General features: G+C 70.6%; 88 protein-coding genes, 4 pseudogenes and 1 riboswitch (1 of these 93 running past the window's edge). Of the genes and pseudogenes, 59 read left to right on the top strand and 33 right to left on the bottom strand.

All coding sequences use genetic code 11. The annotated features are described in order from the left end of the window. The 3 genes from ACTMTU_RS30645 to hflX all read left to right on the top strand — a co-directional run. Window positions 1–1,694, top strand: partial view of a RelA/SpoT family protein gene (locus ACTMTU_RS30645; RefSeq protein WP_441266678.1) — the 3' portion only. It extends 385 nt beyond the left edge of the window; 1,694 of the gene's 2,079 nt are visible here — the last part of the coding sequence; its start codon lies beyond the left edge, outside the window; it ends in the stop codon at window positions 1,692–1,694. A 76-nt stretch (window positions 1,695–1,770) separates the two neighbouring features. Then, the gene (locus ACTMTU_RS30640; protein WP_441266677.1) at window positions 1,771–3,258 is read left to right on the top strand and encodes a M1 family metallopeptidase; all 1,488 of its coding nucleotides are present in this window, start codon (window positions 1,771–1,773) and stop codon (window positions 3,256–3,258) included. Window positions 3,259–3,424: 166 nt separating this feature from the next. Continuing rightward, window positions 3,425–4,915 carry a GTPase HflX gene (hflX, locus tag ACTMTU_RS30635; RefSeq protein ID WP_441266676.1) on the top strand — a complete coding sequence of 497 codons (1,491 nt, stop codon included), beginning with the start codon at window positions 3,425–3,427 and terminating at the stop codon, window positions 4,913–4,915. Window positions 4,916–5,032: 117 nt separating this feature from the next. Here hflX and ACTMTU_RS30630 read toward each other — a convergent pair whose 3' ends face one another. Beyond that, window positions 5,033–6,199, bottom strand: coding sequence for a trypsin-like serine peptidase (locus ACTMTU_RS30630; RefSeq protein ID WP_441266675.1), 1,167 nt, complete (start codon window positions 6,197–6,199; stop codon window positions 5,033–5,035). Window positions 6,200–6,512: 313 nt separating this feature from the next. Then, the gene (locus ACTMTU_RS30625) at window positions 6,513–7,688 is read right to left on the bottom strand and encodes a trypsin-like serine peptidase (protein ID WP_441266674.1); all 1,176 of its coding nucleotides are present in this window, start codon (window positions 7,686–7,688) and stop codon (window positions 6,513–6,515) included. Window positions 7,689–8,009: 321 nt separating this feature from the next. On the opposite strand from ACTMTU_RS30625, the gene ACTMTU_RS30620 reads away from it, so the two are divergent. The 5 genes from ACTMTU_RS30620 to ACTMTU_RS30600 all read left to right on the top strand — a co-directional run bounded on the left by ACTMTU_RS30620 (window position 8,010) and on the right by ACTMTU_RS30600 (window position 16,407). Continuing rightward, window positions 8,010–9,386, top strand: coding sequence for a diaminobutyrate--2-oxoglutarate transaminase family protein (locus tag ACTMTU_RS30620; protein WP_441266673.1), 1,377 nt, complete (start codon window positions 8,010–8,012; stop codon window positions 9,384–9,386). A gap of 29 nt (window positions 9,387–9,415) precedes the next feature. Beyond that, window positions 9,416–11,344, top strand: coding sequence for an IucA/IucC family protein (locus ACTMTU_RS30615; protein ID WP_441266672.1), 1,929 nt, complete (start codon window positions 9,416–9,418; stop codon window positions 11,342–11,344). A gap of 41 nt (window positions 11,345–11,385) precedes the next feature. Beyond that, complete coding sequence (locus ACTMTU_RS30610; protein WP_441266671.1) at window positions 11,386–12,321, top strand: GNAT family N-acetyltransferase; 936 nt, start codon at window positions 11,386–11,388, stop codon at window positions 12,319–12,321. Between the two features lie 221 nt (window positions 12,322–12,542). Continuing rightward, the gene (locus ACTMTU_RS30605; RefSeq protein WP_441266716.1) at window positions 12,543–14,384 is read left to right on the top strand and encodes an IucA/IucC family protein; all 1,842 of its coding nucleotides are present in this window, start codon (window positions 12,543–12,545) and stop codon (window positions 14,382–14,384) included. A 52-nt stretch (window positions 14,385–14,436) separates the two neighbouring features. Then, complete coding sequence (locus tag ACTMTU_RS30600; RefSeq protein WP_441266670.1) at window positions 14,437–16,407, top strand: ATP-dependent DNA helicase; 1,971 nt, start codon at window positions 14,437–14,439, stop codon at window positions 16,405–16,407. Window positions 16,408–16,496: 89 nt separating this feature from the next. On the opposite strand, the gene lexA is transcribed toward ACTMTU_RS30600, so the two are convergent. Further along, window positions 16,497–17,282, bottom strand: coding sequence for a transcriptional repressor LexA (gene lexA, locus ACTMTU_RS30595; protein ID WP_189474654.1), 786 nt, complete (start codon window positions 17,280–17,282; stop codon window positions 16,497–16,499). 563 nt (window positions 17,283–17,845) lie between these two features. Between lexA and nrdR the strand changes: the two genes are divergently transcribed. Both nrdR and ACTMTU_RS30585 read left to right on the top strand, forming a co-directional pair. Next, a complete protein-coding gene (gene nrdR / locus ACTMTU_RS30590) occupies window positions 17,846–18,358 on the top strand; it encodes a transcriptional regulator NrdR (protein WP_441266669.1) in 513 nt (170 codons plus the stop codon). A gap of 168 nt (window positions 18,359–18,526) precedes the next feature. Continuing rightward, window positions 18,527–21,418, top strand: a complete 2,892-nt coding sequence (locus ACTMTU_RS30585) for a vitamin B12-dependent ribonucleotide reductase (protein ID WP_441266668.1) — start codon at window positions 18,527–18,529, stop codon at window positions 21,416–21,418. A 158-nt stretch (window positions 21,419–21,576) separates the two neighbouring features. On the opposite strand, the gene ACTMTU_RS30580 is transcribed toward ACTMTU_RS30585, so the two are convergent. Both ACTMTU_RS30580 and ACTMTU_RS30575 read right to left on the bottom strand, forming a co-directional pair. After that, the gene (locus ACTMTU_RS30580) at window positions 21,577–22,158 is read right to left on the bottom strand and encodes a TerD family protein (RefSeq protein WP_441266715.1); all 582 of its coding nucleotides are present in this window, start codon (window positions 22,156–22,158) and stop codon (window positions 21,577–21,579) included. 4 nt (window positions 22,159–22,162) lie between these two features. Next, on the bottom strand, window positions 22,163–23,122 hold the full coding sequence (locus tag ACTMTU_RS30575) for a DUF1152 domain-containing protein (RefSeq protein WP_441266667.1): 960 nt from the start codon (window positions 23,120–23,122) through the stop codon (window positions 22,163–22,165). 146 nt (window positions 23,123–23,268) lie between these two features. Between ACTMTU_RS30575 and ACTMTU_RS30570 the strand changes: the two genes are divergently transcribed. Continuing rightward, entirely contained in the window at window positions 23,269–23,874 is a 606-nt protein-coding gene (locus ACTMTU_RS30570) for a YdbC family protein (RefSeq protein ID WP_005311059.1), read from the top strand. Here the strand turns inward: ACTMTU_RS30570 and ACTMTU_RS30565 are convergent, their stop codons facing one another. Further along, complete coding sequence (locus tag ACTMTU_RS30565; protein ID WP_441266666.1) at window positions 23,875–24,519, bottom strand: TetR/AcrR family transcriptional regulator; 645 nt, start codon at window positions 24,517–24,519, stop codon at window positions 23,875–23,877. An 89-nt stretch (window positions 24,520–24,608) separates the two neighbouring features. Here ACTMTU_RS30565 and ACTMTU_RS30560 point away from each other — a divergent pair, with 89 nt between their 5' ends. Genes ACTMTU_RS30560 through ACTMTU_RS30550 form a run of 3 tightly spaced genes read left to right on the top strand, consistent with a single transcriptional unit; the run spans window position 24,609 to window position 27,831 of the window. After that, the gene (locus ACTMTU_RS30560; protein ID WP_441266665.1) at window positions 24,609–26,219 is read left to right on the top strand and encodes an ABC-F family ATP-binding cassette domain-containing protein; all 1,611 of its coding nucleotides are present in this window, start codon (window positions 24,609–24,611) and stop codon (window positions 26,217–26,219) included. A gap of 25 nt (window positions 26,220–26,244) precedes the next feature. Next, window positions 26,245–26,904, top strand: coding sequence for a histidine phosphatase family protein (locus ACTMTU_RS30555; protein WP_441266664.1), 660 nt, complete (start codon window positions 26,245–26,247; stop codon window positions 26,902–26,904). Window positions 26,905–26,916: 12 nt separating this feature from the next. After that, window positions 26,917–27,831, top strand: a complete 915-nt coding sequence (locus ACTMTU_RS30550) for an ADP-ribosylglycohydrolase family protein (protein ID WP_441266663.1) — start codon at window positions 26,917–26,919, stop codon at window positions 27,829–27,831. 61 nt (window positions 27,832–27,892) lie between these two features. Here ACTMTU_RS30550 and ACTMTU_RS30545 read toward each other — a convergent pair whose 3' ends face one another. Then, complete coding sequence (locus ACTMTU_RS30545) at window positions 27,893–29,446, bottom strand: MFS transporter (RefSeq protein WP_441266662.1); 1,554 nt, start codon at window positions 29,444–29,446, stop codon at window positions 27,893–27,895. 121 nt (window positions 29,447–29,567) lie between these two features. On the opposite strand from ACTMTU_RS30545, the gene ACTMTU_RS30540 reads away from it, so the two are divergent. The 3 genes from ACTMTU_RS30540 to ACTMTU_RS30530 all read left to right on the top strand — a co-directional run bounded on the left by ACTMTU_RS30540 (window position 29,568) and on the right by ACTMTU_RS30530 (window position 31,673). Beyond that, on the top strand, window positions 29,568–30,215 hold the full coding sequence (locus tag ACTMTU_RS30540) for a TetR/AcrR family transcriptional regulator (protein WP_441266661.1): 648 nt from the start codon (window positions 29,568–29,570) through the stop codon (window positions 30,213–30,215). 52 nt (window positions 30,216–30,267) lie between these two features. Continuing rightward, window positions 30,268–30,969, top strand: coding sequence for a ribonuclease HII (locus tag ACTMTU_RS30535; RefSeq protein WP_441266660.1), 702 nt, complete (start codon window positions 30,268–30,270; stop codon window positions 30,967–30,969). Window positions 30,970–31,052: 83 nt separating this feature from the next. Beyond that, window positions 31,053–31,673, top strand: a complete 621-nt coding sequence (locus tag ACTMTU_RS30530) for a hypothetical protein (RefSeq protein ID WP_441266659.1) — start codon at window positions 31,053–31,055, stop codon at window positions 31,671–31,673. Window positions 31,674–31,753: 80 nt separating this feature from the next. Here the strand turns inward: ACTMTU_RS30530 and ACTMTU_RS30525 are convergent, their stop codons facing one another. Next, on the bottom strand, window positions 31,754–32,383 hold the full coding sequence (locus ACTMTU_RS30525; protein ID WP_441266658.1) for a hypothetical protein: 630 nt from the start codon (window positions 32,381–32,383) through the stop codon (window positions 31,754–31,756). Window positions 32,384–32,601: 218 nt separating this feature from the next. Then, window positions 32,602–34,773, bottom strand: coding sequence for a RecQ family ATP-dependent DNA helicase (locus tag ACTMTU_RS30520; RefSeq protein ID WP_441266657.1), 2,172 nt, complete (start codon window positions 34,771–34,773; stop codon window positions 32,602–32,604). Between the two features lie 110 nt (window positions 34,774–34,883). On the opposite strand from ACTMTU_RS30520, the gene ACTMTU_RS30515 reads away from it, so the two are divergent. The 6 genes and pseudogenes from ACTMTU_RS30515 (at window position 34,884) to ACTMTU_RS30490 (ending at window position 43,195) form a co-directional block, all read left to right on the top strand. After that, window positions 34,884–36,248: a DUF4192 domain-containing protein gene (locus ACTMTU_RS30515; RefSeq protein ID WP_441266656.1), complete on the top strand. Its 1,365-nt coding sequence runs from the start codon at window positions 34,884–34,886 to the stop codon at window positions 36,246–36,248. A gap of 288 nt (window positions 36,249–36,536) precedes the next feature. Further along, entirely contained in the window at window positions 36,537–37,301 is a 765-nt protein-coding gene (locus tag ACTMTU_RS30510) for an NUDIX hydrolase (protein ID WP_441266655.1), read from the top strand. Between the two features lie 712 nt (window positions 37,302–38,013). Continuing rightward, window positions 38,014–39,265: pseudogene (locus ACTMTU_RS30505) on the top strand (ABC transporter ATP-binding protein); the annotation flags it as partial. A 159-nt stretch (window positions 39,266–39,424) separates the two neighbouring features. After that, window positions 39,425–40,312 carry a FadR/GntR family transcriptional regulator gene (locus ACTMTU_RS30500; protein ID WP_441266654.1) on the top strand — a complete coding sequence of 296 codons (888 nt, stop codon included), beginning with the start codon at window positions 39,425–39,427 and terminating at the stop codon, window positions 40,310–40,312. Between the two features lie 338 nt (window positions 40,313–40,650). Further along, window positions 40,651–42,204 (top strand): RNA polymerase sigma factor, encoded by a 1,554-nt coding sequence (locus ACTMTU_RS30495; RefSeq protein ID WP_189474689.1) that lies wholly within the window; start codon window positions 40,651–40,653, stop codon window positions 42,202–42,204. Window positions 42,205–42,364: 160 nt separating this feature from the next. Beyond that, window positions 42,365–43,195 carry a serine protease gene (locus ACTMTU_RS30490; RefSeq protein WP_441266653.1) on the top strand — a complete coding sequence of 277 codons (831 nt, stop codon included), beginning with the start codon at window positions 42,365–42,367 and terminating at the stop codon, window positions 43,193–43,195. A 126-nt stretch (window positions 43,196–43,321) separates the two neighbouring features. Here the strand turns inward: ACTMTU_RS30490 and ACTMTU_RS30485 are convergent, their stop codons facing one another. Further along, complete coding sequence (locus tag ACTMTU_RS30485) at window positions 43,322–43,552, bottom strand: DUF7455 domain-containing protein (RefSeq protein ID WP_005311020.1); 231 nt, start codon at window positions 43,550–43,552, stop codon at window positions 43,322–43,324. A 432-nt stretch (window positions 43,553–43,984) separates the two neighbouring features. On the opposite strand from ACTMTU_RS30485, the gene ACTMTU_RS30480 reads away from it, so the two are divergent. The 5 genes from ACTMTU_RS30480 to ACTMTU_RS30460 all read left to right on the top strand — a co-directional run bounded on the left by ACTMTU_RS30480 (window position 43,985) and on the right by ACTMTU_RS30460 (window position 50,271). Then, on the top strand, window positions 43,985–46,111 hold the full coding sequence (locus ACTMTU_RS30480; RefSeq protein WP_441266652.1) for a DNA gyrase/topoisomerase IV subunit B: 2,127 nt from the start codon (window positions 43,985–43,987) through the stop codon (window positions 46,109–46,111). 118 nt (window positions 46,112–46,229) lie between these two features. After that, window positions 46,230–47,408: a sensor histidine kinase gene (locus ACTMTU_RS30475; protein WP_441266714.1), complete on the top strand. Its 1,179-nt coding sequence runs from the start codon at window positions 46,230–46,232 to the stop codon at window positions 47,406–47,408. After that, window positions 47,405–48,079 carry a response regulator gene (locus tag ACTMTU_RS30470; RefSeq protein ID WP_441266651.1) on the top strand — a complete coding sequence of 225 codons (675 nt, stop codon included), beginning with the start codon at window positions 47,405–47,407 and terminating at the stop codon, window positions 48,077–48,079. Before ACTMTU_RS30475 ends, ACTMTU_RS30470 begins: the two co-directional genes overlap by 4 nt. A 96-nt stretch (window positions 48,080–48,175) precedes the next feature. Then, entirely contained in the window at window positions 48,176–48,652 is a 477-nt protein-coding gene (locus tag ACTMTU_RS30465; RefSeq protein ID WP_441266650.1) for a DUF485 domain-containing protein, read from the top strand. Further along, entirely contained in the window at window positions 48,649–50,271 is a 1,623-nt protein-coding gene (locus tag ACTMTU_RS30460; RefSeq protein ID WP_441266649.1) for a solute symporter family protein, read from the top strand. The genes ACTMTU_RS30465 and ACTMTU_RS30460 overlap by 4 nt, the downstream gene beginning before the upstream one ends. 45 nt (window positions 50,272–50,316) lie before the next feature. Here ACTMTU_RS30460 and ACTMTU_RS30455 read toward each other — a convergent pair whose 3' ends face one another. Further along, window positions 50,317–50,997, bottom strand: a complete 681-nt coding sequence (locus tag ACTMTU_RS30455; protein WP_441266648.1) for a DUF7342 family protein — start codon at window positions 50,995–50,997, stop codon at window positions 50,317–50,319. After that, a complete protein-coding gene (locus ACTMTU_RS30450) occupies window positions 50,994–52,721 on the bottom strand; it encodes an ATP-binding protein (RefSeq protein WP_441266647.1) in 1,728 nt (575 codons plus the stop codon). The genes ACTMTU_RS30455 and ACTMTU_RS30450 overlap by 4 nt, the downstream gene beginning before the upstream one ends. Window positions 52,722–53,042: 321 nt before the next feature. Here ACTMTU_RS30450 and ACTMTU_RS30445 point away from each other — a divergent pair. Both ACTMTU_RS30445 and ACTMTU_RS30440 read left to right on the top strand, forming a co-directional pair. After that, window positions 53,043–57,331: pseudogene (locus ACTMTU_RS30445) on the top strand (discoidin domain-containing protein). Between the two features lie 112 nt (window positions 57,332–57,443). Continuing rightward, on the top strand, window positions 57,444–58,562 hold the full coding sequence (locus ACTMTU_RS30440; protein WP_441266646.1) for a hypothetical protein: 1,119 nt from the start codon (window positions 57,444–57,446) through the stop codon (window positions 58,560–58,562). Window positions 58,563–58,645: 83 nt separating this feature from the next. Here ACTMTU_RS30440 and ACTMTU_RS30435 read toward each other — a convergent pair whose 3' ends face one another. Then, entirely contained in the window at window positions 58,646–59,701 is a 1,056-nt protein-coding gene (locus tag ACTMTU_RS30435; RefSeq protein ID WP_441266645.1) for an SDR family NAD(P)-dependent oxidoreductase, read from the bottom strand. Window positions 59,702–59,889: 188 nt separating this feature from the next. Here ACTMTU_RS30435 and ACTMTU_RS30430 point away from each other — a divergent pair, with 188 nt between their 5' ends. After that, window positions 59,890–60,900 carry a LacI family DNA-binding transcriptional regulator gene (locus ACTMTU_RS30430; RefSeq protein WP_441266644.1) on the top strand — a complete coding sequence of 337 codons (1,011 nt, stop codon included), beginning with the start codon at window positions 59,890–59,892 and terminating at the stop codon, window positions 60,898–60,900. Window positions 60,901–61,485: 585 nt separating this feature from the next. Next, a complete protein-coding gene (locus ACTMTU_RS30425; protein WP_441266643.1) occupies window positions 61,486–62,631 on the top strand; it encodes a CobW family GTP-binding protein in 1,146 nt (381 codons plus the stop codon). A 63-nt stretch (window positions 62,632–62,694) separates the two neighbouring features. Here ACTMTU_RS30425 and ACTMTU_RS30420 read toward each other — a convergent pair whose 3' ends face one another. Further along, window positions 62,695–65,145, bottom strand: a complete 2,451-nt coding sequence (locus ACTMTU_RS30420; RefSeq protein ID WP_441266642.1) for a DNA gyrase/topoisomerase IV subunit A — start codon at window positions 65,143–65,145, stop codon at window positions 62,695–62,697. Window positions 65,146–65,359: 214 nt separating this feature from the next. Here ACTMTU_RS30420 and ACTMTU_RS30415 point away from each other — a divergent pair, with 214 nt between their 5' ends. From ACTMTU_RS30415 to ACTMTU_RS30400, 4 genes are all read left to right on the top strand, one after another. After that, complete coding sequence (locus ACTMTU_RS30415) at window positions 65,360–66,715, top strand: M16 family metallopeptidase (RefSeq protein WP_441266641.1); 1,356 nt, start codon at window positions 65,360–65,362, stop codon at window positions 66,713–66,715. Next, entirely contained in the window at window positions 66,712–68,100 is a 1,389-nt protein-coding gene (locus ACTMTU_RS30410) for a M16 family metallopeptidase (RefSeq protein WP_441266640.1), read from the top strand. The genes ACTMTU_RS30415 and ACTMTU_RS30410 overlap by 4 nt, the downstream gene beginning before the upstream one ends. Before the next feature lie 227 nt (window positions 68,101–68,327). Next, a riboswitch (cyclic di-AMP (ydaO/yuaA leader) is annotated at window positions 68,328–68,490 on the top strand. 13 nt (window positions 68,491–68,503) lie between these two features. Further along, a complete protein-coding gene (locus ACTMTU_RS30405) occupies window positions 68,504–69,298 on the top strand; it encodes a M23 family metallopeptidase (protein WP_441266639.1) in 795 nt (264 codons plus the stop codon). Between the two features lie 423 nt (window positions 69,299–69,721). Continuing rightward, the gene (locus tag ACTMTU_RS30400; RefSeq protein ID WP_441266638.1) at window positions 69,722–70,399 is read left to right on the top strand and encodes a GntR family transcriptional regulator; all 678 of its coding nucleotides are present in this window, start codon (window positions 69,722–69,724) and stop codon (window positions 70,397–70,399) included. A gap of 189 nt (window positions 70,400–70,588) precedes the next feature. Here ACTMTU_RS30400 and ACTMTU_RS30395 read toward each other — a convergent pair whose 3' ends face one another. Then, window positions 70,589–70,870: an HPr family phosphocarrier protein gene (locus ACTMTU_RS30395; protein ID WP_441266637.1), complete on the bottom strand. Its 282-nt coding sequence runs from the start codon at window positions 70,868–70,870 to the stop codon at window positions 70,589–70,591. 163 nt (window positions 70,871–71,033) lie between these two features. Here ACTMTU_RS30395 and ACTMTU_RS30390 point away from each other — a divergent pair, with 163 nt between their 5' ends. From ACTMTU_RS30390 to ACTMTU_RS30375, 4 genes are all read left to right on the top strand, one after another. Continuing rightward, the gene (locus ACTMTU_RS30390; protein WP_441266636.1) at window positions 71,034–73,964 is read left to right on the top strand and encodes a bifunctional acetate--CoA ligase family protein/GNAT family N-acetyltransferase; all 2,931 of its coding nucleotides are present in this window, start codon (window positions 71,034–71,036) and stop codon (window positions 73,962–73,964) included. Window positions 73,965–74,001: 37 nt separating this feature from the next. Continuing rightward, window positions 74,002–74,586: a DUF5998 family protein gene (locus tag ACTMTU_RS30385; protein WP_159686071.1), complete on the top strand. Its 585-nt coding sequence runs from the start codon at window positions 74,002–74,004 to the stop codon at window positions 74,584–74,586. Continuing rightward, window positions 74,586–75,779 carry an alkaline phosphatase family protein gene (locus ACTMTU_RS30380; RefSeq protein WP_441266635.1) on the top strand — a complete coding sequence of 398 codons (1,194 nt, stop codon included), beginning with the start codon at window positions 74,586–74,588 and terminating at the stop codon, window positions 75,777–75,779. Before ACTMTU_RS30385 ends, ACTMTU_RS30380 begins: the two co-directional genes overlap by 1 nt. Window positions 75,780–75,857: 78 nt before the next feature. Beyond that, a complete protein-coding gene (locus tag ACTMTU_RS30375) occupies window positions 75,858–76,571 on the top strand; it encodes a thymidine kinase (RefSeq protein WP_441266634.1) in 714 nt (237 codons plus the stop codon). On the opposite strand, the gene ACTMTU_RS30370 is transcribed toward ACTMTU_RS30375, so the two are convergent. Continuing rightward, window positions 76,543–77,313: a VOC family protein gene (locus ACTMTU_RS30370; protein WP_441266633.1), complete on the bottom strand. Its 771-nt coding sequence runs from the start codon at window positions 77,311–77,313 to the stop codon at window positions 76,543–76,545. The two genes, ACTMTU_RS30375 and ACTMTU_RS30370, sit on opposite strands and share 29 nt — an antisense overlap. Before the next feature lie 236 nt (window positions 77,314–77,549). Here ACTMTU_RS30370 and ACTMTU_RS30365 point away from each other — a divergent pair, with 236 nt between their 5' ends. Continuing rightward, window positions 77,550–78,380: a sulfurtransferase gene (locus tag ACTMTU_RS30365; protein ID WP_441266632.1), complete on the top strand. Its 831-nt coding sequence runs from the start codon at window positions 77,550–77,552 to the stop codon at window positions 78,378–78,380. Window positions 78,381–78,437: 57 nt separating this feature from the next. Here the strand turns inward: ACTMTU_RS30365 and sepH are convergent, their stop codons facing one another. From sepH to ACTMTU_RS30350, 3 genes are all read right to left on the bottom strand, one after another. After that, a complete protein-coding gene (sepH, locus tag ACTMTU_RS30360; protein ID WP_441266631.1) occupies window positions 78,438–79,481 on the bottom strand; it encodes a septation protein SepH in 1,044 nt (347 codons plus the stop codon). 569 nt (window positions 79,482–80,050) lie between these two features. After that, on the bottom strand, window positions 80,051–81,379 hold the full coding sequence (locus ACTMTU_RS30355) for a D-arabinono-1,4-lactone oxidase (protein WP_441266630.1): 1,329 nt from the start codon (window positions 81,377–81,379) through the stop codon (window positions 80,051–80,053). After that, the gene (locus ACTMTU_RS30350; RefSeq protein ID WP_441266629.1) at window positions 81,330–82,580 is read right to left on the bottom strand and encodes an MFS transporter; all 1,251 of its coding nucleotides are present in this window, start codon (window positions 82,578–82,580) and stop codon (window positions 81,330–81,332) included. The genes ACTMTU_RS30355 and ACTMTU_RS30350 overlap by 50 nt, the downstream gene beginning before the upstream one ends. Window positions 82,581–82,688: 108 nt before the next feature. On the opposite strand from ACTMTU_RS30350, the gene ACTMTU_RS30345 reads away from it, so the two are divergent. Together ACTMTU_RS30345 and ACTMTU_RS30340 are read left to right on the top strand one after the other, a co-directional pair. Then, window positions 82,689–83,816 (top strand): ferrochelatase, encoded by a 1,128-nt coding sequence (locus ACTMTU_RS30345; RefSeq protein WP_441266628.1) that lies wholly within the window; start codon window positions 82,689–82,691, stop codon window positions 83,814–83,816. 11 nt (window positions 83,817–83,827) lie between these two features. Beyond that, window positions 83,828–84,628, top strand: a complete 801-nt coding sequence (locus ACTMTU_RS30340; protein WP_441266627.1) for an inositol monophosphatase family protein — start codon at window positions 83,828–83,830, stop codon at window positions 84,626–84,628. A gap of 180 nt (window positions 84,629–84,808) precedes the next feature. On the opposite strand, the gene ACTMTU_RS30335 is transcribed toward ACTMTU_RS30340, so the two are convergent. Continuing rightward, window positions 84,809–84,976: a hypothetical protein gene (locus ACTMTU_RS30335; RefSeq protein WP_441266626.1), complete on the bottom strand. Its 168-nt coding sequence runs from the start codon at window positions 84,974–84,976 to the stop codon at window positions 84,809–84,811. A gap of 300 nt (window positions 84,977–85,276) precedes the next feature. On the opposite strand from ACTMTU_RS30335, the gene ACTMTU_RS30330 reads away from it, so the two are divergent. From ACTMTU_RS30330 to ACTMTU_RS30315, 4 genes are all read left to right on the top strand, one after another. Then, window positions 85,277–85,930 carry a response regulator transcription factor gene (locus ACTMTU_RS30330; RefSeq protein ID WP_005310963.1) on the top strand — a complete coding sequence of 218 codons (654 nt, stop codon included), beginning with the start codon at window positions 85,277–85,279 and terminating at the stop codon, window positions 85,928–85,930. Window positions 85,931–85,934: 4 nt separating this feature from the next. After that, window positions 85,935–87,167 (top strand): sensor histidine kinase, encoded by a 1,233-nt coding sequence (locus ACTMTU_RS30325; protein WP_441266625.1) that lies wholly within the window; start codon window positions 85,935–85,937, stop codon window positions 87,165–87,167. Window positions 87,168–87,547: 380 nt separating this feature from the next. After that, window positions 87,548–87,844: a DUF4193 domain-containing protein gene (locus tag ACTMTU_RS30320; RefSeq protein ID WP_005310959.1), complete on the top strand. Its 297-nt coding sequence runs from the start codon at window positions 87,548–87,550 to the stop codon at window positions 87,842–87,844. A gap of 13 nt (window positions 87,845–87,857) precedes the next feature. After that, on the top strand, window positions 87,858–88,844 hold the full coding sequence (locus tag ACTMTU_RS30315; RefSeq protein WP_441266624.1) for a hypothetical protein: 987 nt from the start codon (window positions 87,858–87,860) through the stop codon (window positions 88,842–88,844). 19 nt (window positions 88,845–88,863) lie between these two features. On the opposite strand, the gene ACTMTU_RS30310 is transcribed toward ACTMTU_RS30315, so the two are convergent. Beyond that, window positions 88,864–89,322 carry a DUF3093 domain-containing protein gene (locus ACTMTU_RS30310; RefSeq protein ID WP_441266623.1) on the bottom strand — a complete coding sequence of 153 codons (459 nt, stop codon included), beginning with the start codon at window positions 89,320–89,322 and terminating at the stop codon, window positions 88,864–88,866. Window positions 89,323–89,380: 58 nt separating this feature from the next. Here ACTMTU_RS30310 and ACTMTU_RS30305 point away from each other — a divergent pair, with 58 nt between their 5' ends. The 8 genes from ACTMTU_RS30305 (at window position 89,381) to ACTMTU_RS30270 (ending at window position 96,961) form a co-directional block, all read left to right on the top strand. Continuing rightward, window positions 89,381–90,001, top strand: a complete 621-nt coding sequence (locus ACTMTU_RS30305) for a PaaI family thioesterase (protein WP_441266622.1) — start codon at window positions 89,381–89,383, stop codon at window positions 89,999–90,001. After that, window positions 90,001–90,513: a dUTP diphosphatase gene (dut, locus tag ACTMTU_RS30300; protein ID WP_441266621.1), complete on the top strand. Its 513-nt coding sequence runs from the start codon at window positions 90,001–90,003 to the stop codon at window positions 90,511–90,513. The genes ACTMTU_RS30305 and dut overlap by 1 nt, the downstream gene beginning before the upstream one ends. Before the next feature lies 1 nt (window position 90,514). Beyond that, window positions 90,515–91,294: a DUF3710 domain-containing protein gene (locus ACTMTU_RS30295; protein ID WP_441266620.1), complete on the top strand. Its 780-nt coding sequence runs from the start codon at window positions 90,515–90,517 to the stop codon at window positions 91,292–91,294. Window positions 91,295–91,468: 174 nt separating this feature from the next. After that, complete coding sequence (locus tag ACTMTU_RS30290) at window positions 91,469–92,197, top strand: ABC transporter ATP-binding protein (RefSeq protein ID WP_441266619.1); 729 nt, start codon at window positions 91,469–91,471, stop codon at window positions 92,195–92,197. Between the two features lie 271 nt (window positions 92,198–92,468). After that, window positions 92,469–95,012 (top strand): DUF4118 domain-containing protein, encoded by a 2,544-nt coding sequence (locus ACTMTU_RS30285; RefSeq protein ID WP_441266618.1) that lies wholly within the window; start codon window positions 92,469–92,471, stop codon window positions 95,010–95,012. 65 nt (window positions 95,013–95,077) lie between these two features. After that, entirely contained in the window at window positions 95,078–95,761 is a 684-nt protein-coding gene (locus ACTMTU_RS30280; protein WP_441266617.1) for a response regulator, read from the top strand. Window positions 95,762–95,794: 33 nt separating this feature from the next. Beyond that, complete coding sequence (locus tag ACTMTU_RS30275) at window positions 95,795–96,220, top strand: OB-fold nucleic acid binding domain-containing protein (protein WP_364589133.1); 426 nt, start codon at window positions 95,795–95,797, stop codon at window positions 96,218–96,220. A gap of 3 nt (window positions 96,221–96,223) precedes the next feature. Continuing rightward, entirely contained in the window at window positions 96,224–96,961 is a 738-nt protein-coding gene (locus ACTMTU_RS30270) for a DUF3159 domain-containing protein (RefSeq protein WP_159686014.1), read from the top strand. 98 nt (window positions 96,962–97,059) lie between these two features. On the opposite strand, the gene ACTMTU_RS30265 is transcribed toward ACTMTU_RS30270, so the two are convergent. Then, the gene (locus ACTMTU_RS30265) at window positions 97,060–97,737 is read right to left on the bottom strand and encodes a potassium channel family protein (RefSeq protein WP_441266616.1); all 678 of its coding nucleotides are present in this window, start codon (window positions 97,735–97,737) and stop codon (window positions 97,060–97,062) included. Further along, window positions 97,737–98,405, bottom strand: coding sequence for a potassium channel family protein (locus tag ACTMTU_RS30260; protein WP_441266615.1), 669 nt, complete (start codon window positions 98,403–98,405; stop codon window positions 97,737–97,739). Before ACTMTU_RS30260 ends, ACTMTU_RS30265 begins: the two co-directional genes overlap by 1 nt. A 185-nt stretch (window positions 98,406–98,590) precedes the next feature. Here ACTMTU_RS30260 and ACTMTU_RS30255 point away from each other — a divergent pair, with 185 nt between their 5' ends. The 3 genes from ACTMTU_RS30255 (at window position 98,591) to ACTMTU_RS30245 (ending at window position 103,496) form a co-directional block, all read left to right on the top strand. Further along, entirely contained in the window at window positions 98,591–100,639 is a 2,049-nt protein-coding gene (locus ACTMTU_RS30255; RefSeq protein ID WP_441266614.1) for an APC family permease, read from the top strand. Between the two features lie 87 nt (window positions 100,640–100,726). Further along, the gene (locus ACTMTU_RS30250; RefSeq protein WP_441266613.1) at window positions 100,727–102,055 is read left to right on the top strand and encodes a class I SAM-dependent RNA methyltransferase; all 1,329 of its coding nucleotides are present in this window, start codon (window positions 100,727–100,729) and stop codon (window positions 102,053–102,055) included. Between the two features lie 715 nt (window positions 102,056–102,770). Continuing rightward, the gene (locus ACTMTU_RS30245; protein WP_441266612.1) at window positions 102,771–103,496 is read left to right on the top strand and encodes a glycoside hydrolase family 11 protein; all 726 of its coding nucleotides are present in this window, start codon (window positions 102,771–102,773) and stop codon (window positions 103,494–103,496) included. 271 nt (window positions 103,497–103,767) lie between these two features. On the opposite strand, the pseudogene dmpG reads toward ACTMTU_RS30245, so the two are convergent. The 8 genes and pseudogenes from dmpG to ACTMTU_RS30205 all read right to left on the bottom strand — a co-directional run bounded on the left by dmpG (window position 103,768) and on the right by ACTMTU_RS30205 (window position 112,096). Continuing rightward, window positions 103,768–104,734, bottom strand: a pseudogene (gene dmpG / locus ACTMTU_RS30240) (4-hydroxy-2-oxovalerate aldolase). 41 nt (window positions 104,735–104,775) lie between these two features. Continuing rightward, window positions 104,776–105,222, bottom strand: a pseudogene (locus ACTMTU_RS30235) (acetaldehyde dehydrogenase (acetylating)); the annotation flags it as partial. A 58-nt stretch (window positions 105,223–105,280) separates the two neighbouring features. After that, window positions 105,281–107,998 (bottom strand): fumarate reductase/succinate dehydrogenase flavoprotein subunit, encoded by a 2,718-nt coding sequence (locus ACTMTU_RS30230; RefSeq protein WP_441266713.1) that lies wholly within the window; start codon window positions 107,996–107,998, stop codon window positions 105,281–105,283. Window positions 107,999–108,034: 36 nt separating this feature from the next. Continuing rightward, window positions 108,035–108,790: an ABC transporter ATP-binding protein gene (locus ACTMTU_RS30225; protein ID WP_441266611.1), complete on the bottom strand. Its 756-nt coding sequence runs from the start codon at window positions 108,788–108,790 to the stop codon at window positions 108,035–108,037. Continuing rightward, the gene (locus ACTMTU_RS30220; RefSeq protein WP_441266610.1) at window positions 108,787–109,677 is read right to left on the bottom strand and encodes an ABC transporter permease; all 891 of its coding nucleotides are present in this window, start codon (window positions 109,675–109,677) and stop codon (window positions 108,787–108,789) included. Before ACTMTU_RS30220 ends, ACTMTU_RS30225 begins: the two co-directional genes overlap by 4 nt. Next, window positions 109,674–111,020, bottom strand: coding sequence for an ABC transporter substrate-binding protein (locus ACTMTU_RS30215; protein WP_441266609.1), 1,347 nt, complete (start codon window positions 111,018–111,020; stop codon window positions 109,674–109,676). Before ACTMTU_RS30215 ends, ACTMTU_RS30220 begins: the two co-directional genes overlap by 4 nt. Window positions 111,021–111,034: 14 nt before the next feature. Next, window positions 111,035–111,262 carry a 4Fe-4S dicluster domain-containing protein gene (locus tag ACTMTU_RS30210; protein WP_125741086.1) on the bottom strand — a complete coding sequence of 76 codons (228 nt, stop codon included), beginning with the start codon at window positions 111,260–111,262 and terminating at the stop codon, window positions 111,035–111,037. Window positions 111,263–111,322: 60 nt separating this feature from the next. Next, window positions 111,323–112,096 (bottom strand): GntR family transcriptional regulator, encoded by a 774-nt coding sequence (locus ACTMTU_RS30205; protein ID WP_441266608.1) that lies wholly within the window; start codon window positions 112,094–112,096, stop codon window positions 111,323–111,325. 831 nt (window positions 112,097–112,927) lie between these two features. Here ACTMTU_RS30205 and ACTMTU_RS30200 point away from each other — a divergent pair. Beyond that, the gene (locus ACTMTU_RS30200; protein WP_441266712.1) at window positions 112,928–113,668 is read left to right on the top strand and encodes a sulfite exporter TauE/SafE family protein; all 741 of its coding nucleotides are present in this window, start codon (window positions 112,928–112,930) and stop codon (window positions 113,666–113,668) included. Between the two features lie 30 nt (window positions 113,669–113,698). Here the strand turns inward: ACTMTU_RS30200 and ACTMTU_RS30195 are convergent, their stop codons facing one another. Next, on the bottom strand, window positions 113,699–114,805 hold the full coding sequence (locus tag ACTMTU_RS30195) for an ABC transporter substrate-binding protein (RefSeq protein ID WP_441266607.1): 1,107 nt from the start codon (window positions 114,803–114,805) through the stop codon (window positions 113,699–113,701). Between the two features lie 207 nt (window positions 114,806–115,012). Continuing rightward, window positions 115,013–115,129: a putative leader peptide gene (locus ACTMTU_RS30190; protein ID WP_441266711.1), complete on the bottom strand. Its 117-nt coding sequence runs from the start codon at window positions 115,127–115,129 to the stop codon at window positions 115,013–115,015. Window positions 115,130–115,343 lie beyond the last annotated feature (214 nt).

Genomic DNA, 115,343 nt, shown 5'->3' with positions numbered 1-115,343 from the left:
GCGCCGAGGTCGGTTATCTCGTCGACGGCGTCACCAAACTGGAGAAGGTCGACTACGGCGCCGCGGCCGAGCCGGAGACCTTTCGCAAGATGCTCGTCGCGACGGGCAACGACGTCCGGGTGATGTCGATCAAACTCGCCGACCGGCTGCACAACATGCGCACTCTCGGGGTGATGCGGCCGGAGAAACAGGCACGCATCGCCAAGGTCACCCGCGACGTGCTGATCCCGCTCGCCGAACGGCTCGGTGTGCAGGCCCTCAAGACAGAACTGGAAGACCTGGTCTTCGCGATCCTGCACCCCGAGGAGTACGAGCGGACCCGGGCGCTCATCGCGGAGAACTCCACCGCGTGCACCGCGCTCGCCGCCATCGCGGACGACTTCCGTGCCGCGTTGCGCGAGGCCGGCATCAGCGCCGAAGTGCTCATCAGACCGAGGCACTTCGTGTCCGTCCACCGGGTCTGCCTGAAGCGGTCGCAACTGCGCAGCACGGATTTCGGCCGACTTCTGATCCTCGTCGGGGAGGACGCCGACTGCTACGCCGTCCTCGGTGAACTGCACACCTGCTTCACACCGGTGATCTCCGAGTTCAAGGACTTCATCGCGGCCCCCAAGTTCAACCTGTACCAGTCCCTGCACACCGCCGTCGCGGGTCCCGACGGCGCGGTCGCCGAAGTCCTCATCCGCACGCATCAGATGCACAAGGTGGCGGAGGCCGGTGTGGTCGCACTGGGCAACCCGTACGTACCTGTGGAGGGGGCCGAGCCGGCGGACGGCGAGCGGGCCGACCCCACCAGGCCGGGCTGGCTCTCCCGGTTGCTGGAGTGGCAGGAGTCCACCCCGGACCCGGACACCTTCTGGACCTCCCTTCGCGCCGATCTGGCGCAGGACAGGGAGATCACCGTCTTCGGCGCCGACGGCCGGGCCCTCGGGCTGCCGGCGGGCGCGAGCTGCGTGGACGCCGCCTACGCGCAGTACGGCGAGAAGGCGCACACCTGCATCGGAGCGCGCGTCAACGGCCGGCTGGCGACACTCAGCACGGTCCTCGGCGACGGTGACACCGTGCATGTCCTGCTGGCGCAGGACAGCGCCTCCGGCCCCTCGCCGCAGTGGCTCGACCACGCCCGCACCCCTGCCGCCCGCATCGCCATCACCAGCTGGCTCGACGCGCATCCGCAGCGGGCCGCGGCGCCCTCCACCGTTCCCCGCCGGCCCGCCCCGCTGCCCGCCGGCCGGCCGACCTCAGTGAACGCCGTGGTGGACCTCCCCGAGGCGACGGTCCGGCTGGCCGGCTGCTGCACACCGGTGCCGCCGGACGCGGTCACCGGCTTCCCCGTGCGCGGCGGAGCCGTGACCGTTCACCGGCAGGAGTGCCCCGCCGTGGCGCGGATGACCGACGTGGGGCGCGAGCCGGTGCCGGTGCGCTGGGGTGACGCGGCCGAGTGCCGGGTCACGTTGGTCGCCGAGTCCTTCGGCCGTCCCCGCCTCCTCGCGGACCTCACGGAAGTCATCGCGGGAGAGGGGGCCGCGATCGTCTCGGCCACGGTGGAGCCGCCGACGCAGCAGCGGGTAAGGCACACGTACACACTCCAACTCCCCGACGCGGCCGGACTTCCGGCCCTCATGCGGGCGATGCGGGACGTGCCGGGCGTGTACGACGTCAGCCGGACCCAGCATCCGGCGGCCACCGCCTGACCCCGTTCGGGTGGGCACGTCACCGTGTGTAGCGTGCCGCCACGGTCCGTGCGGAGGGCGCTGGTAGCGGTAGGGCATGCTGCACACCTCCCGGCGCCGTCTGCGTGCCGCCCTGCTGGCCGCCGCCTCGGCCACCCTCGTCGCCGCCACCCTGCCGTCGCCGGAACCGCTCGGCATCGGGGACCGGCTGTTCCCCGAGCTGGGCAACCCCGGCTACGACGTGCTCGAGTACGACATCTCCCTCACCTACGAGGGCCGTAACGACAAGCCCCTCGACGCCGTCACGAAGATCGACGCCTGGTCGACCCGGAGGCTCGACCGCGTCAACCTCGACTTCACCCACGGCGAGGTCCGCTCGGTCATGGTGAACGACACCCCGGCCGACTTCGCCGGCGCCGGCGAGGACCTCGTCATCGACCCGCCCGCGACCATCCCCGAAGGGTCGCGGATGCAGATCACGGTGACTCACACAAGTGATCCGCGCGGCCCCAAGAACGCCGGCGGCTGGGTGCGTAGCGGCGACGGCCTGGTGATGGCCAACCAGGCGGACGCCGCGCACCGGGTCTTCCCGTCGAACGACCATCCCTCCGACAAGGCGTACTTCACCTTCCGCGTCACCGCGCCGCGGGACATCACGGTGGTCGCCAACGGGCGCCGCGTCGCCAGGGCAGCGACCGACAAGCAGACCTCATGGGTCTACCGCACCGGTCACCCCATGGCCACCGAGCTGGCACAGGTCTCACTCGGCCGCTCGACGGTCGTCGAGCGGAAGGGTCCGCACGGTCTGCCCGTGCGCGACGTCGTGCCCACCGCCGACCGCGAGAAGCTGGAGCGCTGGCTGAAGAAGACGCCGGACCACCTGGAGTGGATGGAGGAGAAGGTCGGCCGCTATCCCTTCGAGACGTACGGCGTGCTGGTCGCCGACGCGGACACGGGCTTCCAGCTGGAGACGCAGACCCTGTCGCTGTTCGAGCGCTCCCTCTTCACTTCGGACGCCTTCCCCGAGTGGTACGTCGACTCGATCATGGTCCACGAACTGGCCCACCAGTGGTTCGGCAACAGCGTCACGCCGCGCACCTGGTCGGACCTGTGGCTGAACGAGGGACACGCCAGCTGGTACGAGGCGCTGTACGCGCAGGAGAAGGCCCAGATGCCGCTGGAGACCCGGATGCATGAGGCCTACGCGCGCTCCGACGCCTGGCGGGCCGCCGGCGGGCCGCCCGCGGCGCCCGCCGCCCCCGCCCCGGGCCAGAAGCTGAGTCTCTTCCGGCCCGTCGTGTACGACGGCAGCGCGCTGGTCCTGTACGCGCTGCGGCAGGAGATCGGCACAGCCGCGTTCGAGCGCCTGGAGCGCCGATGGGTCACGGAGCACCGGGACGCCACCGCGACCACGGAGGACTTCACGCGGCTCGCATCGGCCGTCGCGGGGCGTGACCTGTCTGCGTTCTTCCAGGCGTGGCTGTACGGCAAGAAGACTCCGCCGATGCCGGGGCACCCGGACTGGCGAAGCCAGGCAGCGGGGGACAGCCGGGCGAAGGCGGCGGGGGGAGTGCGCGGTCACTAAATCGGGGTGACGCTCCGGCTGCGCCCGTGCGACCATCGGCAGGTCGGCGGCGCTGCCGGGGCCGGGATCCTACGGGAATCTTCCGGGACCGTCACGCGTTGTCATCTGTAACCGAGCACTCCGGCGGTCGTCCGTCGGGAGGCTCCCACATCGACGTAAGGATCCAATGACCTCCTCTTCATCCACTTCCCAGGAACAGCAGAGCTTGGCTGAGACGCGCACCGAGAGCCTTCGGGCCGATGCCCTGATGGAAGAGGACGTCGCCTGGAGCTACGAGATCGACAACGAGCGGGACGGCGACCAGTTCGACCGCTCCGAGCGTGCGGCGCTGCGGCGTGTGGCGGGCCTCTCCACCGAGCTCGAAGACGTCACAGAGGTCGAGTACCGGCAGCTGCGACTCGAGCGGGTCGTGCTGGTCGGTGTCTGGACCACCGGGACGATGCAGGACGCCGAGAACTCCCTCGCGGAGCTGGCGGCCCTCGCGGAGACGGCCGGCGCGCTGGTTCTCGACGGCGTCTTCCAGCGCCGTGACAAGCCGGACCCTGCCACGTACATCGGCTCGGGCAAGGCGCAGGAGCTGCGGGACATCGTCCTCGAGTGCGGTGCCGACACCGTCGTCTGCGACGGTGAGCTCAGCCCCGGCCAGCTGATCCAGCTCGAAGACGTCGTCAAGGTCAAGGTGGTCGACCGTACCGCCCTGATCCTCGACATCTTCGCCCAGCACGCCAAGTCCCGAGAGGGTAAGGCGCAGGTGGCCCTGGCGCAGATGCAGTACATGCTGCCCAGGCTCCGAGGCTGGGGCCAGTCGCTCTCCCGGCAGATGGGTGGCGGCGGCGGTGGCGGCATGGCCACGCGTGGTCCCGGTGAGACCAAGATCGAGACGGACCGGCGGCGGATCCGCGAGAAGATGGCGAAGATGCGCCGTGAGATCGCGGAGATGAAGACCGGACGTGACGTCAAGCGTCAGGAGCGCCGCCGTAACCGCGTGCCTTCCGTCGCCATCGCCGGTTACACCAACGCCGGCAAGTCGTCCCTGCTCAACCGCCTCACGGGCGCCGGTGTCCTGGTGGAGAACGCACTGTTCGCCACGCTGGACCCGACCGTCCGACGGGCCGAGACGCCGAGCGGCAGGGGTTACACCCTGGCCGACACGGTCGGTTTCGTACGGCACCTTCCGCACCACCTCGTCGAGGCGTTCCGTTCCACGATGGAGGAGGTCGGGGACTCCGACCTGATCCTGCACGTGGTCGACGGATCGCATCCGGCACCGGAGGAGCAGCTGGCAGCCGTGCGCGAGGTGATCCGCGACGTGGGTGCGGTCGACGTGCCCGAGATCGTGGTGATCAACAAGGCGGACGCGGCCGATCCGCTGGTGCTGCAGCGGCTGCTGCGCATCGAGCGGCATGCGATCGCGGTGTCGGCGCGGACCGGCGCGGGCATGGCCGAGCTGGTGCAGCTGATCGATGACGAGCTGCCGAGGCCGCAGATCGAGATCGAGGCGCTCGTGCCCTACACCGAGGGCGGGCTCGTCTCGCGGGTGCACGCCGACGGTGAGGTGCTCTCCGAGGAACACACCACGGAAGGCACCCTGCTCAAGGCGCGGGTGCACGAGGAGCTGGCCGCGGCCCTGTCTCCGTTCGTGCCTGCCGCGCACTGATCCGGCCCTGACATACGGGACGACCGGTCCCGGACGTACACGAAGGCCCGCCCCCGACGGGGGCGGGCCTTCGTGCACTGCGGGCGTCTCCCTGACCGCGCGGGAGGCCTGCCGAAGCTACTGGCCGGCGAACTTCTCGCTCATCATGGCGTAGAGCTGCTGTGCGTTCTGGTCCAGCCGCGGACCCGCCAGCCAGCCCGAAGTCACCGGGCCGATCGAGGTGTTGGAGACCAGCGCGAGCTTCCCGTCCGGCTGCTCCGCGAACCAGCCACCACCGGAGGAACCGCCCGTCATGGTGCAGCCGATCCGCCACATCGTCGGAGTGCCGGGAGCGATGGAGAGCCGTCCGGGCCGGTCCACACACTTGTGCATGAGGGCGCCGTCGTAGGGCGGGGCGGCCGGGTAACCCCAGGCGCCCATGGCGCTGATGTCCTTGGCCTCGGGGGCGTCGAAGTCGATGTCGAGGGCGACGCCGACCGTCTCCTCGAGGGACTTGGTGCCCTTCTCCGGCTTCACGTGCATCACGGCGTAGTCGTAGGGAGCGCCCGTGCCGCCCGTGGGGCCGCCCTCGTCGATCCATCCGGCGGAGGTCGCGACCCAGTCGGCCCAGTAGACGCCGTACGGAGCGACCTCGTGCGGCTGCGCGTTCTCCAGCGCGGCGGGCGACTTGCCCTGGTCGTTGTAGGCGGGGACGAAGGCGATGTTGCGGTACCAGCCGCCTGCCTGGCCGGCGTGGACGCAATGGCCCGCGGTCCACACCATGTTGGACTTACCAGGGTTCTTCGGGTCCTTGACGACGGTCGCGGAACAGACCATCGAGCCCTCGGGGGCGTCGAAGAACACCTTGCCGACGGGGGCGGCGTTCTTGTGGTACGGCTTCTTCTCGGGTTCGGCCTGTACGGGGCGCGGCTCCGGGTCGGTCACGTCCTGGTCACCGGAGATGTCACCGGCCGCCATGGTCTTGGCGGGTGCCTTGGCCGTCGTCATCCGCTCGGGCTTCCACAGGCCCTCGATCACCGGGTTGACGAAGTCCTTGGCCTCACGCAGCCACTTGTCCTTGTCCCAGTTCTTCCACTCGCCGTTCTTCCACTTGTCCAGGTCGACACCCTGCTCCTTGAGCTTGTCGGCCAGGTCCGCGGGGAGCGCGGCACCGCCGTTGTCCGCGGCGGCGGATGCGGCCGGCTTGTCGGCCGAGTTGTCCTCGCTCGGGCCGCAGGCGGTCGCCGTCAGCGCGAGGGCCGAGACGAGACCGGCCGTGGCCAGCAACGGACGTATGGATCGCATGGAAACGATTCCCCCTGAATGCTTCGAATCTTCGACATGTGCTGGAAGTGCTCGCACCTGTGCCGCGACGCGCGCCGACAGGGCGGCGTCCGAGCTGGTTGCCATGAGCGTGTCATGGAAAAAGGCGGCCTCCGGGGCCGCCTCGGGGTGCGGCACCACTCTAGGCCGGTGCTCGGTCCATCAGCCCGGCAGGAGCCCCAACTCCACGGAGTCTCCATGAGGATGAAGAACCGCCAGGTGAACAAGGGCCCGGCCGTACGGCCGGACCCCTGCCCGCGTCACTGCGCCCGGGCACTCGCGTGCCCGGATTCTCCTACTGGCCCTCGAACTTCTTGCTGACCGCCTTGTAGACGCCCTCGGCCTCCTTGCCGAGGCGCGGACCGGCCAGCCAGCCGGCCGTCACCGGACCGATCGACGTGTTCGAGACAAGGGTGGGCTTGCCGTCCTGGCCCTGCGCGACCCAGCCACCGCCGGACGAACCGCCGGTCATGGTGCAGCCGATGCGGTACATCGTCGGCTCCTCGGCCCTGAGCGACAGCCGGCCGGGCTTGTCGGCGCACTGGAAGAGCTTCTGGCCGTCGTAGGGCGGAGCCGCCGGGTAGCCGGTGGCGGTCATGTTGTCGATCTTCGGCACCGCGGGGGCGTTGAAGTCGACCGGCAGGGCCGCACCGACCGTCTCCTCGAGGGACTTGCCCGTGCTGCCCTTCTCCGGGGTCACGTGGATGACGGCGAAGTCGTATGCAGCGCCCTGGCCGCCGGTCGCGGCGCCCTGGGAGATCCACTGGTCGGAGGTCTGTGCCCAGTCACCCCACCAGACACCGTAGGGAGCGATTTCCTCCTTGGGCGCCTTCTCCAGTTCCGCCGTCTCCTTCGCCCCGTCGTTGTACGAGGGGACGAAGGCGATGTTGCGGTACCAGCCGCCGCTCTTGCCGGCGTGCACGCAGTGTCCGGCGGTCCACACCATGTTGGACTTGCCGGGGTTGGCGGGGTCCTTCACCACGGTCGCGGAACACACCATCGAGCCCTGCGGTCCGTCGAAGAAGACCTTGCCGGCCTCTGCGACGTTCGCGTGGTACGGGGCCTTCACGGCCTGGGCGTCGACCGGGGCAGGGGTGGGATCGGTGACACCCTCGTCGCCGGAGATGTCGTTCTCGACCGGCTTCTCGGGCGGCTGTTCGGCGTCACGCATCCGGTCGGGGTCCCAGAGGTCCTCGATGATCGGGTTGACGAAGTCCTGTGCCTCACGCAGCCACTTGTCCTTGTCCCAGTTCTTCCACTCGCCGTTCTTCCACTTGTCCAGGTCGATCCCGCGCTCCTTGAGGCGGTCCCTGAGATCGTCCGGAATGGTGATCTTGTCGTCGGTCGGCTGCTCGGCCGACGCGCTCGGCTTGTCGCCGGCGTTGTCCTCGGTCGGGCCGCACGCGGTGGCGGCCAGCGCGAGCACCGCGGCCATGGAGGCCACTGCCAGCGTCGGGCGAATGGGTCGCATCTCTTGATCCCCCTGGGACTTCGGTGCTGCTGATCTGAACTGTCGGAAATAGCAGGGAACTTCTGGAACGAGCAAGCTCCCGCCCGCCGCAGTGGAGTCCGCTGCGGAAGGCGCCCCCCACTATGCCGGTGCCGATGGGGACGGCGTGCGGCAGGTCCACGGTTCCGGCACCGCAAGGATCTTCCGATCGGCCGTGATCCCCGGCCCCTCGCGTCGTTGGTAGGTGCGGGGGACACAAGGACAGCCTTCAGCGCCGGTGCGCCGCGCAGGAGTGCCGTACCGATGTGCAACGCAACTGTGACAGCCGGAGGATCAACAGCCGTGGCCGTGACCGAACCCGCTCCGGTGGCGCCGACCTCGACCCATGAGGGGATTCTGCGCAGGCAGTCACTCCGTGAGTCGGCGGCCCGCACCTATGCGCGCTCGCTGCCCATCGTGCCGGTACGGGCCAGGGGGCTGACGATCGAGGGCGCCGACGGACGGCGGTACCTCGACTGCCTCTCCGGTGCGGGCACCCTGGCGCTCGGGCACAACCACCCAGTCGTCCTCGAGGCGATCAAGAGGGTCATCGACTCGGGTGCCCCGCTGCATGTGCTCGACCTCGCCACACCCGTCAAGGACGCCTTCATCACGGAACTGTTCGCCACACTCCCAAGGGCGCTGGCAGAGGACGCGCGCGTCCAGTTCTGCGGACCCGCCGGCACGGACGCGGTCGAAGCCGCTCTCAAACTCGTCAGGACCGCGACCGGCCGCAGCGGCCTCCTCGCCTTCACGGGCGCCTACCACGGCATGACGGCAGGCGCGCTCGAAGCATCGGGGGGCGCGACGGACGTGAGGGTCACTCGGCTGCCGTTCCCGCACGACTACCGGTGCCCCTTCGGGATCGGCGGCGAGCGTGGCGCGGAAATCGCCGCCCGCTGGACGGAAAGCCTGCTCGACGACCCCAAGAGCGGTGTCCCCGAACCGGCGGGCATGATCCTCGAGCCAGTGCAGGGCGAGGGCGGAGTGATCCCGGCGCCCGACGAGTGGCTGCGGAGGATGCGCGCCATCACGGCCGACCGGTCCATTCCGCTGATCGTCGACGAAGTGCAGACCGGCGTGGGACGCACCGGCACCTTCTGGGGCGTCGAGCACAGCGGGATCGTGCCGGACGTCATGGTGCTGTCCAAGGCCATCGGGGGTTCCCTTCCGCTGGCCGTCGTCGTGTACCGCTCCGGGCTCGACGTCTGGCAGCCCGGTGCCCATGCCGGCACGTTCCGCGGCAACCAGCTCGCCATGGCCGCCGGAGCGGCGACCCTCGCCCATGTGCGCGAGAACCGCCTCGCCGAGCGCGCCGCCACGCTCGGCGCGCGCATGCTGGCGAGTCTCCAGGGACTCGCCGCGGCCCACCCCTGCATCGGAGACGTTCGGGGCAGGGGCCTCATGATCGGCGTCGAACTCGTCGACGCCGACTCCGCGGCACCGGACGCGCTCGTACCACCTCCCTCGCCCCGGCTCGCGGCCGCCGTGCAGCAGGAGTGTCTGCACCGCGGACTGATCGTCGAACTGGGCGGACGCCATTCCGGTGTCGTACGCCTGCTCCCTCCTCTCACCCTGACCGACGAGCAGGCCGTGGCCGTCCTGGACCGTTTCGCCGACGCCCTGGCCGCCGCAGAGCGCTCCACACAACGCCGTACCGACAACAGGCAGTCGCACTGAACCCGGACAACGTCACAAGGAAGCTCTCCGTGAACCCCACACCCGCACCCGATGCGCCCGAGTCCATCGACGGCCCCGCCGGCCACCACCGCAGCCAGGTCGGCTTGAGCGGCCCGCTCACCATCGAAGCAGCGACGGTGCCACGCCAGACCGGACGGCACGACGAGCAGCGCGGCGGGGCGACAGCCTGCATTCCGCACGCCTGTGTGGCGGAGTCATCCGCCCAACCGGACGCGGAGCACGACCACCTCGACGACCCCGATCCGCGCCGCGCCGCGGACACGGCGACCGTGGAGAACCTGCTCCGCTGCTGGGTACGGGAGAACGGCTTGCCCCGGCCCGAGGAAGACGTCCTGCGCGTCCCTCTCGACGCCAGCGGCACCGCGCTGCTGGTCCCCGTCCGCTACTGGTCGGCCACCGGATGGCACCGCTTCGGCGCGCCCACTCTGCAGGGAAGTCCGCACGAGGCCACCCGGGCCGACGCCGTGACCGTCGCCGCGCTGCTCGGCCGCGAAGCCGGCCACGGCGGAGGTACGGACCTCGTGGGCCGCGTCGCCGACTCCGTCCGCCGCACCGCCGACTTCATCGCCGACCGGCGTGCCCGGCCCACTGCCCCGCCCGAGGCCGACCTGTTCCTCACCGCCGAGCAGTCGCTGCTGCTCGGCCACCCGCTCCATCCGACTCCCAAGAGCCGTGAAGGACTCTCCGAGGCGGAAGCGCAGCGCTACTCGCCCGAGCTGTACGGCTCCTTCCCGTTGCACTGGATGGCCGTCGACCGGTCCCTCCTTGCCACCGAATCCGCCTGGACCGAGCAGGGCCGCACCGTCACGGCCGAGCAGCTGACCGCCCGGCTGGCGGGAGACCTCACGCTCCCCGGCAACACTGCCGCCCTGCCCCTCCACCCATGGCAGGCACAGGACCTCGGGCGGCGGCCCGAGGTGGCCGCCCTCCTCGACGCGGGCCTGCTGCACGACCTCGGTCCCCGCGGCGACGTCTGGTATCCCACCTCCTCCGTCCGAACCGTGCACCGCCCGGGTGCTCCCGCCATGCTCAAGCTCTCCCTCGGTCTGCGCATCACCAACTCCCGGCGGGAGAACCTCCGCAAAGAACTCCACCGCGGCGTCGAGGTGCACCGACTGCTCCGCGCCGGCCTCGCCGAGCAGTGGCGGGCCGCGCACCCCGGATTCGACATCGTGCGCGACCCCGCCTGGCTCGCCGTCGACGCACCCGGGGCCGAACCCCTGCAAGGGCTCGACGTGATGATCCGGCACAACCCCTTCGGCCCCGGGGACGACGCGGTCTGTGTAGCGGCGCTGACCACTCCCCGGCCGTGGCCCGGGCGGGTGGGCATGCACTCACGCCTCGCCACCGTCGTCGAGCGGCTCGCCGCCCACACCGGGCGGCCCGTCACGGCTGTGGCCGCCGAGTGGTTCCTTCGCTACCTCGACCACGTCGTGCGCCCGGTGCTGTGGCTGGACGCCACTGCGGGCATCGCGCTCGAGGCGCATCAACAGAACACGCTCGTACTGCTCGACCCCCACGGCTGGCCGACCGGCGGTCGCTACCGCGACAACCAGGGCTACTACTTCCGCGAGTCGCACCGCGAGCGTCTCGCCTCCCGCCTCCCTGGGATCGGAACCCACAGCGACACCTTCGTGTCCGACGAGGTCACCGACGAACGCTTCGCCTACTACCTCGGCATCAACAACGTGCTGGGGCTGATCGGAGCGTTCGGAGCTCAGGGCCTCGCCGACGAACGTGTCCTCCTCGCTGCCTTCCGGCAGTTCCTCACCTCCGCTGTCGGTATGGGATCACCACTGCCCGGCCATCTGCTGGAGACGCCCACGCTCCGCTGCAAGGCCAACCTGCTCACCCGGCTCCACGGGCTCGACGAACTCGTCGGCCCGGTCGACACCCAGTCCGTCTACGTCACCATGGCCAATCCCCTCCGATCTTGAGGCACCACGAACCGACCGAACCGCGAGAGGAGAGCGCTCCGATGGCGCCCACCGATGTGCACACCGACAGCGGGCCTGGACCCGCGCCCCGGCCGGGAGGGGGCACGGAGGACACACTCGACCTGCGGCTGCCGGAGGACTTCCTCACGCTGTTCCGCGGGAACGGCGAAGCAGGGCAGTCGGGGCCGGCGCTGCCGACACCGGCATCGGCAGTGTCAGAGACACCGACGTGGAACGCGTCAGGGACACCGGCGTCGACCGCGACGTCGCCATCGACCGTGAGGCCGGCACCAGCATGGGAGCCGACACGGCCTGCCGGCCCGGCCGCGGCAACGGCTACCGGGTCAGGCCCGGGCCAGACAGCGGCAGCGCCCCTGGCACCGGCGAGGGCCGGCGGCGCCGCCGGCGACCTGCTCGACAACCTGGGCGGCTGGGAGCCGGCGGCCACGCCCGTCGGCGACTTCCGACTCGTCCCTGTGGTCCTCGAACGTGATCTCGCGCTGATCAGCAGGTGGATGAACGACCCCGCGGTCGCCGCCTTCTGGGAACTGGCGGGACCCGACTCCGTCACCGCAGCTCACCTGCGCGCACAACTCGACGGTGACGGCCGCAGCGTCCCCTGCCTCGGCGTCCTCGACGACAAGCCGATGAGCTACTTCGAGATCTACCGGGCCGACCTCGATCCGCTGGCCCGCCACTATCCCGCGCGCCCGCACGACACCGGTATCCATCTGCTCATCGGCGGCGTGCTGGACCGCGGCCGTGGCATCGGGTCCGTCCTCCTTCGAGCCGTATCCGATCTCGTTCTCGACAATCGGCCTCGATGCACCCGCGTCCTCGCCGAGCCCGACATGCGCAACACCCCCTCCGTCTCCGCGTTTCTCAATTCCGGCTTCCGCTACTCCGCCGAACTCGACCTTCCCGACAAACGAGCCGCCCTGATGGTCCGTGATCGCGCCCTGCGGAACCTGCTGTGAACGACCCGCTGACTTACATACACCGCTCGATCCGCATCGGTTCCACCTGAGGAGTCCCCGTGCCGAAGTCCCCTGCCAGCGACGACTCCATCGACTCCGTCCCGACCGGTTCCGGCTCCACCGGTCTCCGGCCCGTCGATGCCACCACCGCTTCCGCCGGCATCGGAACCGGCACCGGAACCGATACGGCCGCCAACGGCGCCGCGGCCCGGCCGCACGCGGTGCCGTTCACGCCGCCGGGCCTGACCCGGCAGAACTGGGACCGGGCCGCTGCCCGCCTCCTCGCGAAGATGATCGGCGAGTTCGCCTACGAAGAGATCATCGAGCCGGTCCCCGTCCCGCACGCGGCCCCGGCTCCGGACGCGGCTCCGGCCCCCGGCCCGGACCCGTCGTCCGGAACGTCCGGATCCACCGGCGAGGCCCGTCGCTACACCCTCCCCATCGACGCCACAGGCGTGCTCACCTTCCGCGCACGCCGCGGCGCCTACGGCAGCTGGCGTGTCGATCCCGGCTCTGTCGAGTGCGACGGCCGTCCGTTCACCGACCCGCTCGCCTTCCTCGCGCGGGCCAGGAACCTGCTGGGCCTCGACGGAGCGACCCTCGGTCACCTGCTGCGTGAAATGTCCGTCACGCTGAGCAGCGACACCCGGCTCGACGGCACCGCGCTGACCGCCGCCGAGCTGGCGGACCTCGGCTACGCGGAGCTCGAGGGCCACCAGACGGGGCACCCGTGGCTGGTTCTCAACAAGGGCCGGATCGGCTTCTCCGCAGGCGACGCCGCCCGATGGGCACCGGAAGCCCGCCGCCCAGCACGCCTCCCGTGGATAGCGGTGCGGACCGGCCTGGCCGCCTACCGCGGCGTCGCCGGCCTCGACCGGGCAGAGGACCTCTACCGTCGCGAGCTCGACCGGACCACCCGCGACTCCTTCGCCGACGCTCTGCTCGCCAAGGGACTGGATCCCGCCGCCTACCTGCTCCTGCCGGTGCACCCCTGGCAGTGGGACGAGGTGATCCTGCCCCTGTACGCGCCCGCCGTCGCCGACGGCGACATCGTGCCCCTCCCCAGCGACGGTGACCTGCGACTGCCCCAGCAGTCGATCAGGACCTTCGTGAACGTCGACCGGCCCGATCGCCACACGGTCAAACTGCCCCTGTCCATCCTGAACACCCTGGTCTGGCGCGGCCTGCCCACAGAGCGCACGCTCGCCGCACCCGCCGTCACCGCATGGGTGCACGGGCTGCGCGACGCCGACCCGTTCCTGCGCGACGAATGCCGGGTCGTTCTCCTTGGGGAGGTCGCCTCCGTCACGGTCGAGCATCCGCTGTACGACCGCCTGGCAGAGGTCCCGTACCAGTACAAGGAACTGCTGGGAGCCATCTGGCGGGAACCGCTCCAGCCGCGACTGGAAGCCGGCGAGCGGGCCCGCACCCTCGCATCGCTCCTCCACACGGATCCGCAGGGCCGGGCGTTCACGGCCGAACTGGTCGCCCGGTCGGGGCTCGCACCGACCGTCTGGCTCCGGCGGCTCTTCGCGGCGCTGCTGCCGCCGCTGCTGCACTTCCTCTACCGCTACGGCACGGTCTTCTCCCCGCACGGCGAGAACGCCATCGTCGTCTACGACGACCACGACATTCCCGTGCGCCTCGCGATCAAGGACTTCGTCGACGACGTGAACGTGAGCGCCCGGCCTGTGCCGGAGCACGCGTCCATGCCGGACGACGTCCGGCGGATCCTCCTCACCGAGGAGCCGGGCTTTCTCACCCAGTTCATCCACTCGGGTCTCTTCGTGGGCGTCTTCCGCTACCTCGCCCCGCTGTGCGAAGAGCAACTGAACGTTTCGGAGGAGGAGTTCTTCTCACTCGTGAGGGCGGAGATCCTCCGGTACCAGGCCCGCTTCCCGGAGTACAAGGAGCGCTACGAGACGTTCGACCTGCTCACTCCCCGTATCGAGCGGCTGTGCCTCAATCGCAACCGGCTGCATCTCGACGGTTACCGGGACCGCCCTGAGCGCCCGCACGCCGCCGTTCACGGCACGGTGCCCAACCCCTTGGCGTCGGCCTGATGCTCCGATGCGTGATCCTGTTGTCGGTGGCGCCCCGTAGGGTGGTCGGGCTATGACGAAGCCATCCCTCCCCGAGCTCCTCCACGCCGCCGTGACCGCCGTCGGCGGGGTGGAACGGCCAGGCCAGGTCACCATGGCCGAGGCCGTTGCCGAGGCCATCGACGACGATTCCCATCTGCTGGTCCAGGCCGGCACCGGTACGGGCAAGTCGCTCGGTTATCTGGTTCCCGCCCTGGCCCACGGCGAGCGTGTTGTCGTGGCCACGGCGACGCTGGCGCTGCAGCGGCAGCTCGTGGAGCGTGACCTTCCGCGGACGGTCGAGGCACTGCACCCACTGCTGCGCCGCCGCCCCGAGTTCGCCATGCTCAAGGGGCGGTCGAACTACCTCTGCCTCCACCGCCTGCACGAGGGCATGCCGCAGGACGACGATGAGGGTCTCTTCGACCAGTTCGAGGCAGCGGCACCCACGAGCAAGCTGGGCAAGGACCTGCTCCGTATGCGGGACTGGGCCGACGAGACGGAGACGGGGGACAGGGACGACCTGACTCCGGGCGTCTCCGACCGCGCCTGGAACCAGCTCTCCGTCTCCTCACGCGAGTGCCTGGGGGCCTCCAAGTGCGCGTACGGAGCGGAGTGCTTCGCGGAGATGGCGCGTGAGCGGGCCAAGCTCGCGGACGTCGTCGTCACCAACCACGCCCTCCTCGCGATCGACGCCATCGAAGGCGCGCCGGTGCTGCCCCAGCACGAGGTGCTCATCGTCGACGAGGCCCATGAGCTCGTCTCCCGCGTCACCGGGGTCGCCACCGGCGAGCTCACTCCGGGCCAGGTCAACCGCGCAGTGCGCCGCGCCGCCAAGCTCGTCAACGAGAAGGCGGCGGACGCTCTCCAGACTGCCGCGGAGTCGTTCGAGAAGCTCATGGAGCTGGCTCTCCCGGGGCGTCTCGAGGAGATCCCGGAGGATCTCGGTTATGCGCTGATGGCGCTGAGGGACGCGGCCCGCACAGTGATCACCGCGATCGGGGCCACCAGGGACAAGTCGGTCCAGGACGAGAACGCCGTGCGCAAGCAGGCCCTGGCCGCCGTCGAGAATGTCCACGCCGTCGCCGAGCGGATCAGCCATGGCTCGGAGTACGACGTGGTCTGGTACGAGCGGCACGACCGTTTCGGGGCGTCCCTGCGGGTGGCGCCGCTCTCCGTATCCGGGCTGCTGCGGGAGAAGCTCTTCTCCGAGCGCTCGGTGGTGCTGACCTCCGCGACGCTCAAGCTCGGTGGTGACTTCAACGGGGTCGGGGCCTCCCTGGGCCTTGCTCCTGAAGGCATCGGGGGGGAGGACGTGCCGCAGTGGAAGGGGCTCGACGTCGGGTCGCCCTTCGACTATCCGAAGCAGGGCATCCTCTACGTCGCACGCCATCTCACCACTCCGGGACGCGAAGGCTCCCGGGGCGACATGATGGACGAACTCGCCGAGCTGGTGGAGGCCGCCGGAGGGCGCACGCTCGGCCTCTTCTCGTCGATGCGGGCCGCCCAGGCCGCCGCCGAGGAGCTCCGCGGCCGACTCGACAAGCCGATCCTCCTGCAGGGCGAGGAGACGCTCGGTGAGTTGATCAAGACGTTCGCCGGGGATGCGGAGACGTGTCTGTTCGGCACGCTGTCGCTCTGGCAGGGCGTCGATGTGCCCGGACCCGGCTGTCAGCTCGTCGTCATGGACCGGATTCCGTTCCCGCGTCCGGACGACCCGCTGATGAGCGCCCGCCAGAAGGCGGTCGAAGAGGCCGGCGGCAACGGGTTCATGGCTGTGGCGGCGACCCACGCCGCGCTGTTGATGGCTCAGGGCGCGGGCCGGCTGGTGCGGGCAACAGGGGACCGGGGCGTGGTCGCGGTGCTCGATCCGCGGCTGGCGAACGCCCGCTACGGCAGTTACCTGCGCGCCTCGTTGCCCGACTTCTGGTACACGACGGATCGCAATCAGGTACGCCGCTCACTTGCCGCGATCGACGCGGCGGCGAAGCAGGAGGGGAAGTAGGGCCGAAGCGGTCCTGCTCGTACACATGAGCAGGACCCCGGGACCGGCGCAGTGGATCCCGGGGTCCGGTCTGGGGCCGGAGGGTGTGGTCACACCCGTCGCAGCACCGCCACCACCTTGCCGAGGATGGTCGCCTCGTCGCCGGGGATGGGCTGGTAAGCGGCGTTGTGGGGGAGGAGCCAGACATGGCCGTTCTCCCGCTTGAAGCGCTTGACCGTGGCCTCGCCGTCGAGCATGGCTGCCACGATGTCGCCGTTCTCCGCCACGGGCTGGCGTCGCACGGTGACCCAGTCCCCGTCGCAGATCGCGGCTTCGATCATGGAGTCTCCGACGACCTTCAGGACGAAGAGCTCACCGTCGCCGACGAGCTGGCGGGGCAGGGGGAAGACGTCCTCGACGGACTCCTCGGCGAGGATGGGGCCACCGGCCGCGATGCGGCCGACAAGGGGGACATATGAGGCGGCGGGCTTGCCGGTGGTGTCCGTGGGCTGGGTGCTGGGCTGGTCGGAGCCGCGAACCTCGTACGCCCGGGGGCGGTGCGGGTCCCTGCGCAGGAAGCCCTTGCGCTCCAAGGCCATGAGCTGGTGCGCCACCGACGATGTGCTCGACAGTCCGACCGCCTGGCCGATCTCACGCATCGACGGCGGGTAGCCCCGCCGCTGGACGGAGTCGCGGATCACCTCGATGACGCGCCGCTGCCGGTCCGTGAGGCCGGAGCTGTCCGCCCTGATGCCAGGAGGTCGGCCGGGCAGCGAGCGGCCGGGCTTGGGCCCCTCCGGGGTCGTGGCTGCGTCATTCATGGCTTGCACCGGCTCGAATCGGCTCTGTGAGCGGTCCTGGGCAGTGATGGTGGCACTGTCGGCGGTGGTGGTCACGTCGGCCCCTCTCGAATGGTCTCCCTAGTTTGACAACGGTAGTTGCTTTCGAAAGGTTGCGCCAAACACACGTTCGAGTGAAAAATTGCAGATTGCCTTACCTGGGCATTCTGCTGGGTGTATGTGCGAACGATCGAACCGGGAGCGGTAGCCGTTGCGGTATGTCGTCACGGTAGCCGTCGCCTTCGGCGGCGGCCGGGGCGGGGTCCGTGAGACCGCTGCATCTTCGCATTCCTGTCGTCCCGAAGCCTGGATCCGGCACGCCCGTGTCGCCCTTCCCTGCGCCGGTCGACGCTGCCCCGCGCGCAGCGTGCGGCGGCCGATACGCTCCGTTTCGCAGGGCTCCGGTGCCTTCGCGCGACGATGTCCGGCGCGACACGCGTAGCGACCTGTGTCTGCGTCACACCACCAGATCTAGTGGTTGGATTGGGTCAGCCACCCAGAAGTTGTGTCCCCGGTGCTCCGAGGTCGAGGGCATCGCCTATGCTTGGGGCTGCTTCGAGGGGCTGGGATCCGGCCTCCAGAGGCTATTCGGTCGTGCTGTGAAGGAGGGGTTGGGGGCCATGCACTGTCCTTTCTGCAGGCATCCCGACAGTCGCGTCGTCGACAGTCGCACCACCGACGACGGAACGGCGATCCGGCGGCGCCGGCAGTGTCCTGACTGCGCCCGCCGCTTCACGACGGTCGAGACCGCATCGCTCATGGTGATCAAGCGCAGTGGTGTGACCGAACCCTTCAGCCGCACCAAGGTCATCTCCGGCGTGCGCAAGGCGTGCCAGGGCCGGCCGGTCACCGAGGACGCTCTCGCCCAGCTCGGGCAGCGGGTCGAGGAGGCCGTGCGCGCCACCGGCAGCGCCGAGCTGACCACCCATGACGTAGGGCTGGCCATACTGGGCCCGCTGCAGGAGCTCGACCTCGTCGCCTACCTGCGCTTCGCGTCCGTCTACCGGGCGTTCGACTCACTCGAAGACTTCGAGGCCGCCATCGCGGAGCTCCGCGATGGGCGGCCACCTGCCGAGGAAGGCGGGAACCGCGGGGCCGCAGAGGTTCCTGTTCCCGCCACCGCCGCCGACTGATCGGCAGAGGCTGGACGGAGAGGGCCCCGCGAAGGGTCCGCCGGCCGGCTCAGGCGGCAAATGACCTGCTCATGGGTGCTGTGCGTGGCGCCAGAGCAACAGACACAAACCGTGCCCCGGGAAGATCTGGGCACTTCAGGGCGTTTTTGCCCGTATATGGGAGGCGGCATGACCGAGACGACGAGCGGCCCGGCACGAGGGTCCCGAGCCAAGGGATCCAAGGCGAGCAAGGGCCTGCGTATCGAGCGCGTCCACACCACCCCCGGCGTGCACCCGTACGACGAGGTGGTCTGGGAGCGCCGTGACGTCGTCATGACCAACTGGCGTGACGGCTCGGTGAACTTCGAGCAGCGTGGCGTCGAGTTCCCCGACTTCTGGTCGGTGAATGCGGTCAACATCGTCACCAGCAAGTACTTCCGCGGGGCCGTCGGCACCCCGCAGCGCGAGACCGGCCTCAAGCAGCTCATCGACCGGATCGTGAAGACCTACCGCAAGGCCGGTGAGGACTACAACTACTTCGCCTCGCCCGCGGATGCCGAGATCTTCGAGCACGAGTTGGCGTACGCCCTCCTGCACCAGATCTTCAGCTTCAACTCGCCGGTGTGGTTCAACGTCGGTACGCCCCAGCCGCAGCAGGTCTCCGCCTGCTTCATCCTGTCCGTCGACGACTCCATGGAGTCGATCCTCGACTGGTACAAGGAAGAGGGCATGATCTTCAAGGGCGGCTCCGGCGCCGGCCTGAACCTCTCCCGTATCCGTTCCTCGAAGGAACTGCTGTCCTCCGGCGGCAACGCCTCCGGACCGGTCTCCTTCATGCGCGGCGCCGACGCGTCCGCAGGAACGATCAAGTCGGGCGGTGCCACCCGCCGTGCGGCGAAGATGGTCATCCTCGATGTCGACCACCCCGACATCGAGAACTTCATCGAGACCAAGGTGAAGGAAGAGGAGAAGATCCGCGCCCTGCGTGACGCGGGCTTCGACATGGACCTGGGCGGCGACGACATCACGTCGGTCCAGTACCAGAACGCCAACAACTCGGTCCGCGTGAACGACGAGTTCATGAAGGCCGTGGAGACGGGCGGCAAGTTCGGCCTGCGCGCCCGGATGACCGGCGATGTCATCGAGGAGGTCGACGCCAAGTCACTCTTCCGCAAGATGGCAGAGGCCGCCTGGGCATGCGCCGACCCAGGCATCCAGTACGACGACACGATCAACCACTGGCACACCTGCCCCGAGTCCGGCCGCATCAACGGCTCGAACCCGTGCAGCGAGTACATGCACCTGGACAACACCTCGTGCAACCTCGCCTCGCTGAACCTGATGAAGTTCCTGAAGGACGACGGCAAGGGCAACCAGTCGTTCGACGTCGAGCGCTTCAGCAAGGTCGTCGAGCTGGTCATCACGGCGATGGACATCTCCATCTGCTTCGCGGACTTCCCGACGCAGAAGATCGGCGAGAACACCCGCGCCTACCGCCAGCTCGGCATCGGCTACGCCAACCTCGGAGCGCTCCTGATGGCGACCGGGCACGCGTACGACTCCGACGGCGGCCGTGCCCTCGCCGGCGCCATCACCTCGCTGATGACCGGCACCTCGTACAAGCGCTCCGCCGAGCTCGCCGCTGTCGTCGGCCCGTACGACGGCTACGCCCGCAATGCCGAGCCCCACAAGCGCGTCATGAAGCAGCACGCCGACGCCAACACCGTGGCCGTCCGGATGGACGACCTGGACAGCCCGATCTGGGCCGCCGCCACGGAAGCCTGGCAGGACGTGATCCGCCTCGGGGAGAAGAACGGTTTCCGCAACGCCCAGGCGTCGGTCATCGCCCCCACCGGCACCATCGGTCTCGCGATGTCCTGCGACACGACCGGTCTCGAGCCCGACCTCGCCCTGGTCAAGTTCAAGAAGCTCGTCGGCGGCGGCTCCATGCAGATCGTCAACGGCACGGTCCCGCAGGCTCTGCGCCGCCTCGGCTACCAGCCGGAGCAGATCGAGGCGATCGTCGCCCACATCGCCGACCACGGCAACGTGATCGACGCGCCCGGCCTGAAGACCGAGCACTACGAGGTCTTCGACTGCGCCATGGGTGAGCGCTCCATCTCCGCCATGGGTCACGTCCGCATGATGGCCGCGATCCAGCCGTGGATCTCCGGCGCGCTCTCCAAGACGGTCAACCTGCCGGAGACGGCGACCGTCGAGGACGTCGAAGAGGTCTACTTCGAGGCGTGGAAGATGGGCGTCAAGGCGCTCGCGATCTACCGCGACAACTGCAAGGTCGGCCAGCCCCTCTCCGCGAAGAAGAAGGAGCAGGAGAAGGCCGAGGTCACGCAGAAGACCGAGGAGACCATCCGCGCGGCGGTCGAGAAGGTCGTCGAGTACCGCCCGGTCCGCAAGCGCCTTCCCAAGGGCCGCCCCGGGATCACCACCTCGTTCACCGTGGGCGGCGCCGAGGGTTACATGACCGCCAACTCCTACCCGGACGACGGTCTCGGCGAGGTCTTCCTGAAGATGTCGAAGCAGGGCTCCACCCTCGCCGGCATGATGGACGCCTTCTCGATCGCCGTCTCGGTCGGCCTGCAGTACGGCGTTCCGCTCGAGACCTACGTCTCGAAGTTCACCAACATGCGCTTCGAGCCGGCCGGTATGACGGACGACCCGGACGTGCGGATGGCGCAGTCGATCGTCGACTACATCTTCCGCCGCCTGGCGCTGGACTTCCTGCCCTTCGAGACCCGGTCCGCCCTCGGTATCCACTCCGCGGAGGAGCGTCAGCGTCACCTGGAGACCGGCTCCTACGAGCCGTCGCTCGAGGACGACGAGATGGATGTCGAGGCGCTGGCCCAGTCCGCCCCCCGGCAGCAGGAGTCGCTGAAGGCCGTCACCGCCCCGCAGGCGGAGATCCCGGCGCCGAAGGAGGCGCACACCTCCGCCGAGCTCGTCGAGATGCAGCTCGGTATCAGCGCCGACGCCCCGCTCTGCTTCTCCTGCGGGACCAAGATGCAGCGCGCAGGCTCGTGCTACATCTGCGAGGGCTGCGGCTCGACGAGCGGCTGCAGCTGACCTTGGGCGAAGCCACGTCGATGCGGTGTCCGGCGTAGCGAGCACACGGCGCTGACCAGCAGTTGAGAAGGGGACCGGCCTCTGGCCGGTCCCCTTCTCCGTGCGCCCTTCGGTCCTGCCCTCCCATGTCTTGCGCCCGTCGAACGGCGGACGCGTGCTCAGGGCGTGGGATCGCCCATGACCGTGACGAAGGTCTGAGGGTCCGCGTCGAAGCCGACGAGCGAGTCGCTGAACGCCCAGTCCCCCGACTCGCCCCGGACGAACTCGCCTACCTTGGCCGCCGTGGAGCCGGTGACCGCCGTGAAGTCGTGCTGCCCGATCTCCTGGTGCCCCTCGAGGACCCGTACCGAGGCGTTCGCGACATCACCGAACACCGTGCGGCCGTTGCGCTGTTGGATCACCACGCCGAGGACGACACGGCCGTACTCCGCCGCCAGCCGGTCGAACTCCAGAGTCATGACCTCGTCGGCCCCGAAGCCCTGTCCCGTCTTGCTCTCCCTGGTCAGGATGATCGTGCCGTCGGGCGAGCGGCTGTCGAAGTGCACGACGTACGCCGGCTCGCCGAACGGCGCTCGAGCGGGGTACGTCGCGGCCACGATGTCGAGGTCATGGGGCGGCTCTCCCAGCGGACTCGGATCCCACCTGAGGGTCACCTCCGCCTTCCGGACGCCCTTGTTGAGGCTGCTCACCGCTTTTTCCTTCCCCGTAACTGCCGGATGAAATGGGTTCGTTGACCGTATCCGCTCAGTGAGGGATGCGGCGAGGCGGCCGCTGGCGCACGACCTCGTCACGGAATGCCGCGATCTCACTGCTGACCTGGCGGATCAGCTGGGTGTGTTCGATCCGGTCCAGGTACAGGCAGCGCCGAGCTACCCCCTCGAGTTCGAAGACGAAACAGATCGACATCAGAGGGTTGATGAAGAGTTCGCTGCCCCGCGTGCGGGAGGTGAACTGCACATCGCCGAAACCGCCCCGCAGGGCGGCGGCTATGGAGCCGTTCACAATGCTGGGGTGATCAGGCGTCGTGGCCTGGGCATGGGCCACCGCGTCGAGGAAGAGGGCGCCTTCGCGGGTGTTGCGCGACACGGAGAACGCGCCGAGGTATGCGCCGTCGGTCTCGAGCGCCGCGATGTTCTCCAGCACGAGTCCATGGCTGACACCGTGGTACGCGTCGACACCGAAACCCACGGACACGACGAGACGTTCGGGTCCCCCGATGCCGCGCAGGGCGGCGACGCTGGTCATGTCTTCCTCGGGGGTGCCGAGACCCGATTCGTCACCGCGCATGAGGATGTCCGTGCCTCCGTCCACGAGCACGACCGCGTCGATGCCGTACCGCTCGATCAGTGCGCGGTATGCGGCACGCAGCGGCTGGACGCCCACGCGGGAGAGGGCGTGAACGGTGTCGGGATAGCCGTGGGTGGCGAGCCACCGGGCCAGTGAACGCTCAGGGAAATACACCTGATGCGGTGCCGTGTCGGGGCCGATCATCGCCACGTCGGGGGCGAGCCACGCATCCAGGGGCAGCCCCTCGGTGGCGCTGAACGTGAGGTTGGCCAGGTGGACTTCCTTGCCCTGGTGGTGCAGGGAGAGCGCGATCGGCAGGCCTGCGTACACGTCGAATCCGCCGCCGGCGCCGGCGACGAGGATGCGCTCGGCGGAGCGGAGGCGATGGAAGAGCGGGTTGGTGTGCAGGTCGGTCATGGCGATCATTGTGAGGGCCGGGGACGGCGTGCGGTACGGCGCGAACTCATCGGGCGCTCCGCCCCGTTCGACGTACCGACCGCAGCCGGGGGGCCGACTGGCGCGGAGAGTGACCGGCGCCACGTTCCGCGCCGTACGATGGCGCGGTGCTGGTCAAGTGGATTCGCTGCACGGTGGTGGACCGTCGAGGGTTCGAACGCGGGCAGCGGAAATGGGCGGGGCTGCCGGGTGAGCCAGGGTTCCGGGGACAGGGCGGAGGGTGGAGCAGACTACGGCCGAACGTGGCGCATGTCTTCGCCTTCTGGGAGACCCGGGCCTTCTACGACTCCTTCATGGCCCGCTCCCACGACCGGCTCGCGGCCGGGCAGTCGGGCACCTACAAGGACATCCAGGCCAAGCTCTTCGACTACCGCTTCGACGTCAAGACCGGCTTCGAGCCGCGGTTCACGGACGCCGACGTGGTCAGGGTGGCGCACTGCAAGGTGCGTGAGGACAGGGTCGAGCACTATTCCCTGATGCAGGAGAAAGTGTGGAACCCGGCCATGGCCGGGTCACCGGGGATGGTGCGAGGGGTCTTCGGAGAAGCACCCGGCTGCGAGTTCCTGGTGATGTCGATGTGGTTGTCGTCGGCTGAGCACGGGAAATACCGCGACGAGCGTATAGAGCGTCTGCTGCTGCGCGCCCAGACGCAGACGGATGTCGTGGCACTGGCCGGTGACGTGGTGGAGCTCGAACCGTCCTGGACGGTGTGATCAGCCGCCCGGGACCGTCCGTCCTGCTGTCCGCGCCGTGGCGAAGGCGCCTGCCCGGACCGCCGCGAGGACGGCGGCGGCCGACTGGTCGGCGAGTGCCGGATCCATCGGTTCGCGGGTGATGAAAAGCCTGAAGTACACCGGCGCGCTGACCGCACGGACGACGGCGCCCGCGTCGGTCCCGGCCGGTGCTTCCCCGCGTTCCACCGCCCGGTGCACGACTCCCTCGCAGCGGGAGAACCGCTCCGCGTAGAAGGCGTGCAGCGCTTCGGCGGCGCGTGGGGACTGGAAGGCGGCGGCGATGATCGCGGTGGGGGCGGCTGCCTGTCCCGGATCGGCGAAGGATTCGGCCACTTCGCGTGCCAGCGCCCGCAGATCTCCTTCAAGGCTCCCTGTGTCCGGTGGGCTCCAGTCGTCCTCGCCGGCGAGGTCGAGCGTGTCGGCCAGCAGGCCTTCGATGCCGCCCCAGCGCCGGTACAGGGTCGTCTTGTGCACGCCCGAGTGCTCGGCGACGTATTCGACGGTGAGGCCGGGGTAGCCGTGTTCGCCCAGGCCCGTGAGGACGGCGTCGCGGACGGCGGCCCGCGTGCGGGCGGTGCGACCTCCGGGGCGGAGCGTGCCGGGGGCGGATCCCGATCCAGTCAATTGCTACTCCCATTGCGTTAGGTGACTCGAGTGTGCCACACTGCTCGTAACGCGACAACCGTTGCGTTAGATCTCCGCCGGAGGTGCCCATGCCCACTCAGATCTCCTTGCGCGGAGTGACCCTGTCCCGCGGCGACAGACTGCTCTTCGACGATGTCTCCCTGGCAGTGCGTCCGGGCGAGCGGATCGGCATCGTCGGGGAGAACGGCGCGGGGAAGTCGACCCTTCTCCGCCTGCTTGCCGGCGTCGAGCGGCCGGTCGACGGCGAGGTGGTCACCGTCACCGAGAACGGGACGGGGCATCTGGCCCAGACCCCCGAATTACCGCCCGGGAGCACGGTCGGTGAAGCCGTCGACGCCGCTCTGGCCGAACTGCGCTCCATGGAAGCGAGGCTGCGCGAACTCGAATCGGACCTCGGTTCGGCGGAGCAGGACGTCCTCGAGGAGTACGGCGACCTGCTCACAACCTTCGAGCTCCGCGGGGGATACGAAGCCGACGCCCGTGTCGACAAGGCCATGAACGGCCTGGGCATCGCCCACGTGGACCGCGAGCGCATCCTCGGCACTCTGTCCGGCGGGGAACAGGCCCGGCTCGGCCTCGCCTGTCTCATCGCGGCGGCGCCCGAGGTGATGCTGCTCGACGAGCCGACGAACCACCTGGACGAGACAGCGCTCGACTGGCTGGAGAGCACCCTGCTCAGCCACACCGGGACGGTGATCGCCGTCTCGCACGACCGCACCTTCCTGGAGCGCGTCGCCACCGCGGTCATCGAGGTCGACGCCGACCGCTGCGCCGTCGTGCGCTACGGCGGCGGCTACGAGGGCTTCCGTGCCGAGCAGGCGGCCGCTCGCCGGCGCTGGGAGCAGGCGTACGAGGAGTGGACCGAGGAGGTGGCACGGCTCGAAGTCTTCGCGAACACCACGGCACACAGCGTCGCCGTAGGCCGGTCCATCAAGGACAACAACAAAATGGCCTACGACAGGGCCGGCGGGAGGGTCCAGGCCTCGGTCTCCGGTCGGATCCGCAACGCCCAGGAGCGGCTGCGCAGACTCCGGGAGGAGCCGGTGGCGAAGCCGCCGGAGCCGCTTCGGTTCACGGCGGGACCGGTGTCCGGCGCCGCCTCGGGCCGGCTCGTCACCCTGACCGGCGTGCGCGTCGGCGACAGGCTCTCGGTGGAGGGGCTCAGCGTCGCGGCCGGGCAGAAGATGTTGATCCACGGCGGTAACGGCGCCGGGAAATCGACCCTGCTCAGGGTCATGGCCGGCCTTGTCGTACCCGACACCGGATCTGTGACACGCAGGGGAAGAACCGGCTTCCTCGCCCAGGAGATTCCGGTGAACCGGCCTGCGGAGCCCCTGCTCGAGGTCTTCCGGCGGGGCCTCGCGCTCGCGGACGACGAGGCCGCGGAACTGCTGTTGTCCTACGGGCTCTTCCGCTCACGGGACCTGCACATCTCCGTCGGTTCCCTCTCCGCCGGGCAGCGCCGACGGCTGGCCCTCGCCAGGCTGCTGGCCCGGCCTGCGGACCTGCTCCTTCTCGACGAGCCGGCCAACCATCTCGCACTCGGCCTCGTCGAGGATCTGGAGGAGGCCCTGTCCCGGTGGACCGGTGCGCTGGTGGTCGTCTCCCACGACCGTCTGTTGCGCCGGCGGTTCGACGGGCAGGTCCGCCGGATGGCCTCGGGGCGGCTCCTCGACTGAACGGATGTCGCCATAGGGTCTTGGTATGGCACGACCGCGACGTATCGTCCTCGTCCGGCACGGAGAATCGGTGGGCAACGCCGATGACACGGTGTACGAACGCGAGCCCGACCATGCCCTGCAGCTCACCGCGGCGGGTCTGGCCCAGGCCGCGGAGACGGGGGCGCGGCTGCGGGACCTGTTCGGCCGTGAGCGGGTCAGCGTCTACGTCTCCCCGTACCGCCGCACCCATGAGACTTTCCAGGCGTTCGGGCTCGACCCGGAACTGGTGCGGGTCAGGGAAGAGCCGAGGCTGAGGGAGCAGGACTGGGGGAACTGGCAGGACCGGGAGGACGTCAGGCTCCAGAAGGCGTACCGCGACGCTTACGGCCACTTCTTCTACCGCTTCGCGCAGGGCGAGTCCGGGGCAGATGTGTACGACCGGGTCGGCGCCTTCCTGGAGAGTCTGCACCGGAGCTTCGAAGCCCCGGACCATCCGCCGAACGTCCTCCTGGTCACCCACGGACTGACCATGCGGCTGTTCTGCATGCGGTGGTTCCACTGGACCGTCGCGGAGTTCGAATCGCTGTCCAATCCGGGCAACGGCGAGACACGTACCCTGCAGCTCGGCAACGACGGCAAGTACCACCTTGACCGGCCCTTCGAGCAGTGGAGGGCCCCGGAACCGTACGGGGCCACCGGATAGAGTGGCAGGAAGATGACCGCTGAATCCGCATCCGACCGGCGCTTCGCACGCGCTCTGGACAGCCTGCGCGGCCTGTCCGTGGGAGACGCTCTGGGCTCCCAGTTCTTCGTTCCCTCCAACTATCCGCTGCTCAAGAGGCGCGAGCTGCCGCCGTCCGTCTGGCAGTGGACCGACGACACAGAGATGGCCTGCTCCGTCGTTGCCGTGCTCGTCGACCACCACCGTGTGGACCAGGACGCCCTTGCCCGGTCCTTCGCCGAACACCACGACTTCGACCGCGGCTACGGCCCTGCGGTCAACCGGCTCCTCCGGCTGGTCAGGGAGGGCGGCGACTGGCGGGAACTGGCTGCTGCGCTGTTCAAGGGCCAGGGGTCGTGGGGCAACGGCTCCGCGATGCGGATCGCGCCCCTCGGCGCCTGGTACGCGGACGACCCCGAGCAGGCCACGCACCAGGCCGAGATCTCCTCGTATCCCACGCATCAGCACCGGGAGGCAGTGGTCGGCGCCATGGCCGTGGCCGCGGCGGCGGCGCTCGCCGCCGACCCCGCCGGCCCACCCGCGCCGGCGGACCTGCTGGACGGCGTGGTCGCCCTGGTGCCGCGCAGTGCGGTGGGCGCCGGACTGCGCCGGGCCCGGGACATGCTCGACTACGACGACGCGGGTACGGTCGCCGCGGTCCTGGGCTGCGGTCGGCGTACCAGCGCCCATGACACGGTGCCGTTCGCGCTCTGGTCCGCGGCGAGGTCGCTCGGCGACTTCGAGCACGCGTTCTGGACGACCGCCCAGGTCGGCGGCGATGTCGACACCACCTGCGCCATCGCCTGCGGAGTCGTCGCCGCGAGCAAGGGCGGACAGCCGCCGGCCCACTGGCTGGAGCAGACCGAGCAACTGCCTGGTTGGCTGCCCGGCGCCGGGCGGCTCGGCTGAGGCCCGAGCGCCCGGAAGCGGATACAGGCCGTCCCCCCGCGTACGGCCTGTATCCGGGGTGTCATGCGGCGTGGCCGCCGGGGCCCGCCGCTCCGCTGAGTGCTTCCAGATCGCTCTTGCGTACCCGCACCACGAGAACGGCTGTCACGACGGCGAGAGCGACCAGGCCCACCCCCGCCCAGAACGCGGTGGCGATGCCTTCGGCCAGCACCTGGTGACCCCACGGGGGCGGTAGCTCGTGGGTCCGCGCGAAGGCCTCCTGCTGGGCAGGCGTCGATTCCGCGAGGAACGACGGCATCTGGCGCTCCGCCTCTTCGCGGCCGGCCGTCCCGAAGACCGTCATGAGGATCGACAGGCCGAGTGAACCGCCAACCATCTGGGTGGCATTGAGCAGGCTGGAGGCCGCGCCCGACTCGTGCTGCGCCACGCCGGACACGGCGGTCAGCGTCGCTGTCACGAACACCAGACCCATGCCGAAGCCGAAGAGCAGCATCGGCCCCAGGACTCCGCCCAGGTAGGAACTGTCGGGGGATATGAGCGTCAGCCAGGCCATGCCGCTGCCTGTGAGGACTGCACCGGCGGTCAGGAAGGGCTTCGGGCCCAGCACCGGCAGCAGCTTCGTGGAGAGGCCGGCCGAGGTCATGATCGCCACCGTGACCGGGAGGAACGCGAGTCCGGACGTGATGGGGCTGTAGTCCAGCACGTTCTGCACGAACAGGACGATGAAGAAGAACATGCCGAACATCGCCGCCGCGAGGCTCATCATGATCAGATACGTGCCGGAACGGTTGCGGTCTGCGAACATCCGCAGCGGTGTGATCGGGTCACGGGTCTTGCGTTCGATCAACACGAACGCGGTCAGCAGCACCAGGGAGGCTGCGAACGCACCGAGCGTGAGCCCATCGCTCCAGCCGTCCTCCGAGGCCCTGATGAAGCCGTAGACGAGCGATGCCATGCCCGCGGTCGACGTGAGGGCGCCTGCCACGTCGAATCGGCCGGGGTTGCGCTCCGACTCGTTGATGAACACCGGCGCGAGAACGGCGATGAGGATGCCGATGGGCAGGTTCACGTAGAAGACCCAGCGCCAGTCCAGCCACTCCGTGAGCATGCCTCCGGCCAGCAGCCCGATGGCGGCGCCGCTCGCGGAGACGGCCGCGAAGATACCGAACGCGCGATTGCGTTCCGGCCCCTCACGGAAGGTCGTGGTGATCAGGGCGAGCGCCGTGGGCGAGGCGATCGCACCACCGACGCCCTGCAGTGCGCGGGCCGCGAGCATCTGCCAGGGCTCCTGGGCGATGCCGCACAGCAGCGAGGCGAAGGTGAACAGCAGTACGCCGGAGACGAACACCCGGCGGCGGCCGAGGATGTCGCCCGCTCTGCCGCCGAGCAGCAGAAGTCCGCCGAAGGTGAGTGTGTAGGCGTTCACCACCCATGAGAGCTGGGTTGTGGTGAACTCGAGAGCCCCCTGGATGTGCGGGAGCGCGATATTCACAATCGTGGTGTCGAGGACCACCATGAGCTGCAGCGCTGCGATGACGGTGAGTGCGATGCCCGAGCGCCCCGGTCGGCGGGCAGTCCCCGGAGGGGCGGGTGCGGTTAACTGAGAGGTTGTCACTATGAATCCCCCACGCATGAGTTAGTGAACGAAGCCGTTCACTTTCTCGTCAACCGTAGAGAGTCCCCGTCAGTGAACGCAAGCGTTCACTGAACCTCCCGTCCCCAACGGAGATATGAAGATGGCCACTTCGCGCTGGACCGGTGCCTCGGAGGTTCCGCCGGTCGCCCTGCGCCGACGAGGGCCCGTGCTGGAACGTGCGATCCTCGAAGCCGCCTTGGAGCAGCTCAGTACGGTCGGCTGGAGCGGGCTCACGATGGAGGGGGTGGCCGCCTCGGCGCAGACCGGCAAGGCGGCCGTCTACCGTCGCTGGCCCTCGAAGGAAGATCTTGTCGCCGACGCCCTCGAGGCGGGTCTGCCGAGCCTCGACGAGGCCACCGACCGCGGCAGCATCCGGGAGGACCTCCTCCACGTCTGCCGGCGGGTGCGTGACGCGATGTTCTCCCGCACCGGGATCGCGCTGCGCTCGGTGCTCTACGAATGCGACACCGTCACCGCGGAACGCTTCCAGAGCCTGATCAACACCAAGGTCATCGGGCCCTCCACCCAGCTCTTCCGCGAGGTGGTGCACCGTGGCGTCCGCCGTGGCGACGTGCGGTCGGACGCGGCCTGTGAGCTCGTCTTCGACGTGATCCCCGGCCTGCTGATGTACCGCTCCAAGATCTGTGGAAGCCACTGGCCGGACCGGGACCTCGCCGAGATGATCGACCAGGTCATGGTTCCGCTGCTGCGGCCCCACAGCTGTCCGCCGCCGCCCCGCGGAACGTGACCAGGAGCCGGGTGTCATCCGGCTGCCGGGGCGGCGTACCCTTGTTGGCGCCATGGCCTACGAACCACCTACCCACGCAGTCGAGCGCTCGATCCGGGCGACGACCGGCGCCAAGATCGTTGCCGGGATCGACGAAGTCGGCCGCGGAGCGTGGGCGGGACCGGTCACGGTCTGCGCGGCGGTCACCGGCCTGCGCCGGCCCCCCGTCGGCCTCACCGACTCCAAGCTGATCACCCCCAAGCGCCGGGCGGAGATGGCGGAGCTTCTGGAAGGCTGGGTCACGGCTCACGCCCTCGGTCACGCCTCCCCCGAGGAGATCGACGAACTGGGGATGACCGCGGCGCTCCGACTGGCGGCCGGCCGGGCCCTGGAAGCGCTGCCCGTGCGCCCGGACGCCATCATCCTCGACGGCAAGCACGACTACCTCGGAGTGCCCTGGCAGGTGCGCACCGTGATCAAGGGCGACCAGTCCTGCGTGGCCGTGGCCGCGGCATCGGTGATCGCCAAGGTGCACAGGGACGCGATGATGGCGCAACTGCCGGACGAGTTCGCGGCGTTCGGCTTCGCCGACAACGCCGGCTATCCGTCACCCGTGCACAAGGCCGCCCTCCGGGAGCTCGGACCCACCCCGTACCACCGGCTGTCCTGGGCCTATCTCGACTACCTGCCCCAATGGCGGCACCTCAAGAAGGTCCGGCTCTCGCCGGAGGCGGCCGAACTCGAAAGCGGGGGCCAGCTCGGCTTCGACTTCTGAACTCGCCCCGCCGTCAACATCCGTCACACGTTTTGTGCCACCCGCCGATGCCATCCGCAGCGGCGTTTGATAGACATCCACCCATGCCTCTCATTCCCGAGGAGCCTCACATTCACGAGAGCGCCCAGGGTCCCCGCGTCACTCCGGCCACAGGCCGCACCGCGCCGACCCCCCGTCCCGTCCCCGGTCCGCGTTCCGCGGCCTCGCCGCGTCCCGGTCACCCGGGCCCCGGCCCGTCCCGGCCCGCCCCGCCCGCGCAGCGTGCGACCGGCGCTGCCGGCAAGCCGAAGCCGTCACGGCCGGAGAATCGTTCCGCGCCGCAGGTCCAGCTCGTCCCCGCCCCGGCGGGTGGCGCGCTGGACGCCGCCGACGAGGCTGTCGACCTGCTGCTCGACTCCGGTCGCGCCCCCGGCGACGTCCTGGTGTTCACCACCGGAGACCAGCACCCGTGGGCCGCTCACGAGCTGTCGTTCGGCGAGGATGCCTATTGGGCCCAGCACGATTCCCGCGACGATGTCTTCTACGCGGACGCGTCGTCCGTGGAGCGCGCTGCGGCACGCCCCGTGGTCGTTGTCGCCGTCAATGGCGGCACGGACGACACCACCGCCCGCGCGTTGCCGGCCGCGATGGAAAGGGCTTCGGCGCTTCTCATCGTGTGCGGTGACCCGGAGCGGATCAACGCCGTGCTCGGCGCGGGCGTCTGATCCGCACCGGCGGAACGGGCCGCAACGCCCGGTCGTGACCCGGCTGCCCAAAGTGCCTGGGCAGCCGGTGGATGACACCTTCAGCGGGCTGCCGTGCGCCGGAGCGCGTCCACGGCGCCCCCTGCGGTACGCAGCGGTGCATGGTCGCTGTCGGTCCCGGCGTCCGCCAGACGACCGGGTGAGGACGTCGAGTTGGGGTGCCGGCCGCCCCGGCCCTCACCCAGCACCTGCCAACCGCCGCGCGTCAGCGTGATGTACGCGCCGCAGCGAAGGCCGTGCAGCGTGCAGGCGTCCCGCAGGCCCCACATCCAGGCCCCGTCCTCCTCCGTCCAACGCTCGTCGCCCTCACGGCAGTAGAGCAGCACGGCGGTGCGCACCGGCGTACGCCGACGAAGATCGTGGGGGATCACGCGGCGCAGGTGGGCCAGCAGCGCGTTGCGGAACTCCCAGCCGTCCGCCGGGACGGCGCGCCGGGTGAACGACGCGCTGGCCGCGAGCCGTTCCTCGTGATCGAGCACGGCGACGACAGCCGTCGCCGGGGCGGGACGGTGTCGCGCATGCAGTCCGCCGACGACCTCGCGCGGGTTGCGCAGCAGCGGGATTCCGGCCGCTGCCCACTCGGCCGGTTCGAGCAACCGGGCAAGGCGGTTGGCGGAGTTGGCCGATGCGGTGATCGAAGTGGCTGCGGACGAAGCGAATCCGAAGGTCACGGTCCTCCCTTCGCATACGCGCCCACAGTGCGGGCAGGGTCGGGTGAGGGCGCGCCGCGGCATGGCCCTACGGGACCGCTTACGGGCCGTGCGGGGAGCAGTCCAATTCTTCCTGGCGCATGGGAATGCGGCAACGAGCAATTCGGCACGACCGGCTGAAATCGACGGGTATGACTCTCATATCCCTTCCCCTGTCTGCCACCGGTGACCCCTCCGCATCAGGACTGGACGGCAAGGACCAGCGGAAACACGCCCTGCGCGCCTGCTCTGCGCAGCAACCGCGACGCCACGGCCAGGGTCCAGCCACTCTCCGAGTAGTCGTCCACCAGGAGAACAGGGCCGTCCGCGGCGGCCAGGGCCTCGGCCAGCTGCGGCGGCACGACGAGCGTCTCGTGCAGCGCCCGCACCCTCTGCGCGCTGTTGGTGCGTGAAACGTGTGCCTCCAGTGCCTCCGGCACGTACTCGACGGTGCCGAGCAGGGGCATCCTGCCGACCTGCCCGATACGGCTGCCGAGTGAGCCGATCAGACGGGGCCTGGTGCGGGAGGCGATCGTCACCACGCCCACCGGCCGGGCCGGCGCGTCCACAGCCCCGGAGGCCCAGCCGCCGGGGCCCTTGGCCCAGTCGGCGAGCACGGTCACGACCGCGTCGGCCATGTCGTCGGGAACGGGGCCGTCCGGTGCCTGCGGGGCGAACATCGGGCGCAGTCGGTTCCCCCAGCCGATGTCCGAAAGACGCCCCAGCGCGCGGCCGGTGAAGGACTGTTCGCTCTCCGGGATCCGGCCCTTGAGGGTGACGCCGACGGCGGCCAGTCCGGTCGGCCACATCTTGCGGGGCTCGACGTCGACGCCCGGCCTGCCGAGCTCCCCACGTGCCGCGTCCAGTGCTCCCGCCGACACCTTGTCGCTGAATCGCGCTCCGGAGCAGTTGTCGCAGCGGCCGCAGGGCGTCGCCTCCTCGTCGTCGAGCTGGCGCCTCAGAAACTCCATCCGGCAGCCGGTGGAGCGGGCGTACTCGCGCATCGCCTGCTGCTCGGCCGCGCGCTGCCTGGCCACCCACGCATAGCGTTCCGCGTCGTAGGACCACGGCTGACCCGTCGTGGTCCAGCCGCCCTTGACCCGACGCACGGCGCCGTCCACGTCGAGCACCTTGAGCATCGTTTCGAGCCGTGTGCGCCGCAGTTCCACCAAAGGCTCCAGCGCGGGCAGGGACAGCGGCCTGTCCGCCTGCGCCAGCACATCGAGAGTGCGCCGCACAAGTTCCTCGGGAGGGAAGGCGACGGACGCAAAGTACTGCCAGATCGCCTCGTCCTCCTTGCCCGGCAGAAGCAGCACCTCCGCATGCTCCACGCCACGGCCGGCGCGACCCACCTGCTGGTAGTAGGCGATGGGCGACGAGGGGGAGCCGAGGTGCACGACGAAGCCGAGGTCCGGCTTGTCGAACCCCATCCCAAGCGCCGAGGTCGCAACCAGCGCCTTCACGCGGTTCGCGAGCAGGTCCTCCTCCGCCTGCTGGCGGTCCGCGTTCTCCGTGCGTCCGGTGTACGAGGTCACGGTGTGACCGCACTGGCGCAGGTACGCGGTCACCTCCTCAGCGGCGGCCACCGTCAGCGTGTAGATGATGCCGGAACCCGGCAGCTCGCCGAGATGGTCGGCCAGCCAGGCAAGACGGCTGGCCGCGTCCGGGAGTTGCAGCACACCGAGACTCAGGCTCTCCCGGTCCAGCGGGCCGCGCAGCACCAGGGCATCCGTGCCCGCGCCTGTGCCGAGCTGCTCCGCGACGTCCGCCGTGACCCTGGCATTGGCGGTGGCGGTCGTCGCGAGGACGGGGACGCCGACGGGAAGCTCGGCGAGCATGGTGCGCAGCCTGCGGTAGTCGGGCCGGAAATCATGGCCCCAGTCCGAGATGCAGTGGGCTTCGTCCACCACGAGCAGTCCGGTCGCTGCCGAGAGCCGGGGCAGCACGTGATCGCGAAAGTCGGGGTTGTTCAGCCGCTCCGGGCTCACGAGAAGAACGTCGACCTCACCCGCGGCGACCTCGGACTGGATCGTCTCCCATTCCTCGGTGTTCGACGAGTTGATCGACCGGGCGCGGATCCCGGCCCGGGCCGCCGCCTCCACCTGGTTGCGCATGAGCGCGAGCAGGGGAGAGACGATTACCGTGGGGCCGCTGCCGCGGGACCGGAGCAGGGATGTCGCGACGAAGTAGACCGCGGACTTTCCCCATCCGGTCCGCTGGACGACCAGCGCACGGCGCTTGTCGGCGACAAGGGCTTCAATGGCCCGCCACTGGTCCTCACGCAGCCGGGCACGGCCGGAGGTGTCGGAGACGAGCCGTGCCAGTACGGAATCGGCGGAAGCCCGAAGCTCCACGCGGTCTGCGTTGGTCATGCACCCATGCAACCCGATGACACCGACAAAGCGCGAACGAGCCCATGACCTGTGGACAACTTTATCCACAGGGGTCGCGGCGGGTCGGGCCGGCGCGGGACCGTCAGGGCATGAACAAGCACTACGACCTCACCGGATCAGGCCCCGACCAGCAGATCACCCTGCGCGGCCCTGGCGAACTCGCCGACGCGCTTCCGTACATGATGGGCTTCCACCCGACCGATTCGATCGTGCTCGTCGCCCTGCACGGCAGCAACGGACGCTTCGGCGGGCGGCTGCGGCTCGGCATTCCGCGTGCGCCACGGGAATGGGAACCCGTTGCGGCGCAGCTCGCGGAGTGTCTGATCCGGGGCAGCGGTCGCCGCGGCCCACGGCCCGACGGAATCGTCGTCTTCCTGTGCCAGGACCCGGTCGGCGACGAGACGGGTGACCGGGTGATGGAGCGCCTGCGCCCGCTCGCGCAGCGGCTGCGCACCGCCTGCGGAGGCCTCGACGTACCCGTGTACGAGGCACTGTGCATTTCCGACGGTCGTTTCTGGTCCTACTGCTGTCCTGACGCCCGCTGCTGCCCGCCCGACGGCACGCCCCTCGCCCTGCCGGGCACTTCGGTCATGGCCGCCGCGGCCGCGTACGCGGGTGTCCGGGTGCGCGGAAGCCTGCGCGACATGGAGCGGCGGTTCGCCCCGCCGCCCGGACCGGCGACGGAGAAGCAGGTGCGAGCCCTGGACGCCGCAGGTGCCGCACTGACGTCCAGGATTCTCGACGCGCAGGGCCGGCAGGAGGTCGCCGAAGAGACCATCGCGCTGGCACGCCTTCTGCTGGAACGGATGGCGGAAGCCCCTCGCGCCGACGTTGATCCCGCTGCCGACGCCGAGGACGACCGGCTCGTTTCGGACGACGAAGCCGCCGCGGTGATCCTCGGCCTCCAGGACCGGGAGACGAGGGACCGGGCAGCGCAATGGATGGAAGGGGAGGAAGCGGCTCCGGCCCTGCGTCTCTGGCGTGTTCTGTCGAGGCGCTGCGCCGGGCCCTACACGGAGCACGCCGCGGCGACCCTCACCCTCGCCGGATGGGTGTCCTGGTCCGTCGGCGACGAGCCAGGCGCACGCGTGGCACTGGGGCTCGCTCTCCGTGCAGACCCCGAGTACGTCTTCGCACGCCTGCTGCACCAGGCGTGCAACGAAGGGCTGGACCCGGAGACGGTGCGCCGTTGCCTGCGGAGTCAACGCGACGTCACCTCGAAGGGGACACCGCCAGCACCCTGCTCCGACGCGCACCGCACTCCGGCCGGTCGGCGGCGGCGCGGCGGGCCCGTCCGGCCGTCCGCCGCCGAGCCTGACCAGGCCGGTTTGCACCGCACGCACCTCCGGAGTGGTGCCGCGTCCAGCCGCCCACGCCACGGTGCAGCGGCCGCTCGTGCTCGTACACGTGGCGCACGCCGCAGTGGCCAGCGCGGTGCCAGGAGCGGACGATGACCGCGTGCCGGTGGCGTGGCCGACGGCGTGCAGCCCAGAGGTTGTCGGCGGCCCTTTGGTCCGGCAACGGGCACGATCGAGCAGTCCGCGCGGGTCCACAGCGTCCGGCGACGGTCGAGCATCCGCAGCGGGCCCGAGCCGGCCGGCCCCCGTCGAGCAGGCCGCAGGCGGGCTCCACTTGGGCGGTGGGGGCCCTATGACGGTGGACTTCCGGAGTCGGGCCGAAAACGTCGGGGCACAGGCTGGGAAGGGTGTGTTTATCGTCAGGCAGACGACTATGATCGCGGCATGTCGCCCTACGACCCGTCGGCCTTCCCGCCCTTTGCCGTCACTGTCGACCTGGTCGTGCTCACCGTGCGTCGGCATGCGCTCTGTGCCCTCGTCGTACGCCGAGGCGAGCCACCGTTCCAGGGACGGTGGGCGCTGCCCGGAGGCTTCGTCAGGGGCGACGAGGACCTGGCGGCGGCGGCCGCCCGCGAACTGGCCGAGGAAACGGGACTGTGCGCGCACGACCCCGCCTCACCGGGATCGGCCAACGGCGCCCACCTTGAACAGCTCGCCACATACGGCGACCCCAAGCGCGATCCACGGATGCGGGTGGTGAGCGTCGCGCACCTCGTGCTCGCCCCGGACCTGCCGGCGCCCCGTGCCGGCGGCGACGCGAACAGCGCCCGTTGGGCGCCGGTCGAGGAACTCCTCGCCCGGGACACCGCTTTCGCCAGGGAGGACGAACAGCAGGCGCCGCTGGCCTTCGACCACGCGGTGATCCTGGCGGACGGCGTGGAACGGGCCCGTTCCAAGATCGAGTACTCGTCCCTGGCCACGGCGTTCTGCCCACCGGAGTTCACCGTCGGAGAGCTGCGGAGGGTGTACGAAGCGGTGTGGGGCGTCGCCCTCGACCCCCGCAACTTCCACCGCAAGGTCACTGGTACGCCGGGCTTCCTGGTCCCGGCCGGCGGCACGACCACCCGGCAGGGCGGCCGGCCCGCCCAGCTTTTCCGGGCCGGTGGCGCCACGATTCTGAACCCGCCGATGCTGCGGCCCGAGGTCTGACCTCGGGCGGGCCGGGACGCAGTGGCCCCGCATACACGGTTCCGGCAGGGCAGGGCTATCGCAGGGCATGCCATGAGCGCCCGCGGGGATCAGCGCCCGGGCTACTCCTCCGCGGCCCGCCCAGGGGCAGCCGCGCCTGGAAACACCCTCCGGTGAGCTCTTGGCCGTGGGCGAGGCCAGGTGCGGGCCTTGCCCCGGGGGTGAGGCCCGAGGCAAGGCCGGTCCAAGGCGTGGCCCCAGTGCGGCCCGGTTCCGGGCGCGGGCGACATCCGGCCCGGCGGACCCCGGCCAAGGGCCGATGTCCGGCCCGGCCGACCCTCGACCCGGGCCGACTCCTGATCCGGGCCTACACCGGGCCTACCCCGACCGGGCCTACCTCCGACCCGAGCCCTGCCCCCCGGCCAGGGCCGACGCCCGCTCCCGGCTGCCCTGGCCGGTCCAAGGCGTGGCCCCAGTGCGGCCCGGTTCCGAGCGCGGGCGACATCCGGCCCGGCGGACCCCGGCCCCGGCCGATCCCCGGTCCCGCCCCCGCCCCCGTCCGGACGAAAGCCTGGCCCCTCAGGCATGGCCTGACACCCGGGACTTCCGGCGATGCGCAAGAAGTCTGAAATGTCGAGTTATGTTGCTCCGGTATCCGTGCTGCCGCTGAGCGGTCTCACCTTCCGCGAGAGAGGCGAGAGAAGCGATGCTCCTGCTCGCGGACCAGGAGGCCGCAGAGTTCTCACGGACACGGCTCCGGCCCCGGGTCGCCGTCCGTACCCCGCACGCCGCCCGCCTCTCCGCCGTCCTCGCGCGCGATGCGGCGCTCGGTGGAGGTGGTCGCCGAGAGTAGTGGTGTGCTTGCCGTCTTCGGCAGCAGCTGTGCCGAGGTGGGCGACACCGCCTTCCGGCACGGCGTACTCGTCCACCGCCTCACCGAGGAGGTCGGCGACACGGCTCCGGCGCCCGAGGCCGGGCCCGTCGCCGAGACCGCAACTCCCCGGAGTCCCGCGCCTCTCCCGCCCTCGACTGCCTCCCCGGCTTCAGCTCCAGTGCCGCCAGCAGCCCCCGAGTCGGCCCCATCCCCAGCCTCAGTGCCTGCCCCCACGCCTGCCTCCACGCCCGCCCTCAACCCCACGCTGCCCCCCACGCCCGCCCCCGCCCCCGCAGCCCCCACCCCCGCCCCGCCGTTCCGCGGGCGCCGCAGCCGGTGCGCAGTCCCCGGTGGCCACTGCGCTACGAGCTCCGCCGGCTCCTCGGTGTCCGGACTTCTCCGCTGATTGCTCTGGCCGCGGTTGCCGCCTCGCTCGCCCTGTGCCTCGTGCTGGCCCGGACCGGCGCGACCACGGTGAAGCCGCACACCGTCGCCGCCTGGCCCGGTTTCCTGCCGCTGCCTCCGGCGGCCTTCGGGGCCGGGCTGATCGGTGCGCTCGCCTTCGGTGAGGAGTCCGTTACCCCGCTCTCGCGTCCGCGCGGGGCGCGGTGCCCCGCCGGCTGGGACTGCTTCTGGCCAAGCTCGGTGTGACGGTGGTGGCCGCCGTCACGCTCGCGGCGCTCGTGGTGGCCCTCGATGTGCAGGCGCTCCGGCTGGTGTCCGGCCGGAATCGGTGGCGCTGCCGCCCGGCTGGCCTGCGCCGGCGGCCGGTTGGTGCGCCCTCTGTGTCGGTTGCGCATGGGCGGGCCTGCTCGCCGCGGGGGTCTTCAGGGTCACCGCGGCCGGAGTCGCCGCGGTTCTCGCCGTGCCGGTCCTCGTGGCGCCCCTCGCACACAAGGTGCTCGTCGTACCGGCAGTCCGTTCGATAGCCGGACTGTCCGGCAGGCTCCGGGAGCCGGCATGGGTCGAGCTTCCGCAGTAGGCGGATCGCCGGCTGATCGCAGCGATGCGGTTGCCGGCGCAACCCGTGGGCGTCGCGCTGGTGTTGTCGTTGGTGGCCCTGATCTGCGCATTTGTGTTCACCGACCTTCGCCGGAGGGCGTTTTGGTGATCAACGGCGACCGGCTGTCCGTGAACTGCCCGCAACGTCTTGGGGAATGCCCGTTTCTTTCCGATAAGGCGTCAATTGCGGGGTGGGCGCCGATCACCCTTTCGTGTGCTTTTCACCAAAGACCTCAAGGGGCTCGGAAGCTGAGCCGACAAAGGATGCGTGAGTACCCTTGCGCACACCATGATGCCCCCCGCCCGCCCCGCCGAGACCGGTCTGGCCGGCCCGGGGGAACTCGACCGTTACGGCTACGGGGAGTCGCCCGCGGCCGATCGCGTCGCTCCTCCCGCCTGGGAAGCGGCCGACACCGAGTTGGGCCGGGTGGGCCGCCGTACGGCAGGCAGCCGCGGTCGCGGCCTGCACGGCCAACTCGTCCAGCAGCTCGGCCAGATGATCGTCTCGGGCGATCTCGGGGCCGACCGTCCGCTCGTCCCCGAGGAGATCGGCCAGCGCTTCGAGGTCTCCCGCACGGTCGTGCGCGAGTCTCTCCGTGTCCTCGAGGCGAAGGGGCTGGTCAGCGCCCGCCCCAATGTCGGCACCCGGGTCCGGCCCGTCAGCGACTGGAACCTTCTCGACCCCGACATCATCGAGTGGCGCGCCTTCGGCCCGCAGCGTGACGACCAGCGCCGTGAGCTGAGCGAGCTGCGTTGGACGATCGAGCCGCTGGCGGCCCGGCTCGCCGCCGGTCACGGCCGCGAGGACGTCCAGCAGCGTCTCGGCGACATGGTCGAGATCATGGGCCATGCCCTGACTCAGGGTGACGGCCTCACCTTTTCGCGCGCCGACGCCGAATTCCACTCCCTGCTCATCCAGCTTGCGGGCAACCGCATGCTCGAGCACCTGTCGGGCATCGTTTCGGCCGCGCTCCAGGTGTCCGGCGGCCCGGTCGCGGGCTGTGACCGCCCGACCGAGGCGTCCCTGTCGCACCACGCCCACATCGCGGAAGCCCTCGCCTCCGGGGACGCCCACGCCGCCGAGGCCGCCATGCGCCGGCTGCTCACCGTTCACCCGGAAGGGGAGCGAGTGGTCCCCGCGCCGCGTGAGCACTGACCGCGTCGGCGGTCGGCGAGTGCGACGGTGTTCGGGCTGCATGTCGCCGGATTCCCAGGGGGTCCGGCGACTCGCACTGCACTGATCGCACCACTTCGACCGTAAAGCGGCATTTGGGGTGTGACTCGGGCCACGTGGATTGGGCGTAACACTCCTCGAGACAGCGCGATGACCTAAGAGGTGACAGCCGAGGAGGGAATACAGCCGCCGTACATGGCGCTGTGACAGCTCCTGGGTTTTGCCCGCGCCACCGGCACATCCGCAGCCCGGTGGTCGTCGGCTCCGGCCCGATCATGGGTGGGGCCGGAAGCCGTTTCCATCGTTCCGAGAGGTTGTTCGTGTCGGCCAGCACATCCCGTACGCTCCCGCCGGAGATCGCCGAGTCCGAGTCTGTGATGGCGCTCATCGAGCGGGGAAAGGCTGATGGGCAGATCGCCGGCGATGACGTGCGTCGTGCCTTCGAAGCTGACCAGATTCCGCCAACCCAGTGGAAGAATGTTCTGCGCAGCCTCAATCAGATCCTCGAGGAAGAGGGTGTGACGCTGATGGTCAGTGCAGCGGAGTCGCCGAAGCGCGCCCGCAAGAGCGTCGCAGCGAAGAGCCCGGCAAAGCGCACCGCCACCAAGACCGTCGCCGCCAAGACCACCACGGCGAAGACCGTCGCGGCCACCGCGGCTCCGACGGCCGAGACCGTCGAGGTCCCGGCCGACGAGTCCTCGGAGACCGCGCCCGCGAAGAAGGCGGCCGCCAAGAAGGCGACGGCCAAGAAGACGGTGGCGAAGAAGACCACCGCCAAGAAGACGGCGGCGAAGAAGACCACCGCCAAGAAGGACAGCGACGACGCCGAGGGCGAGGAGCTGCTCGACGAGGCCCAGCCCGCGGGCAAGGGCGACGAGGAAGAGCCCGAAGGCGAGAGCAAGGGCTTCGTCCTCTCCGACGACGACGAGGACGACGCGCCCGCGCAGCAGGTCGCGGTCGCCGGTGCCACCGCCGACCCGGTCAAGGACTACCTGAAGCAGATCGGCAAGGTCCCCCTGCTCAACGCCGAGCAGGAGGTCGAGCTCGCCAAGCGCATCGAGGCCGGTCTGTTCGCCGAGGACAAGCTGGCGAACTCGGACAAGCTGGCCCCGAAGCTCAAGCGCGAGCTCGAGATCATCGCCGAGGACGGCCGTCGCGCCAAGAACCACCTGCTGGAGGCCAACCTCCGGCTGGTCGTTTCGCTGGCCAAGCGCTACACGGGCCGCGGCATGCTCTTCCTGGACCTGATCCAGGAGGGCAACCTCGGTCTGATCCGCGCGGTCGAGAAGTTCGACTACACCAAGGGCTACAAGTTCTCCACGTACGCCACCTGGTGGATCCGTCAGGCGATCACCCGCGCCATGGCCGACCAGGCGCGCACCATCCGTATCCCGGTGCACATGGTCGAGGTCATCAACAAGCTCGCGCGCGTCCAGCGCCAGATGCTCCAGGACCTGGGCCGTGAGCCCACCCCGGAGGAGCTGGCCAAGGAGCTCGACATGACCCCCGAGAAGGTCATCGAGGTCCAGAAGTACGGCCGTGAGCCGATCTCGCTGCACACCCCGCTCGGTGAGGACGGCGACAGCGAGTTCGGTGACCTGATCGAGGACTCCGAGGCGGTCGTCCCGGCCGACGCGGTCAGCTTCACCCTCCTGCAGGAGCAGCTCCACTCGGTGCTCGACACCCTGTCCGAGCGTGAGGCGGGCGTGGTGTCCATGCGCTTCGGTCTCACGGACGGCCAGCCGAAGACCCTGGACGAGATCGGCAAGGTCTACGGCGTGACGCGAGAGCGCATCCGGCAGATCGAGTCCAAGACGATGTCCAAGCTGCGTCACCCGTCGCGTTCGCAGGTCCTGCGCGACTACCTCGACTAGGCCGCACCTGATCGAGGCGCGGGACACGCGCGCCGAACGCCTTCGAAGGGCCCGGATCCCCATGGGGGAGCCGGGCCCTTCGGCGTGGCGCGAGGGTGCGCGAGACGGCCGATTGGACGACTCTGGGTGGGATCGGATTCACGCAGAGTCAGGAGACCGTATGCGTCGCCCCACTGCCCGAAGCCTCGCCGGGGTGCCGGCTCTGATCGCAGCAGCGGTCGTGACAACACCGGCGATGTCCTTCCCCGCCGCCGCCGACAGCGTCGTCGTCGGCGGGTACGAGGTTCGTGCCGACGAGAGTCCATGGGTGGTCGCGCTGGCCAGCCGCGACCGGTTCGGCCCAGCGCGGAGCGGACAGTTCTGCGGAGGTGTGGTCGTGGCGCCCACCAAGGTGATGACAGCAGCTCACTGTCTGAGCAACACCGTCCTCGGAAAGGAGGCCGCGTCCGTGCGCGATCTACGGGTGATCGCGGGACGCTCGAAGCTGGCCGGCGAGGGCGGCCGGGAGGTGCCCGTACGGGGAACGTGGGTCACGCCCGCGTACGACCCGGTCACGAACAGTGCCGACATGGCGCTGCTGACCCTCTCGGAGGCCCTGCCCGATAGTCATGTGCTGCCGGTGGCGGCGGCGGGGGACCCGGCGTACCAGGTGGGCACGGTCGCGACCGTGTACGGCTGGGGTGACACACAGGGCAACGGCAGTTACGCGTCGTCGCTGCGGGCGGCACGGGTGTCCGTCCTGCCGGACGACACGTGCGCGAAGGCCTACCCCGGCGGGCAGGGCAGCAGGTACGCACCCTCCACGATGCTGTGCGCGGGGGACCCGAAGGGCGGGCACGACGCCTGCCAGGGGGACAGCGGAGGGCCGCTGATCGCCGGGGGCAGGCTCATCGGCCTGGTCTCCTGGGGCAGCGGCTGCGGGCGCCCTGATGGTCCGGGCGTCTATACGCGGGTCTCCGCGGTGGTGCCGCGGACGGCCGGTGCCGACTGACCGGTCCGGCGGGCCGGCACCCGGAAAACAGTCACGGAACGAGAGCGGGCGGCTTCCCCCGGTGGCCGGGGGAGCCGCCCATCGACCGGTCCTGGACCGGCCCTTGGCTCGTCGGGATGTGAGGTGTCAGTGATCCTCTTCGCCGGTGTCTGCCGGCACGGCCGTCAGGCGGTCCGTCTCATCCTGTATTTCCGCGGCGATCTTCTTGAGTTCCGGCTCGAACTTGCGCCCGTGGTGGGCGCAGAAGAGCAGTTCACCACCGCTGATCAGTACGACGCGCAGATAAGCCTGGGCGCCGCAGCGGTCGCAGCGGTCAGCGGCCGTCAGCGGGCTCGCGGGGGTCAGAACAGTAGTCACGTCGCCTCTTCTCTAGCTCGACGAGCTGTCGTACCAGGGTCAACATCCAACCAGGCCGAAAACGTTCCCGCTCGTGGCTTTTCCTCGAAACTTTTTCCCGAGGTGGCTGTCTGCTGCCGGTTGGCGGCGAATGAGCCGTATTGCTTCGCTCTACGGATTTCGCGTTGCTTGTCTCGTTTGGCCCTCCCGGCCGGGTTGCCGGTTGTTGATGAGGACGTGCCCGGAGCCTAAATGGTTCATGCCCCGTTGGGAACGTGATGTGCACGTCACTCCATCGAGGGATCGAACACCCATGCGAAGCTGCACTAGCATGAGAAATCAGGTGGGTGGCGTTACATCGGCTCTACCAGGCCTCGGTACGCTCTCACCGGCGACCGACGCCGGGCCCGTACCCCCTTGGCCACATTTGAAATTCAGCGAGGAGCGAACCGCGTGACCGCCGAATCGTCCGTGCCGTCCACAGCACTGCTGACAGCAGACCGTGACGGGTCCAACTACACCGCGCGGCACCTGCTCGTCCTGGAGGGGCTCGAGGCGGTTCGCAAACGACCTGGCATGTACATCGGCTCGACCGACAGCCGCGGCCTCCTGCACTGCCTCTGGGAGATCATCGACAACTCCGTCGACGAGGCCCTCGGCGGCCACTGCGACCACATCGAGGTGATCCTCCACGAGGACGGCTCCGTCGAGGTCCGGGACAACGGCCGCGGCATCCCCGTGGACGTGGAGCCCAAGACCGGGCTCTCCGGGGTCGAGGTCGTGATGACCAAGCTGCACGCCGGCGGCAAGTTCGGCGGCGGCTCCTACGCGGCCTCCGGCGGTCTCCACGGTGTCGGCGCCTCGGTGGTGAACGCCCTCTCCGCCCGCCTCGACGTCGAGGTCGACCGCGGTGGCGCGACCCACATGATCAGCTTCCGGCGCGGCGTGCCCGGCATCTTCACCGAGTCCGGCCCCGACGCCCCCTTCGACCCTGCGAACGGCCTGCGCAAGGGCAAGCGCGTCCCGAAGGCCAGGACCGGCACCCGCGTCCGTTACTGGGCGGACCGCCAGATCTTCCTCAAGGACGCCAAGCTCTCCCTGGAGACGCTCCACCAGCGCGCCCGTCAGACCGCCTTCCTCGTGCCCGGCCTGACCATCGTCGTCCACGACGAGCGCGGCCTGAGCGACGCCGGCGGCGAGGGCAAGAGCGTGGAGACCTTCCGCTTCGACGGGGGGATCAGCGAGTTCTGCGAGTACCTGGCCCAGGACAAGCCGGTCTGCGACGTGCTGAGGCTCACCGGCCAGGGCACGTTCAAGGAGACCGTCCCCGTGCTCGACGAGCGCGGCCACATGACCCCGACGGAGGTCACCCGCGAGCTCGGCGTGGACATCGCCCTGCGCTGGGGCACCGGGTACGACACCACGCTCAAGTCCTTCGTCAACATCATCGCCACCCCCAAGGGCGGCACCCATGTGACCGGCTTCGAACGCTCCGTGACCAAGACGATGAACGAGGTGCTGCGCTCCGCCAAGATGCTGCGCGTCGCCGAGGACGACATCGTGAAGGACGACGCGTTGGAGGGGCTCACCGCCGTCGTCACCGTCCGCCTCGCGGAGCCGCAGTTCGAGGGCCAGACCAAGGAGGTCCTCGGCACCTCGGCGGCCAACAGGATCGTCGCCAACGTGGTGGCCAAGGAGCTCAAGGCATTCCTGACGTCCACCAAGCGGGACGCCAAGGCGCAGGCCCGCGCGGTGCTGGAGAAGGCCGTGGCGGCCGCCCGTACGCGTATCGCGGCCCGCCAGCACAAGGAGGCGCAGCGCAGGAAGACCGCCCTGGAGTCCTCGTCCCTGCCCGCCAAGCTCGCCGACTGCCGCAGTGACGACGTGGAGCGCAGCGAGCTCTTCATCGTCGAGGGCGACTCCGCGCTCGGCACCGCCAAGCTGGCGCGCAACAGCGAGTTCCAGGCACTCCTGCCGATCCGCGGCAAGATCCTCAACGTCCAGAAGTCGTCGGTCTCCGACATGCTGAAGAACGCCGAGTGCGGGGCGATCATCCAGGTCATAGGGGCCGGCTCGGGCAGGACGTTCGACATCGACGCCGCCCGCTACGGCAAGATCGTCCTGCTGGTCGACGCCGACGTCGACGGCGCGCACATCCGCTGTCTGCTGCTGACGCTCTTCCAGCGCTACATGCGGCCCATGGTGGAGGCCGGCCGGGTGTTCGCCGCCGTGCCGCCGCTGCACCGGATCGAGCTGATCCAGCCCAAGAAGGGCCAGGACAAGTACGTCTACACGTACTCCGACAACGAGCTGCGGCAGACGCTGCTGGAGTTCCAGCGCAAGGGTGTCCGCTTCAAGGACTCCATCCAGCGCTACAAGGGCCTCGGGGAGATGGACGCCGACCAGCTGGCGGAGACGACCATGGATCCGCGCCACCGGACCCTGCGCCGCATCAACATCGGTGACCTGGAGTCCTCTGAGCAGATCTTCGACCTGCTCATGGGCAACGAGGTCGCTCCCCGTAAGGAGTTCATCACCAGCTCGGCGGCCACGCTGGACCGCTCGCGCATCGACGCCTGACCGGTACGACCGGTCGTGCACCCAGGGGTGGAGCCGAGGACTCCACCCCTGGTCCGATCCGGCCGGGCTCCCCGCTCCCTAGCATCGGGTGCGACGGAGGAGGACACACGTGCCCGGCGTGCCCAGGAGCAAATGGACCGAGTGGCCCACCCGCGAGGCCCTGTCCGGCATCGGTGTCCCGCGGGCCCGGCACGTGCTGGACTTCGCGCTGCTCGCCGCCCTGTCGTCGTGGGCGGTGTCCAGCGCGTACACGTCCGAGGTCTTCCACGGCTGGGGGGCGGTGCTTCCGCCGCTGGGTCTCCTGGGCTGTGCGGCGTCCGCCGCGCGCTACCACCGCACCACTCTCGAGAACCGGCTGACCGCCTCGCTGGGGCTGCTCGGCATCATCGCGGTCATCGGCCTCGGTGCGCACGCCGCCGGGGCGGACGTCCCGGCCATGGTGCTGTGGGTCTCGGTCGCCCTCATGGCGATCGAGCGGCTGCCGGTGGCCCCCGTCGTCGCGATCGTCATGCTTCCGGTGGCCGGATTCCTGCTGACCGCGGAGAGCACGCTGGGAGCACTGCTCACCACCGCCGCCGTCGTGCTCGGCGGGTGCGCCCTGCGTCTCGACGCCCAGGCCCGTGGCGCGGGATTCCGGCTGCTCGCGCAGGAGCGGGCGGCCCGTGAGGCCGAGGCGGTCTCCGCCGCTCTCGCCGAGCGGGCCAGGATCGCCCGTGAGATCCACGATGTGCTGGCGCACAGCCTGTCGGCGCAGCTGGTGCACCTGGAAGCGGCCCGGCTGCAGATCGAGCGTGGCCCGGAAGGGCCCTTCCGTGACCAGGTACTGGAGCGGGTCGTCGCCGCGCGCGGCATGGCCCGCGAGGGACTGGCGGAGACCCGGCAGGCGCTGTCGGCACTGCGTGGTGAGATGGCTCCCGTGGAGGAGTTCCTGCGGGAGCTGGCGGCAGGCGGTCCGGTGTCCACAGAAGTCACCGGGGGGCGGCGGCAGTTGTCCGCGGACGCCTCGCAGGCGGTGCGCAGGGTGGCGCAGGAGGCGATGACCAATGTCCGCAAGCACGCGCCGGGAGCGGTGGTCAGGATCCTGCTCGCCTACCTGGACGCCGAAGTGGTCCTGGAAGTGAGGGACTCGGGGAGGTCGGCGACGCCTGACGGGCCGCGGGTGTCCGGCGAGCTCGGAGGATCCGGTGCCGGGTACGGTCTGCTCGGTATGCGCGAGCGTGCGGAGTTGCTCGGCGGCACGCTCGAGGCGGGTCCGGAGGGGGAGGGGTTCGTGGTGCGACTTCGGGTGCCGGCATGACCGGGGAGATAGCGCGGGTCGTGGTCGCCGACGACCAGGCCGTGGTGCGCGAGGGCATCGTGATGCTGCTGGGACTGCTGCCCGGTATCGAGGTCGTCGGTTCGGCCAGGGACGGGGAGGAGGCGCTCGCGCTCGTCGCCCGACTGTCGCCCGACGTCGTCCTGATGGACCTGAGGATGCCACGGGTCGACGGTGTGGAGGCCACCCGCCGCATCCGCGGCGAGTACCCCGCCACCCAGGTCGTCGTGCTGACCACCTATGCGGACGACGACTCGCTCTTCCCCGCTCTGCGGGCCGGCGCACGGGGATACCTCACCAAGGACGCCGATGGGGACGAGATCGTGCGGGCGATCCAGGACGTCGTCGCCGGCCGGGCCGGGCTGTCCCCGGTGGTCCAGCGGCGTCTGCTCGAGCAGGTCACGGCGGAGCCGCCGCCCACCGGTCCCCGGCTGCCCGACGGGCTGACCGCCCGCGAGGGCGAGGTGCTGGCCCTGATCGCGGAGGGCCTGGGGAACGCGGACATCGCTGCGAGGCTGGGCATCTCCACCGCCACCGTCAAGACCCACATCAACAACCTGTTCGCGAAGGCCGGCCTGCACGACCGGGCGCAGGCGGTCCGGTACGCCTATCGGGAAGGTCTCGCGAAGCCTCCGGGGACAAACGTCACCTGATGGGGTGAAGACCCCCGGAGAAGAGTCCGGGATCTTCCCACTCTGTCCATCCTTGGGCAGGCGGCCGAAACGGTTCGTCGGCAAGGAGAGGTGAGCGTGGAGAAGCAGGAAGGCCCGGACGCCGCCCAAGTGCGGCTCGAGGACCCGTGGTACGACGCGCTGGCCTCCGGCTGGAGCGACCGGGACAGCACCGGAGCCCCTGCCCCCGGCGCGCCGCTCACCGGGGCGGACCCGACGGCCGGACGCAGCGCCGCCGACATCTATCTGGAAGTGCAGCGCAGCGAGGCCTTCCAGGAAGTGCGCGCCCGCTACCGGCGGTTCGTCGTGCCCGCGTCCGCCGCCTTCCTCCTGTGGTACCTGGCGTACGTCGTCGCGGCCACCACCGCGCCGGGGCTGATGGCGAGGCCGGTGGCCGGGGCGGTCAATGTGGCGATGGTCGCCGGACTCGCGCAGTTCCTGACCACCTTCCTGCTGACCTGGGCGTACACCCGCCACGCCCGACTGCGGAGGGACCGGGCCGCGCTCGATCTGCGGTGGGACACGCAGGAGATGACGAGAGGGGCCGGACGTTGAACGGGGACCACCAGGCGCTCGCCCTGCTGCTGTTCAGCGCGTTCATCGCGGTCACCCTCGGCATCACCACCTGGGTGAGCCGCAACAGGCACGGTTCCGCGGAGGAGTTCTACGCGGGCGGACGGCTGTTCTCCCCGATGGAGAACGGCTTCGCCATCGCCGGTGACTACATGTCGGCCGCCTCCTTCCTCGGCATCTCAGGGCTCATCGCGCTCTACGGCTACGACGGGATGCTCTACTCCGTGGGCTTCCTGGTCGCCTGGCTCGTCGTGCTCCTGCTCGTCGCCGAACTGGTCCGCAACTGCGGCCGGTTCACCCTCGCCGACGTCGTGGCCGCCAGGATGAAGGAACGGCCGGTGCGCATCGCGGCCGGCACCTCCTCGGTCACCGTCTCCGTCCTGTACCTGGTGGCGCAGATGGTGGGAGCCGGGAGCCTGGTCGCGCTGCTGCTGGGCGGCACGAGCGAGGCCGCCCGGTCGTGGACCGTCATCGGCGTGGGAGCGCTGATGGTGATCTACGTGTCCATGGGAGGGATGCGGGCCACCACCTGGATCCAGATCGTGAAGGCCGTACTGCTCATGGCGGGCGCGATCGCGATGACCGTGCTGGTGCTGATGCGATTCCACGGCGACTTCAACCAGCTGCTCGACTCCGCCGCCGCACGCAGCGGCCACGGCAAGGACTTCCTCGCGCCGGGCCTCCGGTACGGCGGGGACTGGACCGCGCGCCTGGACTTCATCAGCCTCGGCCTGGCGCTCGTGCTGGGCACGGCGGGGCTGCCGCACATCCTGTCCCGCTTCTACACCGTGCCGACCGCGCGGGCCGCCCGCCGCTCGGTCGTCTGGTCCATCGGTCTCATCGGCAGCTTCTACCTGATGACGATCGTGCTCGGTTTCGGAGCGGCCGCCGTGGTCGGCACCGACGAGGTCCGGGCGTCCAACGCCGCGGGCAACACGGCCGTGCCGCTGCTCGCCCTCGACCTGGGCGGCGGGGCAGGGTCCACCGGGGGTGCCGTCCTGTTCGCGGTCGTGGCCGCCGTGGCCTTCGCGACCATCCTGGCCGTCGTCGCGGGGATCACGCTGGCCTCCTCGGCCTCCGTCGCGCACGACCTTTACGCGACGCTGCGGCGCCGGCGCGCGATCCGGCCGGCGGGCGCGGAGGAGGGCGACGGCCGGTACGGCGAGGTCGCCGTCGCCCGGATCGCCGCCGTCTGCATCGGCGCCGTCGCGATCGCGCTCGGTCTGCTGGCCCGCGACCTGAACGTCGCGTTCCTCGTCGGCCTGGCCTTCGCCGTGGCCGCCTCCGCCAACCTGCCCGTCCTGCTCTACTCGCTGTTCTGGCGGAACTTCACCACGCGCGGTGCCGTCTGGTCCGTCTACGGCGGGCTGGTGCCCGCGGTGCTGCTCGTGCTGGTGTCGCCGGTCGTCTCCGGCAGTGAGCGGTCCCTCTTCCCGGGTGTGGACTTCCACGTCTTCCCACTGGAGAACCCGGGGCTCGTCTCCATCCCGCTGGGCTTCCTGGCCGGCTGGATCGGCACGGTCGTCTCCTCCGAGCCGCCGGACGTGGCGAAGCACGCCGAGACCGAGGTACGGGCGCTGACGGGAGCGGGCGCCGTCTGACGCCGCGGCGCGGGCCGTGGCGTCAGAAACGGCGTCCGGGCGGCGTCAGGTGCTCGCCACCCACACGTAACGGTGCTCCGGGCGGCCGGTCTCGCCGTACCTGAGAGTGAGCCGCACCCTGCCCGCCCGCTCCAGGAGCTTCAGATAGCGCTGGGCGGTCTGCCGGCTCACGCCCGCGCGTTCCGCGATCTCCTGGGCCGACAAAGGGCCGTCGGCGGCCAGCAGCACCTGGCGGACCAGCTCGGCCGTGGTGGGGGAGTGGCCCTTCGGAAGTTCCGGCGCGATCGCCCCGGCCGACAGCGTGCCGAAGATCCGGTCGACCTCGGCCTGTTCGGCCTCCCCACCGCCGTCCAGGGCACGCCGCAGTGTCGCGTACGCCTCGAGCTTGGCGCGCAGCCCGGCGAAGTTGAAGGGCTTGACCAGGTACTGGAGGGCGCCGTGGCGCATCGCCGCCTGGACGGTCGCCACGTCCCGGGCGGCCGTCACCATGATCACGTCCGTCTGGTGGCCGAGCGCGCGGAGCTCCCGGACGACCGACAGACCGTTCTCGTCGGGCAGATAGTGATCGAGCAGGATCAGATCGACGGGCGCCTCGGCGATCCTCGCGAGCGCCTCCGCGGCCGAATGGGCCTCCGCGACGACCCGGAAGCCGGGCACCTTGGCGACATAGGCCGCGTTGATGCGGGCGACCCGGACGTCGTCGTCCACGACCAGTACGTCGATCATCGCGCCTGCCGGACCTCTCGTGCGCCGCCCGCCCCACCCGGTGCGCCGGTCCCGCCGGGATCCGGTGCGTCGAGCGGCCGGGAAATCGGTGGGAGGTCGTCGTCCGGACCGGTCTCGGCCAGGGCGTCGGGCAGTACGACGACGAATTCGGCGCCCTTGGCGGCCGACTCGCGGACCGTGGCGCTACCGCCCTGCCGCTCGGCGAACCTGCGGACCAGCGGCAGCCCCAGGCCGCGCTTGCCGTGGGCCGGCAGTTCCTTGGTGGTCCATCCCTCGGTGAAGATCAGCTCGCGGTGTTCGGCCGGGACACCGGGACCGCTGTCGGCGACCCGGAGGATCACCGTGCTGCCGACGGTGTGCAGCTCGACCTCGATCCGCGGATCCGGTGTGCCCGCTGCCGCGTCCAGCGCGTTGTCGACCAGGTTGCCCACCATCGTGACCAGTCCGCGCGGGTCCACCAGCCGGTCGGGCAGCAGGGTGGCGGGGGCGATCCGCAGCGACACCCCGCGCTCCGCCGCGACCGTCGCCTTGCCGACGAGCAGCGCCGCGAGCAGCGGATCGTGGATCTTCTCCGTGACCTGCTCCGCGGTGGCCCGGTGCACCCCGACCACTTCGGTGACGAACTCCACCGCCTCCTCGTGCATCTCCAGCTCCAGCAGGCCGAGCAGGGTGTGCAGGCGGTTGGCGTGCTCGTGGTCCTGCGCGCGCAGCGCGTCGATCAGCCCGCGGGTGGAGTCGAGCTCACGGCCCAACTGCTCGAGTTCCGTGCGGTCGCGGAGGGTGACGACGGCGCCGCCGTCGTCGGTCGGCATCCGGTTGGCGACGAGGACCCTGCTGCCGCGTACCGTCAGCAGGTCGTCACCGCTCACCCGGCCCGCCAGGACGTCACTGGTGCGTCCCTCGCCCAGCACCTCGTCCAGCGGCCGTCCCGTGGCCTCCGGCCCCACTCCGAGCAGCCGCTGTGCCTCGTCGTTCAGCAGCCGCACACGCCCGGCCGCGTCCAGGGCGACGACGCCTTCCCTGATGCTGTGCAGCATCGCCTCGCGCTCTGCGAGCAGGGCGGAGATGTCGGAGAAGGCGAGGTCATGGGTCTGCCGCTGGAGTCTGCGGGAGATCAGGTACGCGGCGAGCGCCCCCACGGCCAGTGCGCCGCCGGCATAGGCGAGCAGACCCGGGATCGCCGCCACCAGCCGGGCCCGCACGCTGTCGTACTCGATGCCGACGGACACCGCGCCGACGATCCGGCCGTCCTCGTCGCGGAGCGGCACCTTGCCGCGGGCGGACCGACCGAGGGTGCCGCTGTCGATCTCCATCACGTCCCGCCCGGCCAGCGCCTCGCTCGGGTCGGTGGAGACGATCCGGCCGATCTGGGCGGGGGAGGTGTGGGACCAGCGCACGCCGCGCCGGTCCATGACCACGATGTACTCGGCGCCGGTGGCCTGCCTGATCCGTTCCGCCTCGGCCTGGACCGGGCCGTCGGCGGTCGGCGGGGAGCCGGTCACGTCCTCGGCGAGCTCGGGTGACGCGGTGGTCTCCGCGATGGCGAGCGCGCGGCGCATCGCCTGGTCGTCGAGCTGGGCGCTGAGCGGGGCGAGGAAAAGGCCGGTGGCCAGCGCGATGACCCCGGTGACGATCGTCAGCTGCATCAGCAGGACCTGTGAGAAGACCCGCTGCGGCCAGCCGAACCGCCGTCGCCGGGCGGGGGCGGTCGGAACGGGACTCATGCCTAGGAACGGTAAGCGCAGCTGCCTGCTTTCCGAAATTGTGGTCTGCACGCAAAGCGCTTGCGCTCCTTGCGGTCATTTTTCATTTTCCTGACAGGGCGAATGAAAGCCCCTGGTGTCGGCAGATGCGAGGCGGATCGGGGGTTCGGTGCGAGCAGGGGGTGCTTGCCGGGACGGTGGACGCCTTGGCATATCTCTGCAACTCTCTGACTGCCAAACGCAAAAGACGCAGCACTTCGCTGCACAAATGCTGCCGCACTAATGAATCGTGAGAGCCGCGCCCTCGTCGCACCAGAGCACGGGGCCGAAGATCGGGGACAGATGAGACCGCAACGCTGGAGATGGCGGGTGCTCTCCGCCGTGATCACCACAAGCCTTTTGATGCTCGGCCGGCCCTCGTGGACCGCCTCGGCGGCCGACGGACCGGACATCGCCGCGGGCCGCCCGGCGGCCGCGAGCAGTTCGCACAGTGAATACGCCGCCGCCAACGTCACGGACGGCGACCAGTCGTCGTACTGGCAGAGCGCCGGGAACAATTTGCCGCAATGGGTGCAGGCCGACCTCGGCAGCGCCACCGGCGTCGACGAGGTCGTACTCAAGCTCCCGGCCGGCTGGGAGAGCCGGACGCAGACCCTGTCCGTCCAGGGCAGCGCCGACGGTACCGGCTTCAGCACCCTGAAGAGTTCGGCCGCCTACACCTTCGCGCCGGGCTCGGCCAACACGGTGTCCGTCTCCTTCCCCTCCGCCCGGGCCCGCTACGTGCGAGTGCACATCACCGCCAACACCGGCCGGCAGGCGGCCCAGCTGTCCGCGCTGGAGGTCCATGCCGCCGGCGGGTCCTCGGGGAACCTCGTCCGTGGCCGCACGCTCACCGCGAGCAGCCACACCGAGGTCTACCAGGCAGCGAACGCGAGCGACGGGAACCGCGCCAGCTACTGGGAGAGCCGCAACCACGAACTCCCGCAGTGGATCCAGGCCGACCTCGGCTCGTCCGTGCGCGTCGACCGCGTGGTGCTGCGGCTGCCGGACACCTGGGGCGCACGGACGCAGACACTGAAGATCCAGGGCAGCGCCAACGGCTCCGACTTCACCGATCTGACCGCTTCCAGGGGCTACGTGTTCGACGCCGCCGGCGGCCACGCGGCGACGATCGCCTTCGACGCCGCCACGACCCGGTACGTACGCGTCCTCGTCAGCGCCAACACCGGGCAGCCGGCCGCCCAACTGTCCGAGCTCGAGATCTACGGACCGGCGACCGGCGACACCAAGGCTCCCAGCGCCCCGGCGGACCTCGCCCTCACCGAGCCGGCGACCGGCCGGATCCAGCTGACCTGGAAGGCGGCGACCGACGACACGGCGGTCACCGGCTACGACGTCTACGCCGACAATCAGCTGCTCGCCGCCGTGGCTGGGGACGTGACCACTTACACGGACATCCGGCCCTCGAACGTCACCGTCTCGTACTACGTACGGGCCCGGGACGCGGTCGGGAACCAGTCCGCGAACAGCAACACCGTGACCCGCAGGTCCGACTCCGGCGACACGCAGGCCCCGACCGCGCCGTCGAACCTGTCCTTCACCGAGCCGGTCCCCGGGCGGATCGTCCTCACCTGGGGCGCCTCCGTCGACAACACCGGCGTGGCCGGATACGACATCTACGCCGGCAACGTCCTGCGCGAGAGCGTCGCCGGCGACGTGACCACCTACACGGACACCCGGCCCGTCTCGGACACGGTGACCTTCCGGGTGCGCGCGAAGGACGCGGCCGGGAACGAGTCGGGCGACAGCAACAGCGTCACCCGCAACGGTTCCACGGGATCCGCCTCCAATCTCGCCGTCTCCAAGCCGATCACCGCCTCCTCGGTGATCCACACCTATGTCGCCCAGAACGCCAACGACAACGACGTGACCACCTACTGGGAGGGCGCGGCAGGCAGTTACCCGAACACGCTCACTGTGAAGCTGGGCGCCGACGCGGACGTCAGCGCCGTCGTGCTCAAGCTGAATCCGGACAGCGCCTGGGGCGCCCGCACCCAGAACATCGAGGTGCTCGGGCGCGGACAGAACGCCTCAGGGTTCACCGGCGTGGTGGCGGCGAAGGACTACGCCTTCGACCCGGCGCGCGGCAACACGGTCACCGTCCCGCTCGACGCCCGTCTCGCCGACGTCCAGCTCCGGTTCACCTCCAACACCGGTGCCACGGCCGGGCAGATCGCCGAGTTCCAGGTGCTCGGTGTACCCGCTCCCAATCCGGACGTGTCGATCACCTCGGTGATCGCGTCGCCGGCCTCGCCCGTCGAGTCGGACGAGATCACCTTGTCGGCCACCGTACGCAACAGCGGCCCGGCCGCCGCTCCGGCGAGCGCTGTCGCGCTGCGGCTCGGCGGCACCAAGGTGGCCACCGTCCAGGCCGGTCCCCTGGCGGCCGGGGCGCAGACGACGGTCAGTGCCTCCATCGGGACGCGCGACGCCGGTTCGTACCAGCTCAGTGCCGTCGCGGACGAGGCGAACGCGGTCATCGAGCAGAACGAGACCGACAACACCTGGACCAGCCCCGGCGCTCTGGTGGTGAAGCCGGTCGCGAGCTCGGACCTGGTGGCGGCATCCGTCACCACCTCGCCGTCCGCGCCGGCGGCCGGCGACAGCGTCACCTTCTCGGTCGCCGTCAGGAACCAGGGAACCACCGCGTCCGCGGGCGGCAGTCACGGTCTCACCCTCGCCCTGCTCGACTCCCGGGGCGCGACGGTCCGGACCTTCACGGGCGCCTACAGCGGCACCGTCGCCGCCGGCGCGACGACCGCGCCGGTGAACCTGGGGACCTGGACGGCCGCCGACGGCTCGTACACGCTCAGGGTGACCGTCGCCGACGACGCCAACGAACTGCCGGTCAAGCGCGAGAACAACACCAGCACCCAGGCGCTCTTCGTCGGCCGTGGCGCCGACATGCCGTTCGACATGTACGAGGCCGAGGACGGCACGGCCGGCGGCGGCGCGCAGGTCGTCGGCCCGAACCGGACGGTCGGCGACATCGCGGGTGAGGCGTCGGGCCGCAAGGCGGTCACCCTCGACAGCACCGGCGAGTACGTCCAATTCACGAGCCGGGCGAGCACCAACACCCTCGTCACCCGCTTCTCCATACCGGACGCGCCAGGGGGCGGCGGCATCGACGCCACGCTGAACGTCTACGTCGACGGCGTCTTCCGCAAGGCGGTCGACCTGACGTCCAAGTACGCCTGGCTGTACGGGGCCGAGGCCTCGCCGGGCAACTCGCCCGGGGCGGGGGCTCCACGCCACATCTACGACGAGGCGCACATCATGCTGGGCGGGACGGTCCCCGCGGGCAGCACGATCAGGCTGCAGAAGGACGCGGCCAACACATCGTCGTACGCGATCGACTTCATCAACCTGGAACAGGTCGCCCCGGTCGCGAACCCCGACCCGGCGTCGTACGCCGTGCCCGCCGGATTCACCCACCAGGACGTGCAGAACGCCCTGGACAGGGTGCGGATGGACACGACCGGCAAGCTCGTCGGTGTGTACCTGCCGGCGGGCGACTACCAGACGTCGAGCAAGTTCCAGGTGTACGGCAAGGCTGTGCACGTGACCGGGGCGGGCCCCTGGTTCACGAGGTTCCGCGCTCCCTCCACGCAGGACAACACCGACATCGGGTTCCGGGCCGAGGCGTCGGCGAAGGGGTCGTCGTTCAGGAACTTCGCCTACTTCGGCAACTACACGTCCCGCATCGACGGTCCGGGCAAGGTGTTCGACTTCTCCAACGTGTCGGACATCGTCATCGACAACATCTGGAACGAGCACATGGTGTGCCTCTACTGGGGGGCCAACACCGACCGGATCACCGTCAAGAACTCCCGGATCCGGAACATGTTCGCCGACGGCATCAACATGACCAACGGTTCCACCGACAACCTGGTGTCGAACAACGAGGCCAGAGCGACCGGCGACGACAGCTTCGCGCTCTTCTCGGCGATCGACGCGGGCGGCGCGGACATGAAGAACAACGTCTACGAGAACCTGACCTCGATCCTCACCTGGCGCGCGGCGGGGATCGCCGTCTACGGCGGCTACGACAACACCTTCCGCAACATCCACATCGCCGACACCCTGGTCTACTCCGGCATCACCATCAGTTCCCTGGACTTCGGCTATCCGATGAACGGTTTCGGCACCGGACCGACGACGGTCGAGAACGTCTCCGTCGTGCGGGCCGGCGGCCACTTCTGGGGGCGCAGACCTTCCCCGGCATCTGGCTGTTCTCCGCGGACAAGGTGTTCCAGGGCATCCGGGTGAGCAATGTCGACATCGTCGACCCGACGTACAGCGGCATCATGTTCCAGACCAAGTACGAAGGAGGACAACCGGAGTTCCCGATCAAGGACACCGTCTTCACCGACATCTCGATATCCGGCGCCCGCAAGAGCGCTGACGCCTTCGACGCCAAGTTCGGCTTCGGTCTCTGGGCGAACGAGATGCCCGAGAACGGACAGGGCCCGGCGGTCGGCGAGGTCACATTCAACGGCCTGAGGCTCAGCGGCAACGCGCAGGACATCAGGAACACCACCTCCACCTTCAAGATCAATATCAATCCGTAGGAAGGGCCGGGCGGACGGCGGTGGTCCCGACGCTGAAGCCGGCTGCGGGCGGGGTGCAGGTGTGGCCGTGGTCGAGAACCTCGTTGTCGGACCCGCGCGCCACGCTTGGACCATGCGAACACTCTTCAGCGGCGAAGTGAACGTGGCCTACGGGCAGCTCTATGTCTGCAGCGACGACGTCCATTCCCTCGAAGCGTCCTTCGCCGGGCAGCGGGCGGGGCTGTGCGGCGGGACGGTGCGGGGCCACCTCTTTCTGCTGACCGGAACGCACACCGGCTCCGTCCCGATCACCGTCGAACTGCACGGGACGGAGCCACCCCTGGACGCCGACGTGTGGGAGGACGTCGTGGAGGTGTCGTTCCGGCCCGTGTCGGACAAGACCGGGCTCGTGGAGTGGGACGGCGGCTGGTACGCGCTTCCCGTCTCCGAGGCCCCGTACCGGGTTCGGTACCACTGCCGGGGCATGGACGAGGCGGGGGGCGCCGCGCGCGATGCGGGCGAACCCGTGGTGGATGAGTATCTGCTGCGTCTGTGGCCGAGCCCACCGGCCCCGGACCGCGTGGTCAAGGAGACCAGCCGAACCGCCGCCTACTGGCACGAGTTCGCGCGCGAGCTGCCGCCGGGCCCTACCCCCGAGGAGCAGGCCGAGGCCGAGCGCCTGGCCGGCGAGGAGGAGGAGCGCACTGCGCTGCGACAGGAGAGGGACGAGTGGGGCGGGCGCCTGCCCAGCGACCGGCTGCGAGAGGTTCAGGGCACGCTCCGGAGGTTCCAGGGCTGTCCGCGCCTCGTGGACCTTGATGCCGCACTCGTGCACGCAATCGATGCCGCAGGTCCCAAGGAGCAGCGCGCGCTCGCCCGCTGGGCCGCGCACCGCGCCTGTCGGACAGCGGGACTGAGCGAAATCGACTGGGTAGCGCGCGGCCTGGCGGAGCTCGACCGTGGCGAGCCCTACTCGCAGCCGCTGGACGACCCGCGACGGCTGCGTGATGCCGCGTTCTCCGACCCCCGCATTCCACGTACCCACGACGGAACCCCTGGCTTGCCCCAGGTCGCCGCCTTCGCCGCTCTCTTCGATGCTGCCGCGCCCGATCCCCTCAAGGCGGCGCTGGACGCGCTCCTCGCCGCGACGGTCACCCATGGCACCGACTGGCCGCACCTCTTCACCGAGGTCCGCCGCACCTTTCCGGCAACAGCCGCCACACCGAAGGCGGAAGGGAGCGACAGCCAGTAGCGCCACCACCCGCTGACCTTCCGGATCGCGTCAGCGAGCGCGGCACCACCGTGCCCGGCCGGCCAACTCGGACCGGACGTTCCTCACGGGACGATGATGATCTTTCCTACGTGTGTGCCGCGCCGGAATTCCTCCTGGGCGGCGTGGATGTCGGTCAGTCGGTAGCTGCCGGCGATGCGCGGCCGTACGGTGCCGGCGCGGGCCAGGTCCGCCAAGGATGCGAAGTGCGCGCGGGTATGCATCGAGGAGCCGATGAGGCTGAGGTTGTGCAGGTACAGGCGACGTAGGTCAAAGGTGACGACGGGCCCGGCGACGGCTCCGGCGATCACCCAGCGAGCACCGTCGCGCAGCGAGGGCAAGAACTGCTCGAGCCACGGCCCGCCGGCCACGTCCGCGACGGCGTCGAGCCCCTCGGGCGCCACGGCCTCCAATCGGCGCCGCAGCGCTACCGGGTCCGTCTTCCGGAAGACGCACACCTCAGCGCCCGCCTCTTGTAGCGCGGCCGCTTTGGATTGGCTGGTGAGCGCCACCACCCGAGCGCCGCGCGCCGCGGCGAGCTGCACGAGCGCGAGTCCGACGCCGCCGGAAGCGCCCGTCACCAGCACCGTCTCGCCGCTCCTGATGCGGGAGCGTTCCAGCATGCCCATCGCCGTGCCGTAGGCCACCGGCAGAGCAGCGAGTTCCTGGTCGGAGAGCGGTGAGGCGCTCATGTCGTGGACGTGGGCGGCGTCGACCGCGACGTAGGAGGCGAAGCCGCCGTCCGCTTCGCTGCCCAGGAGCCCGACGGGCACAGCGTCCTCGCGCGCATCCGCGTAGAAGGCGGGATCGACCAGAACCCGGCGGCCCACCCACGAGTCGGGCACGTCCGCGGCTGTGGCAGTGATGACCCCCGCGATGTCACCACCCTGGATGCGGGGAAAGTTGACCGCTCCCCGCCATCCGGCCTTCGCCTCGGGTCGACCGTGCAGCCCGTATGCGCCTTCCCGGGTCCACACGTCAGTGTTGTTCACCGCCGTCGCGCCTACGCGCACGAGTACCTGCCCAGGTCCCACGGACGGCAGCGGCCAGTCCGTCCTCAGCTCGAGTGCCTCCGGACCTCCATGCCGGTACAGAACGGCGGCAGTCATTCGTTCGCACATCCACCCATTCTGGCCACAGCCTGTTGGAAACGGCTTCCAAGGCGTTCGGTCCGGACCGGTGTGCGGTGCGGGCCGGGGGACGCGGCCCCGCATGATCGAGGCGGCCCGCGGCGGGTACGAGGGGCGAGGCCCGCTCGGTGATCGGACCAGCGCAAGCCACTTGCGCAGCTTGCGCTAGCCTTGCGCGTATGACGCGACGACTTGCTCAGGTGGCGAAGAAGGTGGGAGTCAGCGAGGCCACGGTCAGCCGGGTCCTCAACGGCAAACCAGGGGTCTCCGAGGCCACCCGCCAGTCCGTGCTGACAGCGCTGGACGTCCTCGGCTACGAGCGGCCCACCCAGCTGCGGGGCGAGCGGGCGCGACTGGTCGGGCTGGTGCTGCCCGAACTGCAGAACCCGATCTTCCCCGCCTTCGCCGAAGTCATCGGCGGGGCCTTGGCCCAACAGGGCCTCACTCCTGTTCTTTGCACGCAGACCAAGGGCGGCGTCTCCGAAGCCGACTACGTGGAGCTGCTGCTCCAGCAGCAGGTCTCCGGCGTCGTGTTCGCCGGGGGGCTGTTCGCGCAGGCGGACGCCCCGCACGACCACTACCGGCTGCTCGCCGATCGACGGATCCCTGTCGTGCTGGTCAACGCCTCCATCGACGGCCTGGATTTCCCGTGCATCTCCTGCGACGACGCCGTCGCCGTCGAGCAGGCGTGGCGGCACCTCGCATCGCTCGGCCACGAACACATCGGCCTCGTCCTCGGCCCCGGCGACCATGTGCCCTCCCGCCGCAAGCTGGCGGCCGCGCAGGCGGTGGCGAAGGCGGCCGGGACGGAGCTGCCCGAGGAGTACGTTGAGCGCTCGATGTTCTCCCTCGAGGGCGGTCAGGCGGCGACCGGCCGGCTCCTGGAGCGGGGCGTCACCGGGATCATCTGCGCGAGTGACCCGCTCGCACTCGGCGCGGTACGCGCCGCCCGTCGGCGTGGGCTCGCCGTCCCCGGCGACGTGTCGGTCGTCGGCTTCGACGACTCGGCGTTCATGAACTGCACGGAGCCGCCGCTGACGACGGTGCGACAGCCGATCGAGGCGATGGGGCGGGCGGCGGTCGAACTGCTGACCGCGCAGATCCAGGGGGGCGAGGTGCCGCCGGGGGAGCTGCTGTTCGAGCCGGAACTGGTGGTACGGGGGTCGACGGCGCAGGTGCGGCGCCCCTAGCGGCGGGGGCGGGGGGCGTGCGCCTGCGGCGGGCGTTCCCCTCCCGCCCCTTCCCGAACCGGGGCAGGCCCCGGACCCCGCACCGCGTTTCGCGCGGTGATTTCGGGGGGCTCTGCCCCCGGACCCCCGCGCCCCAATCTCCCCCTACGGCCTGGCGGCCGTGGGGTACCCCAGGCGGCTGGGTTCGCCTCCGCCCGGCGGAGCCCTGAGCGGCAGCAGGCGGGGCTTGAGTCGCCCGGTGACGCCGGAGCCGCCGGCGAGGCTGATCTCGCGCAGCGAAAGCTCCGTCGGCAGGGCGCGGGCCGGACTGCCGCGCAGCGGCGTTTCCAGCCGCCTGGGTGCACCTCCCACGGCCGCCAGGCCGTAGGGGAGATTGAGGGGTACGCCGCCCGCAGGGCGGTACGGGGTCCGGGGCCTGCCCCGGTTTCGGGGAGGGGCGGGTAGGGGAGAAGCTCCGCGCAGCGGCCCCGACATCTCACGCCGCGAATTTGCGGCGTCCGCGCAGCATCTTGCGCATTCTGCCCCCGTCCGGCCGGCCCATATCCTGGGACCCCGATCTACAGCGAAGCGCCTGGAGGTGCAGTCTTGAGCACGTCGCAGATCCCCGTCATCGTCCTCGCGGGCTTTCTGGGATCCGGTAAGACGACCTTGCTCAACCACCTGCTGCGGACCAGCCGCGGCACCCGGATCGGTGCGATCGTCAACGACTTCGGGTCGATCGAGATCGACGCGATGACAGTGGCCGGACAGCTCGGCGATTCCACCGTCTCCCTCGGCAACGGCTGCCTGTGCTGCGCCGTCGACGCGAGCGAGCTCGACGTCTTCCTCGACAAGCTCACGCGCCCGGCCGTCGGCCTCGATGTGATCGTCATCGAGGCGAGCGGGCTCGCCGAACCGCAGGAGCTCGTCCGGATGTTGCTGGCCAGCGAGAACGAACGGATCGTGTACGGCGGTCTCGTCGAGGTCGTCGACGCGGCCGAGTTCGAGCAGACCCGTGCACGGCACCCGGAGATCGACCGGCACCTCGGGGTCGCCGACCTGGTCGTCCTGAACAAGGCCGACCGGGCCGGTGAGGCGGCCCTGCGGGCGCTGCGTGAGAAGATCACTGCTCTCGCCGGCCGGGCGGCGGTGATCCCGGCGTCGTACGGGCGTGTCGACGCCGAGCTGTTCTTCGAACCGCGCCCGCCGTCGGAGCGCGTGGGCCAGCTCTCCTTCGACGACGTCCATGACGACGACCACGAATCCGACGCACACGACTGCGGCGGCACCGGACACGGCGGACATCTGCACGCCGCCTACGAAAGCGCCTCGTTCACCTCGGACGACCCGCTCCATCCACGGCGGCTGCTGGACTTCCTCGACTCACGGCCAGAGGGCCTCTACCGGATCAAGGGCTTCGTCGACTTCGGCGCCCTCGATCCCCGAAACCGCTACGCCGTCCACTCCGTCGGCAGGTTCCTGCGCTTCTACCCCGAGCCCTGGCCGCCGGAGGACGGCGGGCGGCAGACGCAGCTCGTCCTCATCGGCTCCGGCATCGACGCCCCCGCCCTGCTGGCGGAACTGGACGCCGCCCGCGTCACCGGCGCGCAGGACGCCCCGGAGGAACACAGCCTGTGGGGAATCCTGCGCTACGTACGCGACGAGTCCTCCGACGAACCGTCCGACACCCGGTCCGACTTCCCCTCCGACGACCCGTCCGAGGACCTGTTGGTGAGCGACCGTCCGGACTGACCCTCGACGGATCGGCCCGGACGGCCCCTTTTTCCGATGTCCGAAGACGTGGCAGCCGGGGTTCTAGCTCGCCGGCCCCGCCAGCACCGCCACCGGAGACGCGAGAGGTGTGCCGGAGCCGTCGCGCCGCGGATCGATCTCCGGCAGCTCGGCGGGCTCGCCGTTCTTCTGCGCCGCCCGGGCCGGCGCCGCGCCCGCCCAGGCCAGGAGCAGCACGTCCTCGCCCTTCAGGAAACGCTGGCAGCGCACGCCGCCCGTGGCCCGCCCCTTCCGGGGGTACTGGTCGAACGGTGTGAGCTTCGCCGTCGCGATCGAGTCGTCCAGCGTCCCGTGCGAGCCCGCGACGGTGAACACCACCGCATCGCCCGCCGGATCCACCGCCGTGAACGAGATGACCTCGGCGCCCTCGGCGAGTTTGATGCCGGTCATGCCGCCCGCCGGGCGGCCCTGCGGCCGCACCTGGGAGGCCGGATAGCGCAGCAGCTGCGCGTCGGAGGTGATGAAGACCAGGTCCTCCTCGCCGGTGTGGAGCTCGGCGCCGCCGACGATCCGGTCGCCCTCCTTGAGGGTGATGACCTCCAGCTCCTCCTTGTTGGCGGGATAGTCCGGCACCACACGTTTGACCACACCCTGGAGCGTGCCGAGCGCGAGGCCCGGCGACGACTCGTCGAGCGTGGTCAGGCAGACGAGGGTCTCGTCGGACTCCAGCGAGAGGAACTCGGCAACCGGAGCGCCCCCGGCGAGGTTCGGCGTGGTGGCCGTGTCCGGCAGCTGGGGCAGGTCGATCACCGACAGACGCAGCAGCCGCCCGGCCGACGTCACCGCGCCCACCTCGCCGCGCTGCGTCGTGAGCACGGCGGAAACGATCACGTCGTGCTTGGAGCGCCGGCTGCGGCTGTCGACCAGCGGCTCCCCGGTGGCCGTGCGGGCGAGCAGGCCGGTGGAGGAGAGCAGCACCCGGCACGGATCGTCCGCCACCTGCAGCGAGGCCGCCGGCGCGGGCGTGCCCGCGGACTCCAGCAGCACCGTGCGCCGGGGGGTGCCGAACTTCTTCGCCACGGCGGCCAGTTCGGAGGAGACCAGCTTGCGCAGCTCGGCGTCCGACTCGAGGATGCCGGTCAGCTCGTCGATCTCGCCGTTCAGCCGGTCGCGCTCGCTCTCGAGCTCGATCCGGTCGAACTTGGTGAGCCGGCGCAGCGGGGTGTCGAGGATGTACTGCGTCTGGATCTCGCTCAGCGAGAAGTGCTCGATCAACCGCTCCTTGGCCTGGGCCGAGTTCTCGCTGGAGCGGATGAGCCGGATGACCTCGTCGATGTCGAGGAGGGCGACGAGCAGGCCCTCCACCAGGTGCAGCCGGTCCCGGCGCTTGGTCCGCCGGAACTCGCTGCGCCGGCGGACGACGTCGAAGCGGTGGTCGAGGTAGACCTCGAGCAGTTCCTTCAGTCCGAGCGTGAGCGGCTGGCCGTCGACCAGGGCCACGTTGTTGATGCCGAAGGACTCCTCCATCGGCGTCAGCTTGTAGAGCTGCTCCAGGACGGCCTCGGGGATGAAGCCGTTCTTGATCTCGATGACGAGGCGCAGGCCGTGCTGCCGGTCGGTGAGGTCCTTGACGTCGGCGATGCCCTGGAGCTTCTTCGACCCGACCAGGTCCTTGATCTTCGCGATGACCTTCTCCGGGCCGACCGCGAAGGGCAACTCCGTGACGACCAGGCCCTTGCGGCGGGCGGTGACGTTCTCCACGGACACCGTGGCACGGATCTTGAACGTGCCGCGGCCGGACTCGTACGCGTCCTTGATGCCGGTCAGGCCGACGATGCGGCCGCCGGTCGGCAGGTCGGGGCCCGGGACGTGGCGCATCAGCGTCTCGAGGTCCACGCCCGGGTGTCTGATGAGGTGGCGTGCCGCCGCGATGACCTCGCCCAGGTTGTGCGGGGGCATGTTGGTGGCCATGCCGACCGCGATGCCGGACGCGCCGTTCACCAGGAGGTTCGGGTAGGCGGCGGGCAGGGCGACAGGCTCGCGCTCCTGGCCGTCGTAGTTGGACTGGAAGTCGACCGTGTCCTCGTCGATCGACTCGGTCATCAGGCTGGTGGCGTCGGCCATCCGACACTCGGTGTACCGCATGGCGGCCGGCGGGTCGTCGTTGCCCAGCGAACCGAAGTTGCCGTGGCCGTCGACCAGCGGCAGGCGCATCGAGAACGGCTGCGCCATGCGCACGAGGGCGTCGTAGATCGACGCGTCGCCGTGCGGGTGCAGTTTGCCCATGACTTCGCCGACGACGCGCGCGCACTTCACATAGCCGCGGTCGGGGCGCAGGCCCATCTCGTTCATCTGGTAGACGATGCGGCGGTGCACCGGCTTCATGCCGTCGCGTGCGTCCGGAAGGGCCCGGGAGTAGATCACCGAGTACGCGTACTCGAGGAAGGAGCCCTGCATTTCGTCCACCACGTCGATGTCGAGGATGCGCTCCTCGAAGTCGTCCGGCGGTGGGGTCTTCGTGCTGCGGCGGGCCATCGCGGCTGCTGCTCCTTCACGTACCAGGTGGGCATCTGACGCCGACCATTGTGGACCGTCCCGCTGACAACCCCGACCGCGACCCTTGTTCGAGGCCGCCCCGCGGGTGGAACGGCGCAGATCGCGGCACGGGAACTTCGCCAGGTGTCAGCGCGCTTGCATACAGTGGCAGGTCTGGCAGCACCTCTAAGTTTTCGCGATCGAAGGGACGTACATGCCCATGGGTCACACGGCCACAGCGCCGACCGGTTCCGGCGGCCTGACAGCGACCGAGCACCGCCTGGCCAACGGCCTGCGCGTGGTGCTCTCCGAGGACCACCTGACCCCGGTCGCCGCGGTCTGCCTCTGGTACGACGTCGGTTCCCGCCACGAAGTCAAGGGCCGTACGGGACTCGCCCACCTCTTCGAGCACTTGATGTTCCAGGGCTCGGCACAGGTGAAGGGGAACGGTCACTTCGAACTCGTCCAGGGAGCCGGCGGCTCGCTGAACGGCACCACCAGCTTCGAGCGGACCAACTACTTCGAGACCATGCCGACGCACCAGCTGGAGCTCGCGCTCTGGCTCGAGGCCGACCGCATGGGCTCGCTGCTGACGGCCCTCGACGACGAGTCGATGGAGAACCAGCGCGACGTCGTCAAGAACGAACGCCGCCAGCGGTACGACAACGTGCCCTACGGCACCGCCTTCGAGAGGCTGACCGCCCTCGCCTACCCGGAGGGCCACCCCTACCACCACACCCCGATCGGTTCGATGGCCGACCTGGACGCGGCGACCCTCGAGGACGCCCGCGCCTTCTTCCGCACCTACTACGCGCCCAGCAACGCCGTGCTGTCGGTCGTCGGCGACATCGATCCGCAGCAGACGCTCGCCTGGATCGAGAAGTACTTCGGGTCCATCCCCTCCCACAGCGGCAAGCAGCCGCCGCGTGACGGCACCCTCCCGGAGAACATCGGCGCGCAGCTGCGCGAGGAGATCGTCGAGGAGGTCCCCGCCCGCGCCCTGATGGCCGCGTACCGCCTCCCGCACGACGGCACCCGCGAGTGCGACGCCGCCGACCTGGCGCTGACCGTCCTCGGCGGCGGCGAGTCGTCCCGCCTGCACAACCGCCTGGTGCGCCGCGACCGGACGGCCGTCGCGGCCGGGTTCGGCCTGCTGCGGCTCGCGGGCGCACCGTCGATGGGCTGGCTGGACGTGAAGACGTCCGGCGGTGTCGAGGTGCCGCAGATCGAGGCGGCCGTCGACGAGGAGCTGGCCCGGTTCGCGGCCGAGGGCCCGACGCCGGGGGAGATGGAGCGCGCCCAGGCCCAGCTGGAGCGCGAGTGGCTCGACCGTCTCGGCACGGTCGCGGGCCGCGCCGACGAACTGTGCCGCTACGCGGTGCTGTTCGGCGACCCGCAGCTGGCGCTCACCGCCGTCCAGCGGGTGCTCGACGTCACCGCGGAGGAGGTGCAGGCGGTCGCCAAGGCCCGGCTGCACCCGGAGAACAGGGCGGTGCTGGTCTACGAACCGGTCGCCGAAGAAGAGACCGAAGCGGCCGACGGAAACGAGCAGGAGGGGACGGACCAGTGAGCGACGCTGCCGTGACCATGGACTTCCACCCGCAGCCGACCCCGGGCACCGCCCGGCCCTGGGCCTTCCCGGCCCCCGACCGCGGCACGCTGGACAACGGACTGACGGTGCTGCGCTGCCACCGTCCCGGCCAGCAGGTCGTGGCCGTCGAGATCTCGCTCGACGCTCCGCTGGACGCCGAGCCGGAGGGTCTCGACGGCGTCGCCACGATCATGGCGCGCGCCCTGTCGGAGGGCACGGACAAGCACTCCGCGGAGGAGTTCGCCGCGGAACTGGAGCGTTGCGGCGCCACCCTGGACGCGCACGCCGACCACCCCGGCGTCCGGGTCTCCCTCGAAGTGCCGGTCTCCCGGCTGCACAAGGCGCTCGGGCTGCTCTCCGAGGCACTGATCGCCCCCGCCTTCGAGGCCGGCGAGGTCGAGCGGCTGGTCCGCAACCGCCTCGACGAGATCCCGCACGAGACGGCGAACCCGGGCCGCCGGGCCGCCAAGCAGCTCTCCAAGGAGCTCTTCCCGGCCGAGCTGCGTGTCTCCCGGCCGCGCCAGGGCACGGAGGAGACGGTCGAGCGGATCGACGCGGCCGCCGTACGCGCCTTCTACGAGGCGCATGTACGGCCCGCCACCGCCACCGCGGTGATCGTCGGCGACCTCACCGGCATCGACCTGGACGCCGTCCTCGGCGACACGCTCGGGGCGTGGACGGGCGACAAGGCGGACCCGCGCCCGGTGCCCGCGATCACCGCCGACGACACCGGCCGTGTGGTCATCGTCGACCGCCCCGGTGCGGTGCAGACGCAGCTCCTCATCGGCCGCGTCGGCGGCGACCGCCACGACCGTGTCTGGCCCGCCCAGGTGCTCGGCACGTACTGCCTCGGCGGCACGCTGACCTCCCGCCTCGACCGGGTGCTGCGCGAGGAGAAGGGCTACACCTACGGTGTGCGCGCCTTCGGCCAGGTGCTGCGCTCCGCTCCGGACGGCTCCGGCGCCTCGATGCTCGCCATCAGCGGCTCCGTGGACACGCCCAACACCGGTCCGGCGCTCGATGACCTGTGGAAGGTGCTCCGTACGCTCGCTGCCGAGGGGCTCACGGACGCCGAGCGGGACGTCGCCGTGCAGAACCTGGTGGGCGTCGCCCCGCTGAAGTACGAGACGGCGGCGTCCGTGGCGGCCACGCTGGCCGACCAGGTCGAGCAGCACCTCCCGGACGACTACCAGGCACAGATGTACCTGCGTCTGGCGGAGACGGGCACGGTGGAGGCGACCGCGGCGGTCGTCAACGCCTTCCCGGTCGACCGGCTGGTGACGGTGCTCGTCGGCGACGCGTCGCAGATCGAGGAGCCGGTGAAGGCCCTCGGCATCGGTGAAGTGAGGGTCGTCACGGGCTGATCGGACGCCCCCCGGCGAGGACGACTCAAAAACGCGCATTGCGCGCGAACGGAACCCCGGCTTCGAATCGTTTGCCGGGGTTCCGTTCTATGTCCGATTTGCAGGACTGAGTGCCTGTCTGCCCTGTGGCATGCGCTACAAAACGGGCTGTCTGTTTGGTGATTGACGAACGGGTTGCCTAGCGTCGGTCCGGCTGTCCGCCTGGAGATCGTCGCGCCCGCGGCATCGGGCAGCCATCGCCGAGTCCCCGTCAGGCGCGAGCCTGGGGAGCCGGGGACCCACGTAGTCCCTGGGGTGAATCGGCCCTCCTTCGCCCGCGCGGAGGGGGCCGTAGGAGACCTTCCTGCTCCGAACCCGTCAGCTAACCCGGTAGGCGAGAAGGAAGGAAAGGACCAGCCTCTTCATGGCGTTCACCCGTGCCACCGGGAAGCATCGTGCCCCGAGCCGCCTGACGCGCAGGAGCGCGAACCTGGCCGGCGTCGCCGCCCTCGCCACCACCGGCGTCATCGGAACCCTCGCCTCCCCGGCGCTCGCCGCCGACACCGAGGCCCCCTCCGTCGAGGACACCGGCCTCACCCAGATCGTCTCCATGGGGTCGCTCGCCGACGAGATAGCCGACCAGGCCGCCGCCCAGGAGAGGGAGGCCCAGGAGGCCGCCGCCAAGGCCAGGGCGCAGGCGAAGGCCGAGGCCGAGGCGAAGGCGGAAGCCAGGCGCAAGGCCGAGGCGCGCGCCAAGGAGGCCCGCGAGGCCAAGGAGCGCGCCGCCCGCGAGGCCGAGCGCAAGCGGCTGAACTCCTTCCGGCTCCCGATCGCCGGTTCGTACGTGACCACCGGTTACCAGACCGGCGGAGCCCTCTGGTCCTCCGGCAGCCACTCCGGCGTCGACTTCCGCGCCGCCTCCGGCAGTTCCGTCGTGTCCGTCGGCTCCGGCACCGTCGTCGAGGCGGGCTGGGGCGGCGCGTACGGCAACAACGTCGTCATCCGGATGAACGACGGCACGTACACCCAGTACGGCCACCTGTCGTCCATCGGCGTCTCCGTCGGCCAGCAGGTCGCCCCCGGCCAGCAGATCGGCCTGTCCGGCTCGACCGGCAACTCGACCGGGCCGCACCTGCACTTCGAGGCCCGGACCACCGCCGAGTACGGCTCCGACATCGACCCGGTCGCCTACCTGCGCTCGCACGGCGTCGACGTCTGACCCTCGACCGCCCCCGGGCCCGCGCTCACCGTTCCGGCGCCCGGGCCGTGTTCGGCCCCACGTCCGGCGCCCGCGCCGCAGCCGCGCCCGGGCCGCACTCGTGGCGCCGTCCCGGCGCCCGAGACCCCCGTTCGGCGCGCGACCCGGCCGTCACGGATCCGCGGCCGCATGCTGCCGCGGATCCGTGACGGCCGGGTCGCGCCCACCGTCCGGCGCCCCGCGCTTCGTCTTCGAAGGCCCCCGGCTTCGCCGGGGGCCTTCTGCGCATTCCGCGGCGTTTCGGCCATTGAGTGATTGCCGTCTCCGTCAAGAGACTTCCATGGTTTTCACCCTGGCGTCGGAAAACCGCGTTCATTGCAATAGAGTCACGGGAACACGCGTCAATCGGCTGCGTTTCGCTCGGATCAATGCGGAGGTTCGGTCATGCGTATTCCCGCGCACTCGGTATGCACGGCGATCCGCGACGACATCGTCTCCGGGGTCCACGAGCGCGGCAGCCGGCTCACGGAGGAACACCTGGCACGCCGCTACGGCGTCTCCCGCGTCCCGGTGCGCGAGGCGCTGCGCACCCTGGAGTCGGAGGGCTTCGTCGTGACCCGCCGGCACGCCGGCGCCTGTGTGGCGGAGCCGACGGAGCAGGAGGCCGCCGACCTCCTGGAGATCCGTATGCTGCTGGAGCCGCTGGGCGCGGCGCGCGCCGCGCAGCGCCGCACGGAAGCGCATCTGCGGGTGCTGCGCGGCCTGGTGAGACTCGGTCAGGAGCGGGCGCGCCGGGGACAGGGCGAGGACTTGCGCTCGCTCGGCTCCTGGTTCCACGAGACGCTCGCGCAGTCCTGCGACAGTCCCGGGCTGACCGCGCTGCTGACCCAGTTGCGGCACAAGATCGCCTGGATGTACTCGGTGGAGCAGCCTCTCGCCCCGGTCGAGTCATGGGCGGAGCACGGCGCGATCGTCGACGCCGTGGCGCGCGGTGACGCGGAGCGGGCGCGCGCGCTGACGGCCGCGCACGCCGAGCGTGCCGCCGCGGCGCACCGGTTGCGCCGCACCGTGCGGGTGAGGACTTCGCAACATGCCGTAAACACCACGAGCGGCCGGAATTAACAGAGGGCGTATACAAAAGAAGGCGTGATGGGGTCGGCCTCTTCCCTGTTTTATTTTCCGTCCGAGCCCGGAACGCGAAATACCGAACGTGGTCCTGAAATGCAGAACCGCGGTGCTCCGGACCCGGAACACCGCGGCTTTTTCTGTGAATGGCGACGGGCGTCAGGGCCCGCCGGGCCCGGACCGTCCTCAGACCGTCTCGGGAAGCTCGTCGAGACCCTCGGCCACCAGCTTGGCCAGGCGGTCGAGGGCCGCCTCGGCGCCGTCCGCGTCGGAAGCGAGGACGATCTCCTCGCCACCCTGGGCGCCCAGGCCGAGCACGGCGAGCATCGAGGCCGCGTTGACCGGATTGCCGTCGGTCTTGGCGATCGTCACAGGGACGCCGGCAGCCGTCGCGGCACGGACGAAGATGGACGCGGGGCGGGCGTGAAGGCCCTCGGCCCAGCCGACATTGACGCGGCGCTCAGCCATGGTGTTGCCCTTCAAGTCTTAGCGGGTTGTCTAGACCAGTCTCTCATGTGTCCCGGCGTGCTCCCCGCCCCACCCTGCCGGGGGTGCGGGCCGCCGTCGGCACCCTCAGACTGCCCGCGCGCAACCGCCTCCGCGACCGGTGGCCGCGCGTAGGCTTTCCCCCATGCAGACCTCGCAGGAGCACGCCTACCCCGCTCACTGGGAAGCAGACGTGGTGCTGCGCGACGGCGGCACCGCCCGGATCAGGCCCATCACGCCAGAGGACGCCCACCGGCTGGTCAGCTTCTACGAGCAGGTCTCGGACGAGTCGAAGTACTACCGCTTCTTCGCCCCCTACCCGCGGCTCTCCGACAAGGACGTCCACCGGTTCACGCACCACGACTACGTCGACCGGGTCGGACTCGCGGTGACGGTCGGCGGCGACTTCATCGCCACGGTCCGCTACGACCGCATCAACGCGCAGGGCCGGCCGGCGAGCGCCCCCGCGGACGAGGCGGAGGTCGCCTTCCTCGTTCAGGACGCGCACCAGGGGCGCGGTGTCGCGTCCGCGCTGCTCGAGCACATCGCGGCGGTGGCGCGGGAGCGGGGCATCCGGCGCTTCGCCGCCGAGGTGCTGCCCGCCAACAACAAGATGATCAAGGTGTTCCGGGACGCCGGATACACACAGCGGCGCAGCTTCGAGGACGGATCCGTCCATCTGACCCTCGACCTCGAACCGACGGCGGAGTCCCTCGCCGTGCAGCGCGGACGCGAGCAGCGCGCCGAGGCGCGCTCGGTCCAGCGGCTGCTCGCTCCCGGCTCCGTGGCCGTCGTCGGCGCAGGCCGGCTGCCCGGCGGTGTCGGACGCACCGCGCTGCGCAACCTCCTGGACGGCGGGTTCACGGGCCGGGTGTACGCGGTCAACCGCGCTTTCCCGCAGGAGCAGCGCGAGATCGACGGTGTGCCCGCCGTCCGGTCGGTCGGCGAGATCTCCGAGCCCGTCGACCTGGCGGTCGTCGCCGTCCCGGCGGAGCGGGTGCCCGACGTGGTCGCGGACTGCGGCGAGCACGGAGTGCAGGGGCTCGTGGTGCTGAGCGCCGGATACGCGGAGAGCGGCCGGGCGGGACGGGAGCGCCAGCGCGAGCTGGTGCGGCAGGCCCGCTCGTACGGAATGCGGATCATCGGGCCCAACTCGTTCGGGATCATCAGCACCTCGGACGCCGTCCGGCTCAACGCCTCACTGGCCCCCGAGGCCCCCGTGCCCGGGCGGATCGGCCTGTTCACCCAGTCCGGGGCGATCGGCATCGCGCTGCTGTCGGGACTCCACCGGCGCGGCGCGGGCCTGTCCTCGTTCATCTCCTCCGGCAACCGCGCGGACGTCTCCGGCAACGACTTCCTCCAGTACTGGCACGAGGACCCGGACACCGATGTCGTCCTGATGTACCTGGAGTCCATCGGCAACCCCCGCAAGTTCACCCGCCTCGCCCGCCGGACCGCCGCGGTCAAGCCGGTCGTGGTGGTCAAGGGGGCTCGGCACAGCGGCAGCGTGCCGCCGGGCCACGCGGTGCCGTTCACCCGTATCCCGGACGCGACCGTCGGGGCGCTGCTGCGCCAGGCGGGAGTGATCCGCGTCGACACGGTCACCGAACTCGTCGACGCGGGCCTGATGCTGGCCGGGCAGCCGCTGCCCCGCGGGCCGCGGGTGGCGATCCTCGGCAACTCCGAGTCGCTCGGCCTGCTCACGTACGACGCCTGCCTCACGGAGGGGCTGCGTCCGCTCCCGCCGCGCGACCTCACGACGGCGGCCACGCCCTCGGACTTCCGCGCCGCCCTCGCGGAAGCGCTGGAGGACGACGGGTGCGACGCCGTCGTCATCACGGCGATCCCCTGGGTCGGCGAGAACGGCGTCACGGAATCGGGCGACGGCGAGGTCCTCGCCACTGCCCTCCGAGACGCCTCGGCCACGGCCCCGGCCAAACCCGTGGCGGTCGTCCATGTGGAGATGGGTGCGCTGGCCGACGCCCTCGCGGCGGCTGCCAGCACTGCCCCGCCGTCCGACCCCTCCGCGCGGGCCGACACCGCCGAACGCGACGGGGATCACGAGCCCGCCGGCCCCGGCGCGGCGACGCTGAGCGAGGCGCCCCGCCCGGCCGTCGGCCGGCCCGGGGAAACCGCGCCCCCGGACCCCGGCGCCACAGGGTCCGCCGACGGCAGCGGCCCGTCGTCGTCGCCCGGAGACGACACCCGCCGGATCCCCGCCTACCCCGCCGCCGAGCGCGCCGCTCGGGCCCTCGCAGAGGCCGTGCGGTACGCCCAGTGGCGACGGCACGCCGCGGAGCCCGGCCGGGTCCCCGTGTACGACGACATCGACGAGGCCGGAGCCGCCGCACACATCGAGCGGATGCTCGAGGCGGCGGACGACGACCGGGGATTCACCCTCGCCACGGCCGACGCCCACGCACTCCTGGCGCGCTACGGCGTCCATGTGCGGCCCACCCTGCCCGCGCCCGATCCGGGCGCCGCCGTGCAGGCCGCCGCGCGGCTGGGCTACCCGGTCGCGCTCAAGACCACCGCCCCCCACCTGCGCCACCGCGCCGATCTCGGCGGGGTACGCCTCGACCTGGCCGACGAGACGCAGCTGCGCCAGGCGTACCGCGAGCTGACGGAGACGCTCGGCAAGCCCGCCGAGCTCCAGCCGGTCGTGCAGGCCATGGTGCCGCGCGGTGTGGACACCGTCGTGCGCGCGGCCATCGATCCCGCCGTCGGAGCCGTGCTCTCCTTCGGACTGGCCGGTGTGGCCTCCGAACTGCTCGGCGACACCGCCCACCGGCTCGTTCCCGCCACCGACCGTGACGCGACCGAGCTGATCCGCACCATCCGCGCGGCGCCGCTGCTGTTCGGCTGGCGCGGATCCGCCCCGGTCGACACCTCCGCGCTCGAGGAACTGCTGCTGCGCGTGTCACGACTGGTCGACGACCACCCGGAAGTGGTCGGCATCAGCCTCGAGCCCGTCGTCGTCGCCCAGCACGGCCTCACCGTGCTGGACGCGTCCGTACGACTGGCCCCGCCGCCGCCCCGAAGCGATCTCGGCCCCCGCCGGCTCCCCAGCTACTGAGCGCCCGGTGCCCCTGGGGCCCCGTAGGATGGACCGCATGGCGAAGACCGGTACGACGACCCAGGGGCTGCGCGCCGCGATCGAGCGCAGCGGCTACTACCCGGCACTCGTGGCCGAGGCGGTGGAAGCCGCCGTCGGCGGCGAGCCGATCGCGTCGTACCTGGTGCACCAGGAGACCACGTTCGACGCGAACGAGGTCCGCCGCCATGTCACCGTCCTCGTCCTGACGGCGAACCGGTTCATCGTCAGCCACACCGACGAGCAGGCCGCCGACTCCGGCTCCCCGACCCCGTACGCCACCACGTCCACCGAGTCGGTGAAGCTCGGCCGGATCTCGTCGGTCGTCGTCAGCCGCGTGGTCGCCAACCCGGAGTCGTACACCCCCGGCACGCTGCCCCGCGAGGTCGTCCTGACCATCGGCTGGGGCGCGGTCTCGCGCCTCGACCTGGAGCCCGCCGCCTGCGGCGACCCGAACTGCGACGCCGACCACGGCTACACCGGCAACTCCACCGCCGACGACCTCAGCCTGCGCGTCAGCGAGGCCGGTGACGGGCCCGACACCGTCCGCCAGACCCTGGTCTTCGCCCAGGCGCTCTCCGAAGCCACGGCAGCCACGCGCTGATGGCCCAGCCCGCAGTGTGGCCGGACGACCCCGTCTCGCTCGATGTGTACGCGGCGCCCGCGCCCGAGTACGGCAGCGGCTCGCTCGCCGACCTGCTCCCCACCCTCGCCGCGGGCCAGGGTGTCCCGGGGCTCGAGCAGTCCATCGCCGAGCTCACGCCCGCCGACCGGAACTGCGTCTTCCTGATCGACGGGCTCGGCTGGGAGCAGATCAGGGCCCACCCCGACGAGGCGCCGTTCCTGACCTCGCTCCTCGGCACGTCCCGCGGCGGTACCGGAGCGCCCATCACGGCCGGGTTCCCCGCCACCACCGCCACCTCGCTCGCCTCCGTCGGCACGGGCCTCCCGCCGGGCGTGCACGGCCTGCCCGGCTACACGGTGCGCAACCCGGAGACCGGCGAGCTGATGAACCAGCTCCGCTGGAGGCCGTGGACCTCGCCGAAGGCCTGGCAGCCCTATCCCACCGTCTTCGAGCTGGCGGACCGGGCGGGGGTGCACACCGCCCAGGTGTCGTCGCCCGCGTTCGAGCAGACGCCGCTCACCAAGGTCGCGCTCAGCGGCGGCACGTTCCACGGCCGGCTGACCGGCGAGGAGCGTATGGACCTCGCCGCCGAGCAACTGGCCGCGGGTGACCGTTCGCTGGTCTACACGTACTACAGCGAGGTCGACGGCAAGGGGCACCGGTTCGGCATCGACTCGGATGCCTGGCGCGGACAACTGATGTACGCGGACCGGCTGGTGGAGCGGCTCGCCGACCAGTTGCCGCCCCGCGCCGCGCTGTACGTTACCGCCGACCACGGCATGATCGACATCCCCTTCGACGAGCAGTCCCGCATCGACTTCGACGAGGACTGGGAACTGCGGGCCGGTGTCGCCCTGCTCGGCGGCGAGGGCAGGGCACGCCATGTGTACGCCGTGCCCGGCGCGGAGAACGACGTCCTCGCCGTGTGGCGCGAGGTGCTGGGGGAGCAGTTCTGGGTCGCGAGCCGCGACGAGGCCGTCGCCGCAGGCTGGTTCGGCCCGGAGGTCGACGACAGGGTGTACGGGCGGATCGGCGACGTCGTGGCCGCCGCGCACGACGATGTGGTGATCACCGCCTCCGTCAACGAACCGAACGAGTCCGCCATGGTGGGCATGCACGGCTCGATGACTCCCGCCGAACAGCTCGTGCCGCTCCTCGAAGTACGCTCGTGACCCGCCGAGCCCGTACCTGACCCGCCGGGTAGGCACGTGATCCTCCCCGCCGCCTGACCCGAAAGGTCTCCACCCCCCATGCCCGAGCTGGTGTTCTTCTCCGGAACGATGGACTGCGGAAAGAGCACCCTCGCTCTTCAGATCGAGCACAACCGGTCCGCGCGCGGCCTGCAGGGCATGATCTTCACGCGTGACGACCGGGCCGGCGAGGGCAAGCTCTCGTCGCGGCTGGGACTGGTCACCGACGCGGTCGAGGCCGCCGAGGGCTTCGACTTCTACGCGTACCTCGTCGACCGCTTCTCCAAGGGCGGCCGTTGCGACTATGTGATCGCCGACGAGGCGCAGTTCCTCGCGCCGGAACAGATCGACCAGCTCGCCCGCGTCGTCGACGACCTGGAACTGGACGTCTTCGCCTTCGGTATCACCACGGACTTCCGCTCCAAGCTGTTCCCCGGCTCGCAGCGGCTCGTCGAACTCGCGGACCGGGTCGAGGTGCTTCAGGTCGAGGCGCTGTGCTGGTGCGGTGCGCGGGCCACTCACAACGCCCGCACCGTCGGCGGCGTGATGGTGGTCGAAGGCGCGCAGGTCGTCGTCGGGGACGTCAACCAGTCACCGGACGAGATCGGTTACGAGGTCCTGTGCCGGCGTCACCACCGCCGGCGGATGACGGCCGCCTCTGCCCACGCGGCGGCTCTCTCCCCGGACGTCCTGCCCGTCGAGACCGACGCGGACGGCGGTGCCGACGGCCGTGACGCCCGTGATGTCAGAGGACGTCCGACCGTACGATCGTGAAGACGGCGCCCTCGGGGTCGCTGACGGTCGCCGCACGCCCGCGCGGGCCCGGCCCGGGCGCCTCGACGACATGCCCGCCCAGTTCCACCACCCGGTGCGCGGCCGCGTCGGTGTCCTCGACCTCGAAGTACGTCATCCAGTGCGGGCCGCGGTCGCGCGGCAGGGCCTGGCCCATCCCCCGCACCGTGGCGACGGGACGGCCGTCGAGCCGCAGCGTGAGCCGGTCGGGCCCCGTGCCGTCCTCCTTGGCGTCATGGCCGAAGACCGCCTGGTAGAACTTGCCGACCGACGAAGTGTCCCTGGTCCGCAGCTCGTTCCAGACGGGTGTCCCGTGCGCGCCGTGCACGGCGGTGCCGGTGTGCCCCGCCGCCTGCCAGACCCCGAACACCGCGCCCGCCGGGTCGGAGGCGATGACCAGCCGTCCCGCGTCGGCGGCGTCGAGCGGCCCGACGCCGATCGTGCCGCCGCAGCTGCGGATCGCCTCCGCGGTCACGTCGGCGTCGTCGCTCGCCAGATACGCGGTCCAGGCGACGGGCAGATGGCGGTCGGCGGGCAGCCGGCCGATGCCGGCCACCACCTTGCCGTCGAGCATCGCGCGGACGTAGGGCCCCAGCTGCGTGGGGCCGGGCGAGAACTCCCAGCCGAACAGCGCCGCGTAGAACTCCTGTGTCGCGTCAAGGCCGTGCACCATGAGGCTCACCCAGCAGGGTGTGCCCGGGGGGCGCCGAGTCGCCTCGGTCATCGTCACTCTCTCCTCGGACCATCGTGGTGGCCGTACGGGGGGACCTGGCGCGTCCACGGTCGGGGGAGGCTCTGCGGAGACCGTTGCGCTCGAGCCGATGTTGTCATCACCAAGGGCCTGCTGCGCCCTGGCCGCGCCGGATATGGCGGGTTCCCGCCGGAGGTTGCCCGTTTTGGTGGGGCTCATCCGCTTCGGGGGTGTTACGGTGCGCCAGGCAGGTGCGCAAGGATGGCCGTATGAATCCGATCATCTCCGCGGCCGATCTCGCCGCCGAGCTCGCCGGCCCCACCCCGCCGGTCCTTCTCGATGTCCGCTACCGGCTGGGCGGGCCGCACGGTCGGCCCGAGTACGAGGCCGGGCACATCCCGGGTGCCGTCTTCGTCGACCTCGACGCCGAACTGGCCGGTCCGCCCGGAGCCGGCGGGCGTCATCCGCTGCCCGACGTCGCGGAGTTCGGCGCGGTGATGCGCCGTGCGGGCGTCGGTCCCGCTACCTCTGTCGTCGTGTACGACGCCGACAAGGGCTGGGGCGCGGCTCGCGCCTGGTGGCTGCTGCGCTGGGCCGGGCACGACGACGTCCGGGTGCTGGACGGCGGACTCGCGGCGTGGACGGGGCCGCTCGAGACGACGGTTCCCGTACCGCAGGAGGGCTCCTTCGAGCCGAAGCCGGGGGCGCTGCCCCTGCTGGACGCCGACGAGGCGGCGGCGACGGCCCGTGACGGCCTGCTGCTCGACGCGCGTGCGGGGGAGCGTTACCGCGGTGAGGTGGAGCCCATCGACCCGATCGCCGGGCACATCCCGGGTGCCGTCTCCGCGCCGACCATGGAGAACCTGGACGACCAGGGCCGCTTCCGCCCTGCCGAGTGGCTGGCGGCGCGGTTCATGGAACTCGGGGCCCATGAGGACTCGGGACCCGTCGGCGTCTACTGCGGGTCCGGCGTCTCGGCCGCCCAGCAGGTGCTGGCCCTGGAGCTCGCCGGCTTCGACGCGGCCCTGTACGCGGGCTCGTGGTCCGAGTGGTCGCGGAACCCGGACCGTCCGGTCGCGACCGGACCGCAGCCGGGCTGATCCGCGCACACCACAAGGGCCGGTCCCCATGGGGCCGGCCCTTGTGCGGAACGTTTCTTACTCCTGTTTCTTACGGCGTGTGCCGAAGACGATCTCGTCCCAGCTCGGCACGGCGGCGCGACGGCCGGGGCGGACGCCGTCCGCCTCCGCCTGCCGGTCGGTGGTGCCCGTCAGGCGGTCCCGATGGCCGGCCACGGAGCGCGGCATCAGCACGTCCGCGTACGCGGAACCCGCGCCGGCCGACGCGGCGGGCGCCACCGGCTCCTCCTCGGCCTCGGCCTCCTGGCCGGGCTCGACGGCGGGCGGTTCCGACGCCACGGGCCGCTCGGGCACGACCATGTCGCCGCGGAAGTTCGGCACGGCCTCCAGCAGGCTGGTCAGCGAGTCCCGCTCGTCCTTGTCGTCCGCGTCGGCGGACGGCACGGCCGGGCGCTCGATCTGCCGGTCCAGGGCACGGTCCAGCGGCCGGTCCCTGGGCAGACGCGCGATGCGCGGGACGAACGGGAAGCTCGGCTCCTGCGCGATCGTGTCGTCGGTCTCACCGATCAGGGCGCGTGCCTCGTCGTCGACGGCCTGGACGAGCCGCCTCGGCGGGTCGTAGGTCCAGCTCGCCGAGTGCGGTTCGCCCGCGACCCGGTACACGAGCAGGACCTCCCAGGTGCCGTCGTCGCGGCGCCACGAGTCCCACTGGACGGTGTCCTTCTCGGCACCGCGCAGCAACAGCCGCTCCTGCACGGCCTCGCCCAGCTGCGGACCGGTGTTCTCACCGGGGCGGCGTACGGGCGTCTTACGGGCCCGCTCCGCCATGAAGGCGCGCTCGGCGAGGACCGGGCCCTCGAAGCGGCGCACGCGATCGACGGGGATGCCGGCGAGCTGGGCGACCTCCTCCGCGGAGGCACCGGCACGTATACGGGCCTGGATGTCACGGGGGCGGAGATGGCTCTCCACCTCGATCTCGATCTGGCCGAGCCTGGCACGGTCGTTACGCACGGCGGCACGCAGGCGCTCATCGATCGGAAGCGTGTATTCCGTGCTGTCCGCAGCCTTGAGCACCAGTCGTGTGCCGTCGTTGGAGACGGCCACGACACGCAGTTCGGGCATGGGGACCTCCCGGGTGGTGCCTGCCGACGTCACCTGCGTCGCTGCTTCCGCTAGTCGAGTCGAGTGTGGCCTGCCCGGGTGCAGCCTGCCACAACCTTGCCGAGTTGCCCGGCGTGTCGGGCGCGAGCCCTGGATCGCCGTTATGGCACGGTGATCTATTGGCCACTCAGCGTGATCGGTCGTCACTCTGAGCGATAGATCTCCATGCTTCACCGCGGTGCCGCCGGATCGAGCGCCGCTTTCGGCCCCCAACCTGGGGATCCGGACACCACGAGGGAGGCCGGGCCCAGGGCTCGCCACAGTACTCCATTCGGGCCATCCGGGTGGACAGCCGCGCCGCCGAACTTCGGCAGGGGGGTGCTGGATCGGCGCTCGAACGCGGGCTGACCAGGTGTTGTGCTTCACAGAAGCACCAGAAACGGAACTATTCTCTTCGCTCACATGTCCTATCTCGGTGCGCAGCGGGCAGATGGCGCAAGGCGGCTGAAGGTGAGTCAGAAGCCCGATGAGTGGACGGAACGTCAGGAAGGCGACGAACGGCCCGCGGAGAGCGGCGCATTCGGCCGGCGTCAGTCGCCCAGCACCCGGCGCAGATACGGATTCTGGAAGACCCGGTCCGGGTCCAGATGGTCGCGCAGGGCGGTGAACTCGCCGAACCGCGGGTAGACGTCCGCGAGGTGTCGCGCGTCCCGCGTGTGGATCTTTCCCCAGTGCGGCCGCCCGCCGTGGGCGGTCATGATCGACTCCACGGCGGTGAAGTAGGAACGGTACGGCGTGCCGCGGTACATGTGCACCGCGATGTACGCCGTCTCCCGGCCCGAGGCGGTCGACAGCGCGATGTCGTCGGCGGGGGCCGTGCGTACCTCGACCGGGAACCCGATCCGCAGCGGCGAGCGTTCGATCATCGCCCTGAGCTCGCGCAGCGCCGTGACCGCGGCCTCCCTGGGCACCGCGTACTCCATCTCCACGAACCGCACCCGGCGGGGCGATGTGAAGACCTTGTAGGGAATGTCCGTGTAGGTACGGGCGGACAGCGCGCGGCTGGAGAGCCTGGCGATCGCGGGAACGGCCGCCGGGACCGCGCGGCCCAGCGAACAGGCCACCTGGAAGGCCCCGTTGGACAGCAGCTCGTCCTCGATCCAGCCGCCGACCCTGCCGGGCGGCGCAGGCGGGCCGGAGCTGCGGTTGTTGCGCTTGGTGTTGCAGTTCCCGGTGTGAGGGAACCAGTAGAACTCGAAGTGCTCGTTCTCCGCGTGCAGGGCGTCGAAGTCCGCCAGGACCCGGTCCAAGGACATCGGTTCCTCACGGGCGGTCAGCAGGAAGACCGGCTCCACCGCGAACGTGATCGCCGAGACGACTCCGAGCGCGCCCAGACCGATCCGGGCCGCGGCGAAGACCTCGGGATTCTCCTTCTCCGAGCACGTCAGCACCGCCCCGTCGGCCGTCACCAGCTCAAGGCCCTTGATCTGGGCGGCGATCGAGGCGGAGTCACGGCCGGTGCCGTGCGTACCGGTCGACGTAGCGCCGGCCACGGTCTGCTCCATGATGTCGCCCATGTTCGTGAGCGACAGCCCCTCACGGGCGAGGGCGGTGTTCAACCGCTTGAGCGGGGTGCCCGATTCGACGGTGACGGTCATCTCCGAGCGGTCGATCCGGCGGATCCCCGTCATCAGGTCCGGCCGGATCAGCAGCCCGTCGGTCGCCGCTATGGCCGTGAACGAATGGCCCGTGCCGACCGTCTTGACCCGAAGGCCCTCGGAGACCGCCGAGCGGACCGCGTCGGCGAGCTCCTCCACGGACGCGGGGCGGACTTCCCTCGCGGGCCGGGAGACAACGGTCCCCGCCCAGTTACGCCACGGACTGCTCCCGCTGCTCCGGGTCCTGATCACGCTGCTCACGCTGCCCCTCCCGCATCGGCACCGGCCTGCGCAGCCGGCGGTACCCCAGGAACGCCACCACGGCCGCGAACACCCCTGCGACGCCGGGCACCGCGTACCCCGCAGCGGCGCCCTGCGCGTCGACCACCCAGCCGGCGGCCGAGGAACCCAGTGCGACGCCGACCGCGAGCCCGGTACCGGTCCAGGACATGCCCTCGGTCAGCTTGCTGCGCGGTACGTGCGCCTCGACGAGGGCCATGGTCGTCACCATCGTCGGCGCGATGGCAAGGCCCGCGACAAAGAGCGCCACGGCCAGGAACGGCAGGCTCCCGGCCAGTTGGAGGGGGATCATACTCACGGCCATCGCGCAGACGCCCAGCACCCACCTGCGGGCGGGCTCACCCTTCAGGTGCAACAGGCCGAAGACGGCGCCCGCGAGGCAGGAACCGAGCGCGTAGACCGCGAGCACCCAGCTCGCCGCGGCCTTGTGCCCCGTCTCCTCCGCGAACGCCACCGTGACCACGTCCACCGCGCCGAAGATCACTCCGGTGGCGACGAACGCCGCGACCAGCACCTGGAGACCGGGGGAGCGCAGCGCGCTGCCGCCGGTGTCGTGGGACGCCGGGTGCGGCTTCGGCTCCGTGGCCCGCTGAGCCGTCAGCCACCAGACGCCGACCAGCAGGAACCCGGCCGCGAGCAGCGGTCCGGCCTCCGGGAACCACAGGGTGGACAGCCCGATGGAGATGATCGGCCCGAAGATGAAGCACACCTCGTCGATGATCGACTCGACCGAGTAGGCGGTGTGCAGCTCCCGCGGCGAGCCCTCCAGGAGCGCCGCCCAGCGCGCCCGGGTCATCGCGCCGACGCTCGGCGCACAGCCCGCGACGGCCGTGAAGGCGAACAGCGTCCAGTCCGGCGCTCCCTGCTGGGCGCAGATCAACAGTCCGGTGACGGCGGCGAGCGTGACGAGAGTGGCGGGACGCAGCACCCGGCGCTGGCCGTGGCGGTCCACCAGACGGGAGACCTGCGGGCCCAGCACGGCCGCGGACAGCGCGAGCGTCGCGGTGAGCGTGCCGGCCAGACCGTAGCGTCCGGTGAGCTCGGAGACCATGGTCATGATCCCGATGCCCAGCATGGACAGCGGCATCCGGCCGAGGAGGCCGGCGGTGGAGAACCCCAAAGAGCCGGGGGTGGCGAAAATCGCGCGGTACGGACTGGGCAACAGGGACTCCGGTAAGGCGTAAGGGCAGCCTTCACAGATTACGCGCCGAACCTCCGCGCGCGCACCGCGGTTTTTCCGCTGTCGGAGGCGGGTGGCAGGATCGACCTCATGTCCGATCTGCGTGACCCAGCGCCTTACGACGCCCTTCTGCTGCTCTCGTTCGGCGGCCCCGAAGGCCCCGACGACGTGGTCCCGTTCCTGGAGAACGTGACCCGCGGCCGAGGCATCCCGAAGGAACGGCTGAAGGAAGTGGGGCAGCACTACTTCCTCTTCGGCGGCGTCAGCCCCATCAACGACCAGAACCGGGCGCTGCTCGAAGCCCTTCGCAAGGACTTCGCCGAGCACGGGCTGGACCTGCCGGTCCACTGGGGCAACCGCAACTGGGCGCCGTACCTCACCGACACCCTGCGCGAGATGGCAGACGCGGGACACCGGCGCATCGCCGTCCTCGCCACCAGCGCATACGCCTCGTACTCCGGCTGCCGCCAGTACAGGGAGAACCTCGCGGACGCGCTGGCGACGCTGGAGGCGGAGGGGCGGCCACTGCCGCGGGTCGACAAGCTGCGGCACTACTTCAACCACCCCGGCTTCGTACGGCCCATGATCGACGGCGTTCTCGCCTCCCTCGCCGACCTGCCGGAAGATGTCCGCGCCGGTGCGCACCTCGCCTTCACCACGCACTCGATCCCGACCTCCGCGGCCGACGCCTCCGGCCCCGCCGACGATCACGGGGACGGCGGCGCCTACGTCCGCCAGCACCTCGACGTGGCCCGGACCGTCGCCGAGGCCGTCGCCCACGAGACCGGCGTCGAGCACCCCTGGGAGCTCGTCTACCAGTCCCGTAGCGGCGCCCCGCACATCCCCTGGCTGGAACCGGACATCTGCGACCACCTGGAGAGCCTGCACGCCGCCGGCGCGCCGGCTGCCGTCATGGTCCCGATCGGTTTCGTCTCCGACCACATGGAGGTCCTGTACGACCTCGACACGGAGGCCACCGCCAAGGCCGCGGAGCTGGGTCTGCCGGTGCGCCGCTCCGCGACCGTGGGCGCGGACCCGCGGTTCGCCGGCGCGGTGCGCGACCTCCTGCTGGAACGGGCCGCCAGTGAGCGCGGCATCCCGGCGGAACGCTGCGCGCTCGGAACGCTCGGCCCGAGTCACTACCTCTGCCCCGTCGGATGCTGCCCGGCCCGCGCGCCCAAGCCCGCGGCGGCCGGCGCCGACAGCCCGTACGCGTGAAGGAGACCCCTGTGACCGACCCGCTCACGTCCGAACTGCTGCCCCTCGCCCTGGAAGCCGCCCGTAAGGCCGGCGCGCTGCTCAGGGACGGCCGCCCGGACGACCTGGGCGTCGCCAGGACGAAGTCAAGCCCCATCGACGTCGTGACCGAGATGGACATCGCGGCGGAGAAGCTGATCACCGGCTTCCTCACCGAGCACCGCCCGGACGACGGTTTCCTCGGCGAGGAGGGCGCGGCCACGGTGGGCACCAGCGGTGTGCGCTGGGTCATCGACCCGCTCGACGGCACCGTGAACTACCTGTACGGGCTGCCGACCTGGGCCGTCTCGATCGCCGCGGAGCTCGACGGCGAGACCGTGGTGGGCGTCGTCGAGGCACCGATGCGCCGCGAGACCTTCCACGCGGTGCGGGGCGGCGGCGCGTTCCTGAACGACCGGCCCGTACGGTGCCGGCCGGCGCCCCCGCTGGACCAGGCCCTGGTCTCGACCGGCTTCAACTACGTCCACACCGTCCGCACCCACCAGGCGGACGTCGCCCAGCGGCTGATCCCGCAGCTGCGCGACATCCGGCGCAGCGGCTCGGCGGCGATCGACCTGGCGGACGTGGCGGCGGGCCGCCTGGACGGCTACTACGAGCGCGGGCTCAGCCCGTGGGACCTCGCCGCGGGCGACCTGATCGCCCGCGAGGCCGGCGCGCTGACCGGGGGCCGCCCCGGGGACGGCCCCTCCGGCGACCTCACGGTGGCGGCGGTGCCGGGGGTCTTCGAGCCGTTGCAGGCGTTGCTGGAGGAACTGGGGGCGTGGCACGACTGAGCGCGTGCGCGTGCCGCCTGCGGCGGGCGTTTCCCCTCCCCGCCCCTTCCCGAAACCGGGGGCTCTGCCCCCGGACCCCCGCGCCTCAAACGCCGGCGAGGCTGATTTCGCGGGCCCGCCCCATGCCAGAGGCCCGGACCCGCTTCGCGGGGCCGGGCCTCTGGGCTGCACGGTCGGGGATCAGGCCGCGGTGAGCTTCACCCCGTGCTCGGCGGCGAGGCGGTGGAGGTCCTCCAGCTCCGCCTGCTCGACGTCAGCGAGGAAGTCGTCGCCCGTCTCCCGGGCGACCGTCAGGTCGTCCTCGGCGGCCTTTATGCGCTGCAGCAGTCCGGCAGTGAAAGCGTCCATGATGCGCCCCCTCGTCGTAGGTCGGTGGCACGGGGGTGTGCCGACGGTGGGTTGATCAACCCTGGAACAGGTCGTGGTGCGCCACACACAGGGCGTGATCGGGATGTGCAGTCGTCCTCCCCAGGCCTTCCCGGGTGGAAACCTCAACTGTCCCGGAAATCCTCCTTATTCCGCGGTGCGGTTGTCGAGCCTGTTCGCCTTACAGCCGGTTTACGCGCGTAACGGGCAGGATGGAGCCGCACAGTCAGTGCCCAGACCTGCCCTGTCACGGTGACGGGGCTCCCGAGAGAGGAAGTCGACGTGCGCGTACTCGTCGTCGAGGACGAGCAGCTGCTCGCCGATGCGGTGGCCACCGGACTGCGCCGGGAGGCCATGGCGGTCGACGTCGTGTACGACGGCGCCGCCGCCCTCGAGCGCATCGGGGTCAACGACTACGACGTGGTGGTGCTCGACCGCGACCTCCCCCTGGTCCACGGGGACGACGTCTGCCGCAGGATCGTCGAGCTGGGCATGCCGACCCGGGTGCTGATGCTGACGGCCTCCGGGGATGTGAGCGACCGCGTGGAGGGCCTGGAGCTCGGCGCCGACGACTATCTGCCCAAGCCGTTCGCGTTCACCGAGCTCACCGCACGTGTGCGTGCCCTCGGGCGGCGTACGACGGTGCCGCTGCCGCCGGTGCTGGAGCGTGCCGGCATCAAGCTCGATCCGAACCGTCGCGAGGTCTTCAGGGACGGCAGGGAGATCCAGCTGGCCCCCAAGGAGTTCGCGGTCCTGGAGGTCCTGATGCGCAGCGAGGGCGCGGTCGTCTCGGCGGAGCAGCTGCTGGAGAAGGCCTGGGACGAGAACACGGACCCGTTCACCAACGTGGTGCGGGTGACCGTGATGACCTTGCGCCGCAAGCTCGGCGAACCGCCCGTGATCGTCACGGTGCCTGGTTCCGGTTACCGGATCTGATCGCGTGGCCAGCGTTCCCGCGCCGCCGGAGGCGCCTCCGAAGCCGACCTGGGACCCCAGGGAGCCGGGCCGTCCCTGGTTGCGCCCCACCATCCGGATACGGCTCACGCTGTTGTACGGCGGGATGTTCCTGATCGCGGGCATCCTGCTGCTGTCGATCATCTACCTCTTCACCGCGCAGGCGTTGCACGTCGGCGTCGCGGATCTGCCCTTCAAGATCGTCGAGGGCAAGGTCCAGCCCACCACGGACTGGTGCACGCTCCCGGAGGAGGGTTCCGGCGAGCAGTTCAACCAGGCCGTCTCCGCCTGTCTTCAGCACCAGCGCGAACTGGCGCTGGACGACCTGCTGCGCCGCTCCCTGTTCGCCCTGCTCGGCCTGAGCATCATCGCGTTCGCCTTCGGCTACGCGATGGCCGGCCGGGTGCTGTCGCCGCTGGGCCGGATCACCCGCACCGCGCGCCAGGTGGCCGGTTCCGACCTCTCGCGCCGGATCGAGCTGGACGGACCCGACGACGAGCTCAAGGAGCTCGCCGACACCTTCGACGAGATGCTGGACCGACTGGAGCGGGCCTTCACCGCCCAGCAGCGGTTCGTGGCGAACGCCTCGCACGAACTGCGCACGCCCCTGGCGATCAACCGCACGCTGCTCGAGGTGCACCTCTCCGATCCCGGAGCTCCCGTGGAGCTCCAGCAGCTCGGCAAGACGCTGCTGGCCACCAACGAGCGCAGCGAGCAGCTTGTCGAGGGCCTGCTGCTGCTCGCCCGCAGCGACAACCAGATCGTCGAGCGCAAGCCGGTGGACCTGGCGGAGGTGGCCTCACGCGCCATGGACCAGGTCCGCTCGGAGGCGGAGGAGACGGGCGTGGAGGTGCGGGGCGAGCGCCGGGCCGCGGTCGTCCAGGGCAACGGCGTGCTGCTGGAGCGGATCGCGCTGAACCTCGTGCAGAACGCCGTCCGGTACAACGTGCCGGGCGGCTGGGTGGAGGTGACCACGGATGTCGAGCACGGCCAGGCGGTGCTGCTGGTGACCAACACCGGACCGGTGGTTCCCGCGTACGAGATCGACAACCTCTTCGAGCCGTTCAGGCGCCTGCGCCAGGAGCGCACGGGCAGCGACAAGGGGGTCGGCCTGGGCCTTTCCATCGCGCGATCGGTGGCCCGCGCCCACGGCGGCCGCATTTCCGCGGTGCCGCGCGAGGGGGGCGGGCTGGTGATGCGTGTCACTCTTCCGGTCTGAGTTCCTGGGCCGATGTTCGCTTTAAGCGGAATTTTCGGAAACGGCATCCGGCGAATCCATGTGCGATCAATCACACGGGACGAATCGGATCCATCTACGCTGCGTGATCGATCATCGTGCGGAAAGCCGGTAAAAGCCCGGGTTTCCGGGGGGTGACATCACGGGAAGTACACGGGGTGGCGCTCGTGAAGCACGCTTGCGGACCGTGTACGGTCCCCATCGCCATCCAACCCGATCACTCCCGAGGGGTCCGGTTGGGTGTCGATTGAGTAACAGACCTTGATGTGAGGCAAAATCTCCGCCTCAGGTCGGGCACAAGTCCGGCCTCTCACGCGTTACGTGCGCTGAGACACCGCAACCACCCAGAGGGGGAGAGCGACATGGCAACGGACTACGACACCCCACGCAAGACCGACGACGACGTCGATTCGGACAGCCTTGAGGAACTGAAGGCCCGGCGGAACGACAAGTCCACCTCGACCGTCGACGTCGACGAGTTCGAGGCCGCGGAGGGCATGGAGCTCCCCGGGGCCGACCTGTCCAACGAGGAGCTCGCCGTCCGGGTCCTGCCCAAGCAGGCCGACGAGTTCACCTGCATGAGCTGCTTCCTCGTGCATCACCGCAGCCAGCTGGCGCGTGAGAAGAACGGCCAGCCCATCTGCCGCGACTGCGACTGAGGCAGGGCCGCCAGTGGCAGGCGAGAAACCGTCCGGGAAGCGGCGCTTCCGGCGTCATGGACAGCCGGAGGCGCACCAGGGCGGTACGGGCCCCTCACAGGACGCCGCGGCGTCCGCGGAGGACTTGTCCGCGCTGCTGCCGTACGACGCGACCGAGGGTGTGGAGCGAGGCCTGCCGGCCTCGCTCGGAACCACCGGCCAGGCAGGGTCCCCGACCAGGGCCCGACGCCTGGCCGCGGTCACGAAGGGCGTCGTCAAGGGCGGCGAGAGCGCGAGGGCGGGCCTCGTCCGGCGGGGACAGGGCGCGCGCACCAGGCTCGTGAGGAGCAAGGAGAGCGCCAAGGCGGCGCTCGCGCACATCGCCGACGTGCTGATCGACAACGCGCCGCGTATCCCGGTGCGTGATCTGGAGAAGCTGCGCAGGCAGTTTCCCGGCCTCTCCCCCGAGCAGCTTGCCGACAAGCTGGTCGCGGGAGCGGCCAACGCCACATCCACAGTGGGCGCCGGTATCGGCGCCGCCGCGATGATGCCCGTGCCGCCGGCGATGCCGACCGAGCTCGCGGCGGAGATCGTCGGCGTCGCCGCCATCGAGCTGAAGCTCATCGCCGAGCTCCACGAGGTCTACGGGGTGCGGCCGCCCGGCGGCCTCAAGGACCGCAGCACCGCGTATCTGAACGCCTGGTCCCAGGAGCGCGGAATCGAGGTCACCAAGCCCTCGACGTACAACGTCTCGATGGGCGGACAGCTCAAGCGCCAACTGCGCCAGCAGATCATGAAGCGCATGGTCCGCAATCTTCCGAACCTGATGCCGTTCATGGTCGGAGCCGCCGTCGGCGCCGTGATGAACCGCCGGGACACCAGGAAGCTCGCCGACCGTATCCGCGCCGACCTGCGCAACAGGCAGGTCCCGTGGGACGCGCTCCCCGCACTGCCGCCCCTCGAGCAGCCGCAGCACCCCATCCAGCACCCGCAACTGCCCCTGGGACCGAGCGGCGCCTGACCGACGGCGGGACCGGGCCCTACGCCGCGCGGACGGCCGTCAGGGCGGCGGCCAGCGCCTGCGGGTCCCGTGTCGACAGATAGACGTACGGCGTCGGGTCCTCCGGATCGGTGATCTCGATCCGTACAGCCGTCGGGATGTAGCTGCGCAGCAGCATGAAGGCCCGCGGATCGGCCTTGTGGAGCCGCCAGGCCCGCGCCTCCTCCGCGTCGAGCACCTCAGGCTCGCCGAGCGCGGAGACCGGGATCCGCGCGTCCCCGGCGACGAGGGAGCCGGCCACCACCCGGATCCGGGCCGAGCCGTAGGAGCTGACCAGCGCCGACGCCAGCGCACCCGCGGCGATCACCCCGCCCAGCATCGGCAGGGGCCCCAGCGGCAGCAGGATCAGACCGCCGGAGAGGGCGACGAGGGCGGTGACGGCCCACCAGGCTCGGGGCGCGGTCAGGCGTTCTGCGTACTGCGGGGCGGAAGGCTGCATGAATCCAAGCTTGGCACGGTGCGACCTGCGGGTAGCCGCGCGGGTAAGGTCTGCGCCTGTGAGCAACGCGAACTCCCGGGGGGCGACCCCCGAACCCCCGGCCGGTTCCTCGGCCCTGACCCCGCCGGCCGACGCCACGGCGCCGGTGCGGCACCCCGACGCGCCCGCCCCGGGTGAACTCCTCGGCGCGCACTACGGGCACTGCTTCGGGTGCGGCGGGCAGCAGCCCCACGGTCTGCACCTCGAGGCACGGGCACAGGATGGCGTCCGCGTCACCGCCGAGTTCACCGTCAAGGCCGCGCACCAGGGCGCCCCCGGTCTCGCGCACGGCGGGGTGCTCGCCTCCGCGCTCGACGAGACGCTCGGCTCGCTGAACTGGCTGCTGCGGGTCATCGCGGTCACCGGCAAGCTCGAGACCGACTTCGTGCGACCCGTGCCGGTCGACACCGTGCTGCACCTCGACGCCGAGGTCACCGCCGTCGCCGGCCGCAAGATCTACTCGACCGCCACCGGACGCATCGGAGGCCCCGACGGGCCGGTGGCCGTGCGGGCGTCCGCCCTGTTCATCGAGGTCAAGGTCGACCACTTCATCGAGAACGGCCGCCCCGCCGAGATCCAGGCCGCGATGGCCGACCCCGACCAGGTCCGGCGCGCACGCGCCTTCGAGGTGAACCCCTGATGCGTGATCCCGTCGACGTGCTCATCCGCCGCGTGCGCCCCGAGGTGCCGCTTCCTGCCTACGGTCACCCGGGCGACGCGGGCGCCGATCTGGTGACGTGCGAGGCCGTCGAACTCGCCCCCGGTGAGCGTGCCGTGCTGCCCACCGGAGTGTCGATCGCCCTGCCCGACGGGTACGCGGCCTTCGTTCACCCCCGGTCCGGGCTCGCCGCCCGCTGCGGAGTCGCCCTCGTGAATGCCCCAGGGACGATTGATGCCGGGTACCGTGGGGAAATCAAGGTGATCGTGGTCAATCTCGATCCACGCGAGAGCGTGCGGTTCGAACGGTTCGACCGGATCGCCCAACTGGTCGTCCAGCAGGTCGAGAAGGTGCGCTTCCACGAGGTGGCGGAGCTTCCCGGTTCTGCGCGGGCCGAGGGGGGCTTCGGGTCCACCGGCGGTCATGCCGCCGTGGACGGCTCTACGGGTGGGAATCGATACGCTTCGGTCGTATCCGACCGGGAAGGACAGTGACGTGTTCGGACGTCGCAAGAAGAGTGGTTCCGCCGGGGACGCGGCGGACGCAGCGGACGGCGCCGAGCGAGTCGCCGACGAGTCTGCCGAGCTCGGCACGGAAGCCGGGGACAGCGGCGCCCGCCGGGTGAACCTCCCGCCGGCGCCCCGGCCCGACGGCCCCTGGGACGTCTCCGAGGTCTCCAGGCCCGGCGAGGGCCGGGTCGACCTCGGCGGCCTGTTCGTGCCCGGGGTCGAGGGCATGGAACTGCGGGTCGAGGTCGCCGGTGACGCCATCGTCGCGGCCACCGTCGTGCTGCGCGACAGCGCCGTACAGCTCCAGGCCTTCGCGGCGCCCAAGAAGGAGGGCATCTGGGGCGAGGTCCGCGAGGAGATCGCCTCCGGTATCACCCAGCAGGGCGGCATCATCGACGAGGTCGAGGGCCCGCTCGGCTGGGAGCTGCGCGCCCAGGTGCCCGTACAGCTCCCGGACGGCACCGGCGGTGTGCAGATGGTGCGCTTCGTCGGCGTCGACGGCCCCCGCTGGTTCCTGCGCGGAGTGATCTCCGGGCAGGGCGCGGTGCAGCCGCAGGCGGCCGGTCTGCTCGAGCAGATCTTCAGGGACACCGTCGTGGTGCGCGGCGAAGGCCCGATGGCGCCTCGTGACCCGATCGTCCTCAAGCTGCCGGAAGACGCGCAGATGGTGCCCGAGGGCGTCCAGCAGGAGGAGCAGGAAGGCTCCCGGTTCTCCGGGGGCATGGGCCAGCTCCAGCGCGGCCCCGAGATCACCGAGGTGCGCTGACAGCGGTCGGCGACCTCGTACGACAGCGTTGTGGCCCGTGGGCCCGCACCCCCGGGTGCGGGCCCACGGACCGTTCCGCACGCCTCTCGCACGGGTTTCCGCGCGACCGTTGCCCGTGCGCATGGCCCCTGCACATACTGTGCCGGACACGATCAGGCACGGGGGGACATCCGGATGACCGAGAGCAGCAGCGCACAGTCGGGCACGGCCGTCGTCGACGACGCGTCGCGGCCCATGGTGCGGATCGAGAACCTGCACCGTTCGTACGGCACGGGAGCCGCGGCCGTCCACGCGCTGCGCGGAGTGTCCTTCGAGATCCCCCGGGGCGAACTGGTCGCCCTCAAAGGCCGGTCGGGCTCCGGCAAGACCACGCTGCTCAATCTGGTCGGCGGTCTCGACACCCCGGACCAGGGGCGGATCACCGTCGACGGCACCGACCTCTCCGAACTCGGCGAGAACGGCCTGCTGGAGCTTAGGCGCGACCGGATCGGCTTCATCTTCCAGTCGTTCGGGCTGATCCCGATCCTGAGCGCGGCGGAGAACGTCGGTGTGCCGATGCGGCTGCGCAAGGCGGACCCGCGTGAGCGGGAGGAGCGCGTCGCGCTCCTGCTCGCCCTGGTGGGCCTCGCCGACCATGCCGCGCAGCGCCCGGGCGAGCTGTCCGGCGGACAGCAGCAGCGTGTCGCCATCGCCCGCGCGCTCGCCAACCGGCCCAAGCTGCTCATCGCCGACGAGCCGACCGGACAGCTCGACGCGGAGACGGGGCTGGCCGTGATGGAACTGCTGCGCGCGGTGGTCCGCAGCGAGAACGTGACAGCCCTCGTCGCCACGCACGACCCTCAGCTCCTGGGCCTCGCCGACCGGGTACTGGAACTGGCCGACGGCGAGATCGTCGAGGCCTGACCCGGCCTTCGGCGCCCGACCGGACGAGAACGAACCCGTCCCGCCGGGCGGTCCCGCGCCCCGACGAGGGGGCCGCACGGACCTGAGGCCGGGGGCCCGGGAAGACCCGACGGCCGCGCCCTCCGGCGCCCCGGGACGCCGGGGAGCTGCCCCGCCGCCGTATCAGAATCGCGTCAATACGCACCCCGTGGTCCCGGACCGTCCGCTTCGCCCCTTTCTTTCGACGTAAGGTCGACGCTGCGCAACGCAGTGTTCGAAAGACAATGAGGCCATGGGACGCGGCAAGCTACGGATCTACCTGGGCGCGGCACCGGGCGTCGGCAAGACGTACGCGATGCTGTCCGAGGCGCACCGCCGTGCGGAACGCGGTACCGACTGCGTCGTGGCGCTCGTCGAGACGCACGACCGCCCCCGCACCGCGCGTCTGCTGGACGGCCTCACGCAGATCGAGCGTCGGAGGATCACCCATCGGGGCGTCGTCTTCACCGAGATGGACATCGACGCCGTACTCGAACGCCGCCCCGCGGTCGCCCTCGTCGACGAACTCGCCCACACCAACGTCCCCGGCTCACGCAACAGCAAGCGCTGGCAGGACGTGGAGGAGCTCCTCGCGGCCGGGACGGACGTCATATCGACCGTCAACATCCAGCACCTGGAGTCGCTCGGCGACGTCGTCGAGACGATCACCGGTGTGCGGCAGCGGGAGACCGTCCCCGACGAGGTGGTCCGCAGGGCGGAGCAGATCGAACTCGTCGACATGGCTCCCCAGGCCCTGCGCCGCCGGATGGCCCACGGCAACATCTACCAGCCGGACGAGGTCGACGCGGCCCTGTCGAACTACTTCCGCCCCGGCAACCTCACGGCGCTGCGGGAACTGGCCCTGCTGTGGCTCGCCGACCGGGTCGACGAGTACCTCCAGCAGTACCGCGGCGAGCACAACATCCGCTCCACCTGGCAGGCCCGCGAACGCATCGTCGTCGGTCTCACCGGCGGACCCGAGGGCGGCACCCTCATCCGGCGCGCGGCCCGGCTCGCGGAGAAGGGAGCGGGCGGCGAGGTCCTCGCCGTCTACATCGCCCGCAGCGACGGACTGACGTCCGCATCGCCCAAGGAGCTCGCCGTACAGCGCACCCTCGTCGAAGACGTCGGCGGCACCTTCCACCATGTCATCGGTGACGACGTGCCCTCCGCGCTGCTCGAGTTCGCACGCGGCGTCAACGCCACCCAGATCGTCCTCGGCTCCAGCCGCCGCAAGGCCTGGCAGTACCTGTTCGGGCCGGGCGTCGGCGCCACCGTCGCCCGCGACTCCGGCCCCGACCTCGACGTCCACATCGTCACCCACGACGAGGCGGGCAAGGGCAGGGGTCTGCCGGGCCCCCGGGGGACCCGGCTCGGCCGCTCCCGGATCGTCGGCGGCTGGCTGGTCGGCGTGGTCGGCCCGGCCCTGCTCACCGTGCTGCTCACCAGCCTCGAGAACGGGCCGGGTCTCGCCAACAACGTCCTGCTCTTCCTCTTCCTGACCGTGATCGCGGCCCTGCTGGGCGGGCTGCTGCCGGCGCTGGCCTCCGCCGCCGTGGGGTCGCTGGCGCTGAACTACTTCTTCACCTCGCCCACCCACACCCTCGACATCGCCGAGCCGCGGAACCTCGTCGCCATCGTGATCTTCTTCGCGGTCGGCGTGGCGGTGGCCTCCGTGGTGGACCTCGCCGCACGCCGCACCCACCAGGCGGCCCGGCTGAAGGCCGAGTCCGAGATCCTCTCGTTCCTCGCCGGCAGCGTCCTGCGCGGCGACACCGCCCTGGACGCCCTCCTGGAACGGGTACGGGAGACGTTCGCCATGGAGTCCGTCGCCCTGCTCGAGCGCGAGAGCGACGTCGACCCGTGGACCTGCACGGCGAGCGTCGGCCCCCGGCCGGCGACCCGCCCCGACGACGCGGACGTGGACATGCCGGTCGGTGACCGCATGGCCATGGCGCTCTCCGGCCGGGTGCTGCCCGCGGAGGACCGGCGCGTGCTGGCCGCCTTCGCCACACAGGCGGCCGTCGTCGTGGACCGGCAGCGGCTCGTGGGGGAGGCGGAACAGGCGAGGGAGCTCGCCGAGGGCAACCGGATACGCACGGCGCTGCTCGCCGCCGTCAGCCACGACCTGCGTACCCCGCTGGCCGGCATCAAGGCGGCGGTCACCTCGCTGCGGTCCGACGACGTCGCCTGGTCCGAGGAGGACGAGGCGGAGCTGCTGGCCGGGATCGAGGAGGGCGCCGACCGCCTCGACCACCTGGTGGGCAATCTGCTCGACATGTCCCGGCTCCAGACCGGGACCGTCACCCCGCTCATCCGCGAGACGTCGCTCGACGAGGTGATCCCCCTGGCGCTCGTCGGGGTCCCCGCGGACAGCGTCGAGCTGGACATCCCCGAGTCGCTGCCGATGGTGGCCGTGGACCGCGGACTGCTCGAGCGGGCCGTGGCCAACATCGTCGAGAACGCCGTCAAGTACAGCCCGGACACCGTCCCCGTCACGGTCGCCGCCAGCTCCCTGGGGCGCCGGGTCGAGCTGCGGGTCGCCGACCGCGGCGCGGGAGTGCCCGACGACGCGAAGGAGCGGATCTTCGAACCGTTCCAGCGCTACGGTGACGCCCCGCGTGGTGCGGGCGTCGGCCTCGGACTCGCCGTCGCCCGCGGGTTCATGGAGGCGATGGGCGGCACGCTGACCGCGGAGGACACGCCCGGTGGCGGCATGACCATGGTCCTCACCCTCACGGCCGTGTCCGGCCACGGCGCGACCGCGGCAGGCATCCCGGCCGAGGCCGCGCCATGACCGCGGGCCCGCACCCGGCGACCGGCAGAGACAGCAGCCCACAGGGGCGGAAAGGCGGGCAGCACATGACCAGGGTGCTCGTGGTCGACGACGAGCCGCAGATAGTACGCGCGCTCGTGATCAACCTGAAGGCACGCAAGTACGAGGTGGACGCGGCCTCCGACGGCGCCGGCGCCCTCGAGACGGCAGCGGCACACCACCCCGACGTCGTCGTCCTCGACCTGGGGCTGCCCGACATGGACGGCGTCGAAGTGATCAAGGGGCTGCGCGGCTGGACCCGCGTCCCGATTCTCGTCCTGTCCGCGCGTCACTCCTCCGACGAGAAGGTCCAGGCGCTCGACGCAGGGGCCGACGACTACGTCACCAAGCCCTTCGGCATGGACGAACTCCTCGCCCGGCTGCGCGCCGCCGTACGCAGGGCGGAGCCCGTCGGCGGCGAGGACGACGTGACCACCGTCGAGACGGAGGGCTTCACCGTCGACCTGGCGGCGAAGAAGGTGCACAGGGACGGCCGTGACGTACGCCTCACGCCCACCGAATGGCATCTCCTCGAGGTCCTGGTGCGCAACACCGGGCGCCTCGTGAGCCAGAAGCAGCTGCTCCAGGAGGTCTGGGGCCCCTCCTACGGCACCGAGACGAACTACCTGCGCGTCTACATGGCCCAGCTGCGCCGCAAGCTGGAGGCCGATCCCTCGCATCCCAGGCACTTCGTCACCGAGCCCGGCATGGGATACCGCTTCGAACGTTGATCCGGTCCTGGTGCGGGCCGGTAGGCTTTCTGCATGAGTGCTGTACCCCGTTCCGCCAAGGCGGCGAAGGACGAGACGTCGGCCAGACCGGCCGGCCGCTTCCGGCGCATGCTCGGCCGGCTCTCCAGCTCACAGCAGGACCTCGAGTCCGAGGAGCTCCAGGAGGACGCACAGGCATCGGGGTGCACCCGGATCTGCGACTGCGGCGACCGTCAGATCGTCAGGGTCGCTGGTACGTTGCGCACGGTCACCCTGCGTCCGGTGGCCGGCGTGCCTGCGCTGGAGGCGGAGCTCTTCGACGGCACGGCCCCGCTGGACGTGGTCTGGCTCGGCCGCCGTTCCATCGTCGGCATAGAGCCGGGCCGCAGGCTGATCGCCTCCGGCCGGGTCTCGATGAGCCAGGGCCGCCGGGTGCTGTTCAATCCCAAATACGAACTCCGACCACTCGGACAGGAGTAGCCGGTGGCGTCTGTCGACAAGCCGACCCCTACGACCAACGACCAGCAGGACACCGACGCGGATGTGAAGACCGTGACGGAGGCCGCGCTGTTCGAGGCCTTCGGCGGCGTGCGCGGCATGGTGGAGACGGTCCTGCCGGGCCTGCTCTTCGTCTCGATCTACACGGTCAACAAGGACCTGCACCTCTCGGCGATCGCGGCCCTCGCCGTCGCCCTGGTGCTCGTCGCCGTCCGGCTGATCCGCAAGGACACCGTCAAGCACGCCTTCAGCGGCGTCTTCGGCGTGGCCTTCGGCGTCGTGTTCGCGATGATGACCGGCAACGCGAAGGACTTCTACCTGCCGGGCATGCTCTACACGCTCGGCCTGGCACTGGCCTACATCGTGACCACGCTGGCCGGCGTCCCGCTGATCGGCCTGATGCTCGGGCCGGTCTTCAAGGAGAACCTCTCCTGGCGCACCCGCAACCCCGGCCGCAAGAAGGCGTACGCCAAGGCCAGCTGGGCATGGGGACTGATCCTCCTCGCCAAGTGCGCGATCCTCTTCCCGCTGTACTGGTGGGCCGACACGACCCAGCTCGGCTGGGTCCTGGTCGCGCTGAAGATCCCGCCGTTCCTGCTGGCGGTCTATCTCACCTGGGTCTTCCTGGCGAAGGCCCCGCCGCCCATCGACGTCTTCGCGGAGATGGAGGCGGAGGAACGGGCCGAGGAGGCCCGAAAGCAGGCCGCGGAGCGCGAGGCGTAGACCGCCCGCCGCCGACCACGCCGCGAACGCGCCACGGGGGCGCGTCCACCCTCACCAGGGCGGACGCGCCCCCGGGGGCGTCATCACGGGAAGCGCGGTCAGGCCGGCGGGACCTCACGGCGGACCGACAGCAGGTCCTCCAGCTGTTCCTCACGGGCCTGCGCCGCGACGAACAGCAGCTCGTCGCCCGCCTCGAGCGTCTCCTCGGGGCTCGGCGTCAGCACCCGCGAACCGCGGATGATCGTGACGAGCGAAGTGTCCTCGGGCCACGCCACGTCGCCCACCCGGGTCCCCGCCAGCGCCGACTCCGGCGGCAGCGTCAGCTCGACCAGGTTCGCGTCGCCGTGGCTGAAGCGCAGCAGACGCACCAGATCGCCGACGCTCACCGCCTCCTCCACGAGCGCCGACATCAGACGCGGCGTGGAGACGGCGACATCGACGCCCCAGGACTCGTTGAACAGCCACTCGTTCTTCGGGTTGTTGACCCGCGCCACCACGCGTGGCACCCCGTACTCGGTCTTGGCGAGCAGCGACACGACGAGGTTGACCTTGTCGTCGCCCGTCGCCGCGATCACCACGTTGCAGCGCTGGAGCGCCGCCTCGTCCAGCGACGTGATCTCGCAGGCGTCGGCCAGCAGCCACTCGGCCTGCGGCACGCGCTCCACCGAGATCGCGGTCGGCGCCTTGTCGACGAGGAGCACCTCGTGCCCGTTCTCCAGAAGTTCGCCCGCGATGGAACGGCCCACCGCACCGGCGCCCGCGATTGCGACACGCATCAGTGACCGCCCTCCTCAGGACCTTCCGTGAAGGCCTCCTCGACCTTCGCGATCTCGTCCGTGCGCATCATCACATGCACAAGATCACCTTCTTGGAGCACGGTCTGCGAGGTCGGCAGGATCGCCTCTCCCAGCCGGGTCAGGAACGCGACCCGTACCCCCGTCTCCTCCTGGAGCCGGCTGACCTTGTGGCCGATCCACGCCGGTGAGGTGTAGACCTCGGCCAGCTGGACCCCGCCGCTCGGATCGCTCCACAGCGGCTCCGCGCCGGACGGCAGCAGCCGGCGCAGCATCTGGTCGGCGGTCCAGCGGACGGTGGCGACCGTCGGGATGCCGAGACGCTGGTAGACCTCGGCACGCCGGGGGTCGTAGATACGGGCGGCGACGTTCTCGATGCCGAACATCTCGCGCGCCACCCGCGCCGCGATGATGTTGGAGTTGTCGCCGCTGCTCACGGCGGCGAACGCACCGGCGTCCTCGATACCCGCCTCACGCAGGGTGTCCTGGTCGAAGCCGACCCCGGTGACGCGGCGGCCGCCGAACCCGGATCCCAGACGGCGGAAGGCGGTGGGGTCCCGGTCGACGACGGCGACCGTGTGTCCCTGCTGCTCCAGGGTCTGCGCGAGAGCGGCTCCCACTCGCCCGCATCCCATGATGACGATGTGCACGACCGTCCTTCCGGCTCAATCAGTTGCGGTACAAGCTTTACAAGGCAATACAGGGTCTCAGACCACGGCCCGGACCGGGTACGCACGTCCGCCGAGGGGGCCGGACGAATGGGAAGCGTTAAGATCCCGCAGGTTGTGCCTCTCCGGTTGGGCTTGGCTCATAACGAGCGCTTACGATCCTCAGCGTGTCCAAACTGACCGACGTTCCCAAACGGATCCTGATCGGCCGGGCGCTGCGCAGTGAAAAGCTGGGGGAGACGCTTCTCCCGAAACGCATCGCCCTCCCCGTCTTCGCCTCCGATCCGCTGTCCTCCGTGGCATACGCGCCGGGCGAAGTGCTGCTGGTCCTTTCCGTCGCCGGTGTGTCGGCGTACCACTTCAGCCCGTGGATCGCGGTCGCCGTCGTGGTCCTGATGTTCACGGTCGTCGCGTCGTACCGGCAGAACGTGCGCGCGTATCCCAGCGGCGGCGGCGATTACGAGGTGGCCAACACCAACCTCGGCCCCAAGGCCGGCCTCACCGTCGCCAGCGCACTGCTCGTCGACTACGTCCTCACCGTCGCCGTCTCCATCTCCTCCGGAGTGGAGAACCTGGGTTCCGCGATCCCGTTCGTCGTCGAGCACAAGGTGTTCTGCGCCATCGGGATAATCGTTCTGCTCACACTGATGAACCTGCGCGGTGTGAAGGAATCGGGCAAGCTCTTCGCCATTCCGACATACGTATTCGTCGCCGGCGTGTTCCTCATGATCGCCTGGGGCGCCTTCAAGGGGATCGTCCTCGACGAATCCATGCGCGCACCGACCGCCGACTACGAGATCAAGCCGGAGCACGAGGGCCTCGCCGGTTTCGCGCTGCTCTTCCTGCTGCTGCGCGCGTTCTCCTCCGGCTGTGCCGCCCTCACCGGCGTCGAGGCCATCAGCAACGGCGTCCCCGCCTTCCGCAAGCCGAAGAGCAGGAACGCCGCGACGACGCTGCTGATGATGGGCGCCCTGGCCGTCACCATGTTCTGCGGCATCATCGGCCTGGCCATGGCCACCGACGTCAAGATGGCGGAGTTCCCGGCGAAGGACCTGATCGCGAACGGCGTCCCGGTCGGCCCCGACTACGTCCAGCACCCGGTGATCTCCCAGGTCGCGGCCGCCGTCTTCGGCGACGGCACCTTCTTCTTCGTCCTGCTGGCCGCCGCCACCGCTCTGGTGCTCTTCCTGGCCGCGAACACCGCGTACAACGGCTTCCCGCTGCTCGGCTCGATCCTCGCGCAGGACCGCTACCTGCCGCGGCAGCTGCACACCCGTGGTGACCGCCTCGCCTTCTCCAACGGCATCGTGCTGCTGGCGGGCGCCGCGATCCTGCTGGTCTGGCTGTACGAAGCCGACTCCACCAAGCTGATCCAGCTGTACATCGTCGGCGTGTTCGTCTCCTTCACCCTCAGCCAGACCGGCATGGTCCGGCACTGGAACCGGCACCTGAAGACCGAGCGGGACAAGGCCAAGCGCCGCCACATGATCCGCTCCCGGGCGATCAACACCTTCGGCGCCTTCTTCACGGGCCTCGTGCTCGTCGTCGTGCTCGCCACCAAGTTCACCCACGGCGCCTGGGTGGCCCTGCTCGGCATGGTCATCTTCTACGGCACGATGAGCGCGATCCGTAAGCACTACGACCGGGTCGCCGAGGAGATCGCCGCACCGGAGGAGCCGGGCGAGGACAGCGTGCGCCCGTCCCGGGTCCACGCGATCGTCCTCGTCTCCAAGGTGCACCGGCCCACCCTGCGCGCCATCGCCTACGCCAAGGCCATGCGCTTCGACCGGCTCGAGGCGGTCAGCATCAGCGTCGACCCCGAGGAGACCAAGGCGCTCCAGGCCGAGTGGGAGCGGCGCGGGATCAACGTGCCGCTGAAGGTCCTCGACTCCCCGTACCGCGAGATCACCCGGCCCGTCATCGAGTACGTGAAGGGCCTGCGCCGCGAGAGCCCGCGTGACGTGGTCAGCGTGGTCATCCCGGAGTACGTGGTCGGCCACTGGTACGAGCACGTGCTGCACAACCAGAGCGCGCTGCGGCTCAAGGGCCGGCTGCTGTTCACGCCCGGCGTGATGGTGACGTCGGTGCCGTACCAGCTGGCGTCGTCCGAGGCGGCGAAGCAGCGGGCCAGGAAGCGCCAGGACTGGAACGCCCCGGGCTCCGTGCGGCGGGGGCCGGTGGACCGCCGGCCGAAGGAGCCGAGCGGCAAGGCGTGAGGCACTCCGCGGCGGACGTAGACTGGTCGGTCGTTGTCCTTTCGCCGTACAGTGCCGCACCCCTTTGATCTCTGGAGTCACCCCACCATGCAGAACGCACCCGAGACGTCGCTGGTCGGGCAGGAGTACGAGGTCGAGGTCGGCCCGGTCGCGCACGGCGGCCACTGCATCGCCCGCACCGAGGAAGGGCGTGTGCTCTTCGTCCGGCACACGCTCCCCGGCGAGAAGATCGTCGCCCGCGTCACCGAGGGCGAGGAGACCTCCCGTTTCCTGCGCGCCGACGCGGTGCGCGTGCTCGAACCCTCCAAGGACCGGGTCGAGGCGCCCTGCCCGTACGCCGGCCCGGGGATGTGCGGCGGCTGCGACTGGCAGCACGCCAAGCCGGGCGCCCAGCGCCGTTTCAAGGGCGAGGTGATCGCCGAGCAGCTCCAGCGCCTCGCGGGCCTGACCCCGGAAGAGGCCGGCTGGGACGGCACCGTCATGCCCGCCCCCGGGGACAAGCTTCCGGCGGGCGAGGTGCCGGCCTGGCGTACCCGCGTCCAGTACGCGATCGACGAGGACGGCCGGGCCGGACTGCGCAAGCACCGCTCGCACGACGTCCAGCCCATCGACCACTGCATGATCGCGGCGCCGGGCGTCAGCGAACTCGGCATCGAGAAGCGTGAGTGGCCGCAGATCGCCTCCGTCGAGGCGATCGCGGCGACCGGCTCCCACGACCGCCAGGTCGTCCTCACCCCGCGCCCCGGCGGCCGGCTGCCCCTCGTCGAACTCGACAAGCCCGTCTCGGTGCTCCGCGTCGAGGAACGCGACGGGGGCGTGCACCGTGTCCACGGCCGCGCCTTCGTCCGCGAGCGCGCGGACGACCGTACGTACCGCGTCGGCATGGGCGGCTTCTGGCAGGTCCATCCGCAGGCGGCGGACATGCTGGTCAAGGCCGTGATGCAGGGCCTGCTGCCGCGCAAGGGCGACATGGCGCTGGACCTCTACTGCGGCGTCGGCCTCTTCGCGGGCGCCCTCGCCGACCGGGTGGGGGACCAGGGCGCGGTCCTCGGCATCGAGTCCGGCAAGCGCTCGGTCGAGGACGCCCGCCACAACCTCGAGCACTTCGAGCGGGTCCGCATCGAACAGGGCAAGGTCGAGTCGGTCCTCCCGCGCACGGGCATCACGGACGTGGACATCATCGTCCTGGACCCGCCGCGCGCGGGCGCGGGCAAGCAGACCGTGAAGCACCTTTCCTCGCTGGGCGCCCGCCGCATCGCCTACGTGGCCTGCGACCCGGCGGCGCTGGCGCGCGACCTGGCGTACTTCCGCGAGGGCGGCTACAAGCCGAGGACGCTGCGGGCGTTCGACCTGTTTCCGATGACGCATCACGTGGAGTGCGTGGCGATTCTTGAGCCTGCTGCAAAGGGCCGCTGACCTGCTGTTTCTTCTGATGGGTGCGGGGGGCCACCGTGCGGTGGAACACGTCGCGAGCCCCGCGAGGTGTGGGCCAGGTCGCAGCGGAAGGTGATTTCACTGTCCCGGGCCATCCGCTGAAGCCGGCGACGGGTGGTGTGCTTGCTCATCCCGGTCGCCGCCCCGCGGTCCGGTCGCCGCCCCGCGGTCGAGGGAGCCGAGGTGTCCGTCAGGGCGAGGCTGACGGATTCGAGGGTCCGGGCGCGGCACCGCACCTCGACGTAGGCGACGGTCACGGAGTACGCCGCGTCGTACGCGGTGACTCATTGCCAGGCCGTTCGCGCGCAGTCGTTCCGGGGCGCCGCAGTCGCGTCCACACCCGTTCGAAAGTTTCGAACGTTGGATACATGCTTGCTTTACGTCCCTTCCGCATCTCATTCCATCCCTCACCACGGTTTGCGTGAGAGGTAGCTTGACCAGCGAAGGCGTACTCGCCAAGGCCCTTTCTGGTCATCGAAGTGTTTCCGAAAGAATGTCGAAAGCGTTGACAGGCTCATGGCGTTCTACGAAAACTGTGGCCACCGAACGACAGGAGACTGTCGTTCCCCTCACGTCATGTGACCGGGGATGGCGGTCGGTCGTTGCGGCACGACGACGGGCGACCCCCGCCGTGTTCCATGCAAGGCCGCGGGCAGCAGAAGCCACCCGCCCCCACCAGCCTTCATCGGGAGGACGCATGCAGCAGGACGGCACGCAGCAGGATCAGATCACGCAGAACCCCGCTCCCTTCAGCGGCTTGAGCCGACGAGGCTTCCTCGGCGGCGCCGGCACCGTCGCGCTCGCCACGGCGTCCGGACTGCTGCTGCCGGGCACCGCCCACGCCGCCACCACCATCACCACCAACCAGACCGGCTACGACGGCATGTACTACTCGTTCTGGACCGACGGCGGCGGCTCCGTCTCCATGACGCTCAACGGCGGCGGCAGTTACAGCACCCGGTGGACCAACTGCGGCAACTTCGTCGCCGGCAAGGGCTGGAGCACCGGCGGGCGCAGGACGGTCCGCTACACCGGCTACTTCAACCCGTCGGGCAACGGCTACGGCTGCCTCTACGGCTGGACGTCGAACCCGCTGGTGGAGTACTACATCGTCGACAACTGGGGCAGCTACCGGCCCACCGGCGAGTACAGGGGCACCGTCTACAGCGACGGCGGCACGTACGACATCTACAAGACGACGCGGTACAACGCCCCCTCCGTCGAGGGCACCCGCACCTTCGACCAGTACTGGAGCGTCCGGCAGTCGAAGGTGACCAGTGGCTCCGGCACCATCACTACCGGCAACCACTTCGACGCCTGGGCGCGCGCGGGCATGAACATGGGCCAGTTCAGGTACTACATGATCATGGCCACCGAGGGTTACCAAAGCAGCGGAAGCTCGAACATCACGGTCAGCGGCTGACCTCTGTCCCGGCGAACAACCGGCTGCGGGCTCCGTCCTCGTGGCGGGTCCCGCAGCCGTGGTGAACTCGCCCCCGCGGGAACCATGGCCAACCGCACGGCGTACGCCACACGGGGCGTCAGGTGCCGCGTCCTGACGCCGAGATGACGCTCGTGACGTTCGTCCGACCCTCGTTCTGATTCCGGGGGCCGTAAATGGCCAAGGACTCATCTTCTCCGTCGGTCGGTCCGCGGGGGCGGAGCCGACCGTGCACCGACCGACGGAGCAGGGTTCAGCGGCCGGCCGCCAGGCCGAGGGCGATGTCGAGGATCATGTCCTCCTGGCCGCCGACCAGTCGGCGTCGGCCGGATTCCATCAGGATGTCGCGGACGTCGACGCCGTACCGCTGCGCGGCGGCCTCCGCGTGTCGCAGGAAGCTGGAGTAGACACCGGCGTAGCCCAGCGTGAGGGTCTCGCGGTCGACCCGTACCGGGCGGTCCTGGAGAGGGCGGACGATGTCGTCGGCTGCGTCCTGCAGCTTGAACAGGTCGCAGTTGTGCTTGAAGCCCGAGAGGTTCGCGACGGCGATGAAGGCTTCGATGGGGCAGTTGCCCGCGCCCGCGCCGTGTCCGGCGAGGGAGGCGTCGACGCGGTGGACGCCGTTCTCGACCGCGACCACGGAGTTGGCCACGGAGAGCGAGAGGTTCTCGTGCGCGTGGATGCCGATCTCGGTCGCCGGTTCGAGGACGTCGCGGTAGGCGCGGCACCCGGGCGGCGACGTCGTTCATCGTCAGCCGGCCGCCCGAGTCGGTGACGTAGACGCACTGGGCACCGTACGACTCCATCAACTTGGCCTGCTGTGCGAGCTGTTCGGGTTCGGCCATGTGGGAGAGCATCAGGAAGCCGGAGACATCCATGCCCAGCTCGCGGGCGGCGGCGATGTGCTGTGCGGAGACGTCGGCCTCGGTGCAGTGGGTGGCCACCCGCACCGAGCGGACGCCGAGTTCGTAGGCGCGCTCGAGTTCGTGGACGGTACCCACACCCGGCAGCAGCAGGGTGGTGAGACGGGCGGTCCTCAGGACCGACGCGGCGGCCTCGATCCACTCCCAGTCGGTGTGCGAGCCCGGGCCGTAGTTGAGCGAGCTGCCGGCGAGGCCGTCGCCGTGGGCGACCTCGATCGCGTCGACACCGGCCTCCTCCAGGGCCACGACGATGCGCTTGACGTCGTCGGGCGTGATGCGGTGCCGTACGGCGTGCATGCCGTCGCGGAGGGTGACGTCCTGGACGAAGATCGGGGTGCTCACTGCGTGGCCTCCTTCGCGGCGGCGATCTTCTCGGCCATCTGCACGGCGGCCGAGGTCATGATGTCGAGGTTCCCGGCGTACGCCGGGAGGTACATGCCCGCGCCCTCGACCTTGAGGAAGACCGACACCTGATGGGTCGGCCGCGTGGTCGCGTCGTCGGCGAGCAGGGTCTCGACGGGCTGGTCGGCCGGGATCGCGGTGATCTGGACGTCCTGGACCATCCGGTAGCCCGGTACGTACGCCGAGACCTCGGCGACCATCTTGTGGACCGACTCGGTGATCCGGGCCTTCGCGGTCTCGCCGTCCTCGCCCTCGGGCAGGGTGACCAGGGCGAAGACCGTGTCACGCATCATCAGCGGCGGCTCGGCGGGGTTGAGGATGATGACCGCCTTGCCCCGCTCGGCGCCGCCGACCCGCACGATCGCCGACGAGGGGGTGCGGGTAGCCGGGCCCGATCGCATCTGCCGGAGCCGCGTGTGCGGCTCCGGCATGTCCGTCGCGTCAGGAGACCGCGCGGGACACGTATGCGCGGATGTCGGCGTCCGGATCGGTGGTGGCGGTCGCGAGGGCGGCGCCGGCTTCGGGGTCGGCGCGGTGGGGGAGGAGGGAGAGCACGGCGGCCTTGCGGACGTCCGCGTTCGGGTCGGCCAGGGCTTTGGCGAGAGGGGGGACGGCCTGGGCGGGCGAGGCCGCCCGAAGGGCGGCCGCGGCGCCGGCTCGGACCTGCCAGGCGGGATCGTCGAGGGCGGCAGAGGCCAGTTCGGCGTAGTGGGGAGGGCAGCCGGTGGTGGCCAGCGCGGCCAGCGCGGCACTCCGCACGAGCGAGTCGGCGTCGTCCAGCAGCGGATCGAGCGGAGCCGGGACCGGGGCGTGCACAGCGGCGAGGCCGCGGGCCACCGCGACCCGGACCTCGCGGGCCGGGTCGGCGGCGGCAGCCGCCAGTTCCGGGACCGCGTCCACCGAGACCAGGCCCCGGACGGCGGTGATGCGGACTTCGATGTCCGTGTCGTCGAGCGCGGCGGCGTACATCCCGGCATCGCCCAGCCGCAGAGCCCGCAGTACGTCGAGGGCGGCGGCGCGGACGGCCGGATCGTCGACGTCCAGCGCCTCCCGCAGACCGGCCCCGAACGCCGGCTCGGCGGGCAGGACTTCGACGAGCTCGCGCAGGGCCGCCGCGGCGGCCACCCGGACCTGGGGTGCGGTGTCCCGCAGGCGCTCGGCGAGTGCAGGGCCGGCTCCGGTCGGCACGGTCTCGCCCAGGGCCGCCACGGCGGCCACCCGGACCGCCGGGTCGGCGTTGGTCAGGTAGGGCCGCAGCGCGTCCAGGTCGGGCGACTCCTCGGCGAGGGAGACGAGGCGGAGCAGGGCAGGGCCGGGCGCGGAGAGCTCCTGGCGCGCCGGCACCGGGGCCGTCGCGGGCGCGGCCGGGCGGGCGGCCGGGGCGACGTCCCGTGAACCGGCCGTGGCCACCGGAACCAGCGTGACCTCGCCCAGCCGCCGCTCCGGTCCCGGTGCCGGCGCGAACTCCGGCACCGGGACCACGTACGGCTCTACGGGTCGGGCGGTGAACTCCATGGCCCCTGATGGCGACTTGCGCAGGTCCAGGTGGTGCAGCCAGCCCGCGTCGTCCTGCTTCGGGTGGTCCAGCCGCTCGTGGTAGAGACCCCACCGGGACTCGGTCCGTGCCAGTGAGGCCCGGGCGGCCATCTCCGCGCAGTCCCGGATGAAGGTGACCTCCGCGCACCGCATCAGTTCGTGCGGGGTCCGCGCCCCCATCCCGGCGATCTCCTCCGACATCCGGGTGAACGCCTCCACTGCCAGGGACAGCTTCGCACCCGTCTTCGGCGGTGCCACGTAGTCGTTGACGAACCGCCGCAGCTTGTACTCCACCTGCGGCTGCGGCGCCCCGTCCGGGTTGCGCAGCGGCCGGTAGACCAGCTCGTGGGCGGCGGCCAGCTGGTCCTGGGGGAGTTCTCCCTCGTAGGCCCGGTACCGCGCGGCGTCCTCACCGGCCAGGTCGCCGAACACGAACGCGCCGATCATGTAGTTGTGCGGCACGCAGGCCAGGTCGCCGGCCGCGTACAGCCGGGGCACGGTGGTGCGGGCATGCGCGTCGACGCGTACCCCGGAGGCTGAGTGCCCGCCGCACAGCCCGATCTCCGAGATGTGCATCTCGACGTCGTGGGTGCGGTAGTCGTGGCCGCGGCCCTCGTGGAACGTGCCACGGGTGGGCCGCTCCGTCGTGTGCAGGATCGATTCGACGGCGGTGATGGTCTCTTCGGGCAGGTGGCTGAGCTTGAGGTACACCGGGCCCCGGTCGGAGGCGAGTTCGGCAGCGAACTCGGCCATCATCTGACCGGACCAGTAGTCCGACTCCACGAACCGCTCGCCGTGACGGTTCACCTGGTATCCGCCGAACGGGTTCGCGACGTACGCGCAGGCCGGTCCGTTGTAGTCCTTGATCAGCGGGTTGATCTGGAAGCACTCGATCCCGGTGAGCGCGGCCCCCGCGTGGTAGGCCATGGCATAACCGTCGCCCGCGTTCGTCGGGTTCTCGTACGTTCCGTAGAGGTAGCCCGAGGCAGGCAGACCGAGCCGGCCGCACGCCCCGGTGGCCAGGATCACCGCGCCCGCCCGGACGGTGACGAACGCGCCGGTGCGGGTGTCGAACCCGGCCGCGCCGATGGCCCGGCCGTCGTCGGGGTGGGTCAGCACCCTGACCGGCATGACCCGGTTCTCGATGCGGATCCGCTCCCGCATCTCGCGCCGCCGCAACTGCCGGTAGAGGACCTTCTTGACGTCCTTGCCCTCCGGCATCGGCAGCACGTACGAGCCGGACCTGTGTACCTGGCGGACGGCGTACTCGCCGTGCTCGTCCTTCTCGAACTTCACCCCGTACGACTCCAGGCGCTGGACCATGTCGAAGCCACGGGTCGCGGTCTGCCGGACGGTGGACTGGTCCACGATGCCGTCGTTGGCGCGGGTGATCTCGGCGACGTAGTCGTCCGGTTCGGCCCGCCCCGGAATGATCGCGTTGTTGACCCCGTCCATGCCCATGGCCAGAGCGCCGGAGTGCCTCACGTGCGCCTTCTCCAGCAGCAGCACCTGCGCGCCGCGTCCGGCGGCGGTCAGCGCGGCCATGGTGCCGGCGGTACCACCGCCGATGACGAGGACGTCGCAGGACAGTTCGGTCGCGTCCGCGAGGGCCGGGACCGTCAGTGGGGCGTCCACCAGGGTGTCCACGGGCACTGCCTTTCAGAGGGATTCGAGTATGCGGCGCCGCAGTTCGGCGGTGCCGGAGGAGTGCTGTGCATCGCGGTCACGCGGGTGGGGCACGTCCAGCACCTGCCCGCCTGCCGGCAGGGCGATCCGGTCGCCGAGGTAGAGGGCCTCGTCGACGTCGTGGGTGACGAAGACGACGGTCGCGCCGGTGCCGCGCAAGATGTCGACCAGCAGGTCCTGCATCCCGGCGCGGGTGTGCGCGTCGAGTGCGCCGAAGGGTTCGTCCATCAGCACCGCCCGGGGCCGGCCGGCCAGGGCGCGGGCGAGTTGGACGCGCTGCCGCTGTCCTCCTGACAGTTGGTGCGGCAGCTTGTGGGCATGTCCGGCCAGACCGACCCGCTCCAGCCATTCGCCCGCCGACCGCCGCCGTTCGGCCCGGGGGACCCTGCGGATCGCCAGCGGCAGTTCGACGTTGGCGCGGACGGTCCGCCAGGGCAGCAGGGCATCGTGCTGGAAGACCAGCGCCCGGTCGGCGGCGGGCCGGCCGAGGGGCTCACCGTCCTGGGTGACCCGCCCGTCCAGCGGAGGCAGCAGGCCGGCGAGGGTGCGCAGGAGAGTGGACTTCCCGCAGCCGGAGGGCCCCACCACGGCAAGCAGTTCTCCTGGCGCGATCCGCAGCGCGATCGTGCCGGGGAGGGCGGCGCCGTCCGCGTGACCGAGCCGTACGTCGTGCAGGGTGAGTTCGGCGCCCCTCGGCACGGGGGCGGTGGGCACGGTCGCCGTGCTCATGAGACGGGCTCCTTCCGGGGAACAGCGGTACGGATCCCGGCGGTGGGTTCGGCGCCCACGTCGCCAGGAGCACGGCGGGACCTGCGGGAACCCGGACGCGGTGCGCCGGCACCTCCCTGCCCGGCCGGGCGGGGCAGCCAGGAGGTGGCGCGACGGCCGAGCAGTTCCACCGTGGTGGAGGTGAGCCATCCGAGGGCCCCGATGGTGGCCATGCCGACGAACACCGCCGGGTAGTCGACGATCGTGTAGTCCTGCCAGGTGCGGTAACCCACCCCGTACTCGCCGGAAATCATCTCCGCGGAGATCACGCAGATCCACGAGACGCCGATGCCTACGGACAGGCCGCCGAAGATGCCCGGCAGGGCGCCCGGCAGCACCACGGAGAACAGCACCCTCAGCCGGCCGCCGCCCATGGTGAGCACGGCCTCCTCCCAGACCGGGGTCAGTGCCCGGACCGCGTGCCGGGTCGACACCACCACCGGGAAGAAGGCGGCGGCGAAGGTGATGAAGACGATGCCCTGCTCGTTGGTGGGCAGCAGCAGGATGGCGACCGGGACCAGGGCGATCGCCGGCACGGGCCGCACCACCTCCACCAGCGGCCCCAGCAGGTCGGAAACCCATCGGGACCGGGCGATGGCCGTGCCGGTCGCCACCCCCAGCACCGCGGCCAGCAGGAATCCCAGCAAGATCCGGCGCAGACTGTGGCCCAGGTCCTGCCAGTAGGGACCGGTGCCGATCCGGTCGGCGAAGGCGGACGCGACCTCACCGACTGTGGGGAACTGCTCGAAGCGCAGCCACACGTTGACGTCCAGGGAAGTCAGCAACTGCCACGTTCCGAGGGCCGCGGCCAACGAGGCCACGCGGAGCAGCCGACGGCCGAGGCTCATGACGCCAGCCTCACGGCGTCCGCGTAGCTGATGATCCTCGCTCCGGCGTTCCGGCCGGTGAACTTCTCGGCACTTGCCCGGGTGACGAAGGCGTGAAGCTCGGAGTCGTCCGCGACCCATACCGACTTGTGCGCGAACCAAGGGGTGCCGGTCAGGGCGTCCGGCACATAGGCGGCCCGCACGTCGGCGCCGTTGGCCGCCTTCAGCAGTTCCTTGGGACTGTCGAAGGTGCGGGTGCTGGTCTCGCCGTTCAGCCACAGCTCGGGCTTCACGGTGCCCGCCTTCGGGTAGGCGGAGTCCCGCACGGCCCGCTTCAGCGGCGCCGGGTCCACGAAGGCGTCCACGTCGACGTCGCGCACCAGCCCGGCGGCCTTCAGCACCGGGACGTCCTCCTTGAGAGCGGCGATCAACTCCGGGCGGAGCTCCGGGTCGAAGGTGGCGATGCCGTTGGCGCCGTTGTAGAGGTAGACCACTTCGGCCGGCAGCCCCGTCGTCTCTGCCACCGACTCGGCGGCGGCGACCGGCTGGGCGCGCAGGTGGTCGGTGGCACGGCGCTGTGCCCTGAGGAAGTCGTCGAGGACGCCGGCCCGTTCGTTGGCGAACCTCTCCCGGACCGTGACCCCGTGGAAGGTCGGCAGGTTCAGCTCCGCCCCGTCGTACAGAGCGGTGGCCCGGCCCTCGAAGGCCAGCTTGCCGGGCCAGGCGACGAACTGGGACAGCGCGTCGGCGCTGCCCGCGGCCAGAGCCGAAGCACCCACGCTGGGTTGCTGGTTGAGCTTCTGGATGCCCTTGTCCGGGTCGATGCCGGCCTGCCGCAGGGCCCGGACAAGGGTGCCGTCGGCGGCCGAACCGACACTCGTGGACACCTTCTTGCCGCGAAGGTCGGCCAGCGACCGGAGGGGCGAACCGGGTGCGGTGACCACGGTGTTCAGGCCGCCGCGCATGTTGTATCCGGTGACCGCGACCAGTCTGGTCGGCTGCTTGAGCGCCTTGCCACGGGCCGCGTTGATCAGCAGGGGGAAGTCGCCCATCGAACCGATGTCGATCTTCCCCGCCGTCATCTGGGCGGTGATAGGGGCGCCGGTCGCGTAGTCCTGCCAGTCGACCTTGTAGGAGACGCCGTCCTTCTTCCCGCGGGCGGCGAGCTCATCCTCGAAGTAGCCGAGTGAGCGCAGCAGGGTGCCGGCGGTGACGGTGTTGATGGTCTTGGACTGGTAGCCGACGGTCACGGTGACCGTCTTCCCGTCGCCGTCGGCGTCGGCCGTGCCACCGCAGGCGGCGATCGGCAGGAGCAGCAGGGCGACCGGGGGGAGCGACAGGAGGCGGCTTCTCTTGCGGGGCATGAAGGTTCGGCCTTTCACCGGAGCAGGTAGGGCATGTTGACGGTGACTGCGCCGGTGGGACACCGGGCCGCGCACGGACCGCAGTACCAGCACTCGTCCACGTGCATGTACGCCTTGCCGTTGTCCTCGCGGATCGCGAGCGAATCGAGCGGACACATGTCGACGCAGAGGGTGCAGCCGTCGATGCACTTGGACTCGTCGATGGTCACGGGCACGTCGGCGCGCTGCGGTACGAGAGGCATGGTTGGTCTCCAAGGGGCCCGGCAGAACCGGAACGGCGGGGAACGGAAGGAAGGGTGGGCTCAGTCCCGGACGGAGCGGTGCAGCACGCCGCTCATGGTGATGCGGTCGCCGCGGAACCGGATGAACTCGAGGTCCACCGGCCGCCCGTCGGGCAGACAGGTCAGTCGTTCCAGCATCAGTACGGCGGCCCCGCGCGGGGCCTGGAGTACCGCGGCACAGTGCGCGTCGGCGTTGACGGCTTCCAGGGTGATCTCGGCATGGCCCAGCGGGCCGCCGGTCAACGACTCCAGGAGCCGGAACACGTCCGTGTTCTCCAGGTCGCTGCCGAGCAGTTCACCGCCCACGTCCATGGGCAGGTAGGACAGGTCCAGCGAGAGAGGCAGGCCGTTCAGGCGGCGCAGCCGCTCGATGCAGAGCACGTCGGTGTGCTCGGGCAGGCCCAGTCGATGAGCGACCGGGCCGGGGGCGGTGACCGGTCCGACGGTGCGTACCTCGTTGGTGACCCGGCCGTGCTCGTGCAGGGTCTCGGCCAGGCCCTGGAGGCGGTCCAGTCCGTGCGGGTACTTCTCGCAGACGACCACGGTGCCGACGCCCGGTTGCCGGTGGACGAGCTGCTCGTCGCGCAGCAGGTCCAGGGCCTCCCGGACGGTGTTGCGGCTGGCCCGGTAGTCGGCGGCGATGACGTCCTCGAGGGGCAGGATCCCGCCGGGGAAGCTCCCCGCCAGGATCTGGTGCCGCAAGAGGTCTGCGATGTGCCGGGCCCGGTCCGCACGCAGCCGCCGGCGGCGCGCGGCGGCTACCGGAAGAGCGGCGGGGGCGGGTTCGGCTGGCATGACAGGGAACGTACAAGGAGATCCGCTCCGATGGTGTTGCCGCAGTATTGCGCCACCTGATGCCTCCCACGGACCCGCCTGAGCTGGGGTTTCATGAGCAGGTCACCGAGATCCGCCACTCTGTCGCCCGTATCCTGGAGTCCGGGTGACCACGATGCGGACGCAGACCGCCGGCGCACACCGCCGATGAAGTCGCCCTTCCTCTGGCGCCGCGCCGTGTGTGACACCCGCGCGACCCCAGCGACATGGCGTGTTGCGGGCCCGCCCGTCGGCGCGCGCAGGACCCCTCGTGCGGGCGGGACCGCCCGCTCCACGTACGACAGCACCGGCTCCGGTGCGGGAGCGATGCCCCTGCGGAGCCGGTGCCGTGGGCCGGGTGTACCCGTACGCGGTGGGACGGCGCGCGCATCCAGCGCGATGGCCGGCGGTGGCTACCTCAAGCCCCGTGGCAAGGGGCGGTGTCGGGGCCTTCACGCCGCACGGTGAGGACTGGGCCAGCAGTCCGAACTCCAGGCAGGTGAGATCGAGTTCGCGTCCGTCCGGCTCTGCGACGTGTCGCGCCGTATCGATGCTCACGACACCGCCTCCCGTCTGCTGCACGGGAGGCGCGTCCGTATGGGCGACCGGTCGGATCTCCGGTCGTGTCACGTCCTTCGCGAAGAGCTGGGCGGGATCGGTGACCTCGGGGACGAGCACGAGGCAGTCGAACGCCCGGTAGCAGGGAACCCTTCGACGGGGCGTCGATGCGAGGTGGCGATACTGGGCGGACGTTCGAGATCGGGGGCCGAAGTGGCAGGGTCGGCGGAACTGTACGGAACGGCCGTCGGCCTGATGATCGCGGTGGTGACCGCGCCCGTGGGGGTTTCGGGTGCGGTGTTCCTGCTGCCCGTGCAGCTGAGCGTGTTCGGCGTACCCAGTCCGGCGGTCACCCCCACGAACCTGTTGTACAACGTGGTGGCCGGGCCCGGCGCCCTGTTGCGTTACCGCCGAGGGGGCCTGCTGAACAGCCCGTTGACCCGCCGCCTGGTGATCGGCACCCTGCCCGGCGTGGTCATCGGAGCGGTGGTACGGGTCTTCGCCGTCCCCGGCCCCACCGTCTTCCGCCTGCTCGTGGCCGGACTGCTGATGCCGCTGGGCCTGTGGCTGATCGCCCGCACCCTCCGGCCGGCCCCGGCCGCCCCGGCGGCGGAGCCCTCCCCCCGCACCATCACCGGATTGGCCGTGGCCGTCGGCATCGTCGGCGGGATCTACGGAATCGGCGGCGGTTCCGTCCTCGGTCCCGTCCTGGTCGGCCGGGGCATGCCCGTGAGTCAGGTCGCCCCGGCGGCCCTCGCCTCCACCTTCGTCACTTCCGTGGCAGGCGCCGCGACCTTCGCGCTGCTGTCCCTGACCGGCTCCGGGGACGTCGCCCCCGACTGGTACCTCGGGCTGGCCTGCGGCTTCGGCGGGCTGGTGGGCGGTTACCTCGGGGCGCACCTCCAGTCCCGCCTGCCCGAGACCGCACTGCGCCTGCTGCTCGGCGCCCTCGCCGCAGTCTTCGGCGCCCTCTACGCCGTTCAGTCACTGCGATGAGGCCACGGGTCCCTCCTCCGGGACCTGCGGCTACTCGGCGCCGAGGCCGGCGTCGTCGACCTCGTCCTTGCCTTCGGCCTTGAGGACCTTGTTGAGCGGTGCGAGGTCGTAGATGCCCTTGAGGTCGGGCTGCTCCAGCAGACCGGCCTTGACGGCGTGCTCTGCTTGGGTGTTGAGGGTGGAGGCCAGCGGGTCGTCGAGGAAGGTGATGGACTTCCAGGCCGGGTCGATGACGTCGGCGGGCAGAGCCTTGCCCGAATCCTTCTTCAGCGCCGCGTTCGCGGAAGCCTTCGCCTTCTCCGGGTTGGCGTTGATCCACTCATTGGTCTTCACCGAGCCGCGCAGCACGGCCTCGACGACGTCCGGGTGCTCCTTCAGGAACTCCTGCCGGACGATGATGTTCGTGATGACGAACTTCTTGTCCGGCCACAGGTCGGCCTCGTCGAGCAGTACCTTCGCGCCGTCGGTGACCAGCTTGGACGCGGTCGGCTCCGGCACCCACGCGCCGTCGATGGAACCGGACCTGTAGGCGTCCGGGGTGACCTTGTTCTCGGTGCGGACCACGGAGACGTCGCCCTTGCCGCTCTGCGCGTCGGCCTTCCAGCCCTTCTCCGCGATCCAGTTGAGGAACGCGACGTCCTGGGTGTTGCCGAGTTGCGGGGTGGCGATCTTCTTGCCCTTGAGGTCGTCCAGGGACTTGATCTTGTCGGGGTTGACGACGAGCTTCACGCCGCCGGAGGCGGAACCGCTGATGATGCGCAGGTTCGAGCCCTTCGACTTGGTGTAGCCGTTGATGGAGGGCGACGGGCCGATCCAGCCGATGTCGATGGAGCCGGCGTTCAGCGCCTCGATCTCGGAGGGGCCCGCGTTGAAAGTGGACGCCTTGATCGTGGTGCCGCCGAGCTCCTTCTGGAGCAGGCCTTCCTGCACCCCCACCAGAGCGGTGGCGTGCGTGAGGTTGGGGAAGTAACCGATCTTCACTTCGTCGGTGGACAGCTTCTTGGCGTCCGCGGCCACCTCGGTCCGTTTGCCGTCGTCGGTGGACTCGGAACCGTAGCCGCACGCGGTGAGCAGGAGGGGAAGCGCGGCTGTGGCGGTGATGGTGCGCAGGGCGGTGAGCGGTCTTGCGGCAGACACGACGGTGTCCTTTCAGGCGGCAGGGCAGGGAGGTGCGAAGACGAAACGCGTGGCGCTTCTCGGCGCGCGGCAGCACTCCACTCCGCGGCCGTCGGCGGCAGGCATGCCGGCGCGGGCCGGGAAGTGGAACGGGGGCGTGGTCGGCCGAGGGCGCCCGAACCGCCGACAGAGTTGGGGCGGCGGGCAGGGAACTCGCTTCTGGGCGAGTCAGGTTCTGCGGCGCTGGAGAGGCCTACAGATGGCACTGGACGTACGGCCGAGGTCGATGTGACGACGCGAGGTCAGGAGGGGCAGTGACCGGTCTGTGCGGTCGAACGTTCCCACGGCCACCCCCTGATCCCTAGTTTTCCTACCTGATTGCTAGGGATCGTGGCAGAAGGCGGCGTCGGCACCAAGGGGTGTTTCGCATACTGGGCACCGCCGTCTCGCACTCTGGGAACCGGTGGCGCTCGGTCCAGTGTGTCAGGGGTTCACCCAGGCGCTGGGGGGCTTGGTCAAGTCCGATACATCGGCGGGGAGTCGGGCCGATGCGACATCG

It is taken from the genome of Streptomyces sp. OZ13, from assembly GCF_052068155.1.
In the GTDB taxonomy this organism is placed as follows: Bacteria; Actinomycetota; Actinomycetes; order Streptomycetales; family Streptomycetaceae; genus Streptomyces.
Note: the sequence above shows the minus strand (reverse complement) of the source record. Positions and strands in the feature narration are given on the sequence as shown.

Excerpts from the sequence above, each read along its gene's own strand:
- ACTMTU_RS30640 (WP_441266677.1), top strand. The coding sequence starts at position 1,771 with ATGCTGCACACCTCCCGGCGCCGTCTGCGTGCCGCCCTGCTGGCCGCC.
- hflX (WP_441266676.1), top strand. The coding sequence starts at position 3,425 with ATGACCTCCTCTTCATCCACTTCCCAGGAACAGCAGAGCTTGGCTGAG.
- ACTMTU_RS30630 (WP_441266675.1), bottom strand. The coding sequence starts at position 6,199 with ATGCGATCCATACGTCCGTTGCTGGCCACGGCCGGTCTCGTCTCGGCC.
- ACTMTU_RS30625 (WP_441266674.1), bottom strand. The coding sequence starts at position 7,688 with ATGCGACCCATTCGCCCGACGCTGGCAGTGGCCTCCATGGCCGCGGTG.
- ACTMTU_RS30610 (WP_441266671.1), top strand. The coding sequence starts at position 11,386 with ATGGCGCCCACCGATGTGCACACCGACAGCGGGCCTGGACCCGCGCCC.
- ACTMTU_RS30600 (WP_441266670.1), top strand. The coding sequence starts at position 14,437 with ATGACGAAGCCATCCCTCCCCGAGCTCCTCCACGCCGCCGTGACCGCC.
- nrdR (WP_441266669.1), top strand. The coding sequence starts at position 17,846 with ATGCACTGTCCTTTCTGCAGGCATCCCGACAGTCGCGTCGTCGACAGT.
- ACTMTU_RS30585 (WP_441266668.1), top strand. The coding sequence starts at position 18,527 with ATGACCGAGACGACGAGCGGCCCGGCACGAGGGTCCCGAGCCAAGGGA.
- ACTMTU_RS30575 (WP_441266667.1), bottom strand. The coding sequence starts at position 23,122 with ATGACCGACCTGCACACCAACCCGCTCTTCCATCGCCTCCGCTCCGCC.
- ACTMTU_RS30560 (WP_441266665.1), top strand. The coding sequence starts at position 24,609 with ATGCCCACTCAGATCTCCTTGCGCGGAGTGACCCTGTCCCGCGGCGAC.
- ACTMTU_RS30555 (WP_441266664.1), top strand. The coding sequence starts at position 26,245 with ATGGCACGACCGCGACGTATCGTCCTCGTCCGGCACGGAGAATCGGTG.
- ACTMTU_RS30550 (WP_441266663.1), top strand. The coding sequence starts at position 26,917 with ATGACCGCTGAATCCGCATCCGACCGGCGCTTCGCACGCGCTCTGGAC.
- ACTMTU_RS30540 (WP_441266661.1), top strand. The coding sequence starts at position 29,568 with ATGGCCACTTCGCGCTGGACCGGTGCCTCGGAGGTTCCGCCGGTCGCC.
- ACTMTU_RS30535 (WP_441266660.1), top strand. The coding sequence starts at position 30,268 with ATGGCCTACGAACCACCTACCCACGCAGTCGAGCGCTCGATCCGGGCG.
- ACTMTU_RS30530 (WP_441266659.1), top strand. The coding sequence starts at position 31,053 with ATGCCTCTCATTCCCGAGGAGCCTCACATTCACGAGAGCGCCCAGGGT.
- ACTMTU_RS30520 (WP_441266657.1), bottom strand. The coding sequence starts at position 34,773 with ATGACCAACGCAGACCGCGTGGAGCTTCGGGCTTCCGCCGATTCCGTA.
- ACTMTU_RS30515 (WP_441266656.1), top strand. The coding sequence starts at position 34,884 with ATGAACAAGCACTACGACCTCACCGGATCAGGCCCCGACCAGCAGATC.
- ACTMTU_RS30510 (WP_441266655.1), top strand. The coding sequence starts at position 36,537 with ATGTCGCCCTACGACCCGTCGGCCTTCCCGCCCTTTGCCGTCACTGTC.
- ACTMTU_RS30490 (WP_441266653.1), top strand. The coding sequence starts at position 42,365 with ATGCGTCGCCCCACTGCCCGAAGCCTCGCCGGGGTGCCGGCTCTGATC.
- ACTMTU_RS30470 (WP_441266651.1), top strand. The coding sequence starts at position 47,405 with ATGACCGGGGAGATAGCGCGGGTCGTGGTCGCCGACGACCAGGCCGTG.
- ACTMTU_RS30455 (WP_441266648.1), bottom strand. The coding sequence starts at position 50,997 with ATGATCGACGTACTGGTCGTGGACGACGACGTCCGGGTCGCCCGCATC.
- ACTMTU_RS30450 (WP_441266647.1), bottom strand. The coding sequence starts at position 52,721 with ATGAGTCCCGTTCCGACCGCCCCCGCCCGGCGACGGCGGTTCGGCTGG.
- ACTMTU_RS30440 (WP_441266646.1), top strand. The coding sequence starts at position 57,444 with ATGCGAACACTCTTCAGCGGCGAAGTGAACGTGGCCTACGGGCAGCTC.
- ACTMTU_RS30435 (WP_441266645.1), bottom strand. The coding sequence starts at position 59,701 with ATGTGCGAACGAATGACTGCCGCCGTTCTGTACCGGCATGGAGGTCCG.
- ACTMTU_RS30430 (WP_441266644.1), top strand. The coding sequence starts at position 59,890 with ATGACGCGACGACTTGCTCAGGTGGCGAAGAAGGTGGGAGTCAGCGAG.
- ACTMTU_RS30420 (WP_441266642.1), bottom strand. The coding sequence starts at position 65,145 with ATGGCCCGCCGCAGCACGAAGACCCCACCGCCGGACGACTTCGAGGAG.
- ACTMTU_RS30415 (WP_441266641.1), top strand. The coding sequence starts at position 65,360 with ATGCCCATGGGTCACACGGCCACAGCGCCGACCGGTTCCGGCGGCCTG.
- ACTMTU_RS30405 (WP_441266639.1), top strand. The coding sequence starts at position 68,504 with ATGGCGTTCACCCGTGCCACCGGGAAGCATCGTGCCCCGAGCCGCCTG.
- ACTMTU_RS30400 (WP_441266638.1), top strand. The coding sequence starts at position 69,722 with ATGCGTATTCCCGCGCACTCGGTATGCACGGCGATCCGCGACGACATC.
- ACTMTU_RS30395 (WP_441266637.1), bottom strand. The coding sequence starts at position 70,870 with ATGGCTGAGCGCCGCGTCAATGTCGGCTGGGCCGAGGGCCTTCACGCC.
- ACTMTU_RS30390 (WP_441266636.1), top strand. The coding sequence starts at position 71,034 with ATGCAGACCTCGCAGGAGCACGCCTACCCCGCTCACTGGGAAGCAGAC.
- ACTMTU_RS30385 (WP_159686071.1), top strand. The coding sequence starts at position 74,002 with ATGGCGAAGACCGGTACGACGACCCAGGGGCTGCGCGCCGCGATCGAG.
- ACTMTU_RS30380 (WP_441266635.1), top strand. The coding sequence starts at position 74,586 with ATGGCCCAGCCCGCAGTGTGGCCGGACGACCCCGTCTCGCTCGATGTG.
- ACTMTU_RS30375 (WP_441266634.1), top strand. The coding sequence starts at position 75,858 with ATGCCCGAGCTGGTGTTCTTCTCCGGAACGATGGACTGCGGAAAGAGC.
- ACTMTU_RS30370 (WP_441266633.1), bottom strand. The coding sequence starts at position 77,313 with ATGACCGAGGCGACTCGGCGCCCCCCGGGCACACCCTGCTGGGTGAGC.
- ACTMTU_RS30365 (WP_441266632.1), top strand. The coding sequence starts at position 77,550 with ATGAATCCGATCATCTCCGCGGCCGATCTCGCCGCCGAGCTCGCCGGC.
- sepH (WP_441266631.1), bottom strand. The coding sequence starts at position 79,481 with ATGCCCGAACTGCGTGTCGTGGCCGTCTCCAACGACGGCACACGACTG.
- ACTMTU_RS30345 (WP_441266628.1), top strand. The coding sequence starts at position 82,689 with ATGTCCGATCTGCGTGACCCAGCGCCTTACGACGCCCTTCTGCTGCTC.
- ACTMTU_RS30335 (WP_441266626.1), bottom strand. The coding sequence starts at position 84,976 with ATGGACGCTTTCACTGCCGGACTGCTGCAGCGCATAAAGGCCGCCGAG.
- ACTMTU_RS30320 (WP_005310959.1), top strand. The coding sequence starts at position 87,548 with ATGGCAACGGACTACGACACCCCACGCAAGACCGACGACGACGTCGAT.
- ACTMTU_RS30310 (WP_441266623.1), bottom strand. The coding sequence starts at position 89,322 with ATGCAGCCTTCCGCCCCGCAGTACGCAGAACGCCTGACCGCGCCCCGA.
- dut (WP_441266621.1), top strand. The coding sequence starts at position 90,001 with ATGCGTGATCCCGTCGACGTGCTCATCCGCCGCGTGCGCCCCGAGGTG.
- ACTMTU_RS30290 (WP_441266619.1), top strand. The coding sequence starts at position 91,469 with ATGACCGAGAGCAGCAGCGCACAGTCGGGCACGGCCGTCGTCGACGAC.
- ACTMTU_RS30285 (WP_441266618.1), top strand. The coding sequence starts at position 92,469 with ATGGGACGCGGCAAGCTACGGATCTACCTGGGCGCGGCACCGGGCGTC.
- ACTMTU_RS30280 (WP_441266617.1), top strand. The coding sequence starts at position 95,078 with ATGACCAGGGTGCTCGTGGTCGACGACGAGCCGCAGATAGTACGCGCG.
- ACTMTU_RS30275 (WP_364589133.1), top strand. The coding sequence starts at position 95,795 with ATGAGTGCTGTACCCCGTTCCGCCAAGGCGGCGAAGGACGAGACGTCG.
- ACTMTU_RS30265 (WP_441266616.1), bottom strand. The coding sequence starts at position 97,737 with ATGCGTGTCGCAATCGCGGGCGCCGGTGCGGTGGGCCGTTCCATCGCG.
- ACTMTU_RS30250 (WP_441266613.1), top strand. The coding sequence starts at position 100,727 with ATGCAGAACGCACCCGAGACGTCGCTGGTCGGGCAGGAGTACGAGGTC.
- ACTMTU_RS30245 (WP_441266612.1), top strand. The coding sequence starts at position 102,771 with ATGCAGCAGGACGGCACGCAGCAGGATCAGATCACGCAGAACCCCGCT.
- ACTMTU_RS30225 (WP_441266611.1), bottom strand. The coding sequence starts at position 108,790 with ATGAGCACGGCGACCGTGCCCACCGCCCCCGTGCCGAGGGGCGCCGAA.
- ACTMTU_RS30220 (WP_441266610.1), bottom strand. The coding sequence starts at position 109,677 with ATGAGCCTCGGCCGTCGGCTGCTCCGCGTGGCCTCGTTGGCCGCGGCC.
- ACTMTU_RS30215 (WP_441266609.1), bottom strand. The coding sequence starts at position 111,020 with ATGCCCCGCAAGAGAAGCCGCCTCCTGTCGCTCCCCCCGGTCGCCCTG.
- ACTMTU_RS30210 (WP_125741086.1), bottom strand. The coding sequence starts at position 111,262 with ATGCCTCTCGTACCGCAGCGCGCCGACGTGCCCGTGACCATCGACGAG.
- ACTMTU_RS30205 (WP_441266608.1), bottom strand. The coding sequence starts at position 112,096 with ATGCCAGCCGAACCCGCCCCCGCCGCTCTTCCGGTAGCCGCCGCGCGC.
- ACTMTU_RS30200 (WP_441266712.1), top strand. The coding sequence starts at position 112,928 with ATGATCGCGGTGGTGACCGCGCCCGTGGGGGTTTCGGGTGCGGTGTTC.